Source organism: Dyadobacter subterraneus (assembly GCF_015221875.1).
In the GTDB taxonomy this organism is placed as follows: domain Bacteria; phylum Bacteroidota; class Bacteroidia; order Cytophagales; family Spirosomataceae; genus Dyadobacter; species Dyadobacter subterraneus.
This window is the reverse complement of sequence record NZ_JACYGY010000001.1, coordinates 1,211,099-1,326,441: the sequence shown is the minus strand read 5'-3', so window position 1 is coordinate 1,326,441 and position 115,343 is coordinate 1,211,099. Positions and strand designations below refer to the sequence as shown.

The 115,343-nt window shown below is 38.7% G+C and carries 97 protein-coding genes and 1 other RNA gene (2 of these 98 running past the window's edge); 43 read left to right on the top strand and 55 right to left on the bottom strand.

Translation table 11 applies throughout. The annotated features are described in order from the left end of the window. The 19 genes from IEE83_RS05555 to IEE83_RS05465 all read right to left on the bottom strand — a co-directional run. Positions 1-735: the 5' portion of an SDR family oxidoreductase gene (locus tag IEE83_RS05555; RefSeq protein ID WP_194119616.1), read on the bottom strand. It extends 24 nt beyond the left edge of the window; the window shows 735 of its 759 coding nt (coding positions 1-735); its start codon is at positions 733-735; the stop codon falls past the left edge of the window. A 287-nt stretch (positions 736-1,022) separates the two neighbouring features. Beyond that, positions 1,023-1,838 carry an oxidoreductase gene (locus IEE83_RS05550; protein ID WP_194119615.1) on the bottom strand — a complete coding sequence of 272 codons (816 nt, stop codon included), beginning with the start codon at positions 1,836-1,838 and terminating at the stop codon, positions 1,023-1,025. Between the two features lie 85 nt (positions 1,839-1,923). After that, positions 1,924-2,733 carry a helix-turn-helix domain-containing protein gene (locus IEE83_RS05545; RefSeq protein WP_194119614.1) on the bottom strand — a complete coding sequence of 270 codons (810 nt, stop codon included), beginning with the start codon at positions 2,731-2,733 and terminating at the stop codon, positions 1,924-1,926. A gap of 181 nt (positions 2,734-2,914) precedes the next feature. Beyond that, on the bottom strand, positions 2,915-3,766 hold the full coding sequence (locus tag IEE83_RS05540; RefSeq protein WP_194119613.1) for an SDR family NAD(P)-dependent oxidoreductase: 852 nt from the start codon (positions 3,764-3,766) through the stop codon (positions 2,915-2,917). A 129-nt stretch (positions 3,767-3,895) separates the two neighbouring features. Next, complete coding sequence (locus tag IEE83_RS05535; protein WP_194119612.1) at positions 3,896-4,591, bottom strand: DsbA family oxidoreductase; 696 nt, start codon at positions 4,589-4,591, stop codon at positions 3,896-3,898. A gap of 38 nt (positions 4,592-4,629) precedes the next feature. Next, positions 4,630-5,298, bottom strand: a complete 669-nt coding sequence (locus IEE83_RS05530) for a ferredoxin reductase domain-containing protein (RefSeq protein WP_194119611.1) — start codon at positions 5,296-5,298, stop codon at positions 4,630-4,632. A 35-nt stretch (positions 5,299-5,333) separates the two neighbouring features. Continuing rightward, positions 5,334-6,287, bottom strand: coding sequence for a SphA family protein (locus tag IEE83_RS05525; protein ID WP_194119610.1), 954 nt, complete (start codon positions 6,285-6,287; stop codon positions 5,334-5,336). 18 nt (positions 6,288-6,305) lie between these two features. Further along, positions 6,306-6,827 carry an NADPH-dependent FMN reductase gene (locus IEE83_RS05520; protein ID WP_194119609.1) on the bottom strand — a complete coding sequence of 174 codons (522 nt, stop codon included), beginning with the start codon at positions 6,825-6,827 and terminating at the stop codon, positions 6,306-6,308. Positions 6,828-6,987: 160 nt separating this feature from the next. Further along, positions 6,988-7,338 (bottom strand): YciI family protein, encoded by a 351-nt coding sequence (locus IEE83_RS05515; RefSeq protein WP_194119608.1) that lies wholly within the window; start codon positions 7,336-7,338, stop codon positions 6,988-6,990. Positions 7,339-7,411: 73 nt separating this feature from the next. Then, positions 7,412-7,597: a hypothetical protein gene (locus IEE83_RS05510; RefSeq protein ID WP_194119607.1), complete on the bottom strand. Its 186-nt coding sequence runs from the start codon at positions 7,595-7,597 to the stop codon at positions 7,412-7,414. A gap of 118 nt (positions 7,598-7,715) precedes the next feature. Then, on the bottom strand, positions 7,716-7,931 hold the full coding sequence (locus tag IEE83_RS05505; protein WP_194119606.1) for a hypothetical protein: 216 nt from the start codon (positions 7,929-7,931) through the stop codon (positions 7,716-7,718). Between the two features lie 89 nt (positions 7,932-8,020). Then, the gene (locus IEE83_RS05500; protein ID WP_194119605.1) at positions 8,021-9,355 is read right to left on the bottom strand and encodes an NAD(P)/FAD-dependent oxidoreductase; all 1,335 of its coding nucleotides are present in this window, start codon (positions 9,353-9,355) and stop codon (positions 8,021-8,023) included. 193 nt (positions 9,356-9,548) lie between these two features. Then, the gene (locus IEE83_RS05495) at positions 9,549-10,538 is read right to left on the bottom strand and encodes a hypothetical protein (RefSeq protein ID WP_194119604.1); all 990 of its coding nucleotides are present in this window, start codon (positions 10,536-10,538) and stop codon (positions 9,549-9,551) included. 42 nt (positions 10,539-10,580) lie between these two features. After that, the gene (locus tag IEE83_RS05490) at positions 10,581-10,919 is read right to left on the bottom strand and encodes a YciI family protein (RefSeq protein WP_194119603.1); all 339 of its coding nucleotides are present in this window, start codon (positions 10,917-10,919) and stop codon (positions 10,581-10,583) included. Positions 10,920-10,957: 38 nt separating this feature from the next. Then, positions 10,958-11,296, bottom strand: a complete 339-nt coding sequence (locus tag IEE83_RS05485) for a YciI family protein (RefSeq protein WP_194119602.1) — start codon at positions 11,294-11,296, stop codon at positions 10,958-10,960. 242 nt (positions 11,297-11,538) lie between these two features. After that, positions 11,539-12,459: a DUF5996 family protein gene (locus IEE83_RS05480; RefSeq protein ID WP_194119601.1), complete on the bottom strand. Its 921-nt coding sequence runs from the start codon at positions 12,457-12,459 to the stop codon at positions 11,539-11,541. A gap of 35 nt (positions 12,460-12,494) precedes the next feature. Beyond that, entirely contained in the window at positions 12,495-13,394 is a 900-nt protein-coding gene (locus IEE83_RS05475) for an alpha/beta hydrolase (protein WP_194119600.1), read from the bottom strand. A gap of 254 nt (positions 13,395-13,648) precedes the next feature. Further along, positions 13,649-14,407, bottom strand: coding sequence for an SDR family oxidoreductase (locus IEE83_RS05470; RefSeq protein ID WP_194119599.1), 759 nt, complete (start codon positions 14,405-14,407; stop codon positions 13,649-13,651). Between the two features lie 260 nt (positions 14,408-14,667). Then, on the bottom strand, positions 14,668-17,352 hold the full coding sequence (locus IEE83_RS05465) for a sigma 54-interacting transcriptional regulator (RefSeq protein ID WP_194119598.1): 2,685 nt from the start codon (positions 17,350-17,352) through the stop codon (positions 14,668-14,670). A gap of 475 nt (positions 17,353-17,827) precedes the next feature. Between IEE83_RS05465 and IEE83_RS05460 the strand changes: the two genes are divergently transcribed. The 3 genes from IEE83_RS05460 to IEE83_RS05450 all read left to right on the top strand — a co-directional run bounded on the left by IEE83_RS05460 (position 17,828) and on the right by IEE83_RS05450 (position 20,704). Further along, entirely contained in the window at positions 17,828-18,736 is a 909-nt protein-coding gene (locus tag IEE83_RS05460; RefSeq protein WP_194119597.1) for an AraC family transcriptional regulator, read from the top strand. Positions 18,737-18,810: 74 nt separating this feature from the next. After that, positions 18,811-19,716: a helix-turn-helix domain-containing protein gene (locus IEE83_RS05455; protein WP_194119596.1), complete on the top strand. Its 906-nt coding sequence runs from the start codon at positions 18,811-18,813 to the stop codon at positions 19,714-19,716. A gap of 76 nt (positions 19,717-19,792) precedes the next feature. Beyond that, a complete protein-coding gene (locus IEE83_RS05450; protein ID WP_194119595.1) occupies positions 19,793-20,704 on the top strand; it encodes an oxidoreductase in 912 nt (303 codons plus the stop codon). A 520-nt stretch (positions 20,705-21,224) separates the two neighbouring features. On the opposite strand, the gene IEE83_RS05445 is transcribed toward IEE83_RS05450, so the two are convergent. From IEE83_RS05445 to IEE83_RS33525, 8 genes are all read right to left on the bottom strand, one after another. Then, positions 21,225-21,620, bottom strand: a complete 396-nt coding sequence (locus IEE83_RS05445; RefSeq protein ID WP_194119594.1) for a group III truncated hemoglobin — start codon at positions 21,618-21,620, stop codon at positions 21,225-21,227. 1 nt (position 21,621) lies between these two features. Continuing rightward, a complete protein-coding gene (locus IEE83_RS05440; protein ID WP_194119593.1) occupies positions 21,622-22,032 on the bottom strand; it encodes a cytochrome C in 411 nt (136 codons plus the stop codon). Positions 22,033-22,036: 4 nt separating this feature from the next. Continuing rightward, positions 22,037-22,294 carry a hypothetical protein gene (locus tag IEE83_RS05435; protein WP_194119592.1) on the bottom strand — a complete coding sequence of 86 codons (258 nt, stop codon included), beginning with the start codon at positions 22,292-22,294 and terminating at the stop codon, positions 22,037-22,039. Positions 22,295-22,333: 39 nt separating this feature from the next. After that, complete coding sequence (locus IEE83_RS05430) at positions 22,334-23,353, bottom strand: cbb3-type cytochrome c oxidase subunit II (protein WP_194119591.1); 1,020 nt, start codon at positions 23,351-23,353, stop codon at positions 22,334-22,336. Positions 23,354-23,387: 34 nt separating this feature from the next. Next, entirely contained in the window at positions 23,388-24,974 is a 1,587-nt protein-coding gene (locus IEE83_RS05425) for a cbb3-type cytochrome c oxidase subunit I (protein ID WP_310588476.1), read from the bottom strand. Positions 24,975-25,015: 41 nt separating this feature from the next. Then, positions 25,016-25,438 (bottom strand): hypothetical protein, encoded by a 423-nt coding sequence (locus IEE83_RS32840; RefSeq protein ID WP_228101685.1) that lies wholly within the window; start codon positions 25,436-25,438, stop codon positions 25,016-25,018. Positions 25,439-25,535: 97 nt separating this feature from the next. Next, the gene (locus IEE83_RS05420; protein ID WP_194119590.1) at positions 25,536-25,973 is read right to left on the bottom strand and encodes an RrF2 family transcriptional regulator; all 438 of its coding nucleotides are present in this window, start codon (positions 25,971-25,973) and stop codon (positions 25,536-25,538) included. A gap of 618 nt (positions 25,974-26,591) precedes the next feature. Beyond that, positions 26,592-26,864, bottom strand: a complete 273-nt coding sequence (locus IEE83_RS33525) for a CPCC family cysteine-rich protein (protein WP_194119589.1) — start codon at positions 26,862-26,864, stop codon at positions 26,592-26,594. A gap of 793 nt (positions 26,865-27,657) precedes the next feature. Here IEE83_RS33525 and IEE83_RS05410 point away from each other — a divergent pair. From IEE83_RS05410 to IEE83_RS05400, 3 genes are all read left to right on the top strand, one after another. Next, positions 27,658-28,293, top strand: coding sequence for a hypothetical protein (locus tag IEE83_RS05410; RefSeq protein WP_194119588.1), 636 nt, complete (start codon positions 27,658-27,660; stop codon positions 28,291-28,293). A 270-nt stretch (positions 28,294-28,563) separates the two neighbouring features. Continuing rightward, the gene (locus IEE83_RS05405) at positions 28,564-29,100 is read left to right on the top strand and encodes a hypothetical protein (RefSeq protein WP_194119587.1); all 537 of its coding nucleotides are present in this window, start codon (positions 28,564-28,566) and stop codon (positions 29,098-29,100) included. A 921-nt stretch (positions 29,101-30,021) separates the two neighbouring features. Then, on the top strand, positions 30,022-30,783 hold the full coding sequence (locus tag IEE83_RS05400) for a hypothetical protein (RefSeq protein ID WP_194119586.1): 762 nt from the start codon (positions 30,022-30,024) through the stop codon (positions 30,781-30,783). Between the two features lie 395 nt (positions 30,784-31,178). On the opposite strand, the gene IEE83_RS05395 is transcribed toward IEE83_RS05400, so the two are convergent. After that, positions 31,179-31,319, bottom strand: coding sequence for a transposase domain-containing protein (locus IEE83_RS05395; RefSeq protein ID WP_379991747.1), 141 nt, complete (start codon positions 31,317-31,319; stop codon positions 31,179-31,181). A 233-nt stretch (positions 31,320-31,552) separates the two neighbouring features. On the opposite strand from IEE83_RS05395, the gene IEE83_RS05390 reads away from it, so the two are divergent. The 4 genes from IEE83_RS05390 to IEE83_RS05375 all read left to right on the top strand — a co-directional run bounded on the left by IEE83_RS05390 (position 31,553) and on the right by IEE83_RS05375 (position 35,105). Beyond that, the gene (locus IEE83_RS05390) at positions 31,553-32,806 is read left to right on the top strand and encodes a site-specific integrase (protein WP_194119585.1); all 1,254 of its coding nucleotides are present in this window, start codon (positions 31,553-31,555) and stop codon (positions 32,804-32,806) included. Continuing rightward, positions 32,799-33,770 (top strand): tyrosine-type recombinase/integrase, encoded by a 972-nt coding sequence (locus IEE83_RS05385; RefSeq protein WP_194119584.1) that lies wholly within the window; start codon positions 32,799-32,801, stop codon positions 33,768-33,770. Before IEE83_RS05390 ends, IEE83_RS05385 begins: the two co-directional genes overlap by 8 nt. Continuing rightward, the gene (locus tag IEE83_RS05380) at positions 33,757-34,770 is read left to right on the top strand and encodes a site-specific integrase (protein ID WP_194119583.1); all 1,014 of its coding nucleotides are present in this window, start codon (positions 33,757-33,759) and stop codon (positions 34,768-34,770) included. The genes IEE83_RS05385 and IEE83_RS05380 overlap by 14 nt, the downstream gene beginning before the upstream one ends. 200 nt (positions 34,771-34,970) lie before the next feature. Next, entirely contained in the window at positions 34,971-35,105 is a 135-nt protein-coding gene (locus tag IEE83_RS05375) for a transposase domain-containing protein (protein ID WP_229251464.1), read from the top strand. A gap of 135 nt (positions 35,106-35,240) precedes the next feature. On the opposite strand, the gene IEE83_RS05370 is transcribed toward IEE83_RS05375, so the two are convergent. The 4 genes from IEE83_RS05370 to IEE83_RS32835 form a co-directional block, all read right to left on the bottom strand. Continuing rightward, positions 35,241-35,705, bottom strand: coding sequence for a YybH family protein (locus tag IEE83_RS05370; RefSeq protein ID WP_194119582.1), 465 nt, complete (start codon positions 35,703-35,705; stop codon positions 35,241-35,243). Positions 35,706-36,701: 996 nt separating this feature from the next. After that, positions 36,702-37,031, bottom strand: coding sequence for a putative quinol monooxygenase (locus IEE83_RS05365; protein WP_194119581.1), 330 nt, complete (start codon positions 37,029-37,031; stop codon positions 36,702-36,704). Between the two features lie 66 nt (positions 37,032-37,097). Beyond that, positions 37,098-37,688, bottom strand: a complete 591-nt coding sequence (locus IEE83_RS05360) for an NADPH-dependent F420 reductase (RefSeq protein ID WP_194119580.1) — start codon at positions 37,686-37,688, stop codon at positions 37,098-37,100. A 380-nt stretch (positions 37,689-38,068) separates the two neighbouring features. Then, a complete protein-coding gene (locus tag IEE83_RS32835) occupies positions 38,069-42,859 on the bottom strand; it encodes a sigma-54-dependent Fis family transcriptional regulator (protein WP_228101684.1) in 4,791 nt (1,596 codons plus the stop codon). 568 nt (positions 42,860-43,427) lie between these two features. Here IEE83_RS32835 and IEE83_RS05350 point away from each other — a divergent pair. The 11 genes from IEE83_RS05350 to IEE83_RS05300 all read left to right on the top strand — a co-directional run bounded on the left by IEE83_RS05350 (position 43,428) and on the right by IEE83_RS05300 (position 61,050). Then, the gene (locus IEE83_RS05350) at positions 43,428-44,282 is read left to right on the top strand and encodes a helix-turn-helix domain-containing protein (RefSeq protein WP_194119579.1); all 855 of its coding nucleotides are present in this window, start codon (positions 43,428-43,430) and stop codon (positions 44,280-44,282) included. A 339-nt stretch (positions 44,283-44,621) separates the two neighbouring features. Beyond that, the gene (locus IEE83_RS05345) at positions 44,622-45,749 is read left to right on the top strand and encodes an efflux RND transporter periplasmic adaptor subunit (RefSeq protein WP_194119578.1); all 1,128 of its coding nucleotides are present in this window, start codon (positions 44,622-44,624) and stop codon (positions 45,747-45,749) included. 24 nt (positions 45,750-45,773) lie between these two features. Beyond that, positions 45,774-48,947: an efflux RND transporter permease subunit gene (locus tag IEE83_RS05340; RefSeq protein ID WP_194119577.1), complete on the top strand. Its 3,174-nt coding sequence runs from the start codon at positions 45,774-45,776 to the stop codon at positions 48,945-48,947. Further along, a complete protein-coding gene (locus IEE83_RS05335; protein WP_194119576.1) occupies positions 48,944-50,362 on the top strand; it encodes a TolC family protein in 1,419 nt (472 codons plus the stop codon). Before IEE83_RS05340 ends, IEE83_RS05335 begins: the two co-directional genes overlap by 4 nt. Before the next feature lie 113 nt (positions 50,363-50,475). Beyond that, positions 50,476-52,017: a glucose-6-phosphate dehydrogenase gene (gene zwf / locus IEE83_RS05330; RefSeq protein WP_228101683.1), complete on the top strand. Its 1,542-nt coding sequence runs from the start codon at positions 50,476-50,478 to the stop codon at positions 52,015-52,017. Between the two features lie 187 nt (positions 52,018-52,204). Then, positions 52,205-53,110 carry a bifunctional 5,10-methylenetetrahydrofolate dehydrogenase/5,10-methenyltetrahydrofolate cyclohydrolase gene (locus IEE83_RS05325; RefSeq protein ID WP_194123304.1) on the top strand — a complete coding sequence of 302 codons (906 nt, stop codon included), beginning with the start codon at positions 52,205-52,207 and terminating at the stop codon, positions 53,108-53,110. Between the two features lie 128 nt (positions 53,111-53,238). After that, positions 53,239-54,471 (top strand): NADP-dependent isocitrate dehydrogenase, encoded by a 1,233-nt coding sequence (locus IEE83_RS05320; RefSeq protein ID WP_194119575.1) that lies wholly within the window; start codon positions 53,239-53,241, stop codon positions 54,469-54,471. 190 nt (positions 54,472-54,661) lie between these two features. Further along, on the top strand, positions 54,662-55,645 hold the full coding sequence (locus tag IEE83_RS05315; protein ID WP_194119574.1) for an L-histidine N(alpha)-methyltransferase: 984 nt from the start codon (positions 54,662-54,664) through the stop codon (positions 55,643-55,645). A gap of 88 nt (positions 55,646-55,733) precedes the next feature. Continuing rightward, complete coding sequence (locus IEE83_RS05310) at positions 55,734-58,913, top strand: S41 family peptidase (protein ID WP_194119573.1); 3,180 nt, start codon at positions 55,734-55,736, stop codon at positions 58,911-58,913. A gap of 87 nt (positions 58,914-59,000) precedes the next feature. After that, complete coding sequence (locus tag IEE83_RS05305) at positions 59,001-59,600, top strand: hypothetical protein (protein WP_194119572.1); 600 nt, start codon at positions 59,001-59,003, stop codon at positions 59,598-59,600. A 169-nt stretch (positions 59,601-59,769) separates the two neighbouring features. Then, positions 59,770-61,050: an NAD(P)/FAD-dependent oxidoreductase gene (locus IEE83_RS05300; RefSeq protein ID WP_228101682.1), complete on the top strand. Its 1,281-nt coding sequence runs from the start codon at positions 59,770-59,772 to the stop codon at positions 61,048-61,050. A gap of 43 nt (positions 61,051-61,093) precedes the next feature. Here the strand turns inward: IEE83_RS05300 and IEE83_RS05295 are convergent, their stop codons facing one another. Both IEE83_RS05295 and IEE83_RS05290 read right to left on the bottom strand, forming a co-directional pair. Then, positions 61,094-63,616 carry a histidine kinase dimerization/phosphoacceptor domain -containing protein gene (locus IEE83_RS05295; RefSeq protein WP_194119571.1) on the bottom strand — a complete coding sequence of 841 codons (2,523 nt, stop codon included), beginning with the start codon at positions 63,614-63,616 and terminating at the stop codon, positions 61,094-61,096. 384 nt (positions 63,617-64,000) lie between these two features. Further along, the gene (locus IEE83_RS05290; RefSeq protein WP_194119570.1) at positions 64,001-65,377 is read right to left on the bottom strand and encodes a sigma-54-dependent transcriptional regulator; all 1,377 of its coding nucleotides are present in this window, start codon (positions 65,375-65,377) and stop codon (positions 64,001-64,003) included. A 508-nt stretch (positions 65,378-65,885) separates the two neighbouring features. Between IEE83_RS05290 and IEE83_RS05285 the strand changes: the two genes are divergently transcribed. Then, positions 65,886-66,215, top strand: a complete 330-nt coding sequence (locus IEE83_RS05285; protein WP_194119569.1) for a hypothetical protein — start codon at positions 65,886-65,888, stop codon at positions 66,213-66,215. 719 nt (positions 66,216-66,934) lie between these two features. Here IEE83_RS05285 and IEE83_RS05280 read toward each other — a convergent pair. The 4 genes from IEE83_RS05280 to ssrA all read right to left on the bottom strand — a co-directional run bounded on the left by IEE83_RS05280 (position 66,935) and on the right by ssrA (position 70,582). After that, entirely contained in the window at positions 66,935-67,693 is a 759-nt protein-coding gene (locus IEE83_RS05280; RefSeq protein ID WP_194119568.1) for an SDR family NAD(P)-dependent oxidoreductase, read from the bottom strand. A gap of 101 nt (positions 67,694-67,794) precedes the next feature. Next, a complete protein-coding gene (locus tag IEE83_RS05275; RefSeq protein ID WP_194119567.1) occupies positions 67,795-68,391 on the bottom strand; it encodes a Crp/Fnr family transcriptional regulator in 597 nt (198 codons plus the stop codon). A gap of 335 nt (positions 68,392-68,726) precedes the next feature. Beyond that, a complete protein-coding gene (locus tag IEE83_RS05270) occupies positions 68,727-69,959 on the bottom strand; it encodes a site-specific integrase (protein WP_194119566.1) in 1,233 nt (410 codons plus the stop codon). A 250-nt stretch (positions 69,960-70,209) separates the two neighbouring features. Further along, positions 70,210-70,582, bottom strand: a transfer-messenger RNA (tmRNA) gene (gene ssrA / locus IEE83_RS05265). A 306-nt stretch (positions 70,583-70,888) separates the two neighbouring features. On the opposite strand from ssrA, the gene IEE83_RS05260 reads away from it, so the two are divergent. The 3 genes from IEE83_RS05260 to IEE83_RS05250 all read left to right on the top strand — a co-directional run bounded on the left by IEE83_RS05260 (position 70,889) and on the right by IEE83_RS05250 (position 73,683). Further along, a complete protein-coding gene (locus IEE83_RS05260; protein ID WP_194119565.1) occupies positions 70,889-72,118 on the top strand; it encodes a C40 family peptidase in 1,230 nt (409 codons plus the stop codon). A gap of 106 nt (positions 72,119-72,224) precedes the next feature. Continuing rightward, on the top strand, positions 72,225-73,142 hold the full coding sequence (gene hemF, locus IEE83_RS05255; RefSeq protein WP_194119564.1) for an oxygen-dependent coproporphyrinogen oxidase: 918 nt from the start codon (positions 72,225-72,227) through the stop codon (positions 73,140-73,142). 70 nt (positions 73,143-73,212) lie between these two features. Continuing rightward, positions 73,213-73,683: a hypothetical protein gene (locus IEE83_RS05250; RefSeq protein ID WP_194119563.1), complete on the top strand. Its 471-nt coding sequence runs from the start codon at positions 73,213-73,215 to the stop codon at positions 73,681-73,683. 7 nt (positions 73,684-73,690) lie between these two features. On the opposite strand, the gene IEE83_RS05245 is transcribed toward IEE83_RS05250, so the two are convergent. Beyond that, positions 73,691-74,788, bottom strand: a complete 1,098-nt coding sequence (locus IEE83_RS05245) for an o-succinylbenzoate synthase (protein ID WP_194119562.1) — start codon at positions 74,786-74,788, stop codon at positions 73,691-73,693. 67 nt (positions 74,789-74,855) lie between these two features. Between IEE83_RS05245 and lpxK the strand changes: the two genes are divergently transcribed. From lpxK to IEE83_RS05230, 3 genes are all read left to right on the top strand, one after another. Continuing rightward, positions 74,856-75,890: a tetraacyldisaccharide 4'-kinase gene (lpxK, locus tag IEE83_RS05240; RefSeq protein WP_194119561.1), complete on the top strand. Its 1,035-nt coding sequence runs from the start codon at positions 74,856-74,858 to the stop codon at positions 75,888-75,890. 37 nt (positions 75,891-75,927) lie between these two features. Next, entirely contained in the window at positions 75,928-77,886 is a 1,959-nt protein-coding gene (locus tag IEE83_RS05235; protein WP_194119560.1) for a putative porin, read from the top strand. Positions 77,887-78,063: 177 nt separating this feature from the next. Then, complete coding sequence (locus IEE83_RS05230) at positions 78,064-80,982, top strand: PD-(D/E)XK nuclease family protein (RefSeq protein WP_194119559.1); 2,919 nt, start codon at positions 78,064-78,066, stop codon at positions 80,980-80,982. 5 nt (positions 80,983-80,987) lie between these two features. Here the strand turns inward: IEE83_RS05230 and IEE83_RS05225 are convergent, their stop codons facing one another. The 4 genes from IEE83_RS05225 to IEE83_RS05210 all read right to left on the bottom strand — a co-directional run bounded on the left by IEE83_RS05225 (position 80,988) and on the right by IEE83_RS05210 (position 83,357). Then, positions 80,988-81,188 carry a hypothetical protein gene (locus IEE83_RS05225; RefSeq protein ID WP_194119558.1) on the bottom strand — a complete coding sequence of 67 codons (201 nt, stop codon included), beginning with the start codon at positions 81,186-81,188 and terminating at the stop codon, positions 80,988-80,990. Between the two features lie 108 nt (positions 81,189-81,296). Further along, positions 81,297-81,653 (bottom strand): DUF4174 domain-containing protein, encoded by a 357-nt coding sequence (locus IEE83_RS05220; RefSeq protein WP_194119557.1) that lies wholly within the window; start codon positions 81,651-81,653, stop codon positions 81,297-81,299. Positions 81,654-81,792: 139 nt separating this feature from the next. Continuing rightward, a complete protein-coding gene (locus IEE83_RS05215; RefSeq protein WP_194119556.1) occupies positions 81,793-82,272 on the bottom strand; it encodes a hypothetical protein in 480 nt (159 codons plus the stop codon). Between the two features lie 131 nt (positions 82,273-82,403). Beyond that, a complete protein-coding gene (locus tag IEE83_RS05210) occupies positions 82,404-83,357 on the bottom strand; it encodes a threonine ammonia-lyase (protein WP_194119555.1) in 954 nt (317 codons plus the stop codon). Between the two features lie 148 nt (positions 83,358-83,505). Between IEE83_RS05210 and IEE83_RS05205 the strand changes: the two genes are divergently transcribed. Further along, positions 83,506-85,179: a long-chain fatty acid--CoA ligase gene (locus IEE83_RS05205; protein WP_194119554.1), complete on the top strand. Its 1,674-nt coding sequence runs from the start codon at positions 83,506-83,508 to the stop codon at positions 85,177-85,179. A 154-nt stretch (positions 85,180-85,333) separates the two neighbouring features. Here the strand turns inward: IEE83_RS05205 and IEE83_RS05200 are convergent, their stop codons facing one another. From IEE83_RS05200 to IEE83_RS05185, 4 genes are all read right to left on the bottom strand, one after another. Continuing rightward, on the bottom strand, positions 85,334-86,620 hold the full coding sequence (locus IEE83_RS05200) for a serine hydrolase domain-containing protein (protein WP_194119553.1): 1,287 nt from the start codon (positions 86,618-86,620) through the stop codon (positions 85,334-85,336). A 120-nt stretch (positions 86,621-86,740) separates the two neighbouring features. Beyond that, the gene (locus IEE83_RS05195; RefSeq protein ID WP_194119552.1) at positions 86,741-87,628 is read right to left on the bottom strand and encodes an OmpA family protein; all 888 of its coding nucleotides are present in this window, start codon (positions 87,626-87,628) and stop codon (positions 86,741-86,743) included. A 298-nt stretch (positions 87,629-87,926) separates the two neighbouring features. Continuing rightward, a complete protein-coding gene (locus IEE83_RS05190) occupies positions 87,927-88,673 on the bottom strand; it encodes a GLPGLI family protein (protein ID WP_194119551.1) in 747 nt (248 codons plus the stop codon). Between the two features lie 79 nt (positions 88,674-88,752). After that, positions 88,753-91,560 (bottom strand): TonB-dependent receptor domain-containing protein, encoded by a 2,808-nt coding sequence (locus IEE83_RS05185; RefSeq protein ID WP_310588475.1) that lies wholly within the window; start codon positions 91,558-91,560, stop codon positions 88,753-88,755. 356 nt (positions 91,561-91,916) lie between these two features. Between IEE83_RS05185 and IEE83_RS05180 the strand changes: the two genes are divergently transcribed. Then, a complete protein-coding gene (locus tag IEE83_RS05180) occupies positions 91,917-92,429 on the top strand; it encodes a metallophosphoesterase family protein (protein ID WP_137340570.1) in 513 nt (170 codons plus the stop codon). A 138-nt stretch (positions 92,430-92,567) separates the two neighbouring features. Here the strand turns inward: IEE83_RS05180 and IEE83_RS05175 are convergent, their stop codons facing one another. Both IEE83_RS05175 and IEE83_RS05170 read right to left on the bottom strand, forming a co-directional pair. After that, the gene (locus IEE83_RS05175; RefSeq protein ID WP_194119550.1) at positions 92,568-93,797 is read right to left on the bottom strand and encodes a M20/M25/M40 family metallo-hydrolase; all 1,230 of its coding nucleotides are present in this window, start codon (positions 93,795-93,797) and stop codon (positions 92,568-92,570) included. A 28-nt stretch (positions 93,798-93,825) separates the two neighbouring features. Next, positions 93,826-94,143, bottom strand: a complete 318-nt coding sequence (locus IEE83_RS05170) for a MerR family transcriptional regulator (protein ID WP_194119549.1) — start codon at positions 94,141-94,143, stop codon at positions 93,826-93,828. A gap of 218 nt (positions 94,144-94,361) precedes the next feature. Between IEE83_RS05170 and IEE83_RS05165 the strand changes: the two genes are divergently transcribed. Both IEE83_RS05165 and IEE83_RS05160 read left to right on the top strand, forming a co-directional pair. Next, positions 94,362-95,132: a sensor histidine kinase gene (locus IEE83_RS05165; RefSeq protein ID WP_194119548.1), complete on the top strand. Its 771-nt coding sequence runs from the start codon at positions 94,362-94,364 to the stop codon at positions 95,130-95,132. Continuing rightward, on the top strand, positions 95,125-95,820 hold the full coding sequence (locus IEE83_RS05160) for a LytR/AlgR family response regulator transcription factor (RefSeq protein ID WP_229251463.1): 696 nt from the start codon (positions 95,125-95,127) through the stop codon (positions 95,818-95,820). Before IEE83_RS05165 ends, IEE83_RS05160 begins: the two co-directional genes overlap by 8 nt. 39 nt (positions 95,821-95,859) lie before the next feature. On the opposite strand, the gene IEE83_RS05155 is transcribed toward IEE83_RS05160, so the two are convergent. Then, positions 95,860-98,160, bottom strand: coding sequence for an ATP-binding protein (locus tag IEE83_RS05155; protein WP_194119546.1), 2,301 nt, complete (start codon positions 98,158-98,160; stop codon positions 95,860-95,862). A gap of 4 nt (positions 98,161-98,164) precedes the next feature. After that, positions 98,165-98,779: a biliverdin-producing heme oxygenase gene (locus IEE83_RS05150; RefSeq protein WP_194119545.1), complete on the bottom strand. Its 615-nt coding sequence runs from the start codon at positions 98,777-98,779 to the stop codon at positions 98,165-98,167. 474 nt (positions 98,780-99,253) lie between these two features. On the opposite strand from IEE83_RS05150, the gene IEE83_RS05145 reads away from it, so the two are divergent. Together IEE83_RS05145 and IEE83_RS05140 are read left to right on the top strand one after the other, a co-directional pair. Further along, entirely contained in the window at positions 99,254-101,527 is a 2,274-nt protein-coding gene (locus tag IEE83_RS05145; protein ID WP_194119544.1) for a cation:proton antiporter domain-containing protein, read from the top strand. Between the two features lie 112 nt (positions 101,528-101,639). Next, positions 101,640-102,497: a dienelactone hydrolase family protein gene (locus IEE83_RS05140; RefSeq protein ID WP_194119543.1), complete on the top strand. Its 858-nt coding sequence runs from the start codon at positions 101,640-101,642 to the stop codon at positions 102,495-102,497. 55 nt (positions 102,498-102,552) lie between these two features. Here the strand turns inward: IEE83_RS05140 and IEE83_RS05135 are convergent, their stop codons facing one another. After that, positions 102,553-104,694 carry a right-handed parallel beta-helix repeat-containing protein gene (locus IEE83_RS05135; RefSeq protein WP_194119542.1) on the bottom strand — a complete coding sequence of 714 codons (2,142 nt, stop codon included), beginning with the start codon at positions 104,692-104,694 and terminating at the stop codon, positions 102,553-102,555. A gap of 179 nt (positions 104,695-104,873) precedes the next feature. Between IEE83_RS05135 and IEE83_RS05130 the strand changes: the two genes are divergently transcribed. Next, positions 104,874-105,938: an NADH:flavin oxidoreductase/NADH oxidase gene (locus IEE83_RS05130; protein WP_194119541.1), complete on the top strand. Its 1,065-nt coding sequence runs from the start codon at positions 104,874-104,876 to the stop codon at positions 105,936-105,938. A 37-nt stretch (positions 105,939-105,975) separates the two neighbouring features. Here the strand turns inward: IEE83_RS05130 and IEE83_RS05125 are convergent, their stop codons facing one another. Beyond that, positions 105,976-106,170, bottom strand: a complete 195-nt coding sequence (locus IEE83_RS05125; RefSeq protein ID WP_194119540.1) for a hypothetical protein — start codon at positions 106,168-106,170, stop codon at positions 105,976-105,978. Between the two features lie 188 nt (positions 106,171-106,358). Between IEE83_RS05125 and IEE83_RS05120 the strand changes: the two genes are divergently transcribed. After that, the gene (locus tag IEE83_RS05120) at positions 106,359-106,532 is read left to right on the top strand and encodes a hypothetical protein (RefSeq protein ID WP_194119539.1); all 174 of its coding nucleotides are present in this window, start codon (positions 106,359-106,361) and stop codon (positions 106,530-106,532) included. 19 nt (positions 106,533-106,551) lie between these two features. On the opposite strand, the gene IEE83_RS05115 is transcribed toward IEE83_RS05120, so the two are convergent. After that, entirely contained in the window at positions 106,552-107,019 is a 468-nt protein-coding gene (locus IEE83_RS05115) for a response regulator (protein ID WP_137340580.1), read from the bottom strand. Positions 107,020-107,391: 372 nt separating this feature from the next. Here IEE83_RS05115 and IEE83_RS05110 point away from each other — a divergent pair, with 372 nt between their 5' ends. The 7 genes from IEE83_RS05110 (at position 107,392) to IEE83_RS05080 (ending at position 114,850) form a co-directional block, all read left to right on the top strand. Continuing rightward, on the top strand, positions 107,392-109,680 hold the full coding sequence (locus tag IEE83_RS05110; RefSeq protein WP_194119538.1) for an Rv1355c family protein: 2,289 nt from the start codon (positions 107,392-107,394) through the stop codon (positions 109,678-109,680). Further along, positions 109,677-110,384: a hypothetical protein gene (locus tag IEE83_RS05105; RefSeq protein WP_194119537.1), complete on the top strand. Its 708-nt coding sequence runs from the start codon at positions 109,677-109,679 to the stop codon at positions 110,382-110,384. Before IEE83_RS05110 ends, IEE83_RS05105 begins: the two co-directional genes overlap by 4 nt. Before the next feature lie 51 nt (positions 110,385-110,435). After that, the gene (locus tag IEE83_RS05100) at positions 110,436-112,589 is read left to right on the top strand and encodes a sensor histidine kinase (RefSeq protein WP_194119536.1); all 2,154 of its coding nucleotides are present in this window, start codon (positions 110,436-110,438) and stop codon (positions 112,587-112,589) included. A 4-nt stretch (positions 112,590-112,593) separates the two neighbouring features. Next, the gene (locus IEE83_RS05095) at positions 112,594-113,685 is read left to right on the top strand and encodes a hybrid sensor histidine kinase/response regulator (RefSeq protein WP_194119535.1); all 1,092 of its coding nucleotides are present in this window, start codon (positions 112,594-112,596) and stop codon (positions 113,683-113,685) included. A gap of 5 nt (positions 113,686-113,690) precedes the next feature. Then, positions 113,691-114,080 (top strand): response regulator, encoded by a 390-nt coding sequence (locus IEE83_RS05090; protein ID WP_194119534.1) that lies wholly within the window; start codon positions 113,691-113,693, stop codon positions 114,078-114,080. Between the two features lie 269 nt (positions 114,081-114,349). Then, positions 114,350-114,568, top strand: coding sequence for a hypothetical protein (locus IEE83_RS05085; protein WP_194119533.1), 219 nt, complete (start codon positions 114,350-114,352; stop codon positions 114,566-114,568). A gap of 138 nt (positions 114,569-114,706) precedes the next feature. After that, a complete protein-coding gene (locus IEE83_RS05080; protein ID WP_194119532.1) occupies positions 114,707-114,850 on the top strand; it encodes a hypothetical protein in 144 nt (47 codons plus the stop codon). 128 nt (positions 114,851-114,978) lie between these two features. Here the strand turns inward: IEE83_RS05080 and IEE83_RS05075 are convergent, their stop codons facing one another. Then, a protein-coding gene (locus IEE83_RS05075; protein ID WP_194119531.1) for an L-ribulose-5-phosphate 4-epimerase crosses the window boundary here: on the bottom strand, positions 114,979-115,343 show its 3' portion. 340 nt of this gene lie beyond the right edge of the window; 365 of the gene's 705 nt are visible here — the last part of the coding sequence; its start codon lies beyond the right edge, outside the window; the stop codon is at positions 114,979-114,981.

Below are 115,343 nucleotides of genomic sequence, written 5' to 3'. Positions count from 1 at the left end.
TGTAAACCAGGTTTCAAAATCGATAGCTCCGATGATTGGATTTTCTCCAGGAACCAGCATTTCGTCCGTCAGTTCTGCACCGAAATAACGGGCATGAACATCAGAAACAACTTTACGAGGATCATTCATTTCTGTCAGATAACGCTGAACAAGATCAGAAAGACGGATTTTTTCAGGACCCGCGATTTCAACTGTTCCGTTTATTGGCGCACCAAGAGTAGCGTCAGCCACAGCTGCTGCAACATCTTCAGAAGAAATGGGTTGTACAAATGCGGGTGAAAGATGAACGGTATCTCCTTGTGTTCCTGACTGAGCAATGCCGCCCAAGAATTCAAAGAATTGTGTTGAATGAACAATCGTGTAAGAAATCGGTGAAGCTTTGATCAGTTTTTCCTGAGCAATTTTCCCACGGAAATATCCACTTTCCGCCAAACGATCAGTTCCAACAACTGAAAGTGCAACGTGATGTTTTACGCCTGCAACGGCTTCCGCGGCCAAAAGATTACGTCCCGAAGTTTCGAAGAATTCCAAAACAGCTTTGTCTTCAAAAGAAGGAGAATTGGCAACATCTACAACGACATCTGTGCCAATTAATACTTGCGCCAAGCCTTCGCCGGTGATTGTATTAACTCCTAAATTTGGTGATGCTGCGATTACTTCATGTCCAAGTGCACTCAGTTTACTTACAACTTTTGAACCGATAAGGCCACTTCCGCCAATGACTACAATTTTCATACTAATTTTGTTTTTGAGCTGAATATAACCAGCGTGACTAAGGATTGTAAAAATATAGATGTTTTCAAATCACATTTACCAGGTTAATCGTTCTGTATCACCAGTGAAAACCGGGCCGGATGTATCTATATTATTGCAATCTGTATGCCATCAGACTATCTTACTCATTAACAGGAACTTATGAAAGATTACATAATACTAATTTAACTGTATTCAGTCAAACAACTTTTTTGTTCACTAAATACAGTTAATCTTTGCATACTAAAACTGGCTTTTTTTAACCCATTTTACTTCATTTGACTAAGCATCAATTTGTCAAATTGTTTATCAGTTAATACCTTTTTTAGGAATAATATGATTCCTGACAAATATCCGGCATGGTATCTCGTTCGAGGATTTCTAGTACTGATCGATTTTAATATTAGTTTCGCAATAACCTCAGGATCTTCGTTTTTAGGTTTTAATTTCTGCGACATTTCTATGATTTTACCAGCAAGCGGACTATAAGCCTTACCGGCAGAAATTTTCCGCAAATTTTCCATTGCAATATCTCCCCACTCCGATTTTATCGCACCTGGCTCAATTACAATCACATCAATCCCAAACTGTTTGACTTCCATTCTTAAACTATCACTCAGCGCTTCTACGGCATATTTACTGGCATGATACCAGCCGCCAAGCGGACTTGATAACTTTCCTCCTGTTGAAGTAATATTCACAATTTTACCTGAATTTTGTTTCCGCATATAAGGCAAAACAAGCTGCGTCAGCCTGGCCAGCCCAAACACGTTGACATCCATCTGATACCTGGCTTCGTCCATTGGCACATCCTCAATCGATCCAAAAAGACCAAACCCAGCATTGTTAATCAAAATATCTATTTTGCCCTCTTTCTTAATAATTTCATCAATTCCTTTTTGTATGGAAATATCGTCGGTAACATCCATCTGCAAAATTTTGATACCCACCTCTTTCAGATTCCGCATCAATTCTGTTCTTCTCGCAGCTCCATAAACCTTGTAACCGCTTGCGCTCAGCAATTCTGCCGTCGCTTTTCCCATGCCGGAAGATGCTCCGGTGATCAACACAACTTTACCTTCCATTTTCACTGTTTTTTTTAGTATTGAATACCAAAATTACAGTGAATCTACCTTTGTTAATTTGTTCAGAAGCTCAAAGATTGTGTGTTTACGAGCTCAAAAGGGATGACGGCGTGTAGCCAAAAAATCTGCGGAACGAGTAAGTAAAATGTGAAAAATTTTCAAAACCTACTTCCTCATATACCTGTGAAGGTTTCTGTTTTTTCTCGGCAATAAGAAAATGAGCTTGTAGTAATCGTTTCTTTGTCAGCCATTTCTGAGGCGAAACACCAAATGTTTTATGAAAATCGCGCTTGAAAGTAGCCAGGCTTCTGCCTGTAAGGTACGCAAACCTTGGAATGGATATATTAAACATGAAATTCTTCTGCATAAAATCGCTGAGATCAATTTTATAAGGTTCAGAAAAATCCGACAACAACGAATCTACGTTTTTATTGAGTGTTCTACTCATAGTCAGCGCCTCTTTGACTTTGAGCAAAGAAAGCTCTTCCGTAATCATCGCATCTTCCATATTTGAATACAGTGAAACGGATTCAAACAGGTTGTTTAATAACGCATGCGGTTCAATAAACAGAACTTTAAAATCACTCTTTTTTTGATGTTCTGAAATTCCTTCGTAAAACTGCTGTAAAAATGGTTTTGTAAAAAACATAGTAACTGCTTTAAATCCACTATCTCCGTCCGATTCTTTGGTAAATTTTGCCAACTGGTTTTTGGAGAACAAAGCTGTTTGCCCAGGTAAAATCACAAAGGTTTTATCGGCAGTCGTGATTGTGATTTTTCCTTTGTAAACATGCATCAGCAAATGTTCAGGAACGAGCTGTTCGGTAACCAGTTTATTCTTTTCAATGCAGGAAAAAAAGATTCCTGATTGTGCTACATTTTCGGTCGATATCATGATTTCACTTCGTACTATTTTCCTAAACAGACAAGTCAGACTATTTATTACAAACTTCATCTTAACAGGAAAAAAAGAAATTCAAATTTTCAGTATTAAACACAAAATTAAGTTTAAACCTGTCTCACGAAGAAAACAGCTTTAAACTTAACAGCGCAATAAAACGATTCGATTGTAAAGATTATGAAATGTACATTTTCATCCAGCGTCCTTTAATTTCAGTAGTCGCGTCATTATATTCTACTTCCAATCCACCTGCAATTGGGTCTATCGGCGTTCTCAACGGCCTGGTTCCCTTTTCCATATTCACGAGCGTAACCGCAGCATCCGCGACAATTTGAATATCAGGTTGATGTTTCATCAGCGTCGCCCCAAATTTTTCACTGAAACTAGTGATAATTTTCAAAGTATCATCTCCATAAGATTCCAGAATATCAGCGCGGTCTGCATGTGTTCCTTCTTTGGCATATAATTCTGTCAAAAATGCACCTGGTTCGATTAATACTGTTTCAATCCCTTGTCCGATCAGCTCTTCATAACCACCTTCGGTAATACTTTCTATCGCAAATTTTGAAGTGTTATACGGCACCTGAAACGGAATAGAAACGCGGCCAGAACTGCTTGAAATATTGATAATTAAGCCATTTTTCACAGCACGCATTGCTGGCAAAACTTCTTTATACAAACGTAGGATTCCATAAACATTTACGTCCATGATCTTTTGAATCTGGGCGATGCTGTATGCCTCCAAAAGTCCATTCCCCTGAATTGCAGCGTTGTTGATCAGTACGTCAATTTTGCCATATTTTTCCAAAATATATGCAATCCCTTGATTTACAGAAGTATCATCGGCGACATTCAATTCAACAACTTCAACGCCTGGAAGCTTCCCAAGTTCCTCTGCAACTTCCTTATTTTTGGTAGCAGCATTTCGCATTGTTGCGATAACGGTATGTCCCGCGTTTGAAAATGTTTTCACCATCAGTGTACCAAAACCACTGCTTGTTCCTGTAATTACAATTGTTTGTTTCATGATTTAGATTTAATATTTATGTTAAAAACATCTTTTCATTACCCGCCCGACGGCGAAAAAACCGTTGGACGGTACTCCGGTCGGTCGGCATTTTCCGCCGTCCGACCGGTAATAAAACCAGGCTAAAAACTACTTGACGTGACAAATTCCATCAACACACCCTTCTTCCGTTTCTTTATCCATAACAGTATCAAGTGGCATATTTTCGCTCCAAACTTTTCTCAATACTTCCAAAAAAGTACTAACAGGCTGAGCACCAGAAACTGAATATTTGGAGTCAAAAAGAAAAAATGGAACACTTCGAATGCCTAACAACCGAGCATTTTTTTCATCTTTCCGAACTTGCGGCGTAAACAAATTATTCTCCAAAATGAGACGCGCATCCAGTCCGATTTCAGAGGCAAGTTCTTGCAGAACCGATAGATCACTTATATTTTTCCCTTCCGCAAAATAAGCTTTGAACAACCGGTTTTCCATTTCATTTTCCTTGCCTTCGGTAGCAGCAAACTGAACAAGCCGATGTGCGTTAAACGTATTTGTGGTAACGACCCTATCAAAATCTATCACCAATCCTACCGCCCTGCCAGCTAATGTGGCCCTATCAAGCGTTTCCTGAGCAGTTTTTGGCGATTGTCGGTATTTTCTCATGACAGCATCATGCTGGCCTTCACCACTATTTTCAGTGATATCCGGTTCCAGCTCAAAACTGTGAAGCACGATCTCAACCTGATCGCTAAATTCAAATTGTTGAAGTGCCGTATCCAAATGATTTTTACCGATATAACAATACGGACAGGCTATGTCCGACCAGATTTCAATTTTCATATGCTATCGATTAATTTTGAAATAATTATAACGATGACTTATTTTTCAAAGACCAACGTCTCCGCATGTGCTCCCAACTCCTGCAAAGCTTCCAGGATTGATGCAATAAACGGGTCCGGTCCGCAGACGTAAAAATGCTGGGTAAAATCGTTGATATGTTCTTGAAGAAATGCTTTGTTAATTCTCCCATAATAGCACCCCGGAACCTCTTCGCCAGAAATAACTTTATGGAAATTATCGCCCAGCATCATCTCGAATTCCTCTTTCAAAATAATATCAGAAGGGGTTTTATTTGAAAAGAAGAGTTTATTATTGCCAATCTTATTTTGAGAATATAAACTGCGAAAGATGGCAATAAATGGTGTAACACCAGCTCCGCCAGCCAGAAAAACGCCTTCTCCTTTGTATTCAATAGCACCCCAGGCATCGCTGATTTCGAAATAATCACCGGGTTCTACAGATAAAAGCTGGTTGGTTACGCCGTTGCGGTCGGCGTACGATTTGATCGTAAATTGAAGAAAATCACTTTCCTGTAAAGAAGTGAAAGTAAACGGACGCTTCTCACTTGCCCAGTTTTCTTTTAGTATCGAAAGATCAGTCGCCTGACCCGGAATGTAGGTAAAACCTGCTGGTTTTTCAATCGTAAATGCATGTACATTATGTGTTACCGGTTTTACGTCCAGCACTTTCACTTTATAATCTGCCATTTTTTTCGAGATTTAAGAGCTTTAAAAAATCACTATTATTTGAGCGGTATTCCAATTCGAAAAGATGGTTTGACGCCCTCAAATCGATTTTTGGCGGCAGTTTCAAAGAATACTTTTGCCTCCAAAAAAACGCCGGATGAAGTTTGGTAACTGAGCCCCGGACCTACTGCAAAAATCTGCTCACGCGTATCAGCAACGCCCATCTTTTCCTGGTAATAATGAGAATTCCCATTGAAAGAATCCTGTCTGAATTGTTTCAGATAATAACCAGCTACTTCTGCCCGAAGCGTTTTAACAAGCGTATATTCAGCTGAATAATTAACATTATAAAAGGCACCTGGCCGGTCATTAGCTCTGCTTTTGTTAAAGTTATAATTGATGATATTCCGGCTACTCACGCTGAATTTTTTATTCAAAAAAAAGGTAAAAGCATAGTAAGCAGAAAGCGTATACAACTGCGCAGAAGGATTAATGTTGAATTCCTTCTTGCCCGAGCCGCTGGGTATGGTAAGATCAATTTCAGCCCTGCTCCAAAACCCTTTATTAAAAAGTTTTTTATCTGACCACTGGATTCCTCCACCTACCGTCACATCACCTAAAACAACCGGATTAACACCTGGTAATTTTGCCATTGTCCCGGTAGCAGATAATTTTACCAGTGGCAGTATCACTGTAAATTCAAGATTTCCATGCAAAACCGGAATCTTGGAAAGGTAAATAAACTGATGCAGTGACAGAAGATAATTGACATTCAAATCGCCCGATGTCTTTTTTCCGTTGGAATCGTAAAACCCATTCGCTTTGTAAACCTGCGTGTAATTCTGGTAATAAAATCCTGGCGGTGGCGCGGCTCCGTCCAGCATATTTGTCAGACCCAGATTTGTTGCCGGAAGCACCGGATCCTGCGCCTGAACATTTATTAAATTTCCCAGAAAAAGTAATGTAATCAGAAAAGTAAAATACAGTTTTCCGCCAATTATTCTTTTCATAAAATAGCTTCGGAAGTACTAATACTTAATGAACTTATCGATCTGGGTATCCACAAACGCCTTTGTTTCATCAGATGAAAAATTACCCTCCTGATCCAGTTCTGTATGAATTGATGGAAGATAAATTTTCATCGGCATTACATGTAAATTGAAATGATTGGCAATCCCGGTAAAATGTTCAAGTCCTCTCAAATTTCCATGACGACCGGCTCCAATTCCTACCAAAGCGGCTTTTTTATCCAAAAATGATTCTGGAAACTTACAGGCATCGATAAAACTTTTCAGCACGCCGGGCATTCCTCCGTTGTATTCAGGAATAATAAAAATGAATTTTTCAGCCGCCAAAACTCTGTCTTGAATTAGTTGAAAAGCCTCACTTCTTTGTCCGTACATATCGGAAACAAGCAGATCTGACGGCAATTCCATAAATGACAAAAGATCCAGCGATACACCTTTACTTTCAAGTTCTTTTTGGTAATACTTCGCTACTTTTAATGAATTGCTATCCGGGCGATTAGTCCCTGAAATAATTAAGTCCATGTTGTTGATTAAATTTAATTCTATGGGTCTGCGCTTTGAGGACCGGGTAAATATGATTTATTGAATTTAATAATCGAATGAGGATGTGTGTGATTGTGTAAAAATCAGGTAATAATGCCCTGCCAAAAATCAAAACATTATTACCTGACTTGATACATTATTATTGAACCGGCGGAATTGCCAGACGAACCTCAACAACAGCGCCATATTGAATAATCGGACAGCCTTTTGCAATTTCTACTGCTTCGTCATAATCATTTGCCTTGATCAAAAACAAGCCGCCAATCGACTCTTTTACTTCGGCATAAGGACCATTTGTAACAGTGCCGTCACTTTTGATTACACGCCCGTCCACATCCCAACGTTTTGGTGTACCGATCAATTTGTCCTGTGCAGCAATGCCGGCAATCCAGTCCTGATATGGTTTAATCGCTGATTTCATTTGTTCTGGTGATGGATTTGCGTCTGCATGCGTAATGTCACGGTGGATTGCTAATAAGAATTCGCTCATTTTGATTGTTGTTTAACTGTAAGAAATTGATTGTAAGTATTTATGAAAACTTGGTATTCAGGTAATTATAAAATCAAAGAAGTTCAGCTTCATTTGGATCAAGTGGCTGCTCGGTCATCCGCAGCGATTCGTCCATAAATTCACTTCCTTCCATCGTATTTTGTTCATGAAAAGGTTTTGCGCCATTTGCCAAATGACCGGATTCATGACCGGCTTCTTCGGTCGGATCCCAATTGCTTAATAATAGGAAATCGCTCATATTCTTGAAGTTAAAAGTTGAATGAAATTGATTCGATGAAAATTTTGAAAATACGGTACTGATAAGGCCAGTATTCGGCCTTTGAAATGTAAAAACAGACAACTCCGACGCGGGTAAGCTACAAATGAAGAATATCTTTGATCTGTTCTTCTGAATAATATGGAGAAAGTTCAGATTCATCAATCAGTTCTTCCACCTGATCAAAATTAGGTGAGACCGCATTTTCGACGTTTTCTGTGATGTTTATCATTCCCGCAACGACAAGGCCGTTAAGCACATTCAGCACTTTATTCGCGTCTTTTTCCGTTATAATAGTAAGTTGAAAAGTTTTCATTTTGAAAATGATTTAGGTTGAAAAAGTCTATTAAAACAGACATTTATCTCAATTAAAACGATAACGTAAATTTATATACGTACCAAAAATCAGGCCGTGAACTTATGTTCTTCCACTGGTTCAGAAATTATAGCTTCCCGGTTTTCTCTGTTTTCAGATCGAAAAATCATTCTTAAAGATTGGTCGCAAGTCAGATAAGAAATTGCCCAGCTGTAAAGTGTCCTCAACATATTGTCATAATTGACGAGCGAAATAAGATGGATAAACAGCCATCCCAAAAGACCAGGCAAACCGCCTAAATGAAACTTATGTTTGAAAAGATCTGCATAGGCATATCTCCTGCCAATGATCGCCATATCACCGCGGTCAAAATATTTAAATGGTTTCAAAGGTTTTCCCTGCGCCATGGCCAACAAATTTTTGGCTAGCCTTTTTCCCTGTTGGATAGCAGGCTGCGCAAGTTGTGGGTGTCCGGCCGGATAAACATCATCAGTAAATTGTATGCTAATATCGCCGATTGCATACACATTATGATAACCTTGCACGAGATTATAAGCATCCGTAATCATTCTTTTCCCTCTTCCAAGACTGGTTTCATTAATTCCTTCAAATGTATGTGCAATGACACCAGCTGCCCATAATAAAGTTTTCGCTTCAATGATTTCGCCGTTTGATAAATGCACTTTGTCATTTTCAAAAAGCGTAACCTGCGTTTTTAATTTGATATGCACATCCATGCTGGTAAGTGCCTCATAAGCCGCGTTGTGCGTTTTATCACTCATTGGCGCCAAAAGATAAGGTGCGCCATCAATCACATAAATCTGGGCTTCATCCATTTTCAGTTCAGGATAATCCATGCCCAGAATGTATCGTTTCATCTCCGCAAGCATACCGGCAACTTCCACGCCTGTCGGTCCGCCGCCTGCGATTACGATGGTCAGCAATTTTTGCTTTTCTACCGGATCTTTTTCCAGAGAAGCTTTTTCCAGGGTTTTGATCAATTCATTTCTAATAAACAAAGCATCGTCAATTCCTTTCAAAGAAAATGCATTTCGCTGAATACTTTCGTTACCGAAAAAATTTGTTTTGGAACCCGCTGCAAAAATCAGATAATCATATTCCAGTTCGCTGCCATCAGTTAAATGTAAAATATTATCTTCCGTATCAACATGCAAAACCGTCGCCATTCTGAACGCAATATCTCTCCCTTTGAAAAGTTTCCGAAATGGATAACTGATACTGGAAGGTTCCAGAAAACTCGTGGCAACCTGGTAAAGCAACGGCGTAAAATAGTTGTAATTATTTTTGTCTACCAAAGTGACGTGATAGAAATTGTTGTTATATAATTGTCTCACCAAATTGAGGCCAGCGAAACCGCCACCAATGATTACGATACGTTTTTTGAATGCATTAACGGTTTCCATTTGGATATCTCTGTTGTTTAAATTTTTCTGCTGAGTCAGGCGAGTTCTCTATATATAGTTCAAGATTCGTGCCAACATGTTATCTATTTCACTATCAAACAATTAACTATATTTCACACGTTTAATTTTAACTATATTCAGTCAGATGGCTATTAAATGCGCTTTATTTAGCCAGTTAAAATCTTCCATTTTATCAAATACTGCTTGAATCAACTTCTGCAATCCACTTTTTTAGGTAAGAGAGCAGCGCCTCTTTGTCGGGTGTGGTTCCAGATTCTGCGTAGGCGCCAGATACCGTCATGCCCAATGCGATACAATGTGAGATTTCTAGTTGCCTTTGTAAACCCAGTCCGTAACCGGCACAAAAACTATCTCTCAAATCATTCGTTACCTGAACATTATTCGACACATGTCGGGCAATCTCAAAATGGTGTTGTTTTGAAAAAAGCATCGCGTGATCGTCTGAATAAATTACGAGATGCTCTACATTCATCGTATTAAAAATGGAGAGATATTTGTTTTTCAGAGCCAGGGGATCGATATTTAAAAAACTCGTTTCAGGATCTTTTCCATTAAGCAGTGCCCATAATTTAATCGCCTCGCCTTCATCCAAAACAAATGTAACCCTTCCGTAAAGTGAAAATTCACTGATAATATCTAGGATTTCATCGACTTCAAAAATCAATCTTTTGGTAGGATCGCCCAGATAAAAAATAAAATCAAAATCACTTTTATTGATCGGTTTTATCACATCTGAAAGCAACCCGTACCAAAGGTCAGAAGCGCGGTATACATTGGACCAGTTGGCAAAAGGGATAATCTGACAATTTCTAAACAATACTTTCAGATCTTCAATAATGGCGTCCGTTTTAAAATCATGCCATTTATATTGCGTTGCACTGTTTCTTTCTGCGTTACCAAAAATACCTTCCGAAAGTTTTAACCGTCCTTCGAATGTATTTAAAGTCAGACTTCGTATTCCAAATCTTTCGAAAAATTCTGGTGGAATCGATTGTCCCACGCCTTGGGATTCAACTTCAACCTGATGGTTCAAATTCTGAATTTCGTTATTTCCGATCTCGTTGTGAAAAATATTTTCTGCATCACTGAAACTCTGTATCATGCCGATAAGGTCAGATAATACTTCCACTGCATTTCCGGATTCTTTTTTGATCGTATACATTGTTTCGTGAATTAGCGTAAATATTTACTTCTGATTTATTACTTAATTGCCAAGACGGATCTCCACATTTCCACCAACTTCCAGGATCGGACAGCCTCTGGCAATTTTTAATGCCTCTTCATAACTGGCCGCATTAACGACAATTAGGCCGGCTATGGATTCTTTCAATTCAAAATAAGGGCCCGATGCTACGATATTGTTGGGATTAAGTATTATTCCCTGAGCATCGAGGCGTTGAAAAGGTCTTGCTAATAAATTTTGAGCGGCCAGATTTTCCAGCCAGTCGTCCCAGCGCTTTTCGTGTGTTTGCATCTGCCCGGCGGAGAGCTGTGCCTTTTTAGTTTTATAATCTCTGCGGAATACCAACAGGAATTCTTTCATTTTTTCGACCTTAACTATAATTGATTTTATTGAATCATTCAATTCACCATCCGGATTTCAACAGTTCCACCCAGTTCCAAAACAGGGCACTCATTCGCGATTTCTTTGGCTTCGATGTAGTCCACCGCTTTCACAACGATTAGTCCGTCGATAGATTTTCCTATTTCCGAATACGGCCCTTCGGTTACAACATTATCAGGCTTCAAAACTTTACCCAGCGGATCCCAGAATTGAATCGGAATCGCTAGTTTGTCCTGGGCTGCCAGACTGCGAAACCAGTCATGCCAGACTTTAAGATTCATCTGAATTTCCTCTTCTGATGTAGGAACTTCTGAAACCCGGTGATCCTTATGAAATACTAATACGAACTCGTTCATGGTGTCCTCCATTTTAAATATAAGTGGTTACTGAACTGATCATTCGAAAATCATTATTGGGTTTGAATTTCGTATCAGGCCGGATATCTATATAAGAGCAATCTTTATGCCATTATGTTAACATTCAGATTGTCAATATTTTAACCAAAAACACATTCGAAAAGTTATACTTTATTCAGCTAAATAGCTGTGTTTTCAGCGATATTCAGTTAAGCCGGTTTTACATTAAAACAGATGTCAATTCAATTTAGCTTTACTTCCTGCTCAAATAACTCCTCGTTCCACTTTGCTAATCCTGAGCCAATTGCATAAGTACTTTCTAAAAATTCCAGAAGTTTTGCCTGTGGATCCGCAGCGTTTTGTACAGCTACGTATGGTAAAATAAACTCTCCCAAAGTATGGTTATAATACGCTTCGGGCGGAGAAACATTTGCCTCTTTATAACCTTCCGGTTCAGGATATAGGTAGCAATAAAATGCTGCCTCAGGAAGTGTTTCGCTGCCTGTCCAGAAACCGGCGTCGCTTACTTCGCTGCTGTACGCATCCTGTAAAACCCAGTCTGGCATTCCCGGTACTTTCCCAGGATGCTTCGGCGCTTTGCGACCGGAGAAAAATGCAAGTGCCAGATCGAAACCACCCCAAAAGAAATGAACCGGGCTGGCCTTTCCTGTAAACTTTGTCCGGAAAAGCATGAATACGTCCTGAATATTCAACAGCGCCTGATGAAAAGCCGAAGCCCGATCCGGATCATATCCGACATGTTCAGTATCAAGTTCAAAAGGCGTTATTTTTCCAAAAATCTCGGAAGGCATTGTATTGATTTCGAGATCGATTTCCAGCTCTCTCAAATTTTCAAAGATCTGTTTGTAAAAATCAGCAACCGACAAATTGTTGAGCGCGAATTGTTTTACTTCTCTCTTAGTTGATGTGATTTTTAACTGATGAACGATAAAGTCAAAATCAATTTGAAAATGCTGATCCTGATATGGAATCGTTTGAGTACTTAACCCAGTAGGAGTAATATGAAGGGTAATATTCCAGGAATGATTAACCCACGGCAATCTTGCTAGTTTTATTTTCCCAACAATCTGCGTCCATAATTGCAGCGTTTCGTATGTCGATTTTCCTTTTTGATAGGAAAGTTCAGGCCATTGCATTTTCATAATTTCAGGTTTAAGGCGTTGATTTGAAGTTTTTATTATGCCAAAAGGGATAGTATTTCTTTGGTTAAGAACCCGTCTACGGTTTCAAATCCTTCCAAAATATTAAAGTGATTTGCATTTGGTACTATTAAATAATGCGACTGATTACCAGCATTTTGCCATGCTTTACAATAATCAACAGATTGTTTTTGGAACGACGCAGTTTCCAATTCACCCCATACAACAATCAACGGGATTTTATTCTGGCGAACCAAGCGGATAGGGCTGGATGACAAAATTTGTTCAGCTGTAATACGAACAGCCGGCTCGACAAAAGTTTGTGATACAGGTTCAAGATCGTATAATCCGCTTATCGCCAACACACCTTTAATCGTATCAGCTGGCAAGCCATAATCAGCCCAATCTGTGCTGATGGTCATAGCTGCCAGATGTGCTCCGGCTGAATGTCCGGCGATTAAAATGCGATCCGTATTACCGTTAAAATTTGAAATATTATTTGCAGTCCAGGCAATGGATGACCGCACCTGACGTACCATTTCAGGAATATTGACGGATGGCGTTAAGGCGTAAGTAATGATAACAACCGTAAATCCTGCCAGCGATGGGCCCGTAGCTACGAAATCATATTCATCACCAATACCCAGTCGCCAGTAACCGCCGTGAACAAAAAGCATGACAGGCGCATCCGGATTTTTCGCCGGATAAACAGTTAATCTTTCCATCAGCGTCGGACCGTATTGTACAACAGTTCTGCCTTGAAGAATCGCACGCGCTTTTTCGCTGTTTGCAGAGAAATTATTGATATATTTCAAAAAGCCAGGCACTGCTTTTTCGACATCATATTCCGCATCAAGCTCTTGCTGAGTGGCAAAGTCACCGTATAATTTCCGGGTTGTAAATTGGGTTTTATTTGAAAAATTATTCGGATTTTCCATAGCTAATACGGTTATATTTAAATGTCGATATTTCTTGAAATGTTTTTAATAATGTGCCAAATCGCCCTTCTTCCTGCCGCGTTGCTGATCGGAATTTCGCAGCAAAATACTGCGCCGACGTTGGTTGTAATCATGCACGAACGGGTGGAAAGTGCACACCTCATACAGCAGCCTCGACAAGCTGACACCCGTCATCTTCGTTTAGAGGGGCTCAAAAAGCAAAGTTTTGTTGATGAAATCAGTAACGGTAACCGTTATACTGTCGCTTTTTTCTGACTTGTAAACCAGGTTTCAAAATCGATAGCTCCGATGATTGGATTTTCTCCAGGAACCAGCATTTCGTCCGTCAGTTCTGCACCGAAATAACGGGCATGAACATCAGAAACAACTTTACGAGGATCATTCATTTCTGTCAGATAACGCTGAACAAGATCAGAAAGACGGATTTTTTCAGGACCCGCGATTTCAACTGTTCCGTTTATTGGCGCACCAAGAGTAGCGTCAGCCACAGCTGCTGCAACATCTTCAGAAGAAATGGGTTGTACAAATGCGGGTGAAAGATGAACGGTATCTCCTTGTGTTCCTGACTGAGCAATGCCGCCCAAGAATTCAAAGAATTGTGTTGAATGAACAATCGTGTAAGAAATCGGTGAAGCTTTGATCAGTTTTTCCTGAGCAATTTTCCCACGGAAATATCCACTTTCCGCCAAACGATCAGTTCCAACAACTGAAAGTGCAACGTGATGTTTTACGCCTGCAACGGCTTCCGCGGCCAAAAGATTACGTCCCGAAGTTTCGAAGAATTCCAAAACAGCTTTGTCTTCAAAAGAAGGAGAATTGGCAACATCTACAACGACATCTGTGCCAATTAATACTTGCGCCAAGCCTTCGCCGGTGATTGTATTAACTCCTGAATTTGGTGATGCTGCGATTACTTCATGTCCAAGTGCACTCAGTTTACTTACAACTTTTGAACCGATAAGGCCGCTTCCGCCAATGACTACAATTTTCATAATAATTTTGTTTAAGGATATAAGTAATACAGATGTACTCGAATTACATCTGCCAGATTAATCGTTCTGTATCACCAGTGAAAACCAGGCCGGATGTATCTATATTATTGCAATCTGTATGCCACTAGGCTATCTTACTCATTGACAAATTGTTATAAAATATTATGTCATTTTAATTTAACTGTATTCAGTCAAACAACTTTTTTGTTCACTAAATACAGTTAAAGATTGAAGAGCTATTTGATACTTATTTCAATAAATTAAGCCGAAAAATATTCCGACTTATGAATCTCTAATTTCTTAATTTTAGAATGCAGCGTTGTTGCCGGAATATCCAGATACTCGGCTGCGCCTCCACGTCCTGACAATTTTCCACTGCATCTTTTAATAATTTCAATAATGTACGAACGCTCCACTTCTTCCAGTGTTCGATTAGCAAGATCCACTTCCTGATTTTTAGTTTCTGATCTGTCTTTTGGCAAATGAACTTCACGCAGCACGGTTTCGCTGCTTAACAAAACACTTCTTTCAATAAGATGTTCCAGTTCCCTGACATTTCCAGGCCACAAATAACTCTTCAATTCCTGGATAACTTTTGGCGAAATCGAATTCACTTTTCTACCCGCATTTTTGCTGTAACGACCAACAAAAAAGTTGGCGAGCGGAGCAATATCTTCTACACGATCACGCAATGGCGGCAGATTAATTGGAAAAACATTTAACCGGTAAAAAAGGTCAGACCGGAATCTTCCTGCTTTTATTTCTTCTTCCAGATCACGATTTGTGGCTGCGATAATCCGTACATCAACACTTATGGTGGTTTTCCCTCCTACTCTTTCCAATTCTTTTTCCTGGATCACGCGTAGCAGCTTCACCTGAGCTTCCAAAGGCATCTCGCCAATCTCATCTAGAAATAATGTACTATTATTTGCTAATTCAAATTTACCGATCCGCCGGTCTGTTGCGCCTGTAAACGCTCCCTTTTCATGACCAAATAATTCACTTTCTATCAGGTTAGCTGGTAAAGCGGCGCAATTAACTTTGATCATTAACTTGTTTTTTCTTGGCGAGGCATTATGGATTGCCCGGGCGATTAGTTCTTTTCCGGTTCCTGTTTCACCCAATAATAAAACGGATGATTTTGATTCAGCGACCAGCGATATTAAATGGTACACTTTCTGCATTTCTTCACCGTTTCCAACAATTTCCGAAAAGTTGTAGATCGTCTGGATCTGCTCCTTCAAATGATCATTCTCAACTTCCAGCAATTGCTTGTAAGTCAATACTTTTTCATTAGCACGGATATTGGAAATAGCGATAGAAATCTGGGCACAAATTCCTTTTAAAAGTGTCAGATTCACTTCATCCGTTAATAACCATAAGGTTCCCAGGTTTTGATTTCCTACGCGAAGCGCTGCTCCATAAGCATTTTTCAAACCAGCTTTTTTCCAGAAATAAAGATATTTTGCACTGTTCCCTTTTCTATCCTCTTCTTCAATATTAAAAATTACAGGATGCTTACTGTTGAGAACTTTAGCTGTCAAATACTCATCAATCCCAATATTTTTTGACGCAAGTTCTTTGAAAATTGGTTCTTCGCCATAAAACATATGCTTGTCATACATATAAGGACTTAGCGTCAAGCCATCATCTTCAATAATCCTGATCATGGATAACCTGATATTTAAAACACTTTGCAAAACGCTGGAAATGGCTTTTTCCAAATCATCCTTTGTTCTCACCCCAGCGATATCCTGACTAAAATCAAGCAAAAATGATTTTTCCTCTTCCTTACTAAGAATTTCTTCATTGGCTGAGATATTACTTGCTGCCGTTGAAAGCTGACTGGAAATTCTTTCAATAATATTGATCGATTTTTTATCAAATGTATTTTCCTTATTCGCAAATAGAATGATGCTATGCTTGGCAATTCCCTCGTCTGGCAGGATTTTGATAACCATTTCCCGGGCTCCTGCAACATAATTTAGGCGAAACCAAAGCGGTACTTTACTGATATCGAAGGACTTCATATTTAATACAACAGGTTTTTCCGACTGAGCAGCCTTGTCATAAATACCGTCGTTAACCGGATAAGGATTGGAAATTGCCTCCGTGTACTTCGAAAATTCCTTGGCCCGGGAATCGTCATCTGTTAAAAAAGCATTATAAGTTTCACCGCTATCATCCAGTACCGTCATAACGCTATGTGTAAACGGAATCAGTTTTTTAAGGCCAAAATTGATTACCTTTAAAAGATCTTTCCGGTCACGTACTGTCACCATTTCATTGCTCAAAGAAAGCAAAACCTCATTAACATTTTCTTTGTATGCGATCTCTTCGTTTTTGATAATATTTGAAACTGCACTGGAAATCTGCGGAGCTATTCCTTTTATTATTGTCTTAAATTCGGCACCAAAACTGTCTTTCCTATCAGAATACATATGCAAAAAACCGATGGTCTGCATTTTACTCCTTAGCGGTGTCATCAAAATTTCCCTTATTCCTTCTTCGTAGTTCACTCGTAGAAATTTAGGACTTCCGGGTTTGTCCATGATCTCATCCAATAGAAAACATTCTGGTCCATCTGAGCCTAAAACCTGATTTATGAAAGGCTCATTCAACGAAAAATGCGCCTGAATAAGTTCTGAATATTCTGAATGATTTTTTATCGGAGATGCAGAGTGATCTAAAAGAAAAGGTGTGTACGTTTCATTCGTTTCATCAATAAGCGTAACAATGGCATGTGTGAAATAAAACAGACCTTTTATGCGGGAGGAAAATAAAGCTATCAAGTCATTTTTTTTCCTGACCTTTGTGATATCATTACTTAAATCCAGAAGAATCTTTCTTTCCCTTTCATACGATTCAATCTGATCACGCAAGGTATCGATAGAATTATTTCCAGGTTGACTTTCGACTACAATTTCAGATTTTGAATTCTTCATTTTAAGCTTTTTACTTGTTGTGGGGTAGGCTCGTTCTTGTAGCTGCTATTTCTGATTCACTATTTTTTGTCGCTGCATTCCTAAACTTTTACTATCGGAATTTAATCAATATCATAGTGACAATTGACATTCCAAAATTGGACAAAATTTCCAAATTATTTTAATCATTTAGTTCCTCCGATTTGAAAATTTCCACCAAATGCCGTCAACAAAAAAGTCAATTAGCGATATGTAGTCGATTTATTAACTAAAAAATTTTCTATATATATGACTATCAGCTATATAGAAAATGGCATGATTTATGAAATAAAAAGGTAAAAGATATGGACCTATTCTCTACGTCTAATTATATATTAATTCATCCCTGATCAATCAATATAACGTTCGCTGTATTAAACCATAATTTAATAAACTCCCGCCAGTAAAATACCTTATACCATGACCTGAATTTAAACTAACTTTTAAACGATCAATAATGATGGCTTCAAACCTCTACCCTAATCCAGCATTACGAGCATACATTAATCCGTCGCAACTAAAAAAAAGTTTTAATCTTGCTTTTGAGATACAGACACTGGAAGGTTCACCCTTATCTAAAATACATCAAAATCAGCACACTTTAACACAGGATTGTTATGCAATTGTCTGGCTAAAAAAGGGATCCGGAAAATTCAGGATTGACTTGCGGACTCAGCAGATTTTTGAAAGTAATGTAATACTTCTTTCGCCCGGACAACATTATATGTTTGAGCCAGCTGGGATGCTCGAAGGTTATAGTATTCGTTTTTCACAGGATTTCCTTTGTCTTGCCGGACTAGAAACTTCTGATCTGTTTCATTCGACAAAACATATAGGCGAAACCATATTTCCAGTTGTCCAACTGGATAATCTTGCACAGGCAGAAATCGAGCTTATTGTCTTAAATATGATAAAGGAGTATTCTAATTGTTTCAAATCCAGAACCGAAGCTCTGCAAGGGTTTTTGAGAATATTGATGATACATCTTTCCAGAAAAATTGAGATCACAGACAGCTATCCGATCGGTGCCGGAAACAATGAATTACTGAAAAAATTCATACTTCTTCTTGATAAGAACTTCATAAATAAGAAAATGGTTAACGATTATGCCAATGATCTTGCTGTCTCTCCGAATTATCTTAATGAGGTCATAAAACGAGTAACAGGTTTCACGGCAAGTTATCATATTCATCAACGGATAATTCTTGAAGCAAAAAGGTTAGCCTTAAATCCACAAATCAATATGAAGGAAATTGCCTACAAACTTGGCTATGCCGATATGGCTCATTTCAGTAAGTTTTTCAAAGTTAATTGTGGAATCACTTTTACTGATTTCAGAAAACAACTGCATGCTTTGCGTGATTAACAGGCTTCAATCTCTGCACAAATAATCTAATAACGAACCGATGGATTAGTAGCCTAATTTTATAAGTTAACAAAATGAGCACGTTTATAGATCTGAAATCTTTTAATGATCACTACCTCAATAAAGTTGAGATATCAAAAATTGAAAGTGGGCATTTTAATATTATCAGAGTAGAAGACATATCGGTATCCGGCAGTAAACCGGTGAGTTTTACGCGCAGATCTTATTTTAAAGTAAGTATTGTTACCGGCCACAGCCTGATTCACTATGCAGATCAGTGCATAGAGGTGCTCCAAAATGCATTGGTTTTTACAAATCCGATGATACCGTATTATTGGGAACCGCTGAGTGAAAAGCAGACAGGTCTTATCTGTATTTTTACAAACGAATTTTTAGGCAGATTTGCCAATATAGGAGATTATCCGGTTTTTCATTTTTCAGGCAACTCGGTAATTTCCTTGACTGAGGAACAGAAAATAAAATTTCACGATGCTTTTCTTAGAATGAGCAGTGAACTGGCTGGGGATTATCGTTATAAATATGATTTGCTGCGTTGTTTATTACTGGAGCTGATCCATGAAGCACAAAAAATGCAGCCCGTCAATGGCGTCCCACTTTTGCATTCTAACGCTAATGAGCGGATAACCCAATTGTTTAGCGAATTACTGGAACGGCAGTTTCCCATTGAACTGAGCTCGCAAACAATCAATCTCAAATCGCCAAACGACTTTGCCCGCCAATTGAATATCCATATCAATCACCTCAACAAAGCGTTAAAAGAAATTACTGGAGACACTACTTCGGCGATAATTGGAAAACGTGTTGTCCAGGAAGCCAAAGCTTTACTTAAAACCACGAGCTGGTCAATAAATGAAATTGCGTGGAGCCTGGGTTTTGAAGAACCTAATCACTTTTCTTCTTTTTTCAAGCGAAATACCGGATTGACACCCAAGCAATTCAAAATTTCCCCTATTGATTGATTTTTGTAGTTTTTGGTTTCATCCGGGTACGTCACCAAGTCTATAATTTCAGAATTTTGTAAAAAAGAAATGAATTATGTGGACCAAAGAAAACATCCCCGACCAAACCGGAAAAATCGCAATTGTAACCGGTGCCAATACCGGAATTGGATATCAAACAGCACTGGCATTATACCAAGCTGGCGCACATGTTATTATCGCATCCAGAAGTTTAGAAAATGCTTCTGAAGCACTAAACAATATGGAAGCCACCTCAGGAAAAGGAAGCCTGGAAAAGGGTTTACTTAATCTTGCCAGCTTAAAAGACATTCAAAAATTCGCTGATAACTTTATAAAGAAGCACAAAAAACTGGATATTCTCATCAATAACGCCGGCGTTATGACACCACCGGCTGCTAAAACGAATGACGGTTTTGAGTTGCAGTTTGGCGTAAATTTTTTAGGACACTTTGCTCTGACAGCGCACTTGTATTCTCTTTTAAAACAAGCACCGGATGCGCGCGTAGTTACCCTAAGTAGCGGTGCATACAAATCGGCACAGCAAATTGATTTTGATAATTTACGTTCTGAAAAGTCATATGACGCTTTTCGCGAATACGCAATCAGCAAACTTGCTGACATGCAATTTACTCTTGAACTACAAAGACGAGTTATTCAAAATGGTGACAGAATTCTGTCCCTCGCTGCGCATCCTGGCGTCACAGAAACCAGTCTGTCCAGGCATATGCCAGAAGAAGATTTCAAAGCAGCGTTAAAGCAATTTGGAGAATTAATGCCAGCCTGGCAAGGAGCACTTTCACCACTGTTCGCAGCCACATCACCATTAGCAAAAGCAGGGGGTTATTATGGTCCTGACGAAGAAAATGAACTTCGCGGATTTCCGGGGCCAGCGATCATCAATGAAATAGCTAATGATAAAGAAGCTGCGAATAAGCTTTGGCAATTTGCAGAAAACGCAACTGGAATTAACTTCTTTAAAACTAAATGACTATTCGTTTTATTAATAAATGGATTTCCCTTAACTCCCAATTTACTGTTTAGAGTTTATTTAAATGGTTGGAAAATAAGATTTCAGAAGTAGTCTTGTCGAGAGAAAAACATTTAAGAGCGGACAGTTGTCCGCTCTATTTTTCGGTCACAAACTGAATTATTCAACATCACATAGCTTACCCCCTTTAAGTACAGATGCAGGTTAATGCATTAAGACATTCCTGCTCTTCCAAATTTATTATTCATAATTCACATCAAATCCAGCAACTCCCGCCGATCAAGAAATAAAAAAGAACGACCGAGTAGTTCAAGTCTGACATTGGTATACACTTTGTATAATAAAAGGTTAGGTTATATTAATAGCCGCTTGCAATTCTTTTTCCAGTTAAATGGCTTTTAGAAAAGACGTATATGCTCAAGCAGATCGAGCTCCTAGCCATCATAGTCTTTTATTGATCTGCGGTATCAGCATTCCTTTACCTGCATTTCAATAATACGATGTTGATTTGACCCGGAGATTATAAAATCAAAAGGGATGGGTTGCTTTGGTAGTACTTGATTTTGTGTTCAAACATTTCCGCCATTTTCTCGGCCCTGAACTTTGCTTCTTTGGCATTCACGCCAGTGAATAGTTCATCAATGGTCCCAACAAATAAATCCATCCATTTTTCAAAATGCGTGTGGTCAACCTGTAACATGGCATGCGGCGTAAACGGGCTTCCATAATAAGTATGCTCCTTCAAAAGCACTGTCTGCCAGAACTTATACATTTTTTCCATGTGTTGAGGCCAGCCATCGCTGATCCGCTCATTAAAAACAGGCGATAGTAGTGCATCTTCCCTAACTTTTGCATAAAAGGAATCTACCAGTAGCTTGATATCGTCGATGTGGAGTATATCTTGTTTCGTTTTCATATCAAATGTTAACCAAGTCAATGTATCGTATAAGGTAATAGATCGACCATCCTAAAAAGCCGACGAGCAAAATCCAGATCCAGGCCGGAATGCTCTGAGGTGTTTCACTTCCGGTAATCAGAAACTGCTTTTGGTCCCCTTTTCCATATGCATTGATCATTAATGGAACTACTCCATCCACAACTGCATTTTCAGTGATACCTTCGACGGCAATGGCAGGCCCGTTTTTCACCTCGAAAGGTATGATGCGGATACCTTCCTTTCCGGTTGGGTCTTTACTGATGATTTTCAGTTCATGTTTGCCGTCCACGATTTTACGGGTATCCAGCTCAAAATTCACAGGGGAGACAAACTCAGCAAATGGCGTTTGTTCCTTATCCAGGAAAAGAAAAACTGTGCTTTTATCGTCCATAACATCAAATGTTTATAACAAGCCTTTTGATATGGTCGTCCGACTTTTCACCGGGTTTGATCAACATCTTTGCCGAGTAGAAGAGTGTCAGTATCACAATTACGGCGGCTACCGAAACGATCAGATAGTCCCAGTTGCTTTCAGGGCCCAAACCATGCGCGATACCTTGTAATAACTTCGGCTGACGCTGGTCACATACCGGGCAAGCCGCAGCAAATAAGCCCATAAAGATAAATACGGTTAACAAAAAGGCATTTTTCATATCAAATCTGAGTTCTATAATTTTAATTTGCATTATCAACTATTGCACAGGCATTTTTTTGATTTTCTGCACAATCTGCTCCACGTCCTGCACCGATACCCTGGGCGCATTGTTGCCCCAGTTACTGCGCTCGTGATTAATAATGGCGGCTATCTGCTCCGGGTTTAAATCCGCATTAGCTCCGACAGCAGGCATCGTTCCATATTCCTCTCGTGCATCATAGCCTTTCATAATGATGTTGACGATTAATGATGGATCTTTATCGAGTACGACCGTACTGCCTTTCAAAGGTGGAAAAGCGCCTTTCAATCCTTCTCCGTTTTCCTGGTGACATGCCTGACAATGGGTTGCGTAAAGCATCTGGCCACTTTCGGAAATTTCGGTTTTGGACGGTGTGAATTCGCCAGTAGGTTCTGATTTTTGTTCCTGTTTTTGATACAAAAAAGCAGGAGAAACCGTTGAACCAGGCAGCTCAGTCTGTTTCAATGACTGTAAATAAGCCACCAGGTCAAGCGCATCCTGAGTGGCTACCAAAGTCAGCCCTTGTTTCTGAAACGTATCGGGGACACGAACAACAACGTCCTCTTTTGCCGGCTCAGCTTTACTTTCAAACAACCAGGGATAAGCTGGCATGATGGACTGCTTGATCACAATGCGAGGGTTGTATAAATGCACCAGATTCCATTCCAAGCTGGGCTGCCGGCTGCCAATTGAGGTCAGATCAGGCCGGGTCCGCTCCGTCCCCATCAGCGTGGCGGTATTACGCCAGAAATCCGTTCGGCGGTTGGATGCATAGTCTGCAGCCAGCCCGGGCCGGTTGCCCCAAACCTTATCCATATCTACATTCCGCACTTGCTGGGTATGGCAGGCTACGCATCCGTTGGAAACATACAATGCTTTTCCCCTGACTGCCTCTTCACTGAGGGGCGCTGAACCCGGCAGCGGCGCATTGTTCTGCTCATTATTAATGGCAGGTAAAACAGCCACGAAAGCAGTTAAGCCAATGAAGAGCAGAAAAGCAGCGCCAAATAGTTTGTTATGATTATTAAAAAAATCCATGAATTCAATCGGAAGAGGTTTATACTACTGGGTTTCAGGACACGTGATCAATAGATCCTAGCTTTTCAAATGCCGTTTCTTTAATATCAACCGTGCCCGGTACCACTATCATTCTATAAAGATTATAAGCAAAAAACAGGTGTGAGAGCCACATCAGACTTCCTCCGATCGCGCGCCAGAGCCAAAACGGTGCCATAAAGCTTACCGAGTCAATAAAGGACTTGGCTTCCATCCACATCAATCCGCGCATTGTACTGCCATACATCAATGGTATTGTGTAAAACAGAAGACCGATCAATGCCAGCCAAAAGTGCGCGCCAACCGTAATCTGCGGAGCCTCCTGCCCAGTAATACGCGGCATCAATGCATAAATCCCTGCCCAAAGCAAAAAGCAGATAATACCATACATCGTCAGATGGGAATGGGCGACAGTAAAATCAGTGAAATGCCAGAGCAGATTGGTAGACCGGAACGCTTCGGCAGTTCCCTGCAGGGAACCGGTAAAGTAAAAAAGGATACCCGTTAAGAAAAATGGAAGCGTATAACTGTCGGTAATCTTGTACCAAGCGCCTTTGAATGTCAGCATGAAATTGGTCGTACCTGCCACTACCGGAATGATCATGCCCACACTGCCCACAATGGCAACCGTTTGCAGCCACCAGGGAATCGCACTGAATACAAAATGATGGGTTCCAATGAGTTTATAAAAAAGGATCTGGGTCCAAAAAGCAAGTATACCCAGGCTATACGAATAAATCGGTTTGTTCAGCTGCTGGGGCAGAAAGTAATAAACGATCCCAAGTGTAAAGAGCATGAACCACATTCCAACACCCTGATGCATGTAATAGCCTTGAATAATTGTTTCACCCAACCCATTTTGCCAAAGAGGTACATATGCAACGAATACGATCACAATTGCGAAAATTACCGAAGAGACAATGTACCAGTTTGAAATATAGATCTCTTTCGTAGAGCGGCGGGCGACTGTTTTGAAGAAGTTAATTAGGGTCAGCAGAAGTCCAAAGCTAAACAGCAGCATCACAGGCCATATGTATTCCCGATACTCCCCACCCCCATTATTGATTCCGGCCATCAAACACAATGTGCCCAATAGCACTGCCATATTAATCAGGATCAATGAGTACCATCCCAATGGTATGCTGAATAAGTTCGTATTACTCACCCTGGGCACGACATAGTTACCTAATCCCAGCATTGCTAACGATGCCCAGCCCCAGAAAACTGCATTGGTATGAACCGGGCGCAGTCGCCCAAAGGTCAGCCAGCTGAATTGATCTGCATCCGGCGAAACAAACTTTATACCAATGTACTCCCCTACGGTTGTGCCAAAAACAAGCCAAAAAGTCGCAGTGATAACAAACCAGGTAATCAACCTGGAAAGTGGCGGCTCCACTTTCGGGCGAACATGCGCCTTTCTTTTACGTGCTACGAAGGGAAGTGGGGCTTCATATTCTACATTGTTGATCAAGCCTTTATGGTCGTTGGCCGGCAATGCGCCCGACAATTCATTATGGCTCAATGTGAAATCCAGCGCATCTTTTCTTTGCTGCAGTGTTGCTGCAAGATCCATAATTTCAATTCCGCCTAAATATGCTGCCACACGCCCGGCCTCTGCTACGCGCTGCTGGTTTCTATACCTGTTTAATGTTTTGGTGATTTTGAAAATAAAAAGATAACGCCTGCTAGCAAAGGGATTGATATCAGGACAATGGTAATTAAAATACCGCCCTGACTTAGTAGCGAGTTAGTATTTGGGCGGCTCGATTGTGCGAATGCAGGAGAATTTACCAAACACATCATGGCAAGCAAAATGACCCCTAAATGCTGCTTTTTTACAATCCGGTTAAGCAGCAATGAGATCTGTCGGCTGTTCAGGTTGTGCAGGTATTTTGAATAATCCTGTTTATCCGGGTTGATTTTACTGATGAGATAATTTTGAACAACGTCTTTGATCAAGATCGCAAAAGAAAGTAAACCAAGCGCCATCACCAATGCTACAATTCCTATTGAAAGCATAGCGGCCTGCCCGAAAAGGCTTTCTGCATATGCCGGAGTCGCAACCAAACACACAAAAAGACATAAGCTCCTTATAATCTTACACTTACTAACAGCATCCATATTATATATATTAAGATCCTAATATCTTTTATTTTATAAAATTTTATCTTTCTCCAATGTAGCTTAGCCCTAAATTCAAATTTTCATTAAACTCTCCGATTGTCGCCGACTGCAATGTGAGCTGCATTTTTTTCCTGATTTCTTTAAAATCATTGTGCAATGGGCATGGCTTTGTTTCAGAGCAACTTTTTAACCCAAGCCCACAGCCCTTAAAAATTTTTTCCCCGTCAATCGCTTTAACAATATCGGCAAGTGTATTGCTTTGGGCACTGCTATCAACATAAAAGCCGCCATTTGGACCCTTACTGGATTGTATCAGCTCACGTTTGCTGAGATCCTGAAGGATCTTGGCAATGAAGTGTTCGGGTGAATCAATACCTGCCGCAATCTCCTTAATACCTACCTTCCTGCCTCCTTCTGACTTCTGAGCTATGAAAATGACCGCTCTTATCGCGTATTCGCACGTTTTTGAAAAAAACATCTGCATCTTGTTTATGTGCAAATATATATTCAATATTCGGAAAATAAAATACTTTTTACTCTTTTATTTAATGTAACTACTCCATACTGTGCTTAAAAACTTACTTAGTAGGTTAAAAAACAGTAAAACTGTACCGATTTAAAGTATCAACATCAAAACAGCGACTCTGCCGGTTTCCTTCATGATTTAAAAATTGAAAAAGTGTACCGATTTAAACATTAGTTTATTTCAGTACAGTTTTGGGTAAAAAAATAAACTCTTGCCCTATCCAAATCCATAGATGTTGCACCTCCCTACCCTTCTCCATTTTATTATAATATTTGCTGTATACGTAGCCAAAGATAGCCAGCTACACTTTCTCAAAATCGAATCTGAATCGAAATCACAGGTTTCCCTTATAATTAAAATATTCTTTTGCAGGCAACAGGCGAAGTAAAGAAAACGAGGGTTTTCTTTACTAAAGATAGTCACTAGAAAATGATTAGATACGATATCAAAAATGGTAAATAAACTTGGTAAATAAATCAACGCAAAGTATATCGGTTGTTTTATGAGTTTCTTTACCAATTATCGTTTTTTGAGACAGAATGATGTCGTAACCAGGTAGAATGATAGTTATTAGTGCTGTTTCCAAGCCGGGTCCTTTGGCTCGTCTGGATTTGGTAATCTGGTATTACGCTTCATCTCATACTCACAAGCTCCAAAATCTATAAAATTCTGTTGCCCTTTTTTTAACGAAACTCTGTTTGCACCACCTTCATAATTTGGGTAATCTCTCTGATAGGGGTCATCTTCCCAAAAACAAACAGGACAAATGATATAATGCCCAGGTTCTTCGTCACATGTTTTATATCCACAACATGGACACGTAAACTTCTCTAAATAAAACATGGTTTCGCTTTTTGAGACTGGCTATTCGTTTTAGGAAACCATCTTTTTAACTAAATTCCTCAATTGTAATACTGTTTGTATCAGATATCAAACAAGAAATTAGGTTACTGTAACCAATCAAAGAAAATATATATTTTATTTTTGATTTTTGCCTTCCATATGCTAAGTTATAGTTCGACTTTGATTCTTGCATCATCCTTCCAAATGAGGTAGCGGGAATGTAAATTCCATTTTCCACAGAAAGCACTTTTGATAGCTCTTGAATCTCGATTCTACAAGTTCTATATATGTCTTCTTCATTATGTAGGCAAAAACTATTAAATGACAAATCCCCCGATTTAATTATTAGCATCAGGTTTTTGTCGACCTCAGTTAAATTTAGTATAATTTTCAAAATTCCGTCGAGATATGAATATTCAGCTAGAATTGAATCGCAACTGTTATTTATCAAATATTCTAAATTTACCATATTGGACTGAATCGGTATTACATTAATTTCACTTCCTTTTTTCCTGGTACCCGTAATCTTCTAATCTCCGTTTTTGTGGACGGTAAATATTATGTATTAAGATGTTTATACCCTGTGCAGCCAAGTAAAAGCCTCTAAGAATGTATTGAGACTTGCTACCAAGATATGAATCACTCTACATCTTCATTCCATATTAAACCAAAGGTAGTTTTAACCTTTACGTTCTTGATATTAACACATTTAACATCGTCCTTTAGAAAAATAATTTTTACAGGTATAATATATAATTAATTTATATATTATACTTGTAAAAATTATGATACCATGCGCTACAATCGTACTCAATTTTTAATTATCGCTTTCTTTACATGGCTGTATTTCATTCCTTCTTATGCCCAGGAATTGGAGAAAGCAAAAACTTCAGCAAAAATAGGATTGTCGGAACTACCAGGGTTTTCACTTCCCCCCAAATCAGCTTATTGGCTGGACACAGTTAACTTTAAACCTGAAAATTTTTCATTTAGAATTTGGGATAAAAAAGATCTTACAGACAGGCTTGAATTAAATGTTCCCATGTGCCCTGTACAATGTAAGCCATCTTGGGGAATGTTCGTATTTCGCGTGAATGCAGAGGGAAAAGTTGACAGTACGTGGTATCGCGGAAATTTACCGGCAACTACTTCGGATAAGATTATTTATAATATCCGAGCTACAGAAGGTAACTGGATCATAAAAAAAGGCACTAAACCAAATCATGTTGCCTGGTTTGTATACCCATTTTTCGACATCCGCGGGAGATTTCCAAAACAACCTGATTGTTCTAAAGAAGATCAGGAGTTACTTCAAACAGTATCGGATCTTAGTAATCTGTTTAACATTTTGTACGATAAAGTTAGTAAGGATTATTATCGGGCTACAATGTTAAGACCAACTGAGCAAGATGGCAGTATTAAAATGTGAAATATGCGCTAATCTCAACCTTCCTCCATTTTTAGGTACTATTACTGACATTTAGTGAGATAACTGTATAAAACATCTTTGTATATATATGTGTAAGTGTCCCTAAAATACAGACAAATCGGAGTTCAATAAAAACTCCCGTTTCCGGCAGTAATTTTACAAAGCAAGTCTCAGATTAACCACCGTTCAAATAGAAGTGTTTGACAGGCAACAATTTGATATTAGATTGCTTACGCGGAATTTTGAAACAATCCAAATCAGTTAACAACGATGAAAAAGCGAAGTGTGAAAATTAGTAATTTTATTTTTAAGAGTATTCTCTTGATTTCACCCCTTCTCTTTATTGAGAGTTGTTCTCAAAAGAAAGAATTTGTAGAGATTGCGTCTGGCTTTTGGGAAGATCCTAGTATCCCTAAGATGGCAATCGAAATAAACCTTAACGGAGACTGTTACTACCAACTTATCCCAGAAAATGACACAGGATCGTATTATTATAGTAAAATTTCTTTGAACGAGGCAAAGGTAATTTCTGATTTTGTAACGAGTAGAATTGGTTCAACTGATTCCCTTTCAATATTTCAAGATAAAGATGCTGTGGTTGCAGAATTTTTGATATACAATGAAGAAAGTGTTCGGCACGGATTTAAATACTTTGTGACAGGGACTGACGGAGATTCAATTAAAAATTTTATAAAATTGATTAAAACATCGCGTGATTTTAAGCCAATACGTTTCCACAAGTTTTACACCACGATGCAAAACGAGACACTTCCTATACCTCCTCCCGCACCCATTCCTGATAAATGAATAAACATATGATAAACGACCGTTAAAATCGACGTTTCTAAGACTCCGGCTATAAATTACTATTTCTCAATAAAGAAGCGATTAGTAAATTGCTCAAAATAAAGATGTTATGAAATTTGTCCGGATTGCTACAACAATTTTAATATTTATTACCATCTTCATCCTTGCCTTAGAATCTTGTGAACCAGTGTTAAAAGACACCTTCACATCGAAAAACTTGTATCTAGCAAAGGTGAATCACTATTTATAAATTCAATTAACTGGGGGGTTACGGATGACCGTCAATTAAGTAGCATATCAAAAAACGAAAAGAAACTTTATGAAAGAGCAGATAGTGCCGGAACTGTAAAGGGGCTAGATCCTTTCCTATATAATTTTAGAAACGATAGCTTAAACTTGTTTTTTGACGGTGAAGTTTCTTATGTTGTTCCTGATTCTTTTAGCTCTATTACAATAACCTATCATGCTCTAAGCAAAAGTGAGATCTCGAATTTACTGCATATGGCAATGAAAAATGACGGTTACCACCAGGTGCCGGCACATCCTTAAAAGCCATTGCCCAAGTACAGCTGGAGGTCCAGAACGAAATGGGAAAAGTGAGCAGTGCTTGTACAAAACCAAGATTTTTCGCCATTCGACCGGTACCCTCTTGTTTTGTATTCCGTCACTTAACATAAAATGGGTTATTAGTCATTGGGAATACCCTAAACCTAATTTATTGAAACATTAATTCTTAATCGTAAATCTGTGATAAACCACCGTTTTAATCTACTTTTTGTGAGACGGCCAAATACGCATCATGAGTAGATTCTCCATTCGGCTTCTCTTGAAAAGTACAAAATACCCATTACATATTTTGTGTTAAAAGTACGTCAATCGGCGAGTTGTGCGTCGGCACAAGTAGCACCTAAACGAATTAAAATGCATTTAATCGAAAAAACAAAACAATTATTTAAGGAAAAATTGGACACAATCAGTCAACTTGACTTTGGGTGGGATAACAGACTTTATGACTTTTACTTAATATTTGGACAGAATGAGGAGAACAAATCGCCTTGGATAACAACTAATTGGGAATCAGATTTTGAGCCCTATTTTAACTTGCTCATAAAACAAACAGCACGTTCTAATGATTCAGGGATAAGAGCAACAAAATACAAACCAGAAAAGAGATTTTCCAAAAAGGACAACAAAGAATTTATTTATCATTCAAGTATAAGATTAGGAAAATTGAAATGGGACAATAAATCTCACGGGAAATGGACGACACCTGACAACATTGAAAACTACTTTCTCAATTTTGAACTTTGGACACCCACATGGACAATTTGCGACAAAAGGCAATCTCCTCCTGACATTTATATCTCAATGACCAATCAAAGGGATTTTGAAAACAAGCTTGATATTAAATTTGGGTATTTCATAGTTGTTGCAATCGCTAAGAACTTACAAATTGATTCAAAACCCATTTTAAAGAACTTATCAGAAAGAATAAATTCGAAAGCGACAATTTTTAAAACAAGAAAATGGGGTAAACCTGAGAAAGCAGGAAACTGGACATTTTCAAATTGGATTCAAGACACTTTTAGCAACGGTATTTACAAAGGACAAAGTTTACACACCTTTGACTTTGGCGAATTAGAATTTGAACCAGTATGGGAAATAATATATCGGCAAAAATAGAGTGTCGGACCCACACATCGGTGTCTGTTTTACCAGATTTATGTCAAGTAAGGCAGATTGGAGAGGAATGTGTCTTACGAGACCTAAAAGCACAATTTGCCAATATAGATAAATTCCACACAACACCCTCGCTCATGAGACAACCTCCAAATGCTCTGCTAAAGATCCAATTCTCAGATAAACCACCGTTTAAATCGACGTCTAATGAAATATGAAGTTCAGAAGTTAAATCTTGGCCGTTGACCTTTCACTTACCTGATCACATATTAAATTAGCACTTTGGTTAAACCCAAGTAAATCTAAAATAACATGAAAAAGCCTAAATCATTTATCGCTGGTCATTTGTATCGGTCCGACGAATCCATATTGTGTAGATTCGCTTTCAGACAGGTAGGTTAGCCGTCCTGATTCCGAAACTTATTCCAGTTATTTGGAAGCAGTTGATAAAGATCTTTGTGTTTGTGGGATTGGATTCTTTCGAAGACGTCTTTAAGCCATTCCTGTTCATCTACGCCATTTTTCTTGCATGTTGCCATGAAGGAATACATAGCTGCCGTCATCTCAGCTGCCTGATGAGAGCCGGCGAACAAAAATGCCTTCCGTCCAATTTTATGTAAAGCTTTACATAAAATTGGTTATGCATAGTTAAAGATTATGTAAAGTAAGCATATAAAAGTTGCTTCCAGGCTTACCGGAAGACGAAAGTACTTTACATAATAATACGTTGTTTTAGTGATTGCGATGTTGCAATCACTAAAACAATGCAGCTATGAGAAAAATACAGACATGCTTTGATCAGCTCATCTATGATGCAGGCGAAGTGCTGAGAACCAAACTATTAAGAACTGACGCGACAGTTAACTGGTATCGTATCTATTGGCGACGAATGTGGCGTGAGCTACGGGGCAAAGAGATACCCGAATTCACTTCTAATCTTGGCAGGCAACATTTACTTGACCGGTTTGGCCAGCTCGATTACGCCACACTTTCCAAAAGAGACAAGGATTTTGTGAAAATTGTCAGTGTACTATGTGAATTTTATGACACCGGTACTATAACCAGATCCCGAGAACGGCTCCAACTGGACGGTGTATTCGGCGCGCTGGTTAAGCAATTTGTTGATCACCTGGCCACGCTACGTTTAAAGTCAACAACAATAAGGGAGCGCGAACATTACCTGAGCAAGTTTCTTATCTATATGAAAGATAAGGGTATCGCTTCCATCGACAAGGTGGATAAATTTGTGATTATAGATTATCTAAGAACCTTAGACATACGCCATTCCACTGTTGCTCATATGACATTACGAGCAATCAGAACATTTTTAAAATTTCTCTTTGAACAGGGATTAATAAAAGAAGACATTTCACTTTCTGTCCCGCAAGATAAGTATCAAAAACAGGCTAAGCTCCCGTCTGTCTTCAGCGTCGATGAGATTCAAAGAATGATCAGTAAAATAGACCGCGCCAGGCCCAGTGGTAAACGTAATTATGCCATCGTATTAATTGCCGCCAGACTGGGCCTACGAGCATCTGATATTGCCGGGCTGAAGTTTGAGAATTTGTTTTGGGAACAGAGCATCATATCAATATGTCAGTACAAAACCGGGCGGCAACTCCAACTGCCTTTACTTGCCGAAGTTGGTGAAGCGATCATTGAGTACTTGAAATATGGAAGGCCAATTTCTAATGAGCCGTATGTGTTCCTGGCAGCTGGGTCGCCATTTGGCAGGATGCATAGCTGCGGAATAACCAATCTTGTGAACCGCGCATTTATTCTCTCAGGGGTTAATATTGAACATCGACACCACGGGCCTCATGCGCTTCGGCACAGCCTTGCCAGTTTACTTCTGGAGCAGAGTACAGTTTTGCCGGTTATTACAGAAGTGCTTGGTCATGAAAACTCCCGTTCAACAAAATACTATTTACGGATAGACCTCACATCCATGAAGCAGTGTATGCTTGAGGCGCCTGCTGTAGCTGATGACTTCTATAATCAGAAAGGAGGTTGTTTTTATGCATAATCACTTCACCGGCATTTATGCCCCGTATCTGGATCAATACCTGGATTATAAAAGGCAATTAGGCTTTAAACAGCAAACAGAGGAGTCAATACTTGCAGTTTTTGACCGATTTACGGTTAGCCGTGGTGAAACCCGGCTGGGTATCACGCCGGAACTTTCGCAAGCATGGATGCAAACAGGTGCCAACCTGTCGTCATCCTATAATTTTCATCGCGCATTGCTAATCAATAAACTGGCATCATTCCTTAACGAACAGGGTATCCACTCTTACCTGATGCGTTTACCTGTATGTAAAATGGATTTTACGCCACATATTTATTCACAAGATGAGCTTGGACGCCTTTTTGAAGCAGCAGATCATTTTCGCATCCGGAAGGGTTTACGTCAAATCATGTTTGCTATGCCTGCACTTTTAAGGTTACTGTACTGTACCGGCCTGAGAGGCGGCGAAGCATTGGCTTTATCGGTTGGTGATGTTAACCTCGATGACCGGACCATCCTTGTGCGGGACAGCAAGAATGGACAGCAGCGTGTTATTCCTTTTTCAGATTCGTTGGCAGCGGTACTTAGGCAATACGCCTTTTACAGGAATGAGTTACCCGCTTGCCTGGTCAAGAAGGACCTCTTTTTCATCTCCCTTGATGGAAAAAGGATATCACACCACTGCTTTGGCCGATGGTTTTCACGTTTGTTATTGGCTGCCGGAATTCCAAAAGGTCGCGGTATCACTCCACATGCATTACGTCATTCATTTAGTGTCCATTCACTGGCGATGATGGCCGAACGTGGAGCGGATATCTACTGCTGCTTACCGGTACTCTCAACTTACCTTGGTCATAAATCAGTAGAATCGACAAATCATTATGTCAGGCTGGTATCTGCCATGTACCCTGGGTTGTTGAAGGATATTGACAGGATCTGTATAAACGTTTTCCCTAACAGCTCAGGCTATGAAACCTACTAACTTCTCAAAATGCCTGACAGGTTTTTTGACCGGGTATTTGGCGCACGAGCGCGGCGCAAGTAAGAACACCATCAGCGCTTATCGGGACACTTTCATCCTGTTCATAAATTACATGGAAGTCCAGGGTATCCCTGTATCAAGATTAACGCTGGAGAATATTAATCAAATGGCAGTCGTCGGTTTTCTTGATTGGCTACAGGTAGAACGCAAAAATGGTAACGCAACCAGGAATGCGAGATTGGCTGCAATCCATGCTTTTTTTCACTACATGCAGTATCAGCACCCTGAACATCTTTATGAATGTCAGAAAATCTTATCAATACCAATGAAGCGCAAGGCGATAGTACCAATGAACTATCTGACAATTGACGCGATTAAAATGCTTTTGCGGCAACCGGATACCCGGACCGTTGGAGGTAGACGTGATCTGGCGTTGCTTTCGTTGATGTACGATACAGGCGCACGTGTTCAGGAGATTATTGATCTGACGCCGTCTAGTCTCAGGCTTGACAAGCTGAGTACAATCCGGATTAATGGCAAAGGCAATAAAACCCGCATTGTTCCAATGCTCGACGAGCAAGTAAAATTATTGGAGCCTTATTTGAAAGAACATGATCTTCTTCAGGCATATAACGACGTACATCCGCTGTTTTTTAATAGTCGGAACGAAAAGCTTACAAGGGCTGGTGTAAATCATATTCTACTTAAATATGCTGATATGGCCAGAAAAACAACAGGTGAGGTTCATTTACCAGAAAAGATCAGCTGCCACACCCTGCGTCACAGCAAAGCAATGCATTTACTGCAAGCAGGCGTCAATCTGGTGTACATTCGCGATATTCTCGGTCATGTTTCTGTTCAAACGACGGAAGTATATGCACGAGCCGATTCGCGTGCGAAACGGGAAGCGATCCAAAGAGCATACACATCAGTTGTACCGGAAAAGCAGCCGGTCTGGTTGTCGAATGAAAACCTTTTGGACTGGCTCAAACATTTTTGACCATTGTTATTATGTAAAGTAACGTGACAGAAAACTGCTGTCTACTGAAAAGAAAACGTGGTATTGCTCACTTACTTTACATAATCTTTAACTATGCATAACCGATGTTATGTAAAGCTTTACATAAAATTGGACGAAAGGCGTTTTTGTTCGCTGGTTCCCACCAGGCAGCCGAAATGACAGCCGCTATGTATTCCCTTATGGCAACATGCAAGAAAAACGGCGTTGACGAGCAGCAGTGGCTGACAGATGTATTTGAAACAATACAATCTCATAAACATAAAGATCTTTATCAGTTGCTTCCCAATAACTGGATCAAATACCGGAACGGTTGATCACCTGTCACAAAGCTAAACTTCAAAATACGGCTTCTCGGACGAATACGTGCATATTCCGAAAAACTTTACCGTCATTCTGGCACATCAAATCGTTTAATTCCAGAAAAGAACCGGAACGGATTTTCGCGCAACTTAATCAATCCCTTCATTAAGCTTTGCATTTTGCCCTGCTAATATTCGCCAACCACCCTCCTTATATGTTAAAAGGATCGTTCGTCGAAACCGGAAGGTCTGGCCCGGATAGCGCTCATCTCCACTAAGATCTGTGCGGACGTGAACAAGAGCCATATCCGGCTTTATCATGGTTACGTCCTCTATCGAACGGGTAGTAAATTTAGTCTCTTTGAAATATGTACTATGAGTCGTCTGATAATGCTTTTCAATTTCAGCCCGCCCGTTGTAATAAGCTCCAAACCAGTTGACCCATGTGGCATCAGTATGGTATTGCTCTGCCAGGGCTTTTGCATCATGACGGTTCCAAGCCTGTTCATAGTTGTCAATGACTTTTACGATCGCTTCTTTACCTACATTTTGGGCAATTGTTGAGTAAGAGAAAAAGCTTGAAAGAGCGATTAGCGTTAGTAATTTCTTTTTCATGAGGAAATGACAGTTTTTTGATATCAAGTTACTCTTTTCCCCCTAATTCTGCATCTTTTTTTATCTAAGTGTTGAATTTTGAACATTTTACAGAAAGAATCATGAGGTTTGTGTAGCAAACAATTTAGGAAAATATCTAGGTGCTGCTAAAAGTCAGCTCCCTATTTGGTGTCTTCCGTAAGAAATTTGTAGTTGTGTTCTTTTCCGTCCGACAATCAGGTACTTAATCAGATTCCGATATTTTGAAATCTTGTATCATTTTTTTTCATGAAACAAGATATAGAGTCTACCAGTTTAATGAAATATGGTATCATCGGACGGATACTATTATTTGAAGTTTTCTGCCCCAACTAAACGTGAACAGAAGAAAATTATCTATACAGACAGTTTATACGAAAGGCTATTGCCCCAGGCAATCGTTTATATTTGTCAGAATTTAAAAACAAAAGTGAAATCTGCAGACGCGGTAAAGGATGAATAAACGTCATTTGTAATGATACAGCTGTTGTATGACTACATTTAAACACGCTAGAGTACGATTTTGATAAGCTGCTTGCCAACAAAAAATAAGATTCAATCTGCCAAAAATATTTGCACGGATGTATATCGCTACCGAAAAGAAACAATATTAAGTTATTCGCCATCAATAAATTATGTATTATACTTGCAGCCGCCTTCTGATAATTCTTTAAACGTTACTAAAAATGAGATTTGCTCTTATTCAATTAATTAAACAAAATCCAATGTTCTTTACTTTGCATTTTAAAAACAAATCCTTCAAACACTAGCGTCTAGTCATTTGAAGGATTAAATTATTTAGTTAAACAGGCTTATATGTTTCGGTAGATTTGAAAAGAAGCATTAAAGGGTTACCACTAAGTTTTTGCTTTAAATCTTCAACTCTACACTCAGTTCTCATTTTCTTAGAATAACATTGTCTTACCTGTGAGTCCGCTACTTTACTTTCCTCATTAGCTTCTATCATAAAAATCCTGTCTAATCCTGAAATATTACTTCTTCTAAAAAATACAAGTTATCTGTTACAGGATGTGTAAGATCCTCTATTAGGGCGGAAAACAATAATTGAGTATGCTGCATTCCCATGTGTGCATCTAAAGCTTCCTTGCTTTTCCAACGTTCTAATACAAAATATTCGTTTGGCTTATCCTTAATTTTAAAAAGCTGAAATTGAAGGTTACCAACATCTTGCTTTGTGGGTACGTATGCCTTTTGAAATTGACTTACAAAGTCCTGAGTCCTCTCTGGTTTAACTTGGACTCTTCCTATAACTTGGATTTCTCCTGTATGATTATCGATTTGTTCCATGATCAAAGTTTTAAATAATTATATCTAAAGATTGTTCAAAAATTAGCATTTAGCTAGGGCAATGAATTAAGACAAATGAATTAGATTGAGCCCTCCCAATGGTTTTCCAGTTTGTTGAAGCTCTCCGGTTTTCAAATCACCAATATCGATCGGAGAAAATCCCATTTTATTGACAAGCTTTGAAACTGTCTTTTTAGCTTCTTTATTATCGCCGGAAATAAATACCACACGATTACCATTATTTACAACTGGATCTGCATCAATCCAATCTCCATACAAGGAGTTAAAAGCTTTGACAATGTGGGCATGGGGAACATAAGAAGCAACAATTTCACTTGCACTTGAAGACAATTCTAATAACTTGTCGTTATTCGAAAACGGATTGGTGGCATCAATTATAATCTTACCATCGAGCAATGATACGACAGAATTTAATGCAGTTTGCACACTCTCCCATTTAACGGCCAGGACAATAATATCATTTTTTGCGGCCTGTTCCACAGTTACGGCAGCTGCATTTTCGCCCAGCTCTGCTGCCATCATTTGCAGCGTTTCAGGACCCCGGCTATTACTAAGCTCTACATTAAATCCAGCTTCAACAAACTTTTTTGCTAGGAGCCCGCCAATATAGCCAGCACCGATAACTCCGATTTTCATATAATGTTATGATTATGTGATTGATAATATACTATGATCAAGAAACTCTCATAGTTAACTACACAAAGGTATCGGCGTATCATTTGTTTAAAAATGTCATTTGACTCAAAAAAGCTGTGATAATTATCACATTATCTTTTAGTTAAATATGGCGTTAGCGTCCATTTTTGCTTAGGGATAAATTTTTAGGTGTTTCGCTAATTCCACTCTGATATGGCTTCTGAAACATAAGATGGATTTTTTTAAACTACAATTATAAATGATGTAACAAATTCTGATGAAATATTGGACGAAACATTACATCATTTAGAATTTGAATCGGGTACCATACTTGCTTTAAAATGTAAATGCAAAAAACTTAAACTGATCCGGATGAATATTTAAATATGCCTTTTCTTAATGTTTAGCTTTTTTATACGTGCATGCAATGTCGTAGAAGGTAAATTTAGCAAAATTGCTGCGCCACCAATGCCGGACACTTTACCCTTACATACTTTTAGAGCTTTTATAATATGTGCACGCTCATTTTCTTCAAGGGTTTGTAATTTAATTTCACTCTCCATTATTACGTTTTCATTCACCAATTCAGAAGGAAGACCAATTGAAGAAACCATTGAATTATTCGATAATAAAACACTTCTTTCGATGGTATGTTCGAGTTCTCTTACATTCCCTGGCCAATTATATGCTATAAGTTCCTTCATTGCTCGATTTGAAAAACTGCTTGCACGAGATCCTTTTATAGCATATTTCCTTAAAAAATGACAGGCAAGCAGCGGAATGTCTTCCTTCCTCTCTCTAAGTGGAGGAATTGTTATTGGAAATACATCCAGTCTGAAATAAAGATCACTTCTAAAGTTGCCCTTCTCTACTTCCTTCAATAAATTTCGATTCGTTGCAGCAATAATCCTGACATCGGATTTAATTACTGATTTGCCCCCTATTCTTTCAAATTCCTTTTCCTGGAGAACACGTAGCAATTTCACTTGCATTTCCAATGGTAGCTCTCCTATCTCGTCTAAAAAAAGAGTACTTCGATTTGCAAGTTCAAATTTGCCGACCCTACGTTCAATAGCTCCAGTAAAACTCCCTTTTTCATGTCCAAACAAGATACTTTCTATTAAATTTGGTGGAAGAGCTGCGCAGTTCACTTTCACCATCAACTTGTCCTTTCGAGGAGAAGCGTTATGAATCGCCCGGGCAACCAGCTCCTTACCCGTACCTGTTTCTCCCAGAATTAAAACAGAGCTTTGAGACTCAGATACCTGACTGACCAGCCTAAACACATCTTTCATTGAGCCACTATTACCAATAATTTCACTGTAATTATTAGTAATCTGCATCTCTTCCTGAAGATGTAAATTTTCTTGCTCGAGGCGTTGCTTGTATTCTGTGATTTCTATGTAGTGTTTGCTGATCTTTTCATTTGCTATATTATTTGCTACGGCAAGTGCAATTTGTGACGCAACGCCTTTTAACAAGCGCTCATTGACCTGCATATCAGGATGAAGCCACAAAATTCCAATATTTTCTATACCAGCTCTCAATGGCACAGCAAGGATAGTGCGAGTACCAGAAATCGATTCCCATAATGCAGCGCTAGATTCAGAAATTCTATCTTGATGCAGAAGTTCTTCTATATCCAACATTATAGGATCGGTTGAATCAAAAATCACTTTGGCTATTTTCGGATCAATTTTAAATTTACTAATATGGTCAGCTAAATCGGTCGTTTTATTGCCGGTAAATTTTAAATCAAACAAAATATACTCCTCTGCATTTTGATCCATCGTTTTTGCCGAAAGCATGTATCTGTCAATTGAAAAAAGACTATTTAACCCGTCAATTATAGTTTTGGTTAAGGTTGTTTTATCGCGGACACCTGCAATGTTGTTACTAAATTCTAATAACTTAGACTTTTCATCTTCCCTTTCCAATGCTTCATCATTGACCATTATATTCATAGCGGCAAGAGCTATGTAGTCGGCAATTCCTTCAATTAAAGTTAGCTTGGATTTGTAAGGATTAAGATCTTCGCAGGATAATATAACAATACCCAGATATTTTCCAGCACAATACATAGGTATGCCAATTATAGCCTCTACTCCCAAGTTATAAAACAACTCTATGTATGGGGCATGTCCATTATGATGTAGGAATTCGGCAATATAAAACACTTTGCTACCAGTATCACACTTAATTCTATTGACTATGCTTTCCCCAACCGCTGACTCTAGGTTAAACGGCTCAGGATATGGCGTCATCCCTGATTTTTCAAGTTCTGAAGCCACCATATAAATCCAATGAGAGCCTTTTTGAGGGTCAAAAAATGAAATAATTAAATCACTCGGTGGCAACTTTCCAAGAATTTTTTCCTTAACAATGAACTCGAGCTGATCCAAATTTCGTGCTTTGCCTAACTCTTTACTTATTTCAAGTAAGATGGATTTTTGCATTTCAAGTTTACTAAGATCCTCAATTGCTCTTAGGTTTTTAACAGCAGTAGAAATCTGGCTTGTTACTCCTTTGATTAAATCAGAGTGTTGAGGTAAAAAATTTCCTTCTGCTTCGCTTGTGAAAATAACGCAACCGATATTATCTGTCCCATTTCGCAGGGCTACGCCAACAATTTCTTTCACTCCTGTGTCAAGAAAATAATTGACATCCGATTTTGACAGGTGATCATCAATTCTAAACAGTATTGGCTCAAATGAGTTGATGATTTGAGTATTTAAATCATGTTGAATAATATAATCTTGAAGGGAAGTTTTCGAAAAATCTAAATAAGGTTTACTTGTTTGGTCAGAACAATCAATAAAATTATAAAATTGATCTCCATCCTTGCAAAGAACCAAAATATCACTAAAGACAAGCAGTACCCTGAGTTTCTGGATTAGCATTTGAAATAACTCCTTCTTATTACTGATAGCCGCGATCGAGTTGCTAATAGCTAGCATAGCATTTTTCTCTTCATTTCTCTTCTTAATTTCATCAGCTGCTGACAGCTTTGACATTACTAACGACAATTGCTGACTAATACCTTCAAAAAAACTCAGGTGTTTGAGCACATGCACTTTTGGAATACTTGTAAGTAAAATTACAACATCTCTAATGCCAGATCTATCATGTATAGGATGTACTAATACTGAATTGATAGAATTATCCTTCCATGTTTGAAGATATGATGGCGCGTTACTGACCTCCAATAGGAAATCTAATTCAAAAATTTCTACTTCCTGTTGCTCATAAAACAATTCCATCACGGGATCCTCTTTCGACAATTCAATCTTAATGTTAGCTCTCAACAAATCCTGGCTAATTACAAAATTTCTTTTCGCTGAAATCAACGGTAATGTTTGTACGTTACCGGTTTCAGTTAAAATAAAAAAATCATCCACTAGTTCAGGAATATTTTTTAAGTATCCATTAAGTATTTGATATACCTGCTCCTTGCACTCTACATGATAGAGATCCTGTCCAAACGATAACAGTAATTTTTTTTCGGAATCTCGTCTTCGAATTTCTTCACTCGCAAGAATATTTAGGACAGCAATAGATATGTGATGGGAAATAGTATGAATTTTGATAAGGTCCTTCGTCTCAAAAGCCTCTTGCTGCTCAGAATAAAAGTAAATTGCACCGATAGCTTCTTTATTATTTCGAATCGAGATACCGGCTACTTTTTTCATATTATTTTCAAGACGGTTGTCCACGAAAAGTGGTACTTTCTTCCATGATTTCTTTACCTCTAACAAATCCCAGGCAAGTGGTATTTCCGAGTTTAAAACTGCATCAGAAATACCATCACTGATTACACAAGCGCGTTTTTTAAGAATTTGAGCATATTCATCTGAAATCGTTCGTTCCTTTTCCTCATAAGAAAAATATATATCATGTGTCTGCCGACCTGGGTTAAGGATAACAATAAGCATGTCATTAAACTGAAATAATTTCTTCAATGACTGATGTAAGAATTTTTTCAACCCCGCTTTTTCCCGTATTCGCACAGTTTCCGAAGCTAATGAAAGTATTAACTCGTTATCTTGTTCAAGTTTTTTACTCTTTTCATCTGCTCTAATACTTGTTAGGGAGAAAGAAAGATAAAATGATAATTCATCAATAATCAAAAGATCTTGGGCGGAAAAGGCATTTTTATTTTCGGAGGTAAAAAAAATACCCATCGTTTCATCACTACCGATTTTTGCTGAAACACCTGCAATCCTCTTAACATTATTATCCGCAATGAATTTAATGGGGGCGGGAATATTATTCCATTTCAACACTTCCTCTGTGTTCCATACTACTGGTGATTCAGCGGCTAATGTGACATCGAATATGCCATCGTTAATGGGAAACTTTGTATTTCTAAATTCAGAGAAATTTTCGAAAATAGACCGATTCGAAAAAAAAATATAATTTGAATACGTTAGGCTGTCATTATTCAGAAGTAAAATACACACTTCATCAAATTCAAGTATTGACTTCAATTTAACCTTTATTAGTTGGTGTAAATCCCCTCTATTCCGGACATATAAAAAACTTAGATACAATAATTCAAGCTCCTTACCTGCTCTAGGTTTCAAGGTACAGATATCAATAGAAAGCAAATTTAAGAGTACAGGGGTTAATAATGGTGTAATTTGCATTAGGTTATCAAATGCATTAACCGAAAGACCATTAGGATTATTGCTTCTCAATAGTAATAAGGCAACCAATTCTTTTTGTCGAAAAAACGGCATATATATAGTATTTTCAAAAGCAGTTTCTTTATAGAATAAATATGTGTCTGCCGGAAACTTGCCGTCCCAATATTGCCTGTTTAATTGCGTTGGTTCCTTTAATGAAATGATTTCTGAAAATGGATCGTTACCAATAGTAATCGGTAATCGGTTATCCGTAGTAAGAACTGGAATAGAAGTTTTTGACTCGGATTGTCTGCAAGTGTTCCAAAAGGTAATGTAAAACTGCTTATTAGAAAATAGCAGTAAATCAGCTTCGTCAAAGGAAATAACTTTCCTAAAACCCTTTGTCACTTCAGCTAAAAAGTCTTCTAAGTTCTGAGCTCCAAACGTTTTGGAGAATAAAGTTGAAAGATTGATATCCTGATTATTTAAAACGACCTGATGTTTTGGTTCATCAAAAGTACTGTCGAAAATCGCGTCATTTTTCATTTCTAACAATCAGTAAGGTGAGTATTATATGTGTTAATTATATCATCTTTTGTAAATGCAGAAACCATTTAAGGGTTGTCACAACCTACGACAGGTAGACAATCGTAACGCTTTGGGAAATGTTAAATCTCACTCAACAGTTTAGCAATGAAGTATTATCAAAACCTATACCACAACATAAGTCTTTAATTATCTGAAAGTTAAAAAAATAATACTAAAAATAAAACTACCAAATATGGTAATTTTATTAATTCCTCTCCATTATATGATAATCTACCGACCATACATTGAAGGCAAATACTACGTCTTAACAAATGGAAAAGTAAGTGACAACGCCTATTAAGAAAGATTGAGCTGATCAAATAACTAGGAGTTGTGCCTTCAGATATTCTTTAATCAAATCCAGTGTCGAAATATATTTTACCATATATGGTCATCAAATAAATAATAATACCATATTTGGTATCAAATTCTCAAACAATATTATGTTATATATTTCATTATCAGATGATTACACTTTGGACCAATTATTGTTTGTATAACACGTCATCGTTCTAACAAATAATTTATGGAAACCATGTCAAGTATAAATGAATTTGAAATTAGGCCATTCGACCCAGCAGAATTCCAAAAAGAGAACTCTATTTGGTCTTATCGTAGTGACTGCTTTGAAATAATTTGGTGTAAAAAAGGTGAAGGCACATATCTGATTGATTCCAAACCTTTTGATATGGGGGATGAATGTGTTTTTTGTATTTATCCTGGGCAACTGTATCGCCTTTCCAATTTCACCTGTGCAGAAGGTTACATTATTTCCTTTTCGGTTTCATTTTTAAATATCTATGATTACAATTTTCGTTCTTTCTTCCTCAATGAATTTAGTAATCTTCCTACAATTTCTGTGTTAAAAATCGACAAAAAGTCTAACGGCGAGTTTTCACAATTAATCACACAAATGGTTTGGGAATTCCAAAGTATTTCGAAATACAAGTTTGAACTATTACAGGCTTTGCTCAAGGTGTTGATGATCCGACTTTCTATATCAAAGGATAATAGTCAGGTAACAAAAGTACTTAATAATCCATCCCATTTAGCAGCTCGTTTTATTGGATTGGTTTCTTCTAACTTTATCAACATGAAGAAGGTTTCCGATTACGCCGATTTGCTTTGTATTGAACCTAACTACTTAAATTATAAGGTTAAAATGATCACGGGTCATACAGCCAGTGAACACATTCGGCAACGAATAATTATGGAAGCTAAGCGATTAGCTGTATCGGAAAATTTAATATTAAAAGAAATCGCCTATAGACTTGATTTTAAAGACGCCTGCCACATGAGTAAATATTTTAAAAGTGTTACAGGAAGCAGTTTTTCAGATTTTAAAAAGTCCACCTTTTTACCTGATGGGTGTAGTTCATAGTACTTTATATTGTAGATAGTTATTTGATTACAGCCTAATACATGAATCAGATATTAGGCTTAGACAATTAGTCTGAATAGTCGACAGCAATCATAGCGTATATAGCAAACCGTTGGAAAATAAATAGGTAAATGTAAAGTCGTGAGTCAGTTCTTACTTTGCCTTGAAAGTAAATTACTTATTGTAGATAATTAATACTGGCGACAACACCTTTTGCATTCTGCAGTTCACTCAAATTATTTAGCTCTAACTCATTTTGAAACCTTTACGAGTCTTAATTAGTATCAAAATACTGAATACCAATCTTAATAATCCGTATCATTTATAATAATAAGAAAGATGAAAACTTCTATTTATGTGGCAGCATCGCTGCTTTGGGCTTGCGCTCCAAAAAATCAAGACGCGCCGAACAGACCACCAACTCTACCTGTTAGTACTGTTGTTGCAAGTAGCGTCACAACCTACCAAGATTATCCGGCTTCCATCGAAGGAATAGTCAATGTTGAAATAAGGCCGCAAGTGTCCGGAATACTTGAGCGAATCTATGTAGATGAAGGGAAATTCGTGCATGCCGGAACAGTATTATTTAAAATTGACGATAAACCATTTCAGGCGACTTTGAGCAACGCAATGGCTGGTCTACATGCTGCGCAAGCTGCATTAATTAATGCAAACCTAGAAGTAGAAAAACTTACACCCTTGGTGACAAACAAGGTAATAGCAGAATATCAATTAAAGACAGCCAAAGCAACAAGTCAGCTAGCTGAAGCGAATGTTGAGCAGGCTAATGCACTTATTTCAACGGCAAAAATAAATTTGGGTTATACCTTGATTAAGGCACCTGTCTCAGGATATGTCGGTAGAATTTTAAAAAAGCAGGGTACTTTAATTAGTCCACAAGATCCTGATGAATTAATACAAGTATCAAATGTTAGCAATCTGCATGTATATTTCTCACTTGCAGAAAAGGATTTTGTGACTTTTAAAGATCAATATGCTGGACAGTCTATTGAAGAAAAAATGAAGAATTTACCTCCTGTTTCACTGCTTTTGGCAAATAATAGTATCTATCCGATTAAAGGAAAAATTGACGCGGTTGACGGCCAGTTTGATAAGAATACAGGTGCTATTACGGTGAGGGCCAATTTTCCAAACCCTCAGGGTATTCTTCGTTCTGGTAACACTGGAAAAGTACAGCTGGGTGTTTTACATAGCAATATTCTTCTAGTTCCTCAATCTGCTACTGCGGAAATACAAAACAAAGTTTTGGTATACGTGGTAAGCAATAACAACAAAGTAAAGAAGCAACCTATTTCAATTATCGCCAGAAGTGGTGAGAATTACTTGGTCGACGGTGGAATAAAGGCCGGAGATAAAATAGTGCTTAGCGGCTTTGATAATTTACCGGAAGGGGCAGTTATACAACCTGGAAATCCGCCTGGCAAAGAAACAGTCGCTAAGAATTAATTTTTACCGCTAACCATCAAAACCATGTTACAAAATATTATCAAACGTCCTGTTCTGGCAACAGTTATTTCAATACTGTTGGTAATTCTGGGAGTACTTGGCCTGGTCCAGTTACCCTTGCAACAATTCCCCGACATAGCGCCACCTCAGGTAATGGTAACAGCCGTTTACCCGGGGGCCAATGCTGAAACAATTCTGCGCTCGGTTGCACCATCGCTCGAAGAAGCCATCAATGGTGTCGAGAATATTACTTACATGAGCTCCACTGCCAGTAATGATGGAACCCTTGCCATCACTGTTTTCTTCAAGCTCGGCACCGATCCAGATCAGGCGGCCGTCAATGTACAGAACAGGGTAAGCCAGGCTACCAGCCAGCTGCCACCCGAAGTCGTCCAACAGGGTATTATCACCGCCAAACAACAGAATAGCTTGATTATGGTCGTAGGCGTTTATACCGAGGACGAAAAAAAATATGATGAGACTTTTGTAAACAACTATACTTCCATCAACATCATCCCTGATATCAAAAGGATTCCCGGTGTCGGCCAGGCATTCCTGTTTGGGGGAGCCAAAGATTATTCCATGCGCGTTTGGCTGAACCCGGCACAGATGCAGACCTACCATGTCACACCTGCGGATATATCGGCAGCCATCCAGGATAAAAGCCTCGAAGCAGCCCCGGGAAGGTTTGGTGACAGAAGCAAGGAAGCATTCGAATATGTAATCAAGTACAAAGGAAAATTAAACAAAGCAGAAGATTACGAAAATATTGCCATTAGGGCCAATAACGACGGGTCCGTGCTCAGATTGAAAGATGTTGCCCGTGTGGAACTCGGATCCTATACCTATGCCACCAGAACCCGTTTGAATGGTAAGATCGGCGTTGGTATTGCCATCGTTCAGCTGGCCGGATCAAACTCCAACGACATCCAGATCGCTGTAAACAAACTCGTCGAAAAAGCTTCCAAATCATTCCCGGAAGGTATTAAGTATAACACCTTTTATAGTACAAAAAGAGCACTCGACGCTTCTATCGAACAGGTGGAACACACTTTGATTGAAGCATTTATACTCGTTTTTATTGTTGTGCTGCTCTTCCTGCAGGATTTCCGCTCTACGCTTATACCGGCCATTGCCGTCCCGGTTGCCATTGTGGGTACCTTCTTCTTTATGTATGTCTTCGGTTTTACAATCAACCTTTTGACGCTGTTCGCACTTGTGCTGGCCATTGGTATTGTCGTCGATGATGCCATTGTTGTTGTGGAGGCCGTGCACGCCAAGATGGAACACGAAAAGCTCCAGCCCAGAGAGGCAACCATAAAAGCCATGCATGAAATCACCGGTGCAATCATTTCGATTACCTTGGTTATGGCAGCCGTCTTTCTCCCAGTCGGGTTTATGGAAGGATCTACGGGATTGTTTTACAGACAGTTCGCTTTTACCATGGCCATTGCCATTGTCATCTCCGCAGTTAATGCCCTTACTTTGAGCCCGGCGCTTGCTGCCCTGTTTCTGAAAAATCCGCATGCACATCCCGGACAGCAAAAACAAAACTTCAAAACCAAATTCTTTGCCGGCTTCAATGCAGGTTTTGAAGGGCTGACAAACAAATACATGGGAATGCTGGGCTTTCTTCTCAAAAGAAAGTGGATCGCTTTGAGCGGACTGGCCGTAGTCATTATCAGCACCGTGTACATGCTACGTACCACACCAACAGGATTTATACCCACAGAAGACCAGAACTTTCTTGCCATTGCTATTTCAACACCCTCAGGAACATCGCTCAAACGAACAGAACAGGTCATGATTGAAGCAGAGAAGAAATTGAAAGCACTGGATGCTGCCGAATTCGTGGTTACGATTCCAGGTTACAGCCTGTTAACCTCCTCAGCAAGCCCATCTTCGGCCACTTCTTTTGTGCAGCTGAAACTTGCGGCCGACCGCGGAAAAGTTAAGGATATTAACCAGCTGCTGGGCGTTGTCCAGACTACACTGGCCGATGTCAAAGGAGGCAGTTTTTATGCTTTTACCTTCCCGACAGTGCCTGGATTCAGCAACATTGAGGCACTCGATGTCGTGCTGCAGGACAGATCCGGAGGACCGCTCGGTAAATTTTCTGCCATTACCAATGAATTCATCGGCGAACTTAATAAACAGGCACCCGTGGCGGCTGCTTTCACAACATTCAAGGCCGATTATCCACAATACCAGCTCGAAGTTGATGATGACAAAGCCGACCAGCTTGGTGTAAAGGTAAAGGACATCCTGCAAACCATGCAGGCATACTTTGGTACTGCCCAGGCATCTGACTTTAACCGCTTCGGTAAGTACTATAAAGTTGTCTTACAGGCTGACGCTGCCGATAAAGCTGAACCCGCTTCCTTAAATAGTGTTTATGTCAAAAACCAGCGTGGTGATATGGTCCCGTTAAATACCCTGGTGACACTCAAAAGGGTATTCGGCTCTGAAACCGCTTCCCGTTACAACCTTTTTAACTCTATACAGCTTAATGTTATTCCTAAGCCTGGATTCAGTTCCGGAGATGCCATTGAAGCAATTAAAAACCTTGCTGCAAAAAAACTTCCTTCCGGTATCACTTACGAATTCTCAGGACAAACCAGAGAAGAAATTTCATCAGGCGGACAATCCGTTATTGTTTTCATGCTTTGTCTTGTCTTTGTTTACTTCCTTCTGGCGGCACAGTATGAAAGTTACATCCTGCCGTTCTCGGTTATTCTTTCAATTCCTACCGGCATATTCGGTGTGTTTGCAGTCATTGGCATCAAAGGGATTGAAAACAACATCTATGTCCAGGTCGCACTGGTCATGCTCATAGGCTTGCTGGCCAAGAATGCCATCCTGATCGTAGAATTTGCACTCCAACGAAGAAAGGCCGGTAAATCCCTGGTTGAAGCAGCCATGGAAGCATCCAGACTAAGGCTCCGTCCGATCATTATGACCTCCCTGGCCTTTGTATTCGGCATGTTCCCCATGAGCATCGCCACAGGACCATCAGCACAGGGAAACCATTCCATCAGCTTTGCGGCCGCAGGTGGTATGATCTCAGGCGTCGTACTGGGTGTAATCATCATACCAGTGCTATTCGTCGTGTTCCAATCTATTCAGGAAAAATTTACTAGCAAAAATTTGACATCTATAAATGAAAATAACGATGGTTTAATACCAAACGCAATATGAAAAATCAAAAAAAAATTAAGCTGGCGCTTACGCTACTCGGCCTACAACTCTTCCTGGCTTGTAAAATATCAAAGGATTTATCTATCGAAAGTGCGAGCCTTCCCACGACCTTCCGAGATAACACTACCGAAGACTCTATTTCGGTTGCACAAATGCCCTGGCAGTCATTCTTTCATTATGCTGATTTAAACACGTTAATTTCAGAAGCACTGGCGCATAACAATGACATGCAAATGGCAATAAAAAATATAGAAAGCTCAGCTTTGGCGCTACGCCAGGCCAAATTGGGAAATATTCCCAATCTAAGCTTTCAAATTAATGGATTAACAAACAGACCGTCTGACAATAGCCTAAATGGATTAACGCTTGATAAGTTTTTGCAAACGAAACATATTGAAGACTATACCTTAGGCCCAGTACTTTCCTGGGAAGCAGACTTATGGGGTAAAATTAAAAATCAAAAAGCCCTAGCCCTGGCGTCTTACCTTCAAACCCAGGAAGCAAAAAAAGCTGTTCAAACAAGAATTGTTTCAGACATATCAAAAGGATTTTACAATCTATTGATGTTGGACGCACAGTTGGCTATTGCAAAGAGAAATGTACAACTAACTGATAGCACCCTGATTATAATGAAATTGCAGTTTAATTCTGGCCAGATCACATCGCTTGCAATCGAGCAAGCACAGGCCCAGAAACTATCTGCCGAAAAGCTCATTCCTAAATTTGAACAGGATATCTCAATACAAGAAAATGCTATCAGTGTTCTAAGTGGAAGAAGCCCATCATTAATAATCCGTACTCTTAATCTGGAAACGATCAATATACCAGATAGCCTTAGCGTAGGCATTCCCAGTGAACTGCTTACCAGAAGGCCAGATATCAAAATTTCTGAACTGGCCTTATCAAGCGCTAATGCAAACTCTGCAATTGCGAAAGCAGCGATGTACCCTTCATTTATTTTAACTGCACAGGGTGGATTGGATGCCTTTAAGGCTAGCAATTGGTTTAATATTCCGGGATCCCTCTTCGTTACGGCGCTAGGAAGCATGACCCAGCCTATGTTTCAACAAAGAAAATTTCGAACACAGTATGAGATTTCACTTGTTAAACGTCAGCAATCATTGATTCAATTTCAGCAATCATTCCTCATTGCTGTTGGTGAAGTTTCAAATGCCTTGGTAAAAATGGATAAATTAAAACAACAGCAACGTTTTATTTTTGATCGCACAGAGGCTCTAAGGCAGGCAATTCAAAACTCCAAAATGCTTTTTGGTAACGGGATTGCAAATTATTTGGAAGTTATCACTGCTCAAAGTAATGTTTTGCAAAGTGAGCTAGAACTTGCTGCAATTAAAAAGGATCGGTTGGATGCCAACGTAGATCTGTATCGGTCAGTTGGCGGTGGTTGGAATTAGTTTTTGATGTGACAAATGTCACAAGTATTTTGTGTCAAATGACGTTCCTACCATTTTTTAGTCTGTATACTTTTGTCAGGCATTCCGCTAGCGGAAAAAACAGAAAAAAATAAATGCAACAGTTTGAACATGAAATGGGAAAGAATATAAAATTACATCCAACAATATTTATTGTTTTTGGTGGAACCGGCGACTTGAATGCCAGAAAATTAGCACCTGCCCTCTACAATTTATTTATCGAGGGCCACATGCCACATGATTTCGCTATGATAGGCACTGGTAGAACAAAACTTACTAATGAAACATTTAGAGGTAAAATGCAAAATGGTGTTAATTCCTATTCCAGAAATGTACCCGCAAATAAGGAAGTGTGGGAGGCATTTTCCAGAAATATCTTTTACCAATCCTCAGATGCAAACGATGCAGAGAGTTACAAAGAATTTGATATTAGGATAAAAAATTTGAATGCAAAATGGAAGACAGAGGCCCAAGTTATTTTTTATCTGGCAGTAGCACCCGAATTTTTCCCAATAATAGCCAAAAATATAGAGGCTGCCGGTCTTTCAGATCCGAAAAGTACAAGAATCGTTATCGAGAAACCTTTTGGCCATAACTTAAAGTCGTCAATTGAACTGAATGAATTACTGGCCAAAATTTATCAGGAAAAACAAATTTACCGCATCGATCATTATCTTGGTAAAGCCGCGGTTCAAAACATATTGACTTTTCGTTTTGCAAATTCGATTCTGGAACCCCTTTGGAATTCTGAACATATCGAACACGTTCAAATCTCAGTTACGGAACAGTTAGGTGTTCAAGATCGGGGTGATTACTATGACAATTCAGGTGCACTTCGCGATATGATTCAAAATCATGTTTTACAGCTACTTTGCCTTATCGCGATGGAGCCACCCGTTACTTCGAATTCTGATTCTATACGTGACAGCAAAGTAAACGTTCTTCGTTCAATCCGAAAATTTTCTAGAACCGAGGTTCACACATCCTCTGTACGTGGACAATATAGCGGCGGATTAGTTGAAAATGTGCCAGTGCCAGGCTATTTACATGAGTCCAAAGTCAATCCTCATTCAAATACTGAAACATTTGCAGCGATAAAATTTCTAATTGACAATGACCGATGGCGCGGAGTACCATTTTACCTGAGGAGCGGAAAACGAATGCAACAATCCTCTTCCTTGATCACAATTCATTTTAAAGAATCAGCATATGCGACATTTCCGAATGGATTAAAAAATCATATTCATCAAAATAAACTTGTTATAAGTATACAGCCTGAGATGAGTATTAGACTGCAGATGCAGGCAAAGCGACCACAAGTTGACATGGACATAACACCTGTCGACATGGTTTTTGATTTTAAGGAAACCTTTAAAAATCAAGCACCAGAGGCATATGAAACTCTATTACTAGATACCATGAAAGGAGATCAGACACTTTTCATGAGAGCAGATCAAGTGGAAGCAGCATGGGAAGTTGTTATGCCAATTCTAGATTCCTGGCAAAATGATCAAGATTTTAAACTATTTGAGTATCCGGCGAATTCTGTAAACGCTCAAGTAGGTGAAGATTTGATCACCAAAGATGGTTTTAGCTGGTTTGACCTGCCACTACAAAATAAAAAAGCCAGTGCATAAAAGCAAAACCTATTGGATTATCGCCATTGACTTGCACACTACCCAAAGGAGATGGGAGAGATAAATATTATTCAGAAAATAGTTTGGAGCCAGAAGTAACCGACTAGAAGCATTCTGAAAAGCAGTGGAACGTGGTAAAAAGCTTTTGATAACTCCCGATTTAGCCTTCATTCATTCAAAATATTTTATGCAATTATTAGACGGAAAAATTATTTCAGAAAAATTTAAGATTAAAATTAGTGAAGAAGTCGTGGCTATGAGGAAAAATTCCGGCAAGCAACCACACTTAGCAGCGGTGCTGGTCGGAAACCATGGTGCTAGCGAGACCTATGTGGCTAGCAAGATGAAAAATTGCGAAATTGTTGGCTTTAAATCAACATTGATTAAATTAGAAAACAAGATATCCGAGGAAGAGCTAATAAAAAAAATACTGGAACTAAATGAAAACAACGATATCGATGGAATTATCGTACAGCTCCCGTTGCCTGCTCACATTAATCCGGAAAAAATAACAGAATGCATCGACTACAGAAAAGATGTAGACGGTTTCCATCCTGTTAATTTAGGAAGAATGCAGCGCAACCTCTCGTCATTTATTCCTGCAACTCCCTATGGCATAATGCTGATGCTAGAAGAATATGGAATTAAGACAGAGGGAAGACATTGTGTTGTAGTGGGTAGAAGTAATATTGTGGGATTACCGATGAGCATTTTGATGGCTCGCGACTCTAACCCAGGAAACTGTACTGTTACATTATGTCACATTTATACGCCTGAGGTCAAACTACATACTAGTCAGGCAGATATTTTGATAGTTGCAGTTGGCAAAAGAAATTTTATAACAGCGGACATGGTCAAACCGGGGGCGGTTGTCATAGATGTTGGGATTAACCCAGAAATATCACGTCAGACAAAAACTGGTTATAAGCTGTATGGTGATGTAGATTTTGATAAAGTAAGTTCAAAGACATCTTGGATAACGCCCGTACCAGGGGGAGTCGGTCCAATGACAATCACAGCCCTGCTCAAAAATACACTTCTTGCCGCTAAACAACGACTTCTTTACGCTGATGAAGTCAGCTTAATGGCTTAGGAATTATAAATTTCGTTTCGGTAAAATTTAACGTATACAGACAAAGGTCAAAGAATCGAAATTCTCTTAGTAAGCAATAAATCAAAATAATAGAAACAATTATTTAGTAACATTAGTAACAAATGAGCATGACAAAAATTAAGGTAGAAAACCCGGTAGTAGAACTTGATGGTGATGAAATGACCAGAATCATATGGAAATTCATCAAGGATAAATTAATTGTTCCTTACCTCGATATAGATATCAAATACTACGACTTAGGTATTGAGTATCGTGACGAAACTAATGACCAGGTTACAATTGATGCTGCTAACGCGATCAAAAAATATGGTGTAGGAATTAAATGCGCAACGATTACTCCGGATGAAGAACGCGTTTTAGAATTTAATTTGAAACAAATGTGGAAGTCTCCGAATGGTACAATTCGTAATATATTAGACGGAACTGTATTTCGCGAGCCTATTGTTATTTCAAATATTCCACGCTTGGTTACAAACTGGACATCACCAATTGTGATCGGTCGCCATGCTTATGGAGATCAGTACAAAGCAACTGATTTCAAAACGACAGGTAGGGGTAAATTGACGATTTCCTTTACACCGGAGAATGGCTCAGCATCTGAAACTTTTGAAGTATTTAACTTTGATGGAGATGGGGTAGCCATGGCAATGTACAATACAGATGAATCTATTACAGGATTTGCCCACGCTTGTTTTAATCAGGCATTGTTAAAGGGTTGGCCGTTATATCTTTCAACAAAAAATACAATATTGAAAAAATATGATGGCCGTTTTAAAGATATTTTCCAAGGACTTTATGATTTGGAGTATAAAGAAAAGTTTGAGGCTAACGGAATTGTATATGAACATCGACTAATTGATGACATGGTGGCATCAGTTTTAAAATGGAGCGGTAGTTTTGTTTGGGCATGTAAAAATTACGACGGAGACGTTCAAAGTGATACAGTCGCACAAGGTTTCGGCTCGTTAGGGCTAATGACGTCAACCTTAGTAACGGCGGACGGCAAAACAATGGAAGCTGAGGCAGCACATGGAACTGTAACTCGACATTATAGAGATCATCAAGCGGGAAAACCTACGTCAACAAATCCTATTGCATCAATTTTTGCCTGGACACGCGGATTGGAATTTCGTGGAATTCTTGATAAAAACCAGGACTTGGTTAATTTCTCTAAGGCACTGGAATCCGTTTGCATTGAAACGGTTGAAAATGGTAAAATGACAAAGGATTTGGCTATTGCTATCCATGGAAATAATGTAGAGCATCGTGTTCATTATTTATATACCGAAGAATTTCTGGAAGCCATAAATGAAAATCTAAAAATCAAATTGTTTCAATAGTTTCAGGGAGGCGCAGTCTTCTGACTGCGCCTTTTTGGTTAAAGCTAGATTCATTGTCAAACTAATCTCGATTCTTATATGCTAAAAAAATACATATATATAGAATCATTCAAGCCGCATTGGTAAGTTACAATATGGCAGTACCTGCGTTATCTAACTTTTAAAATTCATTTAAACTATAGTTATGAATATGAACGCTACACAAAACGTGATTGATTCCTTACAAATTCATAAAAACTTTTTGGAAGACGTTACAGCTGGATTGACGTGCAGAAATAAATTTCTTCAACCCAAATATTTTTATGATTTAGTTGGCGATAGCTTATTCCAAGACATTATGGTTTGTCCTGAATACTATCTTTCAAGAGCCGAACTAGAAATTATTTCTGATCAAAAAACTGAAATTCTAAATCAATTACCATATGTTGAAAACGGATATGATGTTGTTGAACTTGGAGCAGGAGATGCATCAAAATCTATTCATTTACTAAATCAGGCCATGCTGATGGGTTTGTCTAACCATTATATTCCTATCGATATATCTTCTAACATAATAGATTATCTTGATATTACTATACCCAAAATCATCGATGGGATAAGTGTTAAAGGGGTTGCACAAGAATATTGTCATGCCCTCCAACAAATTAACACAATAAGTCAAAAAACCAAACTCGTATTGTTTCTAGGCACTAATATTGGCAATATGACGATTAACGAGGCAACGATATTTTGCAAAAATATGAAAACCTTTCTAGCTAAAGGTGATCATCTAATAATTGGTTTTGACCTAAAAAAGGACCCGAGCACTATACTGTCTGCTTATAATGACTCATCGGGGATAACCAAAGCGTTCAATCTTAACCTCTTAACAAGAATAAACACTGAATTGGGAGCAAACTTTAATTTAGATTGTTTTGAGCATTACCCCGTTTACGATCCAGGGACCGGTGCTTGTAAAAGTTACCTAATAAGTAAAAGGGTTCAAAGAGTTTCGCTTTATAATGGCACACAGTTTTATTTTCAGAAAGATGAACCTATTTATATGGAAGTCTCCCAAAAATATGACTTGCAACAGATTCGGGAATTGGCACAGACCTCTGGATTTAGTGTGAAGAAATTCTTCATAGATAAAGAAAATAAATTCGTCGACGCACTTTGGGAGATTCAATCCTGATTGGTTGCGGATGTTCGAATCAGGTGCCAGCCTTAACTATTTTATTGACTAAGAGAAAATGAGAATTTTGATAGCTACACTGCTAATCATGCAGTCTGTAATTGGTAATTGCCAAAAAACTTCAACGTTGTTATGGATGCAACAACCATCTATTTCCCCGGATGGCAACTGGATTGCATTTGAATATAAAGGGAACATTTTCAAAGTTGCGGTCACAGGTGGCCAGGCAATGCCTTTGACGGCAACGAAAGAGTATAATGGCTATCCGGTTTGGAGTCCGGATAGCAAAAGCATTGCCTTTGCATCAAATCGATTTGGGAATTTTGATATTTTTCTTACCTCATCAAATGGGGGTAACGCACATCGCCTTACGTTTGACTCGTCAAAAGATATACCGTTGGAATTTTCACAAGACGGTACTCTGATATATTTTGGAACAGACCGTCACGATATTTATTCCTCCGTTCGCTTCCCGAATGATCCAATTTGGATGAAATTATATAGTGTTCCAGTTACAGGTGGCAAAAACTTGTTAATTAATTCTGCCGGGACAGAAAATGCTCACTTTAATACTACAAAGGATAAACTGATTTTCCAAGATAGGAAAGGAATCGAAGATCCGTTTCGCAAGCATCATATATCACCAGTCACCCGCGATATTTGGCTTTATGACCTAAAAAAAGATCTATATATAAAATTGACAAATTTTGAAGGTGAAGATCGTGAACCTTTATGGGGTATTGGAAGTGAGTTCTATTACCTAAGTGAACAGAAAGGAAATCAGAATATTTTCCAATCTTCCTTAGATAACCCTAATCGATCAAAGCAGCTCACAACTTTTAAAAAAAATCCAATTCGTGATCTTTCACGATCGAAAAACGGCACCATGGTATTCACCCAAGGCGGTGACATTTATACATTGTTTAAGGGTTATAAGCCACAGAAATTGATCATCAAAATGGCTAATAACTTTAATTCAAGCCAATTTCAAGACATTAAAATTAAAGATGGAATTACGGAGATGGTTTTATCACCGAATGGAAAGGAAATTGCCTATGTACGCCGTGGAGACGTTTTTGTCACGTCAGCGGATGGCAAAGTTGCAAAGCAAATCACACATACCCCCTATCAGGAACGGATGATTAACTATGCTCCAAATGGAAAGGCAATAATTTATGCGGTCGAAAAAAATCAATCCTGGGATATATACCAATCCTCAGTCTTAAATTTAGACGAACCTTATTTTTATGCAGCTAACGAAATTAAAACGTTACCAGTTATTGAAAGTGACAGAGATGAATTTCAACCAGCATACTCGCCCGATGGTAAAAAATTGGCATTCCTTGAAGAAAGAAATACTATAAAAATTCTCGATCTTAAAGATAAAAAAGCAACTACAGTACTTCCTGAAGGCATTAATTTTTCATACTCCGATGGAGACCAATCATTTAGCTGGTCACCAGACAGCCAAAATTTACTTGTAAAGTCATTGGAGGGCTATAGCTATAATTATAACGTTGTTTTAATCAGGATAGATGGTAGCCAAAACAGAGTCAATTTGACACAAAGCGGCTTCGGAACTGAAAAACCTAAATGGGGATTGAATGGTCGAATGATATACTTTCTCTCAGATAAGGATGGAATGAGAAACATGGCAACTGGAAGTCAGAGCGATGTGTACGGAATCTTTTTTAATAAGGGTACTTTTGATGAATTCGCAGGAAATAGTTATTCAGATACTTTGCTCAATCAGCCTACCAAAGATTCAACAAATCTCAGGGAAAACTTAAACTACGACATAAATCTTGAAAATTTGGAGTTTAGATCTGCAAGAATTAGCAAGTATTCCACCAATATGGCAGATGCAATCTTATCAAGAGATGGTAGAAAGCTTTATTTTTTGGCTAGACAAAATGAACATTATGATTTATGGATGACAAATTTAAAAAGTCATAGCACAAGCCTACTAGCAAAACTAAATGTGAATAATGGTGAAATATCTTATTCGCCAGATGATGATACCCTATTCATTTTGGCTGATGGTAGAATTCTAAATATTGATTGCAAATCAGGCAATATGACCATTATCTCCAAGGATACGACTATGCAAATCGACCTAGTCATGGAACGTAATTATATTTTTAAGCATATTTATTTGACGATGGTTAAAAAATTCTTTGATCCAAGATTGCAAGGTGTAAACTGGCAATCTTACTATGAATATTACGCTGGTTTTTTACCTCATATTAATAATGACATCGATTTTCAAATATTGCTAAGCGAATTCATTGGTGAACTGAATTCATCGCACACAGGTGCCCGTTTAGTTAACCAACAGTTTGATGCAATTGATGAGACCGCAGCGCTGGGACTTTTGTATGAATTAACTGATCAAAATAAAGGCCTTGTAGTCAAAGATATTCTCATAGGTGGTCCTTTTGACAGAGCTATTTCCAGTTTAAAAAAAGGCTCTATTATTGACCAAATTGATAGCACACCATTAGATTCCTTAACGGATTGGGCTTTCCTGCTAAATAAAAAAAACGAGAAAGCTGTTAAAATTGGGTTTTTTGACCCTTTAACAAATAAACATTATGAAGAGGTCATTAAACCAACCAGTCCAAAATACGAGACATCAACGTTGTTGTACAAACGTTGGGTTCATACAATGGAACAATTAACGGACAGTCTATCCGGAGGAGATATAGGATATATACATATTGCACAGATGAACGAAACCAATCTCCGAAATTTTATCGACAAGTTCACAGGCAAATTCAGGGATAAGCAAGGTGTGGTAATTGATACGCGGTATAACCCCGGAGGTAATATCCACCCCGAACTGATTAAAGTTCTAACTGACAAACTTGGTCTGCTCCCAAGACCACAGGGTCACAAAATGTTAAATGCTGCTCAGCAAGACGGGTCTGTAAAACCGACCTGCCTTCTGGTATCCGAAGGGAATTATTCTGACGGATTTAATTTCGCATTCGTTTATCAAAAACTAAAAATCGGCAAATTGATTGGCACCCCCATTGCTGGAACGGGTACGGGTCCATATCGAGAAGTACAAATAAACGGAACAATTTCCATAGGTTATCCAACAATGGGACTTTCTTGGTTGAGAGAGGATTCATTGCTTGAAAATCATGCCATTGAGCCCGATGTAAAAGTATACAATGATTTTCAACAAATTTTGATCGGAAAAGACCAGCAGCTAGAAGTGGCAATCAAAACGTTGTTGTTGGATATAAACAGCAAAAAGTAATCATGGGAGTATAGTCATGTTGAAACATGACTTACCTGGCAAGTCTTAGTAAGGTCCTTCCATCATGAATTAATTCATACTACATAAATGAATAAGATAATCACAGTACTTAGCATGATCTTTTTTTGGTCGTGCTCCAACGTATTTTACCCTCAAAAAAAAATTGACAGAACAGAGGACATGGCTGTTAACTGGGTATACGCCAAAAAGGTAAATCCCTACTTTCGCCAGCAAATTGATTCTGTTTTGACCAACGAAATGGCAAAGTTTAATCAGGAAAACCATTCCTATCATGTCCATGAAAAAACGGATTTTGATAAGAGTTATCTAAACCTGAACTTCACAAACGGAAAAATAGTTGGAAATAAAGAAAGATTTTGGGGGTATATAACATTCCTCGTCGGAAATATTGCAGCACCAGCGACATTACTTGCAACAGGACATTCGGCTTTCAGCGCAGCTTATCTTCCGTACAACAAGATTAAAGCAAAAGTCACCTATTATCAGCCCCAAAAGTCAAATAAAGAAAACAGCAAAAAACTTACAGTGAGAAGCGGAGCACTTTTTGGCAAAAGAACAGTGAGGCTAAATCGAGTAGTACATAGGCTTGCGAGACGCTTCCACAAAACCTTATTACAACAACATATACGGATCGACGAAGTTAATAAACAAGAGAAAAATTCGTAGAAACCATGTTAAGTACACTAATTTCGACTGGAATATTTATGAACAAGCCATTTTAGAAATGATTTCATATGTGCAACTTTGGATCGACAGCTACTCAAATTTGCCTAGTATCGATTAAAACGAATCGTCCTACGTTAGCCAAAAATAAACACTCATAAACAGAATCAAGATGGACGAAAATATGGAAAATTCAATTTACGATGAGAAACATGTTATAGTGATTGGCGGCGGTTTTGCCGGGATTAACTTCGCACAGCAAATTCTGAAAAACCCACATTATCAGATCACGCTAATTGATAAGAATAATTACAACTATTTCCCACCATTGCTATACCAAGTCGCCACCAGCTTTCTTGATCCGGCTAGCATAAGCTACCCATTCCGAAAGCTGTTAAGGGGAAAAAGAATTCGATTTCGGATGGGGGAAGTTTCGAAAATAGATACTGAAAAACGTACAGTATTTATAAATGACGACCCAATCCAGTACGACTTCCTGGTTTTTGCAACTGGTGCGAAAATCAATTATTTTGGAAATAATAGTATTGAAAAAAATGCGCTTCCGATGAAAACGATTGATGATGCACTTAGAATGCGTAATGAGTTGTTGAAAACACTTGAAATGGCAACGGTCACGCAGGATGCCATGGAAAGGAAGAAATTACTTAATGTAGTTGTTGCTGGTGGTGGACCTACTGGAGTTGAGATTTCCGGTATGTTGGCGGAACTCAAAAAATTTATGCTAACAAAAGATTATCCCGAACTTAAAGAAAATCCAGGTAATATTTATGTCATTGATGGTGGAAAAAATCTGTTGGCGCAGATGAGTCAAAAAAGTCAACAAAGGGCCTATTTGGCTTTATCGCAGCTAGGTGTGAAAATTAAATTAAGTACTCGGGTTTTAGATTTTGAAAACGATATCATTAGGTTGTCGACTGGTGAGGTAATAGCTTCCAAAACATTGATTTGGGCAGCCGGTATCACCGCTAATACGTTTGAAGGTATTCCCGAAACAAGTCTTGGAAAAGGTAAAAGAATGATAACCGACCAATTTAACAAAGTGATCGGAATTGATTATACATATGCAATAGGAGATTCAAGCATCCAAACCTTAGACAGGAACTATCCGGACGGACATCCACAATTGGCACAAGTAGCCATTCAACAAGGATTAAATCTCGCCAAAAATTTTAACGCAATGTCAAAAGGAGAAGAATCAAAAGCCTTTAGATACAATGACAAAGGTGATATGGCTATCATTGGAAAGAGCACTGCCGTTGTAGATCTATTTAAAAAGAGTTTATTTCTTCATGGTTTCATTGCACTTTTGGTCTGGCTATTGATTCACTTGATTTCATTGGTGAATTACAGAATTAAGTTAAGAACCCTTTGGAATTGGTTTGAAGCTTATGTCTCCCGTGACCAGTCTCTGAGGACTATTTTTCGATCCTGATTTTTCAAGAGATTATGTAGAATTTATAAAAATCGAAGTTAATTTAAGCTGACATATTCGATATTCTGTCCCACGCAGACTTGGAAATAGCAATATTTATTTCCGAAAAAATTACAGTTATCGATAGCCCATGTACACTTTCTATTGATAGCGTTCCACCTAGTTGACGACTTAATCCAGCTATAAGTTTCATACCCAACGAAGTGAGGTTAGATAAATCATATCCTTCCGCAAGCCCGGGACCAGTATCAGAAATTATTAAACGATATTTATGCGGTTCCGGACGATCTAATATTATACTGATTATACCAGATGCAGTCTCCAAAAACGCATATTTTATTGAATTCGTTATGGCTTCATTTAAAATAAGGCCTACAGGTACTGCCTGGGATACATCAAGATGAATTAAGCCTATGTCCATCTTAAAGCGGATTGTTTTACGAATATTGAAGCTCTCTTTGAGGTAATTTATCAATTCAGGAATATAGTCTTTCATTAATATCAAAGCGACATTCTCCGACTGATAAAGTTTTTGGTGAATTAAGGAAATGGCTTGAACTCTGTATTGGCTTTCCTTTATTGCATTCAAGGCAACATCATTCCCAATAAATGCGGACTGCGAATTTAATAGACTCATCACAATCTGAAGATTATTTTTGACCCGGTGATGAATTTCTTTAATTAACCATTCCTTTTCTACGATTAATTCCTGCTTCTCTTCAATTAAACTCTCCTTTTCCTCCAGAATATGATCTTTTTCTAATAAAAGTTCTTCTAAAGAGTTGTTCTTTTCGCTAATTTCCTCCTTTTGACTTATAAGCATTTCATTAGTCTTTTGTTTAATTCTGAAACGGCTGTATAGAAGTCCAACAATAATTAATAGTAATGAGCTACCAACAAATGTGATGTTTTTAGCTTGCACTTCCTGCTTTAATCTATTTTCCTGAAGCAATTTTTCATTTTGAAGAAGTTTAATGTCATTTTCTTTTTTTGCAGTTTGAAATCTCATTTCAATCTCGAGTATTTGTCGATTTTTTTGAGCATTAATCGCCGAATCTTCCGCAATTTTGAATTGTTTAAAACTATCAAGAGATGCGGCAAGATTTCCATTAGCTGAGTCAATTTTATACTTAGTATGAAAAATGAGTTTAGTTGCAAGATAATTGTACTTTTCGATTGGCAATAGACTGGATTTTTCTAGGTATTTTTTTGCTTCTATAAAATCGTTAATTCGAGCAAAAAAATTTGCTATTAAAGCATATGAATAAAGAACGTCTTGTTGTTGCTCCTCACTCTGAACTTTTGAGGCCCAATAAGCTGCTTCATTAGAATATTTCCGGACAAGTTCAGATCTTCGCAGATGCAAATATGCAAATGCACGATTAATGGCTATTTCCATTTTGTCGGAAGGAAGTATGGGTGGTATGTGTTTAATAGATTCTTTAATCAGCGCTAACGCTTCCAGAGGCCTTTCAGATGCTGTAATTGTATAAACATAATTTGAAAAAGTTTTGTACCAAGAGGGTTGCATATAACCATTTTCGAAGCTTTTCATTGCTTTTTTATAAGACACGGTCGCCTCATCCAGCCGATTTGTCTGGTGGTAAATATCAGCCAATCTCAAATACGCCGTTCCTGCAAAAGAACTATCACCGACGGCCTCCAAATTTTTCAAACTTAATAAAGCATAATAAAGTGCTCTGTTATAATTGCTTCGCGTATTCTCTATCCAAGCAATAACACTTTCCGTGTAATATGAGTGCTTAAATCTAATTTCCTTTTGCAATTGTAGCATCCTATTGAGTCTACTCAAAGCGAGTTCTCTGTTGTTTTGCAGAAAATCAATGCTTACCATTTTGCACAGAATTTCAATTTGTTTTTCCTTGGAACCTACCGCTAAATATTCGTTAAAGGATTTTTGTAAATAGGCTAATTTGTCTGGATTTCCATACGGCAGAAAGCTTCCATAAGCACCATAGGCATCAGCAATCGATAACTTATTCTTTGAAACTAGTGCTGAATTTATAACATTTAAAAAACATAGACTGCTTTTCAACTGATTTCCACTCTGCACATAATACCTACCAAGCATACTTAAAGCCCTATATTTTAGATCTGGTGCTTTTAAATGTCTGCTTTGCCGATATGCGTAATAAAAAAACTTCAAGGCGTTTTTAAGATCATTTTGTTTGCTACCAACCCTAGAAAGGTAATAAGCGCCAATACCTAGTGAAAGATTAATCCTGTCTCTTATATCAATTTTTCCAAGATAAGACTTCGTGGAAATCAAGTCACCTGATTTTAGTGCAATAAAAGCAGGTGAGGTATTCTGTTTTGCAAAATCTTCATCAAAGCTTTCCAAGAAACTTAAATTGTGGTTTTCACATGCAAGTAACATTGCACTGTCAAGATCAATCCTTCCTTGGGCCGCTGTAAAATTGAATAAACCACTGATTTGGATAAGGAGGCGTTGACTTTTAAGATCGTAGCTTTTAGACTTCGGCAGTTCCGCCCTTGATGTTATCAAGAAATGCAAGAAAAGGCAGGTAAAAAAGACAGTTCTCATGTTACAAAAGTGCCTACTATTAATTGATTCAATTATGGACTAATTATTAGGATGCTTCATAATCTAGATTTTACAATATTACTTTCTACAAATATACATTGAACGCCAAGCTAGTTTTATCTAATAATAACACTCTTGCTTTCTACTGGAATAACCAAATTATATACCTTATCCAAATGACACTAGAGTACTGATAAAAATGATTCCGAGTGAGTCAATCATTGCAACTAACTTATTTATTCGAGCTAACTATTACTTATATACGATGCAACTGTATGACTACTTCGATCAGTTGCTTTTTTGTAAAACAAAATAGGATCTAAAATATTTGAAATCACTACGTAAACTGAGTTCCACAGATTCCCACCTAAAAATAGATAAATTTTAGTAATAATAGGTCTGTTTAATATCAAGCTTTTTCATTTTTAAATATAAAGTGGTAGCAGGCATGTCCAAAGTCTCAGCTGCTCCTCCCTTACCAGATACTCTTCCCCTACATTCCCTAAGTACATTAATGATATGCTCCCTTTCAACCTGTTCTAGGGTTTTAGTGGTTAATGACTCGTTAATTAATGTAGTATTCAACCGAACACTTGGAATTTCAATTGATTCGATTTGATGGTTTGATGCTAAAAGAACACTTCTCTCAATTAAATGCTCCAACTGTCGAACGTTGCCCGGCCATGAATATGTCTTTAACTGGTCCATTGCAAATGCAGAAATTGATACTTTTCCATGTTTAGACTGCTTCGTAAATTTATGTATAAAGTAATGAACAAGGTCTTCGATATCCTCCAATCTTTCCCTTAGCGGAGGTAAATGAATGGGGAAAACATTGAGGCGGTAATATAAATCCAGCCTAAATCGGCCCTCGGCGACTTCCTTTTCTAAATTTCGGTTGGTAGCGGCAACAACCCGGACGTCTACTTTGATGCAATCCTCCCCGCCGACCCGCTCAATTTCCCTTTCTTGTAAGACCCTTAACAGCTTTACCTGGGAATCAATTGGTAACTCACCAACTTCGTCGAGAAATATCGTACCTCCATTGGCTTGCTCAAATTTACCAATACGCCTGTTAGTTGCCCCAGTAAACGCTCCTCGTTCGTGACCAAATAATTCAGATTCAATCAGAGACTCCGGAAGTGCCGCACAATTTAATGTAATAAATGGTTTAATTTCCCTTTGTGAAAATCTATGAATTGCCTGTGCGAGTGCTTCTTTTCCCGTACCACTTTCTCCAATTATCAAAACGGATGTTGAAGAAGGAGCAACCAAATTAATTTTTTTGAAAACTGCTTTTAGCGCATTACTTTGGCCAACGATACCATCTATTATTTGGAAATTAGTAGTTGAATACTCCACCGGAGATTCTGAAATTATGCCCTGTTCCAAATTAAACTTATAGCGGGCGATATCAAGCATAATTAACAGATCTCGCTCACGGAAAGGCTTAACCATGAAACCATATGGATTTGTTTTTTTCACTAACTCTAAAATACTTTGATTAGTATTTGCAGAAATAAACAAAAATGGCACTCCCATTTCTCGCAGCTCAAAAGCAAGATCAACCCCCGTTAATTCTTCGCGCAGAATAATATCTAGTAAAACCCAATCAGGTTTCTTTAAGGAAATTAGATGCCTAGCTTCTAATACGGAAGTAGCAATTCCAGTAACAAAATATCCGTTTTTTGTGAGCATTTGGTCGAGATCATTGGCCACAACAAACTCATCTTCAACAATTAAAATTTTCAATTCTGCCATATACATATTTTTATTTCTTAATCTAAATTAGTAATATCTGCCAGGTTCTTTTTTCGTGATCTTCCCCAAGAAAAAATCCGCAATTTAACGATTTAGGAGATAAACATATGAAGGACCTAAGATACACTAATACTAATTACATGTAATGACCTTCTGGCATTTAGAAAGATACAATTTGTTGTTGTTCAAGATATCTAAATTAATATCTTAAATGCAAAACAACATAAATCTTTTAGAGTAGCCTAACTCAAATTTCATAAAATACCTTGCATAAAAAATAACTGATTTTTTGTAGTATTTGACTTACGATAATGTGTTCCTAATTGCTTTTCAAGTTTATAATTTTAACATTATTTGCAACTATTTATACATTGCCCTTCCTTATTCATATAACTAATTTTAGACTTGATATAATTGATGTACATCAAAATGGGCAGCATTCATATGCTTCCGCTACGTTAACACACCATGTTATATTTCACAATTAAGTCTCAAATCTAAAAAAATTATGAAAACGTTGTATGAAACCGTCATAACACTCAATACTGGGCGCTGTGTAAAAATATTTGTTGCCGAAAATAAAATTGATGCTATAATCGAATTGAAGATTTTGGTTAAAGATCCCAGTGACAATTCTTTTCGACCATTAATTGGTAAAAGCCATCCACTATATTGGAAGCTAAAAAAACTCAACTCACCCAAAAGTAAGTTGCTTGAGCTTAGTTATTCGGGTATTGATAAAAAGCAGATTCAAAAGATAATTAAGGAATTTCAGATAAACTTCAGGAACGGAGGATTTAATTTCAATGCAATATCTGATATAGTCAAAGCAAGCTAAATTCCTGACATTATGACTGCAGCAAACAATCCTTATACATTTAATCCTGTAACAGCCGAAAATACCGCGTCTGGACTTCCCTGCAAGACGTAGAAGAATTATGCCTTCACAGCAGATAAGAAATGAGCGTTACGATCCCCTGCATTAATTTTTACCGGGGCTATCCTCTGAAATAATATTTTACCTTTGTCGGCAAATAAAGATTCTATAACATCGTAATATTGGACTAGTTATTGCAATATCGATCCAATGCAAAATTCGTCCTTAAGCCTATTTAACTTTGTAGAATTTACTTTCGACTACGAAAATACAGCCTCAAATCGCATGAGTTCACAAATGCCAGTTTGAGATAAAGCCTTGATTTTAAGAGGGAATTTTATTTGGGACGTCACCCTATTAATTTTGTAGAACAATCCTATTGCCAAGTACAACTACATTTTAAAAATTGCGTTTTCCAACTCAAATACAAAAGTAGTGATTTTAACAAAACAGGTTTAAATTAGTAAACTGTCCGAATATATAATTTAATAAGTCCGTGGTGATCAGTTTACTTACAAATGTTAAAAAACCGGTATAATACTTGATGATCACCAACTCTTTGCAGAAGCAGATTTAGGTATTTACAAAAATATTCAGTTAATGTAAGCTAACCAAGGTCAACATATAAGGAGCAGATATAGTCCTGCTCTCTTATATTATGAAGAATAAGAAGATTATAGTTAGCGCTGGCCCCCTGCTACGGCAATTGTCTCACCATTTATCCAGTAGGAATCATCGGAAGCTAAGAAAACGGAAACCTTCGAAATGTCATCAGGTTTTCCAACACGGCCAAGCGGCGTTTCTGATAAATGCCATTTTTCTCCATCTCCATTGATCACACCTGAGGCAATACTTCCTTCGGTTTCTACCAAACCCGGATTAATTGAATTAACACGAATCCTTTTCGGACCCAGTTCCTTTGCCATAATACGCGTCAAGGCGTCTGTGGCATATTTGGTTTGAGTATATACCAACGTTTCAGGCATATCAAGTGTCGCAACTATTGATCCAATGTTTATAATTACACCGCCTCTGTCCTCAAACAATTTAATAGCTTGCTGAATGGTAAAAATACTTCCTAAAACATTAATATCTAACATTTGGTGAAACGACTTTTTGGTTATTTCACTTATTCCTGCAAAACTATATATCCCTGCGTTGTTAACTAGAATGTCAAGCTTGCCAAACGCTGTAACAGCCTCTTCAAAAATTCGTTTCACATCCTCCTCGATTCCCACATTACCCCGTACCGCGATTGCTTTTCCGCCTGTTTCAATTATTTGTTGGACAACTTTATTTGCCGCTTCCATGCTGCTAGCATAATTGATCACTACAGCGGCACCCTCACTTGCGTAAGCCTTGGCAATTGCTGCACCGATACCTTTAGACGCACCAGTGATTAACGCAACCTTATCTTTCAATTTTCCAGAATACTCCATAATCTTTTGTAATAAATAATGTAACTTAATTAACTATGTAAAATTGAAGCTACAAAGGCAAATAAAAAATGAACTAGAATAGGAAATACAGTTGAACCAGTTCAACTTTTATTTTTCAGTTTATTATGGCGGATTTTTGATAGAAACTCTGTACTCATGCCCAAATATGACGCAAGTACATATTGAGGTAAACGCTGAACAGCTAACGGATAGTTTTCTAAAAAGGCTTCGTAACGTTGTTCTGCACTTTGTGTGAAAGAAGATATTAATCTTCGCTGAGTAAAAGCAGCCGTTCTCTCGGCCATCTTTCTAAACAAAGTTTCATATTTGTGATTGGAAGCCATGAGCATTTGCTCACTTTCATAATCGATTTGTAGGATCGTACTATCTTCAAGCGCCTCTACAAACATTGTTGCTGGCTGTTGATTAACATAGCTGTTGTAGTCTGAAATCCACCAGTCTTCAATTGCAAATTGAATCGTGTGACTTTGCCCGTTATTGTCAATTACAAAAGCTCTTAACGCACCCGAAATTACATAACTACGATGTTTAGCGATAAAATCTGGTTGAATTATTAGTTGCTTTCTCTTTATGCGTTTAATAAAATAATTATCTAGAAGTTCATTCATTTCATCCGTTGTAAGATGAACTTTCTTTTGAATATTTTCTCTTATAGAAATGTATAAATCTGTGTTCATCCCTTTATCTATAACGGTATCGACTCGTATGCTAACATTGTTTAAAGTAAATATGTCTCATATAATGGTTAAATTGGTAACAATAAATACTATAAGCATTGAATTATAGCAAAATCAACCTTTGGATGATTTGAGTTCCTCCTTTAAGTGTCCCTAAATAACAGACAATTTGAAAGTACATGTAACCTCTGATATTTTGAAACAGTAATTCTCCACTGCCTGTATAACAAAAACCACCATTTTATTTTTACAATCGCCTTAATAATTACCATATAACAACCGAGGAATTTTCGGTTGTTATATGTTTCCGAATATATACCACTTTAAGATCGATGTTAATTGTAGTTTCTTTTCTGCTCTAAAACTTTTCTCAAATTAGCCATATCATCGCTTATCTTCTTGTCAACAATTTTCGCATACTGCTGGGTGGTTCTAAGGGAACGGTGTCCGAGCATCTTTGAAACACTTTCAATAGGAACTCCATTGGTCAATGTTATTGTCGTAGCAAATGTATGCCGAGCCAAATGAAATGTGATTGTTTTTTCTATTCCACAAATGTCACCAATTTCCTTCAAATAGGAATTCATTCGCTGGTTAGTTAAAACAGGCAATAGCTGCCCTTTCACATTGCATTGTGGATGGTCATTATATTTTTCAAGAATTTCCCAAGCAAAGGGAAGAATAGGAACTCGCGATGGAGAATCGGTTTTCTGTCGCTTGATGACTAACCATTTTTCACCATCGATTCCATCAATCACTTCCGACCGTTTTAATTTATGTACATCAACGTAAGAAAGCCCGGTATAGCAACAAAAAAGGAAGATATCCCTTACCTGATTAAGCCGTGGCGAGACAAAAACTTTTTTTGCGATTTCGTTTACTTCATTTGCATTTAAGGCTTCTCTATCCACTTCCCTTTTCCCTAATTTGAAAGCAAAAAACGGGTCTTTTGCAAGCCATCCGTTTTTGACGCAGATTAGAACAATCTTTTTGAAATTCGCTAAATATTTCATCGCTGTATTATGCCCACATTTCCGCACTGTTTTAAGCCAGAATTCATATTCGGATATAAACTCATAATTGAGCTTATTGATGTCAAAATCCTGTTCTTTAAATTTCCAAAATATAAAGTTTTTAGTGTGTTCTAGTGACGTTTCATAACGTACGACGGTTCCAAATGCATATTCATTACCAGCCAGACTACGCAGTTTCTCATTGTGCCTTTGAAACACTTCCAAAATCATTTTAGGTTTATCTGCCACGCCCATTAATTTATCTTTGATAACCTCAGCAGTTATTTCTTTGCCATCAGAAATAAGTTGGCGGTGTATCTCGTAAACTTTGGCTTGTACGGTGTCAAGATACGCATTCAATAATTTTACCTCTTCCTTATTTCCGCTTTTCCTGCCCGCCGAAGAATTCCATTTCTCTGGTTCACATTCTCTCTTAGTAGCGAGTTCAACACGCTTACCATCGATTGTAAGCCTTAAATAAATCGGAAGATTTCCTTTTACGTAGTTATTACGTTTCTTCAGGTAATAAAACATTGTGAAGCTTTTTGTCAACATAACAATCTAATTTAATTATGATTAAAAATAAGACCGTAGCCAACTAAAATCAAGATGTTAATACAGTAAACAGGCTATATATCAACAGTTTACAAGCATTTGGGTGAGCACATTTTTCATCGCTTTTAGCTGCTCACCTAATTGCTCACCTAAATACTGGGAATAAATGAACATTTTGGTAGGAACAAAGCAAAAAAAATGTCTGCAAATCGTTGATTTGCAGACATTTAATTGTTTTTGTAAGTATTATCAGTGGAGACGGAGGGATTCGAACCCTCGTCCAGAACAGGGAAACCCTGCGCCTTCTACATGCTTATCCGCGATTGAATTTTCGAGCCAGACAAGGTTCACGGCGGACCCGCGTCTTGGCCTTAGGTGCTAGGGTCTCGTTGGCTTTCCGTACCACTATGCCAACCAGCACTGATTTGCGACACCCCGGAGCCCAACCATCAGTGCGTAGGTTGGAGGGATGATGGCATTTGCTAGATCCTCCGGATTAAGCAGCCATGGCGTAAGTATTTTCGCCAGTTATTGTTTGAAAGGTATTATTTACGGGAGGTACCCCCAGCTCCCGACATGCTTACACACAGAACCCCAACCCGCTGTCAATTCCAGTCGCCCCCAAAAGCGGCGCAGAAAATAACGTGTGATAAATCACCCGATTGGCTGCTGGTATTAGACAAAAATCTTTTCTGGATGGTTCCCCTTCTTTTGCCGAAAACGGTGCCGGGCTTAATATTTATTTTCTCAACATGATGTAAACTCCTTAAAATCAACCGGAATAATCTTACAACCGTTTTTAATTTAATTGACAAAATTTACTGTTAATTTAAATTCAATAATCACTTCCGTTTACTTTACAAGCCCACGAATTTTTCAAACTTGGATTATTTTCTTGTTTGTGCTAGCTTACCTGTTAATTACATTTTATGAAAGCTTATAAATTTTGCCTTTTCTGTACGCTGCTTTTACCCCTCATTTCAAGAGGTCAAAACCAGCGGATTTCCACCGATTCTGTCAATGTCAGGAAAATATTCGCCATAGCAGAAGCCGTCGCAAAGGAATATGCTCCTGATAAGCGGACAGCCGTTTTCCAAATCATGGTCGATAGTTCAGGCAATAACTATTTTGAAACAACAGAACTTAAAGCAGCTCAAAAGTTTTCGGATACACTGATCAAAGAGGGAGTCAAAATTAAGATTCCTGTTCAAACGCTGCCAGCCAAAAATTTAGGAGAAAAAATCTACGCGCTTGTTAATCTTTCCGTGGTAAATATCCGATCAAATCCCAAGAATGCGGCCGAACTTGCGACGCAATCATTGCTGGGAACACCACTCGATATTCTTAAAAAAGAGGGATATTATTATCTGGTCCGTACACCGGATGGCTATATATCCTGGCTTGACGCAGGAGCGATTTCCTTAAAAACAGCTGCTGAAATGGCCAGCTGGAAACAAAAAAACAAGCTCATTTTTGTCGATGATTTTGGCCACGCCTACACAATCCCGGACCGAAAATCCCAAAGGGTTTCAGATCTGGTAATGGGCGATATTTTGGTTAGTGATGGTAAACAAAAAGGATTTTATAAAGTCATTTATCCGGATGGCCGAACCGCATTTATTCCGCAGGAGCAAGTTGTTGATTATGAAAAATGGCTAAAAAGACCTTCTCCAAACCCGGAACAGATTATCAATATTGCTAAAACAATGATCGGTGTCCCCTATTTGTGGGGCGGAACTTCTGTGAAAGGCGTGGATTGCAGTGGGTTCACCAAAACGGCCTTTTTCATGAATGGAATTATTATTCCTCGCGACGCATCCCAGCAGGTTATGGCTGGTGAGCCTGTCGCTGTTTTGAGAAATGACAAGTTAAATCTTGAAGATGCACTTAAAAATTTAAAATCAGGAGATCTGATATTTTTTGCCAGCGGAAAAAATAGATCACCTGACGCCAGGGTAACCCATGTTGCTTTGTATCTTGGTGATGGTGAATTTATTCATGCATCCGGAAATGTCCGGATAAGCAGCATGAAACCCGATGCTCCAAATTATGACGATTTTGAAACCAGAACGGTAGTCGCTGCCCGGAGATATCTTGGTAATGTCGGGTCTGCCGGTATCCAATTCGTTGGGCAGCATCCGGCTTATCTGGAAAAATAACCATAGACCTGATCAGATAGCTGACATCTAAACTGTCAATTTTAAAAACAGTTTATCCCGCTTTTAAATTTATCGTAATTTCGCCTCGCACAATTTTAGATTTATAATGACAGTTGAAGATATAGAAGGCTTTTTCAAACAATTACAGGATAATATTTGCGCAGCCATTGAAAATGAAGATGGTCTGGGAAAATTCAAAGAAGATCTTTGGGAACATCATTCAGGGGGCGGTGGACGCACAAGATTAATCCAGAATGGAAATGTTATTGAAAAAGGAGGCGTAAATTTTTCAAGCGTCAAAGGTGAAGTTCATCCGCGCCTGCGTCAGCAAATGCAGTTGAATGATACGGATGATTTTCATTTTACAGCCACCGGCGTATCCATTGTGATGCATCCAAAAAATCCGCATGTGCCTATTATTCACATGAATGTAAGATATTTTGAGCTGAGCAACGGAACTTGCTGGTTTGGCGGCGGCATTGATTTAACGCCACATTACGTTGTGGAAGAAGATGCAAAAACCTTTCACGCACATCTGAAAACTGCCTGCGATAAACATCACACCGATTTTTATCCCAAATTTAAAATCTGGGCAGACGATTACTTTTTCATCCAACACAGAAACGAAACACGCGGCATTGGCGGAATCTTTTTTGACTACCTGAAACCGGATGAAGCGGGTTATGGAAGCAATCTATCAAAAGAAGAACTTTTTGCTTTTGTAAAAGAGATCGGCGAAAGCTTCGCTCCTGTCTATACTTCTTTCATGAAAAAACATCGTGACGATTCTTTTTCCGAAAAACAAAAACAATGGCAATATCTTCGTCGCGGCCGCTATGTGGAATTTAATCTGGTCTGGGATCGTGGGACGAAATTCGGGCTGGAAACGAATGGACGGACAGAATCTATTTTGATGAGTTTGCCTCCGCAGGCTAATTGGGAGTATAATTTTATACCAGAGGAAAATTCAGAAGAGGCAGCTACGCTTAACTGGCTGCGAAAAGGTGTTGACTGGGCTGATTAATTATTTTATTCATTTACAACCATTTGAACAGAACTATGGTCATAAAATAGGTAATCCTCAAAAATTGACCATGATAAAAAAATTATTGTACCTCTCTGCCATTATTGCCGCAGCATGTTTCTCTTCCTGTGAGAAAAGCTGCGGATGCGGGCCAAGATCTAATTCAATATCAGGTTATCTACCTGGAAAGTGGCAATGGATCAAAACGACTACTCCTTCCAAAACGATTTTGGCGAAAGATGCGGGATATGCAAAAACGATGGAATATTCTTATGACCAAAAAATTGGAGCTTATAAAATTGACTTTTACAAGAACGATTCGCTTGAAACAAATTTTCTGATCAGTAAAGTATTAGATGACAATTGGGAGACAAAAAGTATGTTGCTCAAATATAACGGCGATGCCCAATTGAAGATTTTCGGACTACCCACTGATTCCATATATAATGATATAAATCTCATAACCAGCGAAATAACACCTAAATATTCTTCCGAGGCCGATACCATAAGACACTTCTATCAGCGGATACACAGTTGGTAAAAGCCGGTTAGCACCAGGCATTTTCGTCCAGATTTATATTCCACGATTGCGTTTTATCGTAAAACAAAAATCCATTTTCCGATTTCAACGGAGAATCAATATTATTATGATATAGCTGGCCGGTACCAAGTCCCTGTGGAAGCTGATTATCAAAAGTTGCTGTAAATTGAGCGATTGCGTTTAAACCAATATTTGATTCCAATGCAGAAGTCATCCACCAGCCTATTGAAAGTCTGTTCGCGATTTCAATCCAGTCTTTACAATGCTGAAAACCACCAAGAAGCGTCGGCTTCAAAATAATAAAAGGTGGTTGGGTTTGTTTTAAAAGTGCAAATTTCTTTCGGTAATCAAATATTCCGATCAATTCTTCATCCAGCGCCACCGGAACAGGAGAATTTGCACAAACTTCGGTTAATAAATCCAATTGCCCTGCTTTAATCGGCTGCTCGATGGAATGCAGTTCAAATTCTGAAAGTCGTTGTAATTTTGAATAAACTTCGTCAGGTTGAAAAGCGCCATTGGCATCAACACGTAATGTGATCTGATCCGCAGAAAACCGGGAACGAACAGATTCAAGCACCCGGCATTCCTGTTCGAAATTAATAGCGCCCACTTTCATTTTCAGCGTGGTATATCCCTGTGTCAGTTTTTGTTCAATCTGTTCCGCCATGTGATCATACGATCCCATCCAGATCAACCCATTCATCGGGATACCTTTTTCACCTTTTGAAAAAGCATTTTTATATTGAATCCGCTGTCCGCCGTTCATAAAATCAAGCAAAGCCATTTCAATTCCGCACCTGATCGAAGGCAAATGATCGGGAATAACCTGCTGTAAAATAATGGCAAGATTGAAAGGAAAAACGTCCAGATCCAGCTGATTGAAAAGCTCGCAAACCTCAGTCAGTTGTTCTTTGAAATCAGGAAGGTCATCAAAACTTAATCCCGGAAGCGGACCGCATTCGCCATATCCCTCAATGCCAGGCTGTTCGATATCTGTCACTTTCAAAAGCCAGGAAGTTTTTTGTTTCAGCACCCCACGTGACGTACCGGCCTCCATTCGAAAATGAAGTGTATAGGGTTGAAACACAATTCTTAAAGGCATATTTTATGGTGTCAGTTTTTTTTCGGGGAACAATATTAACCAAAAAATATGTAATTATGCAGATAAGATGGCAGAACATAATTGGATAAAAATAATATTAACACCTTTTTCGCTGGTATATGGTTGGATAACCTTGCTACGGAATTTCTTCTATAACGTCCGGATTTTTTCATCTCAAAAGCCTCCTCAGTTCACGATTTCAATTGGCAACATCACCGTAGGCGGAACCGGAAAAACACCTATGGTTGAGTATCTTACCAAAATTCTTGGTTCAAAATACCAGATCGCCATTCTGAGCAGAGGTTATGGAAGAAAAACAAAAGGTTTGCTGTTTGCCGGCGACAATTCCACTGCCTCGTACATAGGAGACGAGCCTTTACAATATTTTTCAAAATTTGGGAAAAACATTGTTGTTGCCGTTTGTGAAAACCGTGTAAAAGGCGCTTTTTCCATTTATGAAAAGTTTCCGGAACGAAATCTTCTTCTGCTCGACGACGCCTATCAACACCGGGCCATTCATCGGGATATCAATATTTTATTAAGCGATTTCAACCGCCCGTTTTATCAAGATTTACCATTTCCGGCCGGAAGATTACGCGAAACAAGAAGTGGTGCAGAAAGAGCCGATGTTATAGTAGTCACCAAGAGTCCCGCTGATTTACCTAATATTGAAAAACAAAAAATCCGTCAGTCGATAGAAAAATACAGTCGGCCCGGAGTTCCTGTTTTTTTTGCCTCCATTCGTTATTCTCAGCCGGTTTCTTATGATCATCAGCGTCCTGTTCTGTTAAAAAATGTTATAATCGCAGCCGGTATTGCCAATCCACTGCCCTTTACTATATATCTTCGGAGCAAGTATAACGTTGTAAAGGAAATTATTTTTTCTGATCATCACAATTACACGCCAACGGATCTGGAACATCTTATTAAGTACATAAAAAACGATACTTTTGTAGTCACTACTGAAAAGGATATGGTGAAGCTGAAACCGCTTGCAGCCGGATCAGGAGTTTTGGATCGTTTTGCTTATTTGCCAATGGAGATAAATTTCGGAGCCGATACCGAACCATTTGATCGCTGGATTACTAACCAAACTTTGTAACCCTATCCTTAAAATCGGTGGAATTATAGAATCGTTTATGAGAATTTTATTATCTGTTATTTTTCTTGCTTTATCCGGCTTTTTGCTTTTTCCATACGCAGCAACCGCGCAGGTTAAACTCCCCGGCGGTATGAGTATGCCAGGCGGTGGTGGCGGTGGTGCAAAAGGAGGAAAAGGCGGAGCACTTCTGGATGACAGTACGAAAACAATTTACGGACCGAAAACTACACTTCATTTTTACGAAAATGACATTATAAATAACCGGGATTCAGTACGTTATCTGGTTGATACGCTTTTGCCGGATTTTAACAGATGGACTCCCGTTGATCGTTCTTACGGAAAACTGGTAGATTTGGGAAATACCGCAACGGCAACAAGAAATCTGTTTTTTCAGCCGCGACAGGATATTGGTGCCCAGCTTGGTATGCGCGCCTATGATCCTTATGCCATTCAGGAAGACGAAATTCAATACATTGATACCCACTCTCAATACACAGATCTGACCTACCGCTCTGGGGGAAGAAAAACAACGCTCGGAAGATTTGGTTATTCTCAGAACGTTAATCCCCGTTTTAATTTCGGTATGCAGGGTCAACGCCTTACTTCTAATAAACAATACGGAATTTACGGGATCAACTCCGCTGCATTATTGGGGCAGAACTGGACTTTCCTGTTGCAGGGACATTATTTTTCAAAGGACAAAAAGTATCTTATCCTGACCCATTACAGTCATTTAAATCAAAAAGTACGTGAACAGGGCGGTGTCATTCCTGATACCAGCGCTACCGGCGATGGGATTTATACCTATGATGGTCTGGCCAGAATAAGTGATGATGCCAATTCGTGGGAAAGGCGACATGTTTTTCATGTTTATCAGCAATATAAACTGGCCAACGGTTTTCAGGTTTTCACGCAAACGGATTATAAAAGTACAATCAACCGCTATACTGACAAGGCTGCCGCACGTGGTGTGACCTATGGTGTTTATCCTGCTTCAAGGTATGATACTGCTAATATTCGTCAGAATATTTTTTACAAATTATTCGATAATAAAATTGGTATAAAGGGCACTTTCTCAGGCTTCAATTACCGGGCTTATATAAGGCAGCGTTTGTATGGAATGAATGTAACAGGCCAGGAACCGAACACAACGGGTCACGTGACCATTGCCTATCGAACAGGACTAAAATTTGACAATATTGTCGGTCTTTGGCTGAGTTACTATCTGAAAGATTCGACCCAACATGTTACTGCCGAAGCTGAACATTTACTTGGACGGGATTTTAAATTAAAGGGCGAACTGGATACCAAATGGATCAAAGCAGGTTATCAGAGCATATTTACATCTCCTGACCTTATCGCCCAAAACTACATCAGCAATAATTTTGACTGGCAGAATAATTTTAAACTGACCGGAACAAACACCATTTATGGGTCGCTTCCGCTGAAAACAAAAAACATTCAGCTGACACCGGAAGTGCAATACAATCTGATTAATAATTATGTCTATTATGATACTGCCTCAATTCCCCGTCAGCTTGGCAGTGCTTTTAGTTTGCTTAAAATAGGCACGACTACCAATATTCACATGAACCGCTGGAATCTTTCCGGGATGGCTTATTATACAATTAATTCTAACGAAGACATCATCCGGATTCCCAAATATTTTGCGAGCGGACAGCTGACTTTTGACTTTACTTATGCAAAGGTTTTATTTATCCAACTTGGCATTTCGGCCATGTACCGGTCTTCTTATTTTGCCGATGCGTACATGCCAATCACCCAGCAGTTTCATTTACAGAATTCCTTTGAGGTACAGCAATATGTTGTAGCTGATATTTTTGCCAATATTCGTATCAAACGCATACGCCTTGCTTTTAAAATGGCTCACGTTAATCAGGGAATCGGTGGACCGAAGGGTTATTACCAAACACCCGGTTATCTTGGCATGCGCCGGTCATTTTCGTTTGGGATAAACTGGCCGCTATTTGATTAAGAAGCTGTCGGCTTTCGGCAATCGGCTGTCAGTTTATAGCTTCTTACACTTAATACAATATAACTTTTTCTGTTTTGACAGAACGAAGGCTTAGCTATAAGTCGTTACATTACAAAAACTCATAATATTTCCATTGTTCAAGCCGACTGCTGATAGCCGAAAGCCGACCGCCACATTATGCCTTCATTTCTCAACAAAGTTGCCAGTCATATTTTAGAAGAAAACGGTACTTTTCTGGACCGGATTGTGATTGTAGTACCTACAAGGCGTGCTGCATTTTTTGTGATGCAGGAACTGGCGAATGAAACGACAAAGGCAGTCATGAGTCCGAAAGTGGAGGCTGTTGATGACTTTGTTGAAGGCATATGTACATTAGAAATTGAAGATCCTGTTCATCTGTTTTTTGAATTGTACGAAACTTTCAAAACCATCGATCCGGATGTTCAGTTTGACAGATTTATGGGCTGGGCGTCGGTTTTGTTAAGTGATCTTGATAAAATTGATCAGTATCTGGTTAACACAAATTATCTGTTCGACTACTTATCCGAAGCGAAAGCTTTAACACGCTGGCAGGAAAATTTGCCTGACGGAAAAACTTTAAAAAATAGCAACGGAAGCAAACAGTATTTTTCTCTTTTTGAAAATATAAAAACCGTTTACAGCACTTTCCGTTCAAGACTTTTAAAAAACGGAAAGGCGTATCGCGGAATGGCATACCGGCAGCTGGCGGAAGATGTAGATAATCTTTTGCTGCAACGCACAGATTATGACAAAATATATTTTGCCGGATTTAACGCTTTTACCGAATCGGAAAAAAGAGTTGTAACCGCGCTGGTAAAAGCTGGCAGAGCGGAAGTATTGTGGGACACGGACGAATATTACATGTCCGAAAATACAGGCGTGGAAGCTGGAAAAAGTCTGCGTGAATATCAGAAATTAAAAATATTTGGAGACTGGAACTGGACGGAAGATAATCTTCTTTCAACAAAAAAAAATATAATCGTTTATGGCGTACCCAATGCGACGCTTCAAACCAAAGTAGCCGGCCAGCTTTATGCCGCTATGAAAAAAGGCGATAATCCTTCTGAACCTGTGCCTACTGCCATTGTGCTTGCGGATGAAAATCTCTTGCTTCCGATGTTATATTCTTTGGATGAAGGCGTCACAGATCTCAATATCACAATGGGTTTGTCGCTGAGAAATTCAATGCTATACACGCTGATCGACAGTGTTTTTGAATTGCAGCAAAACGTAGTAGAATTCCGGAATAAAAGCGGACGTAATGTTCGTATTCCAAAATTCAACCACAAATCCATCAACAAAATACTGAATCATCCTTTTATCCGGCATTATGAACACGCAGTTTTGCGGCCTTTGCTGACGGAGAAAACAAATACGATCATTCAGGAAACACTTTGGCAGATTACCGATGGAAACAGGGTTTATCTGAGTTCAGATGAATTAATGGAATTGGGACAAGGAAATGCTTTGTTCAAAATTCTTTTTACCCACTGGCCAAAAAATAACTCTAAACTGGTAATCCAGACATTTTATGGTCTGATTGATATTTTACGGGAAGTTTACAAGGAATATAAAAATGCTTTGGAAACGGAGTATTTGTATCTTTTTTATACATTACTAAAACAATTTGAACAAACGCTTGAAGACCGGCCGGAAATTATTACACTGAAAACGCTGCGGTCTTTTATGTTTGAACTGATCCGTCAGACGCGTATTCCTTTTAGTGGTGAACCGATCAGTTCTTTGCAAATTTTGGGTATGCTGGAAACCCGGGCGCTGGATTTTGACAGAATAATTATCCTTTCTGTCAATGAAGGCATACTACCCCAGGCCAAACGCCAGAATTCGCTTATTCCTTTTGATGCGGCACAGGCTGTTGGACTTCCCACGCATCAGCATCAGGAGGCGGTTATGTCTTATCACTTTTACAGATTATTACAGCGCGCTTCCGAAATCCATATGCTTTATACAAGCACCAACGATGCGCCGGGCGGAGGAGAAAAAAGTCGTTTTATTCAGCAGGTAGAATTCGAGCTGTCGCAGTACAATCCTAATATTACAATTCAAAATAAAACGGTTTCCTTTCAGACCATTGGCAGTGAAAATTTAAATGAAGATGTCCCGAAAGATGCTGCGATGCTGCTGGCAATTCGTAATTATCTTTCTGGTAAAGGGCTCTATCCTACTCATTTAAATGAACTGGTTCGTTGTTCCATGCAGTTTTATCTGAAACATATTGTGGGTGTGCAGGAAGCCGAAGATGTGGAAGAGGAATTAGGAATGGACAAAATCGGGACCTGGCTTCATGCGAGTCTGGAACGTCTGGATCAGGAATTTTTTCTGGAAGAAAAAGATCCTTCGCGGGAGCAGATCAAATCAGTTTTGAGAGAGGAATTTGACCGGTTGTTCAAAGGGTATGTTACCGATCTGGGCCTGAACAAAATATATTACGAAGTAGGTGAGCAACAAATTCTTACCTTTTTAAATCACCAGATTAAACAAACTTCAAGAAGAAAAATCCTGGCTGCTGAACAGCCATTACGTACTGAACTAAATCTGGTTCTTCAAAATGTGGATACCCTGGTTCGTATTGGAGGAAAAATTGACCGGATCGAGCTGGATGAAAATGACCAGACACTTTTTGTAATGGATTATAAAACGGGCAGTGTGGAACTTACCGGAAAACAAAAAGTAGCTGATCCGCAGAGAAAGGAAGAAATTATACTTACTGACCCTGACCGGAAAGCCGGATATGTGCGTCAGCTCTGGATGTATGAGTACCTGATGTATCGTAAAATGCAGGATGAAAAAGGACTAAATCTTGGTGGCAAAACTTATGAATTTGGCCAGTATCTTATCAAATCAGGATTTTATTCTTTCCGTGACCCGACCAATTTGATTGCCAATCCACTTGAACTGACAGAAGGTTTGGACGCAAATCATTTCATTCAAAAATCAGAGCGAATTTTAACGGAAATACTGAATAATTTACTTGACCCCACAATTCCTTTCAGGAAAACAGATGATTTGAATGTCTGTACTTATTGTGATTTTGTAGGTATTTGCGGGAGATAATTCTGTCAGGATTTAGCAGTTTCCTGTTCATTGGAAAGAAGATATCTTCTGCGAATATCGTTGATAAGAAATTTTTTCTGCGCTGTAAAACTATCCGGATGCATGGTCAGAAAAATACTTTCCCATTCAAGAAATCTTGCCTGATCTGCTTTTTTAAAAGCGGCGCTGTCAATTTTTTTCACTTTCAGATATTCTTCAAATTCCATTTAACACTTCCCGGATATACAATTTGCAAGTCGAATTCAGGATTTAAAGATACGGCAAATTGATAGGAAACCGGTTTCTAAATCAAATTTTCTTGATTTAAAATTGACTCAATTGTTGCCGATTTCATTTCTCCTCATCGGCATGGCGTCAATTTTTCCAAATAAATCCTGATGTGAAACAAAGTTTCCAGAACGGTGTTTTTCACCTCCGTCACGTCCTATCAATATAAAAGTAAAAGAATCTAATTCCTTAATTTTCCACCTTTTAAACGTATCGGCAGTTTCGGTTGAGACTTTATATACCTTAACCTCAATATCGCGCTCTTTCATTCCCGCTTCATTTTTCTCAAATTCAGCCAGTTGTTTTTTGAGAAGAACTTCGTTGTTATCTTTTGAAAAAAGAAGTACCTGTCTGGGCTGGTTGGCAGTCATAAAAAAGAAAATAATTTGGAACAGGAATGTCATGGTTCGAATATGTTTTTTGTAATACCAAAAGAAAAAGAATCATTCCTGCGAATTAATAAAATGCATTTACCTAAAAATCAGGCCATAAAAAAGCCCGGCAGAAATTCCGCCAGGCCCTCAACATTATATTTTTAATCAATTATGCTTTCTTCTTGAATTCCAGATAAACCTGTTCTTTTACTCCTGTTACGGAATTTGTAAATTCAAGAGTAATGTTTAGCTGAGCATTACCCGCTGCGTTAGTCACCTTCGTTGCAGTACCAAGAAGACGCTGCTTCAAAGCTACGGCAGTGGTCTGGTCAACATCTACAACTTCATCAATTGTAAAACTGTCAGCAGCAGTTGCCTTCACAGCAGTCAATGTATAAATCTGCACAAGAGGCACAATAGTACCAGACACCGTGATTTTCGAACTTTTTGTATATTTTATTGCCAGAACGTTTTTTTCTGTCGAAGTAATATCCCAGTCGTGAACGGAAGTTGTGATACCGTCAATGGTTGTTGTAGAATAACTACCAACAAATCCCGGCGCAAAATCAGGATCAACAACAGCATCCTTGTCCTTATCCTTACAGGAAACCAGAAAAACGATAAGACATAAAACAAGTAATTTTCTCATGCTCAAAATTTAAGTATAGTTTATGATGCAAATGTAAATACACAGTTATAACATTCCACATATAACGGTAATATTATCAAATATGCATAAGCATTAAAACAATTTTATTATTCCGGATTCAAATATTATGCTTAAAAAGGTAATTTTCCCAAATCCACGTTCCCGCCGGATATAATTATTCCAACCTTTTTACCTTTAAAAACCTCCGGATTTTTCAGTACGGCCGCTAACACAACAGCTCCGGAAGGCTCAACAACAATCTTCATCCGCTCCCACATGAGCTGCATGGCCGCAACAATTTCTTCATCCGAAACGGTGAATATATCTTTCACATATTTTCTGATAATTTCCAGTGTTTTATCTCCAAGAGGTGTCAGTAAGCCATCTGCAATTGTTTTTACAAAAGGCGCTTTTTCTATTTTCCCGCTTTTAAAAGAAAGAATGGCATCCGCCGCTCCTTCCGGCTCTCCGGCGTAAACTTTTGTTTCCGGTGAAAAATAATGTGCGCATAAGGAAGTTCCACTTAGTAAACCTCCACCGCCAACCGGCGCGATAATCGCATCCGGTTGAAAACCCAAATCTTCAAAAAGTTCTTTGGAAGAAGTTGCCTGTCCTGCGATTACTTCATAGTTATTAAAAGGATGAATAAAAGTTGCTCCTGTATTTTCTACAATTTTATCAACAGCCGCCTGTCGTTCTTCCGGCGTATTCTTACAAAAAGTAATTTCCGCACCATATCCTTTCACCGCATTAATCTTGACGGATGGAGAATTTTCTGGCATTACAATGTATGCCTTTGCACCTACTTTGGCCGCTGCGAAAGCTATTGCCTGAGCATGATTTCCGGAGGAATGTGTGGTAACGCCATTTTTCAATTGTTCTGTCGAAAGCGACAATATCGCATTCAAACCACCACGCGCTTTAAATGCACCGATTTTCTGAAAGTTTTCACATTTGAAATAAAGCTCGGCTCCCGACAGCTGATTTAAAAATTGCGAGGTTAGGATAGGCGTTCTGTGAATATATGGCGTAATGAGTGTGTGAGCCTTTTCAATTACTTCTTTTCCCGGAATACTTTCGCTCATAATATGGTTTATGTTACGTTTTTTCTTTTATTTTTACAATTAACAACAAAGCTCAAATCAGAATTTGAAATAATATTTATTCTGGTTTGTACCCGACGGTAACGCTTAACCATTATTTACGGACACAGGCCTTAAAAGTACCAAAATTATGATTCAAACCCGATTAATACCGCGTACTTCCTCTGCATATGATTCTCCGCTTCTGATAAAAACATTGCTTGCCCAAACTTTAAAATATAATCCCCAAAGGGAAATTATATACCGAAACATTTTCCGGATGAATTATTTTGAGTTTAACAGGCGTGTCCGCCGACTTGCCAATCTGCTTTCAAATCTGGGAATACAACCCGGCGATATGGTGGGCGTGATGGACTGGGATTCACACCGGTACCTTGAATGCTTTTTTGCGGTTCCTGCTTATGGAGCCATTCTTCATACCATCAATGTCAGGCTTTCACCTGCCCAGATTTTATATACCATCAACCATGCGGAAGATAAAATTATTCTGGTACATGAAGATTTTATTCCGATACTTGAAGCAATAAAAGACAAGATTAATACGAATGCTAAATTCATAATCATCAGCGATATAGTTTATCAGGATAAAAATGCTGAAATAATAAAAACAGGTTTCCCGAATGAAGGCGAATATGAAAAACTGCTTTCCCGGGAAAGCGAGCTTTATGATTTTCCTGATTTTGATGAAAATACCTGGGCGACCACTTTTTATACAACCGGGACAACCGGGGAACCGAAAGGTGTTTATTTTTCGCACCGGCAGTTATTTATGCACACGATGGGATTGATTTCCTATTTCTGCGGTTACCGTGCTCTTCCCTTTTCTGATCAGGATGTGTATATGCCGTTGACTCCACTTTTCCACGTTCATGCCTGGGGCTTTCCGTTTGTTGCCACTATGCTGAATAATAAACAGGTTTATCCCGGCAGATACGAGCCTGATATGCTGGCCACATTGCTTTCGGAACAGAAAGTAACACTATCACATTGCGTGCCGACAATCCTGAATATGGTTATTAATTGTGAAGTAGCGAAGGTGACGGATCTTTCGAAATGGAAAGTTTTAATCGGCGGTTCAGCACTAACAACGGGTTTGGCAAAAGCAGCAAAAGCGATGGGAATAACTGTTTCCGCTGGTTATGGGATGTCTGAAACCGCGCCGGTTTTATCCGTTGCGCATTTGAGTGACGAACAGCAAAATCTTTCGGAAGAAGACAAATTGCATTACCGGATTAAAGCCGGAAGAATTACGCCTTTTGTAGAATTGAGGATCATGGATGATGAAGGAAATTTCCTTCCGCATGACGGAAAATCAGTTGGTGAAATTGTTGGCCGCGGTCCGTGGATGACGCAAGGATATTTTAAAGATCCTGAAAATTCTGAGAAACTTTGGGGTAACGGTTGGTTACATACGGGAGACGTCGGATCGATAGATGAGGAGTATTATTTAACGATTTCGGACCGGGTAAAGGATGTAATCAAAACGGGTGGAGAATGGGTTTCGTCGTTGGATATTGAAAATCTGTTATCCCAGCTCGAAGGTGTGAGTGAAGTTGCGGTAGTTGGTTTGCCTGATGTCCGTTGGGGAGAACGTCCGCAGGCGCTTATCGTACCCAAGCCCGGTTTCGAAAATATTCTGACGCCGGAAATAATCAAAAATAAAATACAAAAAGACGTAGAATCCGGCAAAATCAAAAAATGGTACGTCCCCGACCAAATCATTTTCGTAACCGAAATCCCAAAAACAAGTGTCGGGAAAATTGACAAGAAAAAGATAAGGAAAGAATTAAGTGAGAAATTTTGAGACAAATAAACCACAAATATCAATCAGGATTTTGCCGACCAACAACCCGACAAAATCCTGATCACAACCAACAAAAGACAATTTCAAGACAATCAAATGACCACCTCCTGACCACTCCTTGACAAAAAATGACCACCTCCTGACACCTCCTAACCTATTCCACCACCGCCTGATACACCAACACCTTAAACTTATCCTGCATCTCCCCCCAAACGGAATTCGGATATTTCTGCGTCATGAGTAATGCCACAATTTTATCTTTTGGATCCGCCCAATAGGTGGTGCCGAATATCCCGCCCCAGTCAAAAGTCCCAATCGAAACAGGTATTCTTGCTGCTTCTTTTTCCGTCGCAATAGCAAATCCAAGACCGAATTTATTTCTTCCGGCATTCACATCACCGATCTGGTTTTGTGTCATTAAATGAACCGTAGCCGGACTTAAAATCCTCTTTCCGTTATATTGACCGCCATTGATGAAACTTTGAAGAAAAATAGCGTAATCGTAAGCCGTAGAAGTTAAACCAGCTCCGCCGGCGTAAAAAGTACCGTTTTCCTTTGGATAATCATTGTTGAATCCAGGCCTTGTTTCAGCCTTAATCGTTTTACCCTCCTTATCCTGGGAATAGAGTTGAACCAAACGGTTTTTCTTATTTTCAGGTAAATAAAAATAAGTGTCCTTCATGCCCAAAGGCTCAAAAATCCGCTCTTTAAAGAATTTATCCAACGATTTTCCTGACAAAACTTCCACCAGATAACCCAGTACATCAACGCTGAGTCCATATGTCCAGCGCTCACCTGGCTCATGCACAAGCGGCAATTTACCAAGTCTTGTAATCACGTCCGCAAGTTTGTAATGTGCTGTCCCAATCCCGCTTGGAATATTATTTTTCGCATAGATCGCAACCGCTTCCTTCGATCCGATACTTGGATAACCAATGCCGGATGTATGCGTTAACAACTGCCGGATCGTAATTTCATTTTTTGCAGGCTTGGTAGTATAACTGGAATCTTTTTCATTGAACTTGTCAATAATCTGAGGATTTTTAAAAGAAGGAATATATTTTGAGATCGGATCGTCCAGTAAAAATTTTCCTTCTTCAAACAAGATCATCGCGGCTGTACTTGTGATCGCTTTTGTTTGGGAAGCTATTCTAAAAATCGCGTCTTTTTTCAATGGTGTTTTAGTATCCCAATCATCTGATCCAAAACTTTTGAAATAAGCAATTTTACCATTCTTTACAATAATGGCAACCGAGCCCGCAACCTGCTGTTTATTAATATATTCCTGCAAAATTTTATCAATTCTTTTAAGCCGTTCGCTGCTCAGGCCAACACTTTCTGCGGGAGCTTCGGCAAGTTGCTGAGCCGTAGCGAGCTGTGATAAAAGCAGGAAAAGGAAAACAATATTTTTCCAATGTTCAAAAGAAAAAATCCGGATCATAAGGTTGTGATATTATGTGGTAAAGTTCATAGCAAAATAGCACAATTTATTCATAGTTAAGACAAAAAAGAAGCCCGTCAGATTCTGACGGGCTATAAATCTTTTTAAACTGAATTTTCCTTATTTACCAGCGTTTGGCGTGTAAAGATTAAAGAATTGATCCAATTTAGGCGTAATGATAATTTCAGTACGACGGTTCAGGCTACGGTTAGCAGGAGAATCGTTTGCAACCTTAGGAAGATATTCTCCACGGCCACCAGCGATCAAACGAACCGGCTCAACACCATATTTCTTTTGAAGCGTACGAGCAACAGAAGTTGCACGCAAAACGCTCAAATCCCAGTTATCAGAGAATTTGTCAGTAGCGATAGGCACATTATCCGTGTGGCCTTCGATAAGAATTTCAATTTCTTTGTAGTCGTTAAGAATCTTGGCAACTTTCGCAAGAACTGTTTCAGCTTGTCCGTTGATCTGAGCACTTCCAGATTTGAAAAGCATTTTATCAGATAGTGATACATAAACCACTCCTTTTTTCACTTCGATCTGAACATCTTCATCACTAACATCAGCCAATGACCGTTTCAGGTTCAAAACAAGCGCCATGTTAAGAGAATCTTTACGTTGGATACTTGCATTCAGGTCGCGGATCTGGCCACCCTGAACGTTCATCATTTCCAAAGATTTTTTAATACTTTCAGAACCTTCTTTGCTGATTACCGAAAGATCAGACATACGGTCGAGAAGACTGTTGTTGTTCTTTTTCAGGAAATCAACCTGATCCTGCAACTCTTTCAATTTACTATTTTTAGCAGTAAGATCGTCGTTTTTCAGTTTCAAATCATTGTTCAAACTTGCAGTTCTGCTATCACAATCGTTTAGATCAGCTCTTGCTTTGTCTAACTGGATTTGAATTTCGTTTGCCTTATTTTGAACAGCGAGCATTTTCTTCTTGCTGGCACATGAGCCAAGTACAAACAGCATGGCAACGGCCAAAAGCGTTTTTTTCATAATTATCAAGGGTTATACTAAAATTTAAAAAGTGTTAAGTTCAACATAGTTTAAAGAAGTGAGTAAAGAAAACCATGCCACGGTTCGTTCAATTCTTTCCGGCACATAGATTACTTAGGATTTTTAAAAAAGGCCATTTTCTACATAAAAAAAGCATTATCTCATTTTGGAAGAGATAATGCTGAGTATTTCAGTCCTTTACCTGTCCTTTCAGACCGCAAAGGTATAAAACAAAAAAAATAATTTACGCTTAATAATTATTTTTTCTTTTGGTAATTAAGAAACGTTAACAAAACAGTTAATAAGGCAAAGACCAGTATGGATTTCGATGTGCTTTTATGCTGTCCTTCATATGCGTTGACACCAGCGTATTATACTGAGCTTCGGTGACCTTTTTCCCTTTAAGTTTTTTAGGAATATTGATATCTTCTGTTATTGCTTTCAATTCAATTTTTTTCGCAGTAATTACGAGGTCTCCGTCATTGATATCCAGTTCCAGGATTATGCCCGGCAAACCGCCATATAATTCAGGTCCGATTGATACTGGAAGATTGTCCGCAAACCAGGCTGTAATCTGCTGATTTTTTATTGTGTCTTCGGTAACTGCCATCATACACATATAGCCATTAATTTCCTTTATCTTGTTCATAACCTTCCACTTAGGTGCTCTTGTAGAATCTTCAACAATGAACACCTTCCCTAGCATTTCAATGATATCCGTACGCTTTTCATTTTCCAGGTCGCGGTATACTTTGTATTCCCGCTCATTCCACGAATAGCCACCTTCATTTTCCTGTTTTTTGAAGTATGAATAATAACTTTTCTGTTCATTGAAGAAAAGCTTCATATCTTGTTTTTGCTCGTCATCATTTCCCCAGGTCATTTTCATTCTGTCCTTTTCCTCAGTACTCAGATAGCTCGCGCGGGAATAAATTTTCGTCCAGTGATATACTTTCTCATAGGTAATTTCTCCCTCCATTTTTTGAGCTTTGGAGGTAAAAGAAATCGTAGAGATCAGTAGGAATAAGATCGTAATCAGTTTCATATTAATCTGTTTTTGGGCTAATGACTTGATAAAACTCAGCGTCATCCAGCAAATTGGCAGATGACGCGAAAATACTTTTTTAGAAACCATTACTACGTTTCACCGATGCTGATATTCCCCGCATATTGTAGGTAAAACTCAGCATGTAATATCGGGATAATGTCCGGACTCTGGTTTCCGAATAATAATTTGACGTTGCACTTTGTGTTATTCCAAGATTTTTCTTGAACACATCATTTGCTGTAAAACGAATTTCACCTCTTTTATTTTTCAGTACAATTCTCGCAACGGAAAGATTTAAGATCGGCTGTTTCTGACTGAAACCAAATTGATTGTTTGCGTAAGTATTGAAATTCAGCTTGGCATTGAAAAAAATTTCCTTTGGAAATTTGACATTCATATCTCCACTATAATTTGCACTTAGTACCTTTTGGTCCTGATTGGAATTGATCGAATAGCTTGTATTGCCAATATTCCAGTAAGCGTTGGTATAAAACGTAAAAATATCACTTGGCGTAAAATCAAGACGTCCACCAAAGTTATAAGACTTTGTTTTTGTCTTGTTGATCACATTGTTGATATAAATCGGGTTTTCGCTAAAATTAAAACCTGTATTCAGCCCTAAGGTCAATTTTGTCTTAATGATCGGATATGAAACACCAATACTGGAGCCATAATTAATACCGCCGGTCACGTTCATCGGTTTAGTGGTTGTAACCAGATTAGCGTCAATAGTTTTATTGTAAACAATCTGATCTACGTAGTAATTGTACTGTGCATTTACAAACAGGTAAGTAAAATTTGCCGGGTTAAAAAACTGATATCCGGCATAAATATTGTGTCTCAACTCAGGAGTCAGATTTGGGTTTCCAACAACAATATTTAAAGGATTACTGTTGTCAACAACGGGCTGCAAATCACTGATTGCCGGCTCCTGAACACTTTGCTGATATTCCATATACAAATACCGGTTTCTTTTCAAGTCGTAATTCAGCGAGACACTTGGTACCACTTTAAAATAAGACCGGGTCACTTTTGTAAAATCAACAGAGGTTTGATCCTGCGCAAAATTTCCGGTCAGATCAAACTGCTGGGCAGCGCCACCGACAGATATATTCAAGCCGTTATTTGAATATCTCACGCTTGTACCGACACGATTGTAATTGATTTGATTGGTATAATACCTTGTCAACGCCGGATTTACTTCGAGCCCGCTATCCTTAACGTCGAATACGTTTCTGTCAACTTTATCTTTTCTAAGACTGAAATTATAGAATGTTTCCCAGGAAAATTTCTTAGCGAATGGTTCTACGTAAGACAAACTTCCTTTCAGCTGGTTCCGGTCACTCTTCGTTTTGTTCTGCTGACGAATTGTGCTGTTTTGCGATGGATCAAGAAAAAATTCATTAACGGAATTCAGATTTGAACTTCCATCCGAATTATTGATATTATAACCAACACTTGCAGCAAAATTCCTACCTTTTTTCTTAAACTTATGACGGTACAAAAGCAGATTCGACATCGCAAATGAATTGTACAAACTGCTGTTGTTTATCGTTGATCGGTTCGACAAAGTATCTCCGCTGCGGTAGTATTGCTGAAAACTGTCATAGTTATTGTCCCCATTATTGATCCTCGAATTACTGATCAGCACAATGGTGTTTAGTGAATCAATAACTTTTTCGATACGTAAACTTGGACGATGATTTCCGCTGAAAGCATTTGTTTTATTATCATCTGTGGACTTGTAAGTCGTATTATTTAAAAAATTATCCCGGCTCGACCTGACATCCGTCAATGCATCCGTGGAATTATAGAAATAACTCGCACTTACCTTTGTCTTTTTTGTGTCAAAATTATAGTTTCCGCCGCCTGCCCAGTTTTTTGTAAATCCCTGAGAATTATTACCACCCCAGTTAGGCTGAATAGTAATGGATTCTCCATCCGAACTAAAACGATTACCGCCGCCAAATCCAAAATCACCATCATCACCCCAGTTAAACGACTGACTTCCTTTGAAATCCTGGTAATCATTTCTGGCGATACCGGACTGGTTCGTATTATTTCCAAAACCCAGAACGGAGAACTGCTGTTTATCGTCAAAACGATTGTAGCTGACTTTCCCTTCCAGCCTGGAATCCGTACCTACTCCGGCGATGGCTTTTCCAAAACCACCTTTTTTATGACTGTCTTTTAATTCCAGGTTTACTGTTTTTTCTCTTTTCCCATCATCCACGCCCGTAGCTTTTGACTGCTCCGTTTTACCATTAAATACCTGAACTTTATTAATTGCTTCGGCCGGAAGGTTTTTAGTTGCCATTTTTGGATCGTCACCGAAAAACCGCTTACCATCTACCGTTACACGTTTCACGGTTTCACCCTGTGCCTTAATATTTCCATCGCCATCCACCTGCATACCAGGAAGCTTGCGGAGCAGATCTTCAACCGTTGCTCCTGGTGGTACTTTGAAAGCTCTCGGATCATACTCAACGGTATCACCCCGAATACTTAACGGAGCCCTTGCCGTTTTGATAACCACCTCATACAGATCCTGATTCAGGAATTTCATTCCCAGTTTCCCAAGATTTGTAACTTCGCCATCATTAGGAATAACCTGCTGTTGATAAGGAAGATAACCTACATAAGAAACTTTTAAAAGGTAAGTAATTCGTTTCAGGTTTTTAAATTCAAAGGAACCGTCTTTGGCAGCTCTTCCAAAATTTACAAGGGAAGAATCTTTGGGCAGCAGCAACATCACGGTGGCTTCGGGCAACCCGTTACCAGACGTGTCCGTAACAATACCTTTCATCGAGAAGCGTCCGGTACTTTGCGCAAACGAGGCGAAAGTAAACAGACTGCAGCATAGCAGTAGTAAGATTTTTTTCAAGGCTAAGTAGGATTATTTTATGTGAGTATATAAAGGAAAGCTTTATAAAAATTGGGTTTTACAATATTATAAAATCAAGATAAATTTTACAACTAAAATTTTAGTTTTTAACAAATTTTGTGTCCGATATTTTACCATTTAACCTTTATTAAGAAAACCACGATTTTTAAATATACTTATTACCACAAAAAGGTTACATAAAAATTATTAAAATAATAATTCCTTAATTTGCAGACTTTTTCTGCCTGGGCTAAACTTTTTGTTTCTCAGAATTTTTAGAATGGCTGGTTAGAAAATGTGTAGTACGGTTTTACATTATCATTCAAAAGACGCGTTCCGTTTACAATTAATAATAGATGAAAAGTATAGGTTTGCTTTCTGACACACATGGATATCTGGATCCGCGTATTCTGGATTATTTTTCCAATTGCGACGAAATATGGCATGCAGGAGATATCGGGTCAGTAGAAATTATTGACCAGCTGGAAGCTTTTAAACCAGTCAGAATTGTTTACGGCAATATTGATAACAAGGCAATACAGGTACGCTGTCAGGAAAATTTACATTTTGAACTGGAAGGATTCCGTATCTGGATGACCCATATCGGCGGTGCACCGCCACGGTACAACCCAACAGTTTTGCCAACTTTAAGAGCTGAAACACCGGATATTTTTATCTGCGGACATTCACATATTCTACGCGTGATCCGGGATAAGGAATTAAAAAATATGCTCTACATAAATCCCGGCGCAGCAGGACGTGAAGGTTTCCACAAGATCAGAACGCTGCTTCGTTTTAATCTTCATGAAGGCTTGATAAGCCAGATGGAAGTAATTGAACTGGGAAAAAGAGGTGCCATTGAAGGTTAAATTCATTGATATATCAAAAAATTAAGAGAAGCCAATGCACGTTGACTTCTCTTATCCTATTTTGTAAATCATAAAATCAGCATCCTAAATATTAAGATGACGCATCAATAATATCAAGAAAATTCCAAAATCAAGATCCTAGAATGTAACCTTAACCACCTTCCTCTCCGTCCCCCTTAAAAATTCTGCTTCAACCTGCTGACCTTTTTCATGCTCACCGAGCACGTCCATATAGTCGTAGATGGTGTTAATCGTTTTACCGGCAAGTTTAGTAATCACATCACCCGCCTGAATTCCTGCAATTTCGGCCGGACGGGCTTTTGAAACAGCATCTATTTTTAACCCCTTTCCAGAAAAACTATAATCAGGCATCACGCCTAATGTCACCTTGAAATTGGAAGTTGTTGCACCTGCATGCGGATTTCCGGCTGTTAAAAATCCGGGATCGTCTTTTTCATTATCCAGTTTTTCCAAAACGCCTGCAATTAGTTTCAAGATACTAGCCTCTCCTTCCGCGTTGATTTTATCAGAATCATCGCTTATTTTATGATAATCGCTGTGTGTTCCTGTAAAAAATTGCAGTACCGGAATATCTTTCAAATAAAACGAAGTATGATCCGAAGCACCAACGCCCGACGAATCGATCGTGTATTTCATATGCTGCTTTTTGGCAAGATCCGGAATGATTTTCCCCCAGGCTGAACTTGTTCCCCAACCTGAAATGATCAAACCTTTATCCGCATTATAGCGTCCGATCATATCCATGTTAATCATCGCAGAAATGGATTTGAGCGGAATTGTTGGAGATTCTGTATAGTACTTAGAACCCAACAAACCGAGTTCTTCACCTGAAAACCCGATAAAAAGGAAGTTATGCTTCTCCTTAACCGAATTTCCTGCAAAATATTTTGCCAGTTCAATCACACCGGTTGTTCCGGATGCATTGTCGTCAGCACCATTATGGATCAAATTTTTACTATCCGGGGAAAGCGATCCACTTTGATAACCTTTTCCCAAATGATCATAATGTCCGCCCACCACAATCGTTTTTTCAGCCCCATTATCCAGAAATCCAATTACATTTCGGGCCGTCATCTGATGTGGAAATCCGTCAATCCCGATTGTTACCTGAAACGGCTGAAAATAGGAACCATTCGTCCCGGCAGCTTTTAATCCAGCACTTTTAAATATATCAGCCAGATAATTGGCAGCTTTAATTTCTCCCAAAGTGGCCGTTCCGCGCCCCTCAAAAGTATCAGATGCCAAAAGATCCACATTCTTTTTTATTTCCGAAGCACTAAAAGTCTGCGCCGCACTCCATTCATATGAAGTGACAAAAAACGCAAGCAATAAAAATATTTTCTTCATTTCAATTTTAAAAACTGCCTGTAAACTCTTAAAGATTATCTCTTAATTCCGCCAGAAACTGTCTTACCCGGCTAAGTTTGTAAATCATCAGCTGGGCATCTTCCTTCCTTCGCAATTGTTCTCTTGCACCCTTTATCGTCCTTCCCTGCTTGCCGGTTTGGTGCATTATTTTTCTTACAATTTCAATATCACTTTCAGTATATCTTCTGCGGTTTCTGGCATCACGTTTTGGATTCAGCTGCGGGAATTTTGTTTCCCAAAAACGCAGCGCAGAAGCTTCACAGCCCACTATTTCCGCTACTTCGTTGGTGTCATAGTAGAGTTTTGTATTTGGTTTTGTATCCATAATCCGGGTATTGGTAAGATGCTGGCTAAGTTAGTTAATTATAATATTTCTAAACAAATTGTCTGCTTAAATGTGATCATTATTTTAGAAATGAGCTATGATTATACGTTGATGGACTGTTGATCAGTTTGAATAAAAAATTTAGAAGAACACGGTAAAATTAACGATAGTAAAAATCTGTTTAGTGCAGAAGAAAATTTTTGAATGTAATTTGCTGCATGGAAAGCACGGCCAATAATTCAGTTTTATTAATTTACACGCTCGCTATACTATTGACGATCAGCGCGATCATTATTATTTATTTGATACTCAGATTAAAAAAAGAAGCGGAACAAAACCGTCAGTTAATTCAAAAATCAAAAGAGACAGATTCGAAAAAAGAAAATTTTGAGCTTGAAACAATCAAATCAAAACTCAATCCGCATCTTTTTAAAAATGTGCTGAATTCCATCCAGTCGCACGCTTATCAAAGTTATTATGCGCTCGACAAGCTTTCCAATGTGCTGGATTATATCTTGTATGAAAGCGACTGTGAGTATGTATCCTTGCAGGAAGAAACAGATTTCGCATTAAGTCTTATTGAAATTAACCGCTTAAAAGTCAGTCCGTTATTTGATTTACGGATTAAAAACAAGATCGATAAACAGGATTCTCTTTTTGATGAAAAACTGATTGCGCCGCTTATTACGATCGACCTGATCGAAAACGCTTTCAAACACGCAGACATTCAAAATCAGGACGCTTTTATTGCTATCGTTTTTGAGTTAAACGAAACAACTTTTTCCCTGACGGTAACGAATAAAATCAGTGCAAATCCAATCCTGAAAAAAGAGAAAAGCGGTTTTGGAAAAGAAAATTTACGAAAAAGACTCGATCTTGTTTATCAGGAAAATTATTCGCTCGAACACAGAACGGAAAACGATATTTATATTGCTCACCTGAAAATTAATCTGCTTGAACACAAAGCTAAGATGTCTTCTGTTGGATGACGAACTGCCCGGACTTACCTATCTGCGGATGTTGTGCGAACAAATTCCGGGACTCGAAGTTGTTAAGGCATTTAACGATCCTGTCAAATTAATGCAGGCTTCGGAAACCCTGGATTTTGATCTTTGCATTCTGGATATTGAAATGCCTGGTTTGAACGGACTTGAAGTTGCCGGACTTTTGAAGGGAAAACCTGTCATTTTCATCACTGCTTACAAAGAATTTGCGGCGGAAGCATTTGATCTGGATGCGGTCGATTATATACGAAAACCTATCCAGAAAGAACGTCTTGAAAAAGCCATCACAAAGGCCGCAAAACTTATTGAAAAAGGGAAAACCGAAAAGCAGTTTATGCAGCTGAATACCAATAAGGGAAAGGCACTTGTTGCATTTGACCAGCTGTTACTGATTACCTCAGCTGAAAAAGAAAAAAGGGATAAAGTGGCTTATCTTGAAAATGGGACTGAAATTACTTTGAAAAATATTTCCTTTGAACAGCTGCTTACCTTGCTGCCGGCAGAAAATTTTTGCCGGATCAGTAAAAGAGATATCATTGCTTTAAAAGCAATACGGTTTTTCACGCATCAGGAAGTTACAACCAATATATTTACAGAAAGCACTGATAAAGAACTTGTTATAACATTGGGCGATAATTTCCGTAAAGAATTTTTAGAGAAAGTTTCCGGTTAATATTTTCGTCCTATCAAAAAATTTACAGTCAAGTTGCCGTTAAACGATATCTTCTTTTGGAAAATAAAGCGTAAACCTCGCACCCTTTCCTAATTCAGAATCCGCAGTGATAAATCCGGAATGATTTTCCATGATTTTCTTACAGATAGCCAGTCCAATACCGGTTCCCGGATATTTGTGATTGGGGTGAAGCCGCTGAAAAACATCAAAAATCCGGTTCTCATATTCTTTTTCAAAACCAATTCCGTTATCCTGAAACGATATCGCAAAATACTCAGTGTTTTCCGCCAGTTTAAGCGATGTGCTTTCTAATGCATTAACTGTTTTTACCTCAATATTGATTACAGGCGGAACGTCCTGTTTAGAGAATTTCAGCGCATTACTGATCAGATTTATAAATAACTGGTGAATCTGGAAAGGAATTATTTTTAAAACAGGCAGATTACCAAAATTAATAACTCCGTTTTTCTCTTCAATAATATCCGCTGATTCTTCAACAGCTTTTTTCAGAATCAGCGTCAAATCTACGTTTTCATATACCTTTTCCATATTCCCGGTTTTGGAATAGGATAGAATATCTTCGATCAAAACCTGCATTTTTTCTGCTGCAAACCGCATGCGTTCAACTGAATCTTTAACCTGGGCAGATAAATCAGGATTTTCACGATCCAGTACTTTTGAGGCAAAAATCTGTATTTTACGTAATGGTTCTTTCAAATCATGCGTACTGATCCAGTTCAGATTGGCTAATTCTTTATTGGCCGCTTTGAGCTCATCATTTAATAACCGGTTCTTATTTTCCTGGTTTCTAACATAGCGCAGATTGATATGTTTTTGCAAAGCATAAGCGAAACTCGACGAAGCATTTATTTCTGAAATTCTCCATTTCAAGCTTTTGTTTTTCACCTCTTCAAGCCACAGTTCAAATGATTTTCGTGGTGAAAGTCTTGCGGCTCCTTCTTCATTATGGATCACAGCTTTATGCGGATTTCCCGCCCAGTTGATCGTTTCACGCCGCTCTGCCCTCAGCCAGATAACGCCATCCGGTGTTCCGCCAGCTATCGAATGATAAATGATTCCGGCTGCATATTTTGAAAGTTTTTCATCTTCGGGAAATATCGAGATCAATTGTTCGGTGTGAAGACCGGCATTTGGATAATTCTCTGACAATTTTTTCAATAGCGGAATCAGGTCCTCATTCTCAGGAACAAGACCGTTTTTATATATTTTTCCTTTATAATAAATCGCAAATCCCGTCGCATTTGCAAGGTTTAACAAGGAAGGTGATTTATAGAAATCTTCAATAAAATCCTCTTGTTCATGCAAAATCGTTAGCGATTCCATAAGCGCTTTATCAGCCGCCTGGCTGATTTCAAACTCTTCTGCAACTTCTCTTACCGCAATCTGCGAGGTAAGAAAATGTCCTTGCAACAATGCTGATAACCGTGTGTAATGCGGCAGCAATTTTGATGAATAATGATGACAGGCTATCAAACCCCACAACTTATTATTTTTCAAAAGGGATACTGTCAATGTTGCTCCAACGCCCATGTTTTTTAGATATTCTACATGGATCGGCGAAACACTTCTCAGCAGCGAGAGACTTAAATCAAGTGATTTGTTGGTCTTTTCACCTGAATCATTTAATGTCAGTAAAGGGACAGGCGTGTAACTTATATCTGTTATTACGCGTAAAGGATTGCGGATATAAAGCTCGCGGGCCTGCGCAGGAATGTCGGTGTGCGGATATTTTTGTCCTGAAAAAGAATCAAGATTTTCAATCTTGCTTTCAGCAATTACTTCGCCATTATATTCTTCATCAAAACGATAAATCATTACACGGTCATAACCCGTAATAGCCCTGGTTTCATTGGCAATATCCTGGCAAAGTTCAGGCAGATAGCTATGTTTTTCCATCAGAGAAACAAAACTTCTGGTCTGATTATACAGATCTGGCAAACTTAGTGTTCCGTCCGGAAATGGTTCAAATTCAAGTATCAGGGTTTCTCCGCTAAGATGCACGGAGGTATTAAACTCCATTTTATTTGAAACAAAAACAAAAGGAGTAGCCTGGTTACTTTTATTTAATTCCCAATAGGTAGCAAACAGGTCCGACTGGTCTTTTTGGAAAATATCTTCCAACGTTTTACCTAGAATCTGCTCAGGAGACAAATTCAGGTAATCACCGCAATTGGCACTGCAAAAATCTATAACCTGATCTTCATTTTTTATTCCGAGCAAAAAACCATGTGGCTGAATGCTCCCCGGAATATGAATCGGTTCACTTTCACAATTTGTCAGATTTACAACGTCCCGGTTAACGATATCCTTAATATTCATTCTGTCAATTTATTTCCGTTTCATTAAGCCAGTGACCGATTGCATTAAATGTTGAAATCGCACTGGAAATAATTTGCTGTTCACAATTTTCTTCAACTGCGTAATTGGCAAGAGTAGAAATAAATGTCTTCCACAACAACCCGGTTTGCTGGCCATAACCATAAAAATAGGAAGCCCCTGTTTCTTCGTTGAGTCTCAAAACCTGATTTATGTGTTTGTAGAGAATTTTTCCACCTAATGTTGAGCCTTCAAGTACGTACATTGTACCCAGGGCATCAGCAGTGCTTGACGGATTGAATTTAAAAACCGGCAGATTGGCAACCTGTTCTTTTGAAAATCCGGTTTTACGTAAATCATCCTCAATTAATTGCGATTTGAATCTTTGCCCAATATCAGTTAAAACGGAAGAAATGGCAGGATAGATATCGTTTTCGCAGGCTTTCGTTACACCATATAATTTTGCTATATATAGCTGATAATCAGACATTTTAACCACAGGATCCAATATAACCTTGGAGTACTTGTTCTCTTCAAGATTATCATGACTTTCACTTGTCTGCCCTCGAAGATCTTTTAAAAACAATTCCTGTTTCTCTCTGGAAACAACTGATTCATTCATGCCTGCTTATTGGTATTTGTGAGTTAAATTTTTTCTATAAAAAACTGTTCCATGTGCTTGAAAGGACACAAAAAGTAGTATATCAGAATGAAATATTTGATTACCGAAATGCTAAAATCTTAAAATAAAATAATATTATTCATCAAACAGCCCGGAAATTTTTCAATCCTTACGCTTCATGGAATTATTATTTTGAAAATCGTTATGAATTAATTCTATACGATTTTCTTGAAGTTACGGATTATAAATCCCGTTTGGCAGATTTAATCATCGCTTTTAATATATTCCTTATCCATTTTTCATGAAATGAATTTTCGGGAGGCACTTTCCTTACATAATATTTCCTGTTTGTTACATATTAGTAGCCTTCCAGCTTCTGCAAATGAATATTCGAGGCTCAAAGCGGTAAATTTGTATACTACACTTATTTAAATACGAGACCAGTCCTTAACCTTTAATATTTAAAATTACCGAATGAAGAATATACGAAATCTGATTTTCTATACCCTTACGATTGGCGCATTTTCCGGGCTGATGTATTTTCTGATCCTGAAAGGTCAGGTTCTTGAAATAAATAAGGTGACAGTTACAAAAGATCCTTTGACCACTTCATCATGGTTCCAGTTTATTGATACCTACAAGCAAAATATAACCAGCCCGCTCGCCATCCTGCTTTTGCAGATTATCACGATTATTCTGGTAGCCCGGGCATTCGGATATATTTGTAAAAAAATCAAACAACCTACTGTAATCGGCGAAATTGCTGCCGGGATTTTTCTTGGACCCTCCTTCATAGGCATGTACTATCCTGAGTTTTCAGGCTTTTTATTTCCAGTCAAATCCTTACCGAATCTTCAATTTCTTAGTCAGATCGGACTGATACTTTTCATGTTTGTGATTGGGATGGAACTGGATCTTAAAGTATTGAAAAATAAGGCACAGGAAGCCATTGTCGTAAGCCACGCCAGTATTATTTTCCCTTTTGCGCTGGGGATTGGGCTTGCATTTTTTGTTTACGAGCGTTTTGCTCCTGCCGAAGTCAGCTTTTTATCTTTTTCTCTCTTTACCGGTATTGCTTTGAGTATCACGGCTTTCCCGGTCCTCGCACGAATTGTACAGGAAAGAGGTTTGTCAAAAACGAGGCTTGGCGCCATGGCCATAACCTGCGCTGCCACGGATGACATTACAGCCTGGTGTATTCTGGCGGCGGTGATTGCCATCGTAAAAGCAGGCTCATTTGTCAGTTCAATTTATACCATGCTGCTGGCTGCAACATATGTGCTTGTCATGTTAAGACTGGTGAGGCCTTTCCTGAAAAAAATGGGTGATATTTATTCTACCAAAGAAGGATTGACAAAACCGGTTGTAGCCGTTTTTTTTATCATTCTGCTGGTATCTTCCTATGCGACTGAAATCATTGGAATTCACGCACTTTTCGGCGCGTTTATGGCAGGTGTGATCATGCCGGCAAACCTTAATTTCAGGAATATTTTTATTGAAAAAGTGGAAGACGTAGCACTTGTTTTACTGCTTCCTCTCTTTTTTGTTTTTACTGGTTTAAGAACCCAGATCGGTCTGCTGAATGATCCTTATTTGTGGCAAATAACGGGATTGATCATCGCTGTGGCGGTTATCGGGAAATTTGCCGGTAGCTCGCTGGCTGCAAAATTTGTCGGGCAAAACTGGCGCGACAGCCTCATCATCGGCGCTTTAATGAACACGCGTGGACTGATGGAACTTGTGGTACTTAATATTGGCTATGATCTGGGTGTGTTAACACCGGAAATATTTGCAATGATGGTGATTATGGCGCTGGTAACAACCTGCATGACGGGCCCGGCACTGGATATTGTCAACCGCTTTTTCCCCGAAAAAAATGTAGAACTGCCTGAATCAGTAATAGAAACCGGAAAATATACAATCCTGATTTCTTTTGGAAGTCCCGGACGTGGACAAACGATGCTGCGGCTTGCCAATAGTTTTGTAAAAAAAGCGCCTTCCAACTCTATTATTACGGCACTGCATTTATCTCCAAGCAACGATCTAAATCAGTTTAATTCAGAAGAATATGAACAGGAAAGTTTTGCTCCGATTCATGAGGAAGCAAAAAAGCTGAATCTTCCGGTTGTAACACTCTTCAAGCCTTCACAAAATATTGATCGTGATATTATTGAAACAGCAAATCTGGGCAACTTCGATTTACTTTTGGTAGGGATAGGACGTTCGGTTTTTGAAGGAACTATTCTGGGTAAAGTTCTTGGTTTTACAACAAAAATCATCAGCCCGGAAAGACTTTATGATACTATTACCGGCAAAGAGAAATTTTTTGATTACAGTATTTTTGATGAGCGTACCAAACATATTATCAAAGCTGTAAAAGGTCCGGTCGGAATTTTGGTTGAAAAAAATCTGACTAAAATTGAAAATGTTTTTATTCCGATATTCTCCCTGAGCGACAGCTTCCTATTGGTTTTTGCTCAGAAATTGATTCATCACAGCGACGCGCGGGTTATCATCCTGGATGCCAGCGGCGTTATTCGTCAGAACCCGGAGTTAAAGGAAACGATTTCAGCGATTGAACAAATTGCACCGAATCACATTGCTTTATATCACGATAAAAAAATTGAAAAGGAATTTCTTGAACAGCAGGATTTAATGCTGATCAGTCTGGATAGTTGGAAAAAGGCTGTGGAAACACATAGTTTATGGCTCTCAAATTCGCCAAGTGTTTTGATGATTCGATCGTAAAAGATTTTTTTTATATTGAAAGTAGAAATTCGAGCAATTCATTTTAGAGAATATAGGGAATCTGAACAACGTTTTTTCCCTAAATTTACTTTCTAACTAATCCCGAAAATCAATGGATCAGCGCATTATTAATCTTTTTGACGAATACACGCATAAACCGCTAACACGGGATAATTTTTTAAAAAGACTTGCCAAACTTGCCGGCGGTACTTCCGCGGCCCTTGCCTTACTCCCGCTTTTGGAAGTGAATTATGCAAACGCAATGACCGTTGCTGAAAACGACGATGACATCATCACCGAAGATATTCACTACGACGGCGACGGATCTACAATGGGCGGATATCTGGCCAGACCGAAAAAGGCTGGAAAATATGGGTCGGTTTTAGTTATTCATGAAAATCGGGGGCTTAATCCGCATACCAAAGATATTGCACGACGCATTGCAAAAGCCGGATACATTGCGTTGGCAGCTGATGCGCTGGCACCTTTTGGAGGAACGCCTGAAAATGAAGATGAAGCCAGAGCGGCTTTTGCTAAAATTGACGCTGCAAAAAATCTGAATAATTTTTTGAAAGGACTCGATTATTTAAAAGCACGTCCTGATAGTAATGGCAAAACCGGCTGTGTAGGATTTTGCTGGGGAGGCGGGTTGGCAAACCAGCTGGCTGTGAATTCACCCACGCTAAAAGTTGCCGTGGCCTACTACGGACGCCAGCCGGAAGCGGCAGATGTTCCAAAAATCAAATCGTTTGTTCAATTACATTATGGCGGACTTGATGAAAGAGTAAATGCCGGAATACCAGCCTATGAAGCAGCATTAAAAGCGGCCGGGGTGAAATATGAATTATATGTTTATGAAGGCGCGCAACATGCTTTTTTGAATGATACAGCCCCGACCCGCTACAATCCCGAAGCTGCAAAACTTGCCTGGGAAAGAACGATGAAAATATTTAAAGAGAAAATCGCCTGAGTGACGATCAACTCACAAAAAGTCCTGTTTGAAACGAATTCCAAACAGGACTTTTTTATTGATAATCTTTCTGGATTCCGATTTTTTCAACCGGTAAAACCTGCCAGCCTTCCGGTACGGCAAGTTGTGTGTCGTCAGGAATAAAATGACGGCTGTCCATCATTTTCCAGTTGTAGGGATAAATATCACTTACCATATTCTTTTCCGACCAGATAAACCAGCTGTCCTCACCTTTTCTTGTTGTTTTTATTCTGACAAAAATGTTGTTATCAAAAACAAGCCTTTTCGGGATGGCGGGGTTGTCTTTCCAATAATTAACCAATTCGGGATATTTAATAGCGTAAGGCGGCTGGTCGAATTTCACAGCTTTCAGACGCTTCTCAATAACGCCATCTTTGTCAAGAGAATTTTTTGACCAGTTTTGAAAACGATTGTCAACATGAATACCTAAGGGGCTGTCAATGAATAAATTATTCTTGTAGGAAATATCCTGACCTCCCCCGATCAATACCGGAATTGTGCCAGCTTTGAAAAATATATTTCCAAAAACTTCCATCCCACAGGCGCCGTCATCATGGTATATGGCTGTTGTTCTGTTGGCATTTCCCAAATGGTGAAAATAATTAAATCTCACTTTATGGCCTCGCTCGGAAGCATCTCTTCCATAGTAAAATGCTCCCTGGTCGTCAACTTCGCGGCACACGTCATAAATCGTTGAATATTCCAGAATATGATCGTTTCCATGCAGCAAAATAGCCATACTTGGTGCATTGTAAATTTCGCAGTTAGCAATTCTGTTTCCGACACCATCGATGTTAATGGCCGGGCGGTAGGATTTTTCAATTCGGTTAAAATCATGTATCCTGCAATTTTCAATGCTATTACCCGCTGGTGTTAATGTTAGGCGGTCACCTCCGCCCAAACTGATTCCACCCGCCCCGGTATTGTAAATATGACAGTTTACAATGCGGTTATTTTTTCCTCCCTGACGATTAAAAGTCGTATTTTCATATTGATGCTGATCCAGGCTACCTAAAACGCGGGAGGATTCTTCGCCGCTACCCTCATGTTTTTGGGTTTTGAATGGCATTATTCCTTTACCGATCGTTACCGCCAGCGACCCGAGGTTCCGGAAAATACAATCTGAAAGTGTACAGGATTCTGAGCGTTCCATGTAAATACCCATACTGCGGGAAACTTCGAAAGAAATGTTTTTTATCGTAATATTCTGTGATCCTTCCAGCGCAATTAACGGGTCCCGGAGCAGGGACAAATCCAGCTTTGTAATAAGAGAAGGCAGATAAAAAAACAATAATCCTCGTTCACGATCAAGATAATATTCACCATTCTGGTCAATTTCTTCCGGAATATTATAGGCGTACCAGCGGTTCCAGTTTTTGCCCGAATTAAAACCATAAATGTGCGGCTCCACGGTTGTGAAAGTTTTGCCAACTGTATCCAATGCTGCCAACTGAACTGCGTCTTCGGCATATCCATAATTGAAATATCCTGAAATCCAGACATCTTTTGTTTTTTTCCAACCCGAAGGACGGTCTGTACCATAAACAAATTTACCTCCGCGATTACCGTTATCACCATCTCTTGGAACCGAGCCTTTATCGATTACGCGGCCCATCGCAACAGTAGAATCATTTGGCCATCTTGCCAGTTGTCCCGGTTTGTCATTAATGAACAATTCCATCCAGGATGGTTGGTAAGGCCTGGAAAATCCAACGCTGTGTAACTGTCCATAATCCGAAATATTGAGCTCCCGAAGATTCAGAACGCCTATTTTTTTTCTGAGATTTTCTGCAAATTCACTGGCGTATGCTGTTTGATCCAACCTTTTCACTTTCGTTGGATTAATGGATATTCCGCCCGAAAATATGACCGGCTCCTTTTCAAAGGGCATCAACACAATATTTTTATCAGCCGATCCAAATTCCAGGGTATTTTTAAAAACATAAGTACCGCCTCTCAGATAAATAATCGTTGGTCCGGTTTTACCAGGCAACTTCCTGGCAGCGTCCCTGGCCTTTGAAATGGTACCAAACGGCTTTTCCTTCGTTCCTGGATTATTATCATTTCCTTCCAAAGACACGAAATAAATGTCAGCACCTTTACACACCGAAAAAGTCACTACCAGTAAAAAAACAAAAGCGGTTTTCTTCATGAATTTGCTGAAATTTATTTGCATAAACTGACTTTTTTACTCTGAAACTGTGTTAGGAAATTCATATCCGGGATGTAAAATTCAACTTACTGAATCGTTTCTGCAACTTTAAATACTTTATTCTTCTGGTTGGCCTGAAAATTTATGATCCGGATAATCATATAACGAACACCAGACTTTATTTATCAACTTTTTAAAAATATATGTCAAAGCTTTTTTCTCCTCTTGAAATTAAGAGCATAAAATTTAAGAACAGGATTATTGTTTCACCAATGTGCCAGTATTCGTCCGTGGATGGATTTGCCAGCGACTGGCATCTGGTGCATCTCGGAAGCCGTGCAGTTGGCGGTGCTTCACTTACTATTACAGAAGCCGCGGCTGTATCGCCGGAAGGCCGGATTTCTCCCGAAGATCTCGGAATCTGGAAGGATGAGCACATTGAAAAACTGCAACAGATTACATCTTTTCTCAAAGCGCAAAATTGCGTAGCCGGTATACAACTTGCGCATGCAGGCAGAAAAGCAAGTACTTCAGTGCCCTGGAAAGGAAAAGACAAAGTGGATATTGAAGATGGCGGCTGGACTACCTTTTCTGCATCCCCTATCGCTTTTGCAGACAATTACCCGATGCCTGAAGAGCTGGATCAGCAAGGAATTGATAAGGTAGTCTCCGACTTTGCAATCGCTGCCAGGCGCGCTTTGGCAGCCGGATTTGAGGTGATAGAAATCCATGCAGCGCATGGTTATCTGGTACACCAGTTTTTATCTCCGCTGAGCAATAAGCGTACGGATGAATTTGGTGGAAGTTTTGAAAACCGTATCCGTTTGCTTTTGTTAATCATTGAAGCAATAAAATCTGAATGGCCGGATAATTTGCCTCTCTTTACGAGAATTTCCGCAACGGATTGGGCCGACGGGGGTTGGAATCTTGATGATTCAATTAAACTTGCGGCCATTTTAAAGGAAAAAGGAATCGACCTTATCGATGTTTCAACAGGTGGGCTTGTTGCGCCTGTCAAAATACCTGTCGGACCGGCTTATCAACTTCCTTTTGCTTCTGCTATTAAAAAACAAACTGGTATTCTGACCGGAACAGTGGGCATGATCACAGATTCTGTTCAGGCTGAAACAATTCTTGTCAATGGCGACGCCGATATGATTCTGATGGCAAGAGAAATATTACGCAATCCTTATTTCCCTTTGCTGGCTGCAAAAGAAGTGCACGACCATACCGCTTGGCCGGTACAATATGAACGGGCGAAGCCTTAAAATTATAAATCCTGTCCGTTTTGCGGACAGGATTTCATTAATTATTTACATTCTTTTTTATCGTAGAATCACCTTTTGAACTTTGGTCATTCTGATAATACAAATATCCTTCTGTTTTATTTTCTGTCGTTTGTATCTTCTTATTTTTCTGCTCCATCTGACGGCTGCATGAGGTAAGTAATGTCACAGCGATCAGCGAATTAATCAAAAATATTGCGATTATCTTGTTCATGGTTGGATCCGTTAAGTTGATGAATTTCTACTTTGATTGTAGACTTATTAACCACTAACAAAAAAGATACCAGCCTTACAAGCCCCTGAGGACTAGATTGATGGGGAATACTATGCCCGAAAACCACAGGTACAGTTTTTTCTTTTATTGCTGAAAAACAGAATAATTATACTTCATCAACAAACATCATGACAGAGTTAATCACATTTATACAGGTGCTTGGGAATCTATTTCTCGCTGCTGTAATCCTTTCGGCCCTGATTTTCACAACATTCTATTACGTTTTGGGCTACGCTTTAAAAGAAATAAAACTGACACCCTTATTAAGAAAAGGTATCAGTTTCAGAAGAAAATCCTATTAAACATTCCTGAATCTGTACATCAGGATATGAGTTTTTGTCTCAGCAAAAATTCAAGCTGATTGTTTGCGTCGATAAGCTTCTCCAGCAACTCCCTGTTTTTCTCTCTCAGACTAAAAATTTCATACGCATTTTTGATAATAATGCGTAGCTGCTGCTCGTCCCAGGGTTTGTTCAGATAGTAGTAAATATGCCCCTTATTTACAGCATCAATAACAGCGTTAATGTCTGAATATCCGGTCAATAGTATACGGATTGGGTCGGTATACTCTTTCAAAACTTCAATTAAAAAATCGACACCGGTCATTTCAGGCATTCTTTGATCGGTGATAATTACGTGGACCTTATTGGATTTTAAAACTTCCAGTCCTTCCTTGCCGGAAGTTACCGTAAGGACGTTAAAATCTCTTCTGAAGGCTGCTTTAAAAGAATTTAAATTGTTTAATTCATCATCCACATAGAGGATACTTATTTTCTCGGGGCTTTCCATTTCATTGATTGTAAACTCTGAACTAATCTTATAAATTCATGTTTCTAAAAATACTAGATTTATTTCAAAAAAGGTAATAAATATTTGGACTGCAATTTTATTCTGTCCGTGCAAATATATATGTTTGAACATAATTTTATCATATTCTAAAAACAATAAGATAGTTTACTTCGAAATTAACGATTTGAAAAAAAATTGAATTTCATTTGCTTAATTTTGTAAACCAATCTCCTCTAAACAAATGCCATGCGCGTTATCAATTAAGATAAGTAACAGCATTTATTATTGTTCTTGTAAAATTATGTTTAGATTGTAAAATTGAACCAAAACCTGGGGAAATCCAGATAATAATAACACTCAACGCCAGGAAAAATGGATAAAATAGAGTTCGATCAAATTTTTTTGCCTGTTATTTTTAAATTGAGCCAGACTGCCGACAGGGAAAAATTTGACGAGATTGCTTCTGCTTATGATATTACAATTCTTAATTTATTTCAATCTCAAAAAGGCGAGCTTTTCAAAATAAGAAGTCCACAAAAAAGACTAAACGCCGCTGACTGCCAAAGGTTATTCGAAGACTGGATAAAAGATAAAGTTCCGGACGAAGAAGGAGTTTGGGTTTACTACCCCTGGGCGAAAAGAATTCTTCATATTCTTGACAAAGACGAGTTTGTCGAAGTAAGAACAAGCCGAAACAAACACAAAATAACTACCGGAGAACAGAATTCACTGTTTAATAAAAAAATAGGCGTTGTAGGATTATCTGTCGGAAATGCAGTTGCGTTAACACTGGCTACCGAACGTATTTGCGGACATATCAAACTGGCCGATTTTGATACGCTGGAATTGAGCAACATGAATCGTATTAAAACCGGTTTGCACAATATCGGAATTAATAAAGCGATTATTACCGCAAGAGAAATTGCAGAAATCGACCCGTTCATCAAAGTAGAATGTTATCTGGACGGAATTACAGAACAAAATATTTCAGGTTTTCTTACCGAGAATGGAAATCTTGACCTGCTCGTTGAAGAATGTGATGAGCTTGATATCAAGTTGTTATGCAGAAATGAAGCAAAAAAACTGGGTATTCCGGTCGTGATGGAAACAAGCGATAAAGGAATGCTGGATGTAGAAAGATTCGACCTTGAACCTGACCGTCCGATTTTCCACGGCCTCATTGGAAATATCGATCCTTCCAAACTTAAAAATCTTACCAACGAAGAAAAAGTACCTTTAATAATCAGAATTGTAGATGCGAAAAACAGCTCGCTTCGTGGAAAGGTATCACTGCTTGAAGTTGGACAATCAATCGGAACCTGGCCTCAGCTTGCGAGCGCTGTAACACTTGGTGCCGGTGTCACTACGGACGTCGTTCGCCGGATTCTTCTCAATCAATTCCATGACTCAGGCCGTTATTATGTGGATTCGGAGGGATTGATCAGCAACAAAAATGTTAATGATAATCCTACCTTTAACAATCCGTTTGCGCCATTTGACTTAAATACTGCAAAAGAAACAGCCTCCCGGTTTAACGACCATCCCGTTACGTATATCCCTGATGTTGCGACGGTTGAGCACCTTGTAAAGGCCGCCTGCCAGGCTCCTTCCACAGGAAATGATCAACCCTGGAAATGGCTTTATCAAAACGGAAAATTATTTCTGTTCCATGATGAGCATAGGGCTTATTCCTTTGGAAACTTTGATAACATTGCCTCTAACCTTTCCTTCGGGGCTGCATTTGAAAACCTGGTTTTAAAAAGTAACGAAGCCGGACTTTTTATCAAGAAAAATTTATTTCCCCTCGGCAGTTCTTCTCCGCTTGTTGCCATTATTGAATTTAGTCAGACAGAACAAGCCGGATTTGAAAAAGTTTTTTCTCCTGAATCGGTACGTGTGATTTATGAACGCACTACCAACCGTAACCCTTCACAGGCTGTCGAAATTCCGGAATCGGAACTTGAATTATTGACAGAGGCGGCGCAAAGCATTGAAGGTGCAGAATTACTAATGATTCAGGACAAGGAGCAAATGCGCCAGGTTGCTGAAATCATAGGAGGCTGCGACCGGATAAGACTGCTGAATGAAGATGGCCATAAAGACTTTGTGTTCAGGGAAATGAAATGGACAAAAGAAGAGGCCGAGAAATCTGCTGATGGAATTGACGTACAAACGCTTGGTATGAGTCCTGCGCAACTGGCAGCGATGTCGCTAATCAGGGACCACAAAATTGCCAGAGTTTTGAAAGAAATTGATGGCGGAAATGCCTTGATAGATGTGAGCAGAAAATTGATTGAATCGGCTTCTGCACTGGGTATTATCACGCTTCCCAAATACAGCGCCGAAAACTTCTTTAAAGGCGGGGTTTCTTTGGAACGTCTCTGGCTAAAAGCTGAGCTTCTGGGTTATGCAGTTCACCCGCTGATTTCTCCATTTTATCTGTTTCCGCGGGTATTGCATGGCCAGAATTCCGGTGTAGATGAAGGGGAAAGTGCAAAGCTTCTTGACCTTCGCCAGAAATTTATAAAACTGGTGCCACTGGAAGATGATATGGCGGAAGTGTTTTTATTCAAAATAGCAAAAGCTGAAAAGCCCGCCATCAAATCATTGAGATTACCCTTACACGATACGTTTTTTGCAGGTGACATGACGAACAAATGATAGCCAGAATCAGAGCATACAGTGCACCCGAAGATATTGAAAATAACCTCAGATATATTGACGGACATAGAAAAGTACTCGAATCTTACGGAGTAAAACAAGTAACATCCGCGAACCACACCTGGCTGCATGATCCCAATACTTACATGATTATTGTGGAATCAGAGGACGGGGAGAAAATATACGGCGGAGGCAGAATACAAGTTCGCTCGGCAAATTTAAAGATGCCGATGGAAGATGCAATCGCCAAAATTGACGATTCCATTTATTCCTATGTCGACAATTTGGGAGACATAAAAATTGCAGAATTTTGCGGTCTGTTCAATTCAAAAGAAGTGGCAGGTTATGGCATTGGAAGTATATTTCTGGGGAGGATTGGTGTTGCAATTTCCACTCAGATCGGTGTAAATTACCTGATGGCACTCTGCTCTCCGGCCACGCTCAGAAATTGTACACGGGTGGGCTTTGAAATTGTACGTGATCTGGGCAAAAACGGCACATTTTATTACCCCAAAGAAGGCCTTATTGCAACGGCACTGTTGATCAAAGATCTTGATAATCTCCCTTTTGCAAATGCGGAAGAGCGCGACAGAATTATGGATTTGCGTTTAAATCCTCTTCAACATACACTTGAAACAGGACCAAAAGGCGAGATGAATATTTTTTATGAGACAAAAATCAATCCGCTTTATATTAATATTTAAAAAAGGAAAGTGATAATTTTCAGTTCTTTGTCAAAAAAATAATTGTCCATAATGAAAGCCATAAGAATACTACTTTTCTTAACTATACTATTTCCATTTGCAAAGAGCCATGGAGAAGACATAGACTATTATGGAAAAAAGACAGTGGCTGGAAAATTCATTGAGATTTATGAGGACGAAAGCAACAAGAAAACATTGTCGGAGCTGGACTCTTCCCAGTTTGTCAGAAGCTATGCAGAAACGCCAAATTTCGGTTTAAGCAAGTCTGCTTTCTGGATCAAACTGAAAATTAAAAATCATACAAAAGAAGAAAATATTTTGCTGGAACTGGCATCTCCGATGATTGACCTCTGCCAGTTATATTCCGGTGAAACCAGCAAGCTGCTGCAGAGTAATTCTGAAAACTTACCCTTCAGACTACGAAAAGTCAATGATCCAAATCTCGTTTTTGAATTAAAAGTACCGCCGGGACAAGCTAAAACTTTTTTCCTGAAAGTTCTGGCTTCTGAACAGCTGATCCTTCCTCTTATCATCAATTCACCAAAAGATTTTTACCACGATTCTCTGATTAAAGAAATCCTGGCTGGCATTCAGATCGGAATTCTGCTGGTGATGATTTTGTATAACCTCTTTATTTATTTCTCGGTAAAAGAACAAAGTTATCTGTACTATGTGCTGTATATCTTATTTATCGGTTTAACACAACTTACGCTAACGGGTTATACTTACAAATATCTTTGGCCGGACACACCAGCTTTTAATAATCTGGCTTATGTGATGTTTCCTGCCCTCGCCGGGATTTTTACGATTTTATTTATCAAAAATTTCCTGCACACGAGCGTCAAATCGCCTATTCTGCATCACATGCTTACCATTGTAAGTTTTGGTTATGGATTGGCATTGGTGACAAGAGTTTTAGGTTTTGATCTGATAAGCTTCCGCATTATTGATATCATGGCACTTACGGGAGCCATCGTTACGCTGATCATTGCGGCAAGACTTTCATTTTTCGAAAATTACAGACCGGCAAAATTTTTCCTGACTGCCTGGCTGGTATTTCTGGTCGGACTTATCCTTTACATTATACGTAACCTCAATATGCTGCCGTATAATGATTTTACAAATTACAGCATGCAGGTTGGGACCATTATAGAAGTAATCCTGCTGTCATTCGCACTTGCCGACAAAATTAACATATTGAAAAAAGAGCGGGAGCTTTCCCAGGAGCAGGCTCTAAGGATCTCCCTGGAAAATGAAAAAATAATCCGTGAACAAAATATTTCACTTGAAAAGAAAGTTGCAGAACGAACAATAGAATTGACGCAAACCAATCTGGATCTGGAAGATACACTGAACAAGCTGAAAGATGCTCAGTCACAATTGATTGAATCTGAAAAAATGGCATCTCTCGGACAGCTTACCGCCGGAATTGCTCATGAAATTAATAACCCGATTAATTTTGTAAGTTCCAATATTCGTCCGTTAAGACGTGATATTGACGACGTAATGGAGATTCTTTCCGAGTTTGATGAAATGCAACAAATTGATTCCATCGAAGGTATACATACTAAACTGAATCAAATTGATAAGCTGAAAAAAGATCTGGATCTGGATTATATCAAAACTGAAATCGGGCTGCTGCTTACCGGCATGGAAGACGGCGCGCGACGAACCGTAGAAATTGTGAAAGGCCTGAAAGTGTTCTCAAGAGTAGATGAATCAGACCTCAACTTTGTTAATTTAAATGAAGGAATTGAATCCACGCTGGTAATTTTAAATTATCAGATGGGAACAAATCTTGAACTGGTTAAAAATCTGGGAAGCATTCCTAATGTAGAATGTTACGGCGGTAAAATGAACCAGGTTTTTATGAACATACTTACCAATTCAATTTATGCCGTTCAGAAAGGAAATCTTACAGACCGGAAGCCAACGATATGGGTCAAAACCTTTTTGAAAGACAGTGAGCATGTTGTAATTTCTATAAAAGATAATGGGTCAGGTATGAGCCCGGAAGTAAAGGCTAAAATTTATGACCCATTTTTCACGACCAAAGATGTTGGAGAAGGTACAGGTTTAGGTTTGTCTATCGTTTTTAAGATTATTGAAGTACATTACGGCACAATTGAAGTAATATCAGAAGTCGACCAAGGAACAGAATTTGTAATTACACTCCCAATAACTAAAAAAAATAGCCTTACCTGAATCAATGAGTGATAACCTGATACGCATACTATACATAGACGACGAGGAACATAATCTGCAATCGTTTAAGGCATCATTTCGTAAACAATACAATATTACCACAACCACATCAGTAGTTGAGGCTGAGGAATTTATGGAACAAAAGGAGTTCCATGTTGTCCTGGCCGACCAAAGAATGCCGGGCATGACCGGAACTCAGTTTTTCGAAAAAATAAGAGTGAGATTTCCTGAACCGATCAGGATTTTAATAACCGGACATACAGATATCAGTGCGGCAATCGATGCCATTAACAAGGGAGAAGTTTTCCGGTTTATTGACAAACCGTGGGATTATACGTATGTAGAAAATGCCATTACGCACGCATTCGAGATTTTCAATACCCGGGCTGAATTAAAACAGAGAAACCTTGATCTGGAAAAAGCTTATGAGGAACTGGATAAATTTGTTTACAGCGCCTCACATGATTTGCGTGCGCCTTTAATGTCTGTTTTAGGTATTGTGAATCTGGCATTGATGGAAGATGATGTTGAGTCTCAAAACGAATATCTGGAACTGATCAAGCAATCTGTAAAAAAACTGGACACCTTTATTATCAACATCATTGATTACTACAAGAATGCCCGTGGTGTAGCCACTATGACTCCGATTGATTTCGAAGAACTTGTAAATGATGTTACAGAAGCTATAAAATACCTTCCGGAATTTGAGAATATTGATATGATAACAGACATTACGCAAACCGGTGTTTTTGAATCGGATGTGATGAAACTAAGAATCATATTTAATAATCTTATCACAAACGCAGTAAAATTTCAGGATCCCAGAAAAGAAAAATCGTACATTAAATTAAGCATTCGTGCTACTCCGACAAATACTTTGATTACTTTCGAGGATAATGGTCTGGGAATAAAAAAAGATGATCTTGAAAAAATATTTAAAATGTTTTACCGCGCCGGTGCCACCAACAGTGGCTCAGGAATAGGTCTTTATATCGTTCACGAAGCGATTAATAAATTAGAAGGGAAAATTAAGGTAACATCAACTTTGGGTGAAGGCAGTATTTTTGAAATAGATATTCCTTCCATAAATAAATAGAAATTATGACTGCTCAATTTGATTTTATTTTAATTGATGATAGCGCCTTTGATTTATTTATTTATGAAAAGCTAATTATTAAAAGTGGTATCGGAAATTCTGTTCGTCCGTTCAACTCTGCCCAGGACGCGTTAGAATATTTAACAGGTGTAGGTGAAAATCTTCCCAAAACCGTTATTCTCCTCGATCTTCAAATGCCTGGCATGAATGGCTTTGAATTTATCGACCAGTTTGATCTGCTTCCTGAACAGATTAAAGATAAAATCCGTATTTACATGCTTTCGTCCACGATTGATACACGGGATATTGATAAAGCAAAGGCCAGCACCTCCATTATTGATTTACTCTCAAAACCATTGGAAATTAGTTTGCTTAAAACAATTCTGACTTCCTGAACTCTGCCTTAGTTTGTTATTTTATAGTTTCAAAGTGTCCGTTTCCCCGGTCGGCCTTATTCCCCTGCAAAAGGAACAAATCAGTAATAAATTAAATATCCGCCCTCTTGCAGTAACAGTCTCCAACCCAGAACTTTCAAAATATTTTTTCTGAAACAATATATAGTTTCTATATAATTGTTTCAATATTCAGCTAGTAGGTTACACATCAGGTATGTTTTTAATATTATAGTATTATTACCTCAGGCCTACAAAACCTAAACCCGGAAATGAAAACTGATAACAAGACACTGCTTGAAATTAAAAGACTGCACGAACAATACGTAAAAGAAGTGGAGTATAGCGGAATCAAACCTTTATCCATAGAAATTTACAAATCTCATTCTAAAAATTTTGTAAGATGGATTGACGGAGATTTTGTTCCAGGCGGAAAATTAAAGAAAATCATCGAAGACAATATAATTAAGGAACAAAAACAGGCTGTATAGTTAATACAAATTGTTTCTTATAAATCCTGGAAAATGCAAAGCTGTTTGCAGTAGAATTAATGAATTTCTTTATTTAGCTTTGAGAAGGAAATATAATTTCACATCAGGTATAAAGAAATATAATTTAATAATAAAGTCATGATTATTGCACTGCTTAACTTTTTAAAAGGCCGTTTCGATAAAGACTCCATTCAGGCAGCCAAGTCAAGCGAAAAACGAATGACACGCCAGGAAGCATTCCAGCAAATGAGAGAACTGGCTAAAAAATCAGGGAAAAAATAAATTAATTTAATGGTTAAGGATTAATTGTTAACTTTTAATTATGGCTCATTAGGGCTTTATTTTCTGCAAATTTATATAAGAGCCTTCTTGATCTGGTTGTCAATTGAAGTTTTTTGCCTTTCAAACCATTAGCAATTGTCTTGTCCATAATAAGCATTTTTCCCGTGTTTTCGGAAAAAGTGTTTATCAATAAGGCTTTGTTTTATGGATACTACGTCAGGATTAATTTGCATTGTTAAGTAGGCCATTTTGGCAATTTCTTCCAATACAACGGCATTGTATACTGCTTTGGCGGGATCTTTTCCCCATGTAAAAGGTCCATGACAGGCAACCAGCACCATTTCAACTTCTTCCGGACTAAGACGCAACCGATTGAACAAATCAAGAATCTGATTACCGGTTTCGTGCTCATAATCTCCCTGAATCATTTCGTCCGTCATTACCTCGGTGACAGGTACCGGTGCAACCAGATGATCTGCATGCGTTGTGCCAA

Bases quoted from the DNA above. Each gene is read 5' to 3' on its own strand.
- IEE83_RS05550 (WP_194119615.1), bottom strand. From the start codon at position 1,838: ATGGAAGGTAAAGTTGTGTTGATCACCGGAGCATCTTCCGGCATGGGA.
- IEE83_RS05545 (WP_194119614.1), bottom strand. From the start codon at position 2,733: ATGATATCGACCGAAAATGTAGCACAATCAGGAATCTTTTTTTCCTGC.
- IEE83_RS05540 (WP_194119613.1), bottom strand. From the start codon at position 3,766: ATGAAACAAACAATTGTAATTACAGGAACAAGCAGTGGTTTTGGTACA.
- IEE83_RS05535 (WP_194119612.1), bottom strand. From the start codon at position 4,591: ATGAAAATTGAAATCTGGTCGGACATAGCCTGTCCGTATTGTTATATC.
- IEE83_RS05530 (WP_194119611.1), bottom strand. From the start codon at position 5,298: ATGGCAGATTATAAAGTGAAAGTGCTGGACGTAAAACCGGTAACACAT.
- IEE83_RS05525 (WP_194119610.1), bottom strand. From the start codon at position 6,287: ATGAAAAGAATAATTGGCGGAAAACTGTATTTTACTTTTCTGATTACA.
- IEE83_RS05520 (WP_194119609.1), bottom strand. From the start codon at position 6,827: ATGGACTTAATTATTTCAGGGACTAATCGCCCGGATAGCAATTCATTA.
- IEE83_RS05515 (WP_194119608.1), bottom strand. From the start codon at position 7,338: ATGAGCGAATTCTTATTAGCAATCCACCGTGACATTACGCATGCAGAC.
- IEE83_RS05510 (WP_194119607.1), bottom strand. From the start codon at position 7,597: ATGAGCGATTTCCTATTATTAAGCAATTGGGATCCGACCGAAGAAGCC.
- IEE83_RS05505 (WP_194119606.1), bottom strand. From the start codon at position 7,931: ATGAAAACTTTTCAACTTACTATTATAACGGAAAAAGACGCGAATAAA.
- IEE83_RS05500 (WP_194119605.1), bottom strand. From the start codon at position 9,355: ATGGAAACCGTTAATGCATTCAAAAAACGTATCGTAATCATTGGTGGC.
- IEE83_RS05495 (WP_194119604.1), bottom strand. From the start codon at position 10,538: ATGTATACGATCAAAAAAGAATCCGGAAATGCAGTGGAAGTATTATCT.
- IEE83_RS05490 (WP_194119603.1), bottom strand. From the start codon at position 10,919: ATGAAAGAATTCCTGTTGGTATTCCGCAGAGATTATAAAACTAAAAAG.
- IEE83_RS05485 (WP_194119602.1), bottom strand. From the start codon at position 11,296: ATGAACGAGTTCGTATTAGTATTTCATAAGGATCACCGGGTTTCAGAA.
- IEE83_RS05480 (WP_194119601.1), bottom strand. From the start codon at position 12,459: ATGAAAATGCAATGGCCTGAACTTTCCTATCAAAAAGGAAAATCGACA.
- IEE83_RS05475 (WP_194119600.1), bottom strand. From the start codon at position 13,394: ATGGAAAATCCGAATAATTTTTCAAATAAAACCCAATTTACAACCCGG.
- IEE83_RS05470 (WP_194119599.1), bottom strand. From the start codon at position 14,407: ATGAAAATTGTAGTCATTGGCGGAAGCGGCCTTATCGGTTCAAAAGTT.
- IEE83_RS05465 (WP_194119598.1), bottom strand. From the start codon at position 17,352: ATGAAGAATTCAAAATCTGAAATTGTAGTCGAAAGTCAACCTGGAAAT.
- IEE83_RS05460 (WP_194119597.1), top strand. From the start codon at position 17,828: ATGATGGCTTCAAACCTCTACCCTAATCCAGCATTACGAGCATACATT.
- IEE83_RS05455 (WP_194119596.1), top strand. From the start codon at position 18,811: ATGAGCACGTTTATAGATCTGAAATCTTTTAATGATCACTACCTCAAT.
- IEE83_RS05450 (WP_194119595.1), top strand. From the start codon at position 19,793: ATGTGGACCAAAGAAAACATCCCCGACCAAACCGGAAAAATCGCAATT.
- IEE83_RS05445 (WP_194119594.1), bottom strand. From the start codon at position 21,620: ATGAAAACGAAACAAGATATACTCCACATCGACGATATCAAGCTACTG.
- IEE83_RS05440 (WP_194119593.1), bottom strand. From the start codon at position 22,032: ATGGACGATAAAAGCACAGTTTTTCTTTTCCTGGATAAGGAACAAACG.
- IEE83_RS05435 (WP_194119592.1), bottom strand. From the start codon at position 22,294: ATGAAAAATGCCTTTTTGTTAACCGTATTTATCTTTATGGGCTTATTT.
- IEE83_RS05430 (WP_194119591.1), bottom strand. From the start codon at position 23,353: ATGGATTTTTTTAATAATCATAACAAACTATTTGGCGCTGCTTTTCTG.
- IEE83_RS05420 (WP_194119590.1), bottom strand. From the start codon at position 25,973: ATGTTTTTTTCAAAAACGTGCGAATACGCGATAAGAGCGGTCATTTTC.
- IEE83_RS33525 (WP_194119589.1), bottom strand. From the start codon at position 26,864: ATGTTTTATTTAGAGAAGTTTACGTGTCCATGTTGTGGATATAAAACA.
- IEE83_RS05410 (WP_194119588.1), top strand. From the start codon at position 27,658: ATGCGCTACAATCGTACTCAATTTTTAATTATCGCTTTCTTTACATGG.
- IEE83_RS05405 (WP_194119587.1), top strand. From the start codon at position 28,564: ATGAAAAAGCGAAGTGTGAAAATTAGTAATTTTATTTTTAAGAGTATT.
- IEE83_RS05400 (WP_194119586.1), top strand. From the start codon at position 30,022: ATGCATTTAATCGAAAAAACAAAACAATTATTTAAGGAAAAATTGGAC.
- IEE83_RS05395 (WP_379991747.1), bottom strand. From the start codon at position 31,319: ATGGCAACATGCAAGAAAAATGGCGTAGATGAACAGGAATGGCTTAAA.
- IEE83_RS05390 (WP_194119585.1), top strand. From the start codon at position 31,553: ATGAGAAAAATACAGACATGCTTTGATCAGCTCATCTATGATGCAGGC.
- IEE83_RS05385 (WP_194119584.1), top strand. From the start codon at position 32,799: ATGCATAATCACTTCACCGGCATTTATGCCCCGTATCTGGATCAATAC.
- IEE83_RS05380 (WP_194119583.1), top strand. From the start codon at position 33,757: ATGAAACCTACTAACTTCTCAAAATGCCTGACAGGTTTTTTGACCGGG.
- IEE83_RS05375 (WP_229251464.1), top strand. From the start codon at position 34,971: ATGGCAACATGCAAGAAAAACGGCGTTGACGAGCAGCAGTGGCTGACA.
- IEE83_RS05370 (WP_194119582.1), bottom strand. From the start codon at position 35,705: ATGAAAAAGAAATTACTAACGCTAATCGCTCTTTCAAGCTTTTTCTCT.
- IEE83_RS05365 (WP_194119581.1), bottom strand. From the start codon at position 37,031: ATGGAACAAATCGATAATCATACAGGAGAAATCCAAGTTATAGGAAGA.
- IEE83_RS05360 (WP_194119580.1), bottom strand. From the start codon at position 37,688: ATGAAAATCGGAGTTATCGGTGCTGGCTATATTGGCGGGCTCCTAGCA.
- IEE83_RS32835 (WP_228101684.1), bottom strand. From the start codon at position 42,859: ATGAAAAATGACGCGATTTTCGACAGTACTTTTGATGAACCAAAACAT.
- IEE83_RS05350 (WP_194119579.1), top strand. From the start codon at position 43,428: ATGGAAACCATGTCAAGTATAAATGAATTTGAAATTAGGCCATTCGAC.
- IEE83_RS05345 (WP_194119578.1), top strand. From the start codon at position 44,622: ATGAAAACTTCTATTTATGTGGCAGCATCGCTGCTTTGGGCTTGCGCT.
- IEE83_RS05340 (WP_194119577.1), top strand. From the start codon at position 45,774: ATGTTACAAAATATTATCAAACGTCCTGTTCTGGCAACAGTTATTTCA.
- IEE83_RS05335 (WP_194119576.1), top strand. From the start codon at position 48,944: ATGAAAAATCAAAAAAAAATTAAGCTGGCGCTTACGCTACTCGGCCTA.
- zwf (WP_228101683.1), top strand. From the start codon at position 50,476: ATGCAACAGTTTGAACATGAAATGGGAAAGAATATAAAATTACATCCA.
- IEE83_RS05325 (WP_194123304.1), top strand. From the start codon at position 52,205: ATGCAATTATTAGACGGAAAAATTATTTCAGAAAAATTTAAGATTAAA.
- IEE83_RS05320 (WP_194119575.1), top strand. From the start codon at position 53,239: ATGACAAAAATTAAGGTAGAAAACCCGGTAGTAGAACTTGATGGTGAT.
- IEE83_RS05315 (WP_194119574.1), top strand. From the start codon at position 54,662: ATGAACGCTACACAAAACGTGATTGATTCCTTACAAATTCATAAAAAC.
- IEE83_RS05310 (WP_194119573.1), top strand. From the start codon at position 55,734: ATGCAGTCTGTAATTGGTAATTGCCAAAAAACTTCAACGTTGTTATGG.
- IEE83_RS05305 (WP_194119572.1), top strand. From the start codon at position 59,001: ATGAATAAGATAATCACAGTACTTAGCATGATCTTTTTTTGGTCGTGC.
- IEE83_RS05300 (WP_228101682.1), top strand. From the start codon at position 59,770: ATGGACGAAAATATGGAAAATTCAATTTACGATGAGAAACATGTTATA.
- IEE83_RS05295 (WP_194119571.1), bottom strand. From the start codon at position 63,616: ATGAGAACTGTCTTTTTTACCTGCCTTTTCTTGCATTTCTTGATAACA.
- IEE83_RS05290 (WP_194119570.1), bottom strand. From the start codon at position 65,377: ATGGCAGAATTGAAAATTTTAATTGTTGAAGATGAGTTTGTTGTGGCC.
- IEE83_RS05285 (WP_194119569.1), top strand. From the start codon at position 65,886: ATGAAAACGTTGTATGAAACCGTCATAACACTCAATACTGGGCGCTGT.
- IEE83_RS05280 (WP_194119568.1), bottom strand. From the start codon at position 67,693: ATGGAGTATTCTGGAAAATTGAAAGATAAGGTTGCGTTAATCACTGGT.
- IEE83_RS05275 (WP_194119567.1), bottom strand. From the start codon at position 68,391: ATGAACACAGATTTATACATTTCTATAAGAGAAAATATTCAAAAGAAA.
- IEE83_RS05270 (WP_194119566.1), bottom strand. From the start codon at position 69,959: ATGTTGACAAAAAGCTTCACAATGTTTTATTACCTGAAGAAACGTAAT.
- IEE83_RS05260 (WP_194119565.1), top strand. From the start codon at position 70,889: ATGAAAGCTTATAAATTTTGCCTTTTCTGTACGCTGCTTTTACCCCTC.
- hemF (WP_194119564.1), top strand. From the start codon at position 72,225: ATGACAGTTGAAGATATAGAAGGCTTTTTCAAACAATTACAGGATAAT.
- IEE83_RS05250 (WP_194119563.1), top strand. From the start codon at position 73,213: ATGATAAAAAAATTATTGTACCTCTCTGCCATTATTGCCGCAGCATGT.
- IEE83_RS05245 (WP_194119562.1), bottom strand. From the start codon at position 74,788: ATGCCTTTAAGAATTGTGTTTCAACCCTATACACTTCATTTTCGAATG.
- lpxK (WP_194119561.1), top strand. From the start codon at position 74,856: ATGGCAGAACATAATTGGATAAAAATAATATTAACACCTTTTTCGCTG.
- IEE83_RS05235 (WP_194119560.1), top strand. From the start codon at position 75,928: ATGAGAATTTTATTATCTGTTATTTTTCTTGCTTTATCCGGCTTTTTG.
- IEE83_RS05230 (WP_194119559.1), top strand. From the start codon at position 78,064: ATGCCTTCATTTCTCAACAAAGTTGCCAGTCATATTTTAGAAGAAAAC.
- IEE83_RS05225 (WP_194119558.1), bottom strand. From the start codon at position 81,188: ATGGAATTTGAAGAATATCTGAAAGTGAAAAAAATTGACAGCGCCGCT.
- IEE83_RS05220 (WP_194119557.1), bottom strand. From the start codon at position 81,653: ATGACATTCCTGTTCCAAATTATTTTCTTTTTTATGACTGCCAACCAG.
- IEE83_RS05215 (WP_194119556.1), bottom strand. From the start codon at position 82,272: ATGAGAAAATTACTTGTTTTATGTCTTATCGTTTTTCTGGTTTCCTGT.
- IEE83_RS05210 (WP_194119555.1), bottom strand. From the start codon at position 83,357: ATGAGCGAAAGTATTCCGGGAAAAGAAGTAATTGAAAAGGCTCACACA.
- IEE83_RS05205 (WP_194119554.1), top strand. From the start codon at position 83,506: ATGATTCAAACCCGATTAATACCGCGTACTTCCTCTGCATATGATTCT.
- IEE83_RS05200 (WP_194119553.1), bottom strand. From the start codon at position 86,620: ATGATCCGGATTTTTTCTTTTGAACATTGGAAAAATATTGTTTTCCTT.
- IEE83_RS05195 (WP_194119552.1), bottom strand. From the start codon at position 87,628: ATGAAAAAAACGCTTTTGGCCGTTGCCATGCTGTTTGTACTTGGCTCA.
- IEE83_RS05190 (WP_194119551.1), bottom strand. From the start codon at position 88,673: ATGAAACTGATTACGATCTTATTCCTACTGATCTCTACGATTTCTTTT.
- IEE83_RS05180 (WP_137340570.1), top strand. From the start codon at position 91,917: ATGAAAAGTATAGGTTTGCTTTCTGACACACATGGATATCTGGATCCG.
- IEE83_RS05175 (WP_194119550.1), bottom strand. From the start codon at position 93,797: ATGAAGAAAATATTTTTATTGCTTGCGTTTTTTGTCACTTCATATGAA.
- IEE83_RS05170 (WP_194119549.1), bottom strand. From the start codon at position 94,143: ATGGATACAAAACCAAATACAAAACTCTACTATGACACCAACGAAGTA.
- IEE83_RS05165 (WP_194119548.1), top strand. From the start codon at position 94,362: ATGGAAAGCACGGCCAATAATTCAGTTTTATTAATTTACACGCTCGCT.
- IEE83_RS05155 (WP_194119546.1), bottom strand. From the start codon at position 98,160: ATGAATATTAAGGATATCGTTAACCGGGACGTTGTAAATCTGACAAAT.
- IEE83_RS05150 (WP_194119545.1), bottom strand. From the start codon at position 98,779: ATGAATGAATCAGTTGTTTCCAGAGAGAAACAGGAATTGTTTTTAAAA.
- IEE83_RS05145 (WP_194119544.1), top strand. From the start codon at position 99,254: ATGAAGAATATACGAAATCTGATTTTCTATACCCTTACGATTGGCGCA.
- IEE83_RS05140 (WP_194119543.1), top strand. From the start codon at position 101,640: ATGGATCAGCGCATTATTAATCTTTTTGACGAATACACGCATAAACCG.
- IEE83_RS05135 (WP_194119542.1), bottom strand. From the start codon at position 104,694: ATGCAAATAAATTTCAGCAAATTCATGAAGAAAACCGCTTTTGTTTTT.
- IEE83_RS05130 (WP_194119541.1), top strand. From the start codon at position 104,874: ATGTCAAAGCTTTTTTCTCCTCTTGAAATTAAGAGCATAAAATTTAAG.
- IEE83_RS05125 (WP_194119540.1), bottom strand. From the start codon at position 106,170: ATGAACAAGATAATCGCAATATTTTTGATTAATTCGCTGATCGCTGTG.
- IEE83_RS05120 (WP_194119539.1), top strand. From the start codon at position 106,359: ATGACAGAGTTAATCACATTTATACAGGTGCTTGGGAATCTATTTCTC.
- IEE83_RS05115 (WP_137340580.1), bottom strand. From the start codon at position 107,019: ATGGAAAGCCCCGAGAAAATAAGTATCCTCTATGTGGATGATGAATTA.
- IEE83_RS05110 (WP_194119538.1), top strand. From the start codon at position 107,392: ATGGATAAAATAGAGTTCGATCAAATTTTTTTGCCTGTTATTTTTAAA.
- IEE83_RS05105 (WP_194119537.1), top strand. From the start codon at position 109,677: ATGATAGCCAGAATCAGAGCATACAGTGCACCCGAAGATATTGAAAAT.
- IEE83_RS05100 (WP_194119536.1), top strand. From the start codon at position 110,436: ATGAAAGCCATAAGAATACTACTTTTCTTAACTATACTATTTCCATTT.
- IEE83_RS05095 (WP_194119535.1), top strand. From the start codon at position 112,594: ATGAGTGATAACCTGATACGCATACTATACATAGACGACGAGGAACAT.
- IEE83_RS05090 (WP_194119534.1), top strand. From the start codon at position 113,691: ATGACTGCTCAATTTGATTTTATTTTAATTGATGATAGCGCCTTTGAT.
- IEE83_RS05085 (WP_194119533.1), top strand. From the start codon at position 114,350: ATGAAAACTGATAACAAGACACTGCTTGAAATTAAAAGACTGCACGAA.
- IEE83_RS05080 (WP_194119532.1), top strand. From the start codon at position 114,707: ATGATTATTGCACTGCTTAACTTTTTAAAAGGCCGTTTCGATAAAGAC.